This window comes from Telluria sp. ZB4P34, assembly GCF_059686055.1.
This window is the reverse complement of record NZ_JCASIF010000002.1, coordinates 1-112,057: the sequence shown is the minus strand read 5'-3', so window position 1 is coordinate 112,057 and position 112,057 is coordinate 1. Positions and strand designations below refer to the sequence as shown.

Sequence of the window (112,057 nt, the reverse complement as noted above, 5' to 3'; positions counted from 1 at the left end):
CCTTCGGCAAAATGGACGACCGGATGATAAAGTCCGACCTGAGCTGGGCCCGGACCCTGGAATCCGGCCTGAAGCTCGATGCCAAGTTCGGCGCCGAATGGTCGTCGCGCAAGATGTTCGTCCGGCGCAGCGGCCTGGACGCCCGCGGCCTGCCCGAAACGGAAGGCAGCACGCTGTCCGATACCCACGCCCGGGGGGTGAATTCCACCGGCAAGGCCACCCGACCGATGGAGGGCGGCCATCTGCTGGCGCTGGGCTGGGACTTGCGCTTCAATGAGAGCTCGGACATCCGCGCCGAGCGCGACACCGTCCGCGTCTTCGCCCCGGGTGAACTGCTGGACGAAGAGTTCCGCGCCGATGTCGGGCGCGCCGCCTTCTACGCCCAGGACGAATGGACCATCGACCCGAGATGGTCGGTCTACCTCGGCGCCCGCTGGGAAGGGGTGCGCACGCGGGTAGCGGGCAATGCCGTCGACACGACGCAGGTGCGCTCGCGCGTCCTGAGCCCGATCCTGCAGACCTTGTACAAGTTCCCGGAAAAGGAGGGCAAAGGGGCGGACCAGCTGCGCTTCGCCATCAGCCGCACCTACAAGGCGCCCGAGTTGTACAACATCGTGCCGCGCCGTTCGGCATGGGAGAACAACAGCGCCACCGAAGCCGACTTCCTCGGCAATCCCGACCTCAGGCCCGAACTGGCCTGGGGTCTCGACGCGGCCTGGGAACACTACTGGGCCGAAGGCGCGATGCTGTCGGTAAGCGGCGCGCTGCGCCGTATCGAGGACTACACCAGCAACCGCATCTATTTCGATGGCCTGCGCTGGATCTTCACGCCGGTGAACGACGACCGCGCCGTGCTGCGCAGCCTCGAGGTCGAGACCAGGTTCCCGCTCAAGGCCCTGTTCGCCGGCGCGCCGGAAATCGACCTGCGCGCCGGCGTCAGCCGCTTCTGGTCGCAGGTCGAATCGGTGCCGGGTCCGTACAACCGGATGGAGCAGCAGACGCCGCTCACGGCCAACCTCGGCGCCGACTACAAATCGGGCAGGCTGGCGGCGGGCGCCAGCGCGGCCTACCGGCGCGGCGGCTACGTGCAGGTGGCGGCGAACCGCGGCTTCTACAGTGTCGGGCGCACCGACCTGGACGCCTACGCGGCCTGGACCTTCAGCCCGAAGACCGTGCTGCGCATCGCGCTGTCGAACCTGCTGGCGGAAACCAACTCCTTCGAGCCGAGTTACGACGACCCGGTGCGCGGCCTCGAGAAGCGCCGCTGGAACTACCCGGACAGCGTCAAGCTGCGCGCCACGCTGGAAATGAAGTTCTGATCGACCGTCCCGAGCGCCGGGCCAGCCGCCGCTCCACCACGCCGCCCGCGATCAGGCGCGCACTTCCTCCTTGTCCTGCCTGTCGCCGTGGCTGTCGTGCACGCGATGGCTGCGGAAGTAGCGCCAGGCCACCAGGATCGCGGCCGCCTGCATGCCCGCGCACAGCAGGAAGTGGCTGCCGATGCGCCAGTCGCCCGGCGGCAGGTGGCTGACGCTGGCGAGGATGGCGGTGCCGACCAGCGGCGTGATGATCACGCCGAGGCTGCTGATCGACTGCAGCGAACCCATGAGTTCACCCTGCTGGTCGGGCGGCGTGGCTTTCGACACGATCGCCTGCAGCGCCGGCGTGGCGGCAAAGGCCAGCAGGTTGCACAGGATGAGCGCGTACATCATCCAGCCCTGGGTGGCCAGGCCGTAGCCGACGAAGGTGAGGGCGCCCGACGTGATGCCGAGCAGCGACAGGCGCACTTCCCCGAAGCGCCGGATCAGCACCGCCAGCAGCCCGGCCTGCACCACGGCCGAGACCAGCCCCACGCAGAACATGGCGATGCCGTTGTCGCGCGGGGTCCAGTCGAAGCGGAAGGTGGTGTACAGCACCCAGGTGGATTGCAGCATCATCTGGCCGAAGGTCACCAGGGTGATGACGACCACCAGGCCGCGGATGTCCTGGCGCCGCACCAGGCGCAGCAGGGCGCCGAGTGGGTTCAGGCGCGACCACGCGAAAGGCGCGCGCTTGCCGGGTGCAAGCGACTCCGGCACCATGAAGTAACCGTAGACGAGGTTGGCGGCGCCGAGCAGGGCGGCGACGTAGAAGGGCAGGCGCAGGTCGTTGTTGCCGAGCAGGCCGCCAAGCACGGGACCGCAAATGAAACCGAGGCCAAAGGCGGCCCCGATCTTGCCGAAGCTTTTCGCGCGATTGTCCTTGGTCGAGATGTCGGAGGCATAGGCCGAGGCGACCGACATGCTGGCCGACGACATGCCTCCGATGATGCGGCCGACGAACAACCAGAACAGGCTGGGCGCCCAGGCGGTGACCAGGAAGTTCAGGCACATGCCACCCATCGAGTACAGCAGCACGGGACGGCGCCCGATGCGGTCGCTGAGCGCGCCGAGGGCCGGCATGAACAGGAACTGCAGCACGCCGAAGGTGGCGGCCAGTACCCCGAACCACAAGGCCTGGTCGTCGCGCGCCGGGACGTATTGTCCCACCAGCAGCGGCATCACCGGGACAATCAGCCCGATGCCGAGCATGTCGATGAAGATGCACACCAGGACGAAGTTCAGTTTGCCGGTGCTGGATGCCGGTAAGGCTGTGGGGCTGGCCATGGATGCCTCGTTGAGGTGAATGCAACTATCTTAACACTGGGAAAACTTCATCCGAACGGCAGGGCCGGCCTTTTTTGCCTGCCTGCCGGGCGCTCAGCCCGGCTGGATGCCGCTCTCGGCGGCGAATTCTTCGCGGAAGGCGAGCAGCCGCGCCAGCCTTTCCTCGGCCAGCGCGCGGCCGGCATCGGTCTGCATCATGCCGGGCAGCTTTGCCAGCTTCACCATGATGTGGTCGAGCGCATAGCTGCGGTCGTCGAATTCGCGCGCCGTTCCGAGCGGGTCGTCGGGGTGTGCCAGGCTGCTGCCCATCAGGCCCGCGATGTAGAACATGCGAGCGAGTCCCACCGCGCCCAGCCCATCCAGGCGGTCGGCATCCTGCACGATCTTCGCTTCCAGCGTCTCGGCAGGAATGTTGGCAGAGAAGCTGTGGGCCGCGATCGCGTGCGCCACCGCATCCAGGCGCCCGGGCGGGAAATTCATCCACGCCAGCTGGTGGCGCGCCAACTGCGCCGAGCGGGTCGAGGCCTGGGCGCGCGCGGGATCGTTCTTCGGCAGGTTGACCAGGTCGTGCAGGTAGCAGGCCGCCATCACGACCAGCGCATCGGCCCCGGGATGCTTCTGCATCAGGAGCCGGGCGGTGCGCCACACCCGTTCCAGGTGGGCGAGGTCGTGGGCGCCGTCGTGGGCGCTGTCAACCCGGCCGCTGCCGGCGGCCAGCGCGGCCAGGCGTGGACGCCAGCTCGCGAGGTCGGTCTTCGGTTCGTCCTTTGGGTCGATCATGCGTGCTGCTCGTTCTCTACGGTTGGCGGAAGCGCCACGGCGCGCTGGGACAGCGCGTCGGCCTGGGCATTCCTGTGGCGGGGGATCCAGCGCAGCGTGGCGCCGGGGAGTTGGACGAGCAGGGCGCGCGCCCGCTCGCGGTAGGGGCGCAGCGCCGGGGCGCAGGCGCAGTCGGGCGCATTGGCGTCGTCGATCACCACCTGGCTGTCGCCGTAGACGGCGAGCGCGCCGGCGCCATGCGCGACGGCCACTTCGAGCACGGCGATCAGCGCGCAATACTCGGCTTCGCTGCTGTTGCCGTAGCCGGCGGAGCGCCACAGCTCGACGCGCAGCTGGCCCGGACCTTCGAGCACGGCCCCGATGCCGCAGCGGCCCGGATTGGGCCGCGCCGAACCGTCGAACCAGGCGCGCCACGCCGGGGCGGCAGCGGGAACCGTCTGGCGCCGCGACAGGGCCGCCGCGGCGTGCGCCCGGCGCGCCACGGCGCCTTGCTCACTACGCAGCCGCTCGGCGCTGCGCGCCGCCAACAGCTGGCCGAGGCCCGCGGCGCCCGCACGCAGCGTCAGCGTGGCGCGCAAGGCCTCGGCTTGCGCCATGCCGGTGCGGGCGGCGAGCGCGCGGCTGGCGGCGAGCTCTCCCTTGAAGGCGGCGGCAAGCAGGGCGGCGTGGTCGGCGGGGTCGTCGGGAATGCTGTCGGTCATGATGCAAGGATAACAAAAAGGCACCCGAAGGTGCCTTGTTCCGTTCCTGGACCGCTTGATCAGCGGCGATACGGATTGTCGGGACGCCCGTCGCGGCGGTTCGGGACGCCGTCGCCGTCGATATCGCGGTCGCGGCGGTTGCGGACGCCGTCGTTGTCGAGGTCGCGGTCGCGGTAGTTCGGCACGCCGTCGCGGTCGAAGTCTGCACCTGCCCGCCGGCCGCCACGCTCGTAGCGGTCGGGAATGCCGTCGCGGTCGCGGTCGCGGTGGTAGCCGTTGCCGCGGCCATCGCGGTAGCCGTCGCGATAATAGTAGTCGCGGCCGTCGCGGTAGCCGCCGGCATACACCGGCGCATAGCCGCGGCGCTCATAGCGGTCGGGGATGCCGTCGCGGTCGCGGTCGTGGCGGTTCCAGCGCGCCGGTTCCATGTACCAGCGGCCCTGGCGCTGGTGCCAGCGCGGCGCGGCATATACATAGCCGGCCCGGGCGGCGACCCAGTGGCCCGGCACCCAGGCATGGCGATGGCCGCGCCATTCCCAAAAACCGGGAGCCCAGACATAGCCGTGGCGCGGGCCGGGCACGTGTTCGTAGATGGGCGCGGGCGGAGCCGAGCCGATGTAGAGTTGGAAATCGGTCTGCGCCATCGCTGTCGCCGGCGCGAGGGCGGCGCCAATTGCGATCAGGGCAGCAAGGGAAAGGGTGCGCTTCATGTCAGGTCTCCAGATCCAAGAACGGATGACCCACTATATCGCCGGACGTCGCCGACAGGGCGGTTTGAAGCAGATGCTTACATCTGAAACAGATGCGGACGCGAATTGCGCAGCAGCGTGATACAAGTGAGGGTGTGACGAGGCGGCCGCTGTCGCGTCCAGGCGACAGCGGGCCGGCCCCAGCTCATCATCCGCGCACTCCCGCGGCCTGCTTTTCTTCGCCCGACAGGCGCTTGGCGGTCACCGTCACGACGGCGGCCTTGTCGCCGCTGGCGACCATGGCGGCGTCGGCGCTGTAGCTACGGGCGTGGGCGTCGGGAATCGCGTCCGCCAGGTAACTGGCCGGAACCGCGAGGCTCATCGCGACGACGAAGACGGCTTCCATATGCTTCATGATGTTCATGGTGTTTCTCCTTGCAGGTGGGTTGTCGATGTGTGCACTGTAGGACAAGGCAATCCATGTCGCGAGCGGCTTGCGACGAGACGCGTAAAACGCGGAATGACCTGTCGAAAAGCCCGTGCGAACGTGCGCGCCTGTCGCCGTACAGCTGTGTTTCACCCTCCCTCCGCTAGCGTCCTGCGAAGCGGCCGCCCGGAAGCCGCGCCTGTGGACACCCCGATGACTGCCGCACTCTCATCATTCATGGCTTACTTCGCCGCCGGACGCACGGCGCGCCGGCGCGCACGCAACCTGCGCATCGCCGCGCGGCCGGCGGCCGGGCGCCCCCGTTCAGTGAACCCGTGGGTGCTGCTGGGTTGCGCCGTAGCGGCGCTCGGCGCCGTGGTGCTGGCCCTGTCGGCCCGCTCGCTGCCGGCCACCGGCGCCGACACGCCGGCGGGCAGCGCGGCGCTGGCCGCATTCCAGCCGCTGCTGGGCGGAGTGACCGTGCGCGTGCCGCGCGAGCCCGGCGTCGGGATCGTCCAGCACGGCGCGGCCGCGCTGGTGGTGGCGTCCGGCATGCGCCTGGAAGCGCCGGTGCGGATCGACCTGTGCACCCAGCTGCCCGACCCGCAGCGCCCCCACTTGCCGCCATTGCGCATCGGCTATCCGTTCGGCGAAGCGGCCGCACTGGCCGGAACGCCGGGCCGCAGCCTGCTGCTGGCGGCGCCGGGTTCAAGCATGCCGCGCGTCGACCTGCGCGGCGATGCCAGGGGAGCCCTGCGCCTGGCCTGGCGCGCGGGCGGCGCCCGGGCGGCATGGATCGGCGATGCCGGGAATGGCCTGGCGCTGCGCGGCGCGCGTGGCGACGGCCTGCTGGGCAAGACGGGCTGGCTGGTGTGGCAGGGCGGCGCATTGCGCTTCACCCGCCGCGCCAGCCATGCGTGTCCGCAAGCCGGCGAACTGCTGGTGCAGCGGGCGGTCGCGGGCGCGGCCGGCGCCGGGCTGGTGCAGGCCTTCGGACCCGGCATGGCCTTGCCGGCGCTGGCGCTGGCTCCGGGCGAGCACACCGTGCCGGCCGCGCGGCCGCGCGCGCTGGAAGACGCGCAGCTGTTCGACCGCCTGCACCAGCGCGGACTGGTCCGGCTGGGACGCAACGGCCTGGCCGAGATGGCGCCGCGCGACCTCGCGGCCTGGCGTGCCGCCCGCCCGGACGAGCGCGCGCCGCTGCCGGGCTGGGAACACCTGCGCCTCGACGCGGCCGGCCGCAAGCTGCTCGAGCGCCTCTACTACCGCGCCGACGGCGCCTTCGTGCGCGAGCAGCTGCGGGTCTTCAACAGCGAGCGCCGGCTGCTGGCCTGGCGCGTGCGGCCGGGCAGCGATGCCGCCTGGCGCGCCAGCGTGGGCGGTGCGCCGGTGGCCCAGGACGAGGGCCTGCCGGTGGCCGCGATGCGCCTGTTCGCGCGACTTCCGGAAGGCTGGACGCCATGGCGCCGCGTCGCCGCCTGGGACGGCGGCGGTGCGGCCGCCAGCGCGATGCTGACGCTCGACGGCGCGCAGGCGGCCGAGCTGCTGGTGGCCGGGCGCCTGCGCCGGGTCGAGGGTGCGACGGCCAGGGTGGCCGGGGCCTGCGACGGGCGGGCCTGCCGCGACCCCGGCGCCGTCCAGCACCTGGTGCTGGCGCCGCTGCCGGGCGCGTCGCGCATCGTGCTCGAGCTGGAACCGCTCGACCTGGCGCAGCTCGCCGGCAGCGCCGACGCCGGCTACCGCCATGTGCGCGCCGAGGATGGCCGCCTGGCCTGGCAGGCGCTGCCGGCGGCACACGCTGCGGCGCGTCCCGCCGGCGCGGAAGTCGCGCTGCGCGGCCGCAACGGTGAAACCCTCTGGGTGGATGGCAGGGCCAGCGCGGCGGCGCAGGCGGCCGGGCTGGGCCCGCTGCTGGGCGTGCACCGGGATCACGCATCCAGCGTGGCCGGCATGCTGGCGCGCCTGCCTGGCGCCGTGCATGCGGCGCGCCTGAGCCTGGACCTGGGCTTGCAGCGGGCCGCACAGGCGGCGCTGGAATGCATCGGCCTGCGCCAGGGACAGTGGGACGGCAGCACCTGCAGCGGCGCCCAGGCGGCGCCCGTGGGACGGCAAGCCGGGCTGGTCCTGCTCGATGCCGGCAACGGCGACGTGCTGGCCGCGGCCGGCGCCGGCCTGGGTCGGGCCGACCCGGCGCGCTGGGCGGAACTGCGCGATTTCGACCGCGCCGACCCGGCCCGCAGCCCCCTGCGCCTGCCGGCCTTCCAGCACGACGGTGGAGCCGGGCGCGCTCCCGGCTCCACGTTCAAGGTGGTGACCGCCCTCGGCCTGGAAGCGGCGGCGCGCACCGACGGCCGGCTCGATGCACTGCTGGGCGGCATGCCGCTGGCCGCGATCGATGCCGCCGCACGCGATGCCGGCTACGGATTTCGCACCGCCGCGCCGAGCTATCCGGTTGGCGGCGGAGCGCGCATCACCAACTTCCGCGAACAGCCGGCCGCCGGCAGGGCGGTGGAAGGGCGCCTGGGCCTGGCACAGGCGATGACGCATAGCGTCAACACCTGGTTCGCCTGGACGGCCGAGCTGGGCGACCGCAGCCTGGGCGGCCGGCCGCAGGGTGGCATGCCCGGCATGGGCGAGATCGAACCTGGCGCGCTCGACCCGGTGCGTCCGGTCGCGGGGATGGCAAGGCGGCTGGGCTTCGGCGTCCCGCTGCGCCTGGACGGCGGCCTGCTGCCGCCCGATTATCGCTGGACCGCCTGGGACGCGCTGCAGGGCAGCGGCGCCATGCTCGACCCGATCCAGACCCGGCACGAGGTGCGCCAGATGGCGATCGGCCTGCGCATGCAGGCGACGCCCTTGCAGATGGCGCTGGTCGCGGCCGCCGTCGGCGAGGGCAGGATCGTCACGCCGCGCCTGCTCCTGGCGCTGGACGGGCGCGAGGCAGGGCAGCAGGCGGGCCCGCCGGTCGGCGTGCGCCTCGACCGCATCCGCGCCGGCATGAAGGGCGTGGTGGAGGGCGGCACGGCGGCCGGCGCCTTCCGCGCCACGGAATTCGCAGGCCTGCGTGCCGGGCTGTTCGGCAAGACCGGCACCGCTCCCACCGGCGCCGACGGCCGGGCGACAGTCTGGTTCATGGGCTGGCTGGAGCCCGGCGCCGTGCCGGGCCAGACGCGCCGGCTCGCCTTTGCCGCCTTCGTGAGCGAGTCGGACCTGACGGGCGGCGCCCACGCCGCGCCGATCGTCGCGGCCTTGCTGCGCGCCATGCGCCCGCAGTCCCCTGAACAGAAGGGAGATTGACCCTCATCTGCGCGCCTTGATGTTGTGTTTGTATGGCATCATCTGTTGACAATCCGCTCTTGCGGAAGGCCATCGAGGATGAGGAAGGTATGCGTTTGCCGGGAACCCGGTACCAGGAGCACGGTTGGGAGCAGGTCCGCAAGTTGCTGGGGCAATGCTCGCTGGCGGCGCTCGCCCGCGTCATGCCCGCCCGGCTGATCGAGTCCGAACCTGCAGACACGCTGGCGCAGTACGTCGATGCGCTCGCGCGGGCGCTGCATGCCGGCGCGCGCGGCGCGCGCGGCGCGCGCGGCGCGCGCGGCGCGGCGGCCGGCAACAGCTATGGCGACACGGTCTCCGAGCTGGCCCTGAGCCTGGTCTACGAACTGCAGGCCCGGCCAGGCGACTGGGCCGCGCTGTGCACGGCGGTGGCAGCCGAACATGCGCGCATGGGCCCGTTCTGGGATGCTCCCGGGGGCGAAGCGCTGCTGCGCAAGAAATTCAACGACATGTACGCCGTCCTGCGCGACAAGGTCGACAGCGACAACTACCAGGCCGCCTGCGGCCGCCCCTGCAGCCCGAACCGCATGTATGCCTACCGGATGCTCGACACCGCCTACGGCGAAGTGGCGCGCCTGCTGGCCGGCTGGCGCGAGCACCGCGAGCAGGCCGGCGCCATCCTCGGCCGCGCGGTCGAGGCCGAGCCGATCGAGGCGCGCCTGGTGCGCGGCGTGGGCGACTGCCGTCCCGAGTGGATCCTGCGCTGGAGCGAGACCCTGGAGCGCTTCACCGGCGCGGCCGGGCCGCTGCATACCCGTTCCAAGCGCTTCGCCAGCCTGAAGGACAGTCCGGACAAGATCGGCGCCATGCTGCGCGAGATCGGCGAGTACGAGGCCCTGTCCTCGAACGGCGAGCGCGACTGGCTGCAGGACGCGGGCGACGCCGGGGCCTGGCTGGACGACTACTGGCGCGTGCTGGGCGAATCCGAGGCGGCCAGCACGCCGGGCCCGGACCGGATCCTCGAGGCCGGCCAGGATGAACTTGCATTAGCCGACGGCGCGCCGCAAGAGGAAGCGGGAGCCGACCCCGCGCCGGCGCTCCTGCTGGACCGGCAGCTGGCGCAGCGTGTTTCACTGCCCCCCGGCTATCTCCAGGTGGCGGCGGCGTCGCAGCAGCGCAACAGTTGGGCTTTGCGGGTGATGGAGCGCGATTCCCTGCCGGTACGGCTGGCGGTCTACCTGAAGCTGCTCGGACCGTTCGACGACAGCTATCCGGCCGAGTGGCTCGATCCGGCTAGCGGCGAGCTGCCGACGATGCAACAGCTTGCGCTGCTGGACGCGGTGTCGCTGCCGACCCTGCGCAAGCGGCGCGACGCCGCCATTCAACGATTGCAAGCGTTAGCGGGCACGAAGGAGGAATCTCGATGGGCATGACGGAACTCGATCGCAAGCTGCAGGCGCGCCTGCTGGCCGTACGCCGGGTCGACGGCGACCGCCTGGTGCTGGCGGACGCGGTGCTCTTGCAGGCGCTCGACGGCAGCCGGCCGTTGACGGCCGGCGAACGCGCCGCGCTGCAGGCCTCGCCGCTGACGGCGCGGCGCCTGCGCACGCTCGCCGGCCAGCGCCGGGCACAGGCGGGGCGACGCGCTAACCGGGGCTGGCAGGGGAGCAGCGGCATGCTGCGCGCCGCCGACGGCGGGGCAGCGCTCGACAGCCTGGTCACGGACGACGGCGCCTGGCGCCTGCATTTCGTGGGCGACCGGGTGATCCTGCAGCTGGATCCGCAATCGCCGCTGGCGCCCACGCTGCTGGAGGGCGCGGGGGCGCTGCGGGTGCTGGACGGCGCCGGCGCCACCGTGCTGGAGGGCGTGCTCGACAGCGACGGCGAATGCGAGGGGCCCTGGCCCTTTGCCGCGCCGCCGGCGGCGCACTTCCAGCAGCAGGGCGGCCGCTTCGCCGTGGAGCCGGCCGGGGACTGACATGCTGAACCTGTTCACCCGGCCGTTTCGCCAGCCGCCGGCCGACCTTGCCGGCCTGGGCGCTGCCGTCATCGCGCTGCCGCTCGCGCGCGGCTGCACGGTGCCGGCCGGGTGCTTCGCCGTGCTGGCCAACCGCGATGGCCACACCCGGCGCCTGAGCGAAGGTGCGCGCGCCGCCATCCTCGACGGCGAAACGGCCTGGTGCGTCCATCCCGGGCCCTATGCGTGCGAGCTGGTCCCGTTTGCCGCCGCGCCCGAGATCGGCCTGCGTGTCAGCGTCGCCCTCGACACCCCGGACCCGCGCGAGGCGCAGCAGCGCTTCGACCTGTTCCTGGCCAGCGAAGCGGGCGAGCGGGTGGCGCTGGACGGCTTCGTGGCGGCGCTGCAGGCGGCGCTGCAGCGCGAGCTGGCCCAGGGCAATCTCGCGCTGCCGCCCTGCACCAGCTTCGAGGAGTGGAATGCCTTCCGCACCGGTTTCAACCAGCTGCTGTACACGCGCTTCGGCGTGATGGTGGACGATTGCGTGCCAGTCGACCTGGGCGCGTCGCGCGACCTCGCGGCGCTGTTGTCGGCGCGCCTGGCGGCGCAGCCGCTCCCCGCGCTCCCAACGCCCGCGGCGCCGAAGCAGGAAGCCTTCGACGCCGCGCGCGAAGACGAGAAAGCCTTGCGGCGCCTGTTCCTGGAACTGCCGGGCCTGATGTGTGGCCTGCGCCTTGCGGTGCTGCCGGGCGACTGCGCGGGTTTTCGCCGCCACCAGGACCTGCTGCGCCGCCTCGACCTGGTCAGCCTGTCCGTGGGCACCATGCCGGCGCTCGAATTGGCCGCGCCCGGCCAGGCGCTGGCGCCGAACGTGCAGTTGCGCCGGGCGCGCCACAGCCGGCGCGCGGCCGCCGCGCTGGACGAGGGATGGGCGCTGCTGGCGCGCATGAAGCTGGCCGACGCCGCCATGGTGCCGGCCCTGCTGGAGGAAGCCGACCGCATCGTCGCCAACCTCGAATGCGACTGCGCGGCGCGCCGGGAAACGGGCGAGGTGGCGCCATGAGCGCCGCCATCACCTGCCGCAGCATCGCGCCGGACGGTTCCCTGCTGACCGTGACGGCCACCGTGCGTCCGCGCGGCGGCCGCGCCGAGATCAAGTGCAGCGTGCCGGATGCCCCGGCGCTGGCCGAACGGATGCAGGAAGTCGTGCGCCTGGCGCGCCACACCGAGCCGCGTTTCGACAGCCGCGAGCAGGTGGTGCTGAGCCTCGACCGGGCGCCCGCGCCGGACAGCCGCGACTGGGAACTGGCCTGCGTACTGGCCGACCGCATGGTACGCAGCGTCTGGCGGCCGGACCCGTCGCAGCCGCCGCTGGTGGCGAACGGATGGTCCGACGCCTGGCATTTGGGACGCATCGACGGCCACGGCCTGCGCCAGGCGCCCCTCGGGGTGCTGGTCGGCGGCGAGGGCGGCTTGCCGCACCTGGGCGCCCTGAGCGGGCATCCCGATCCTGCGGCCGCCGTCTCGGCGGCGCGCGCCTGGTTCCCCCTGGTCAGCGGCGGAGAAGCAGATTGCCTGTGCTGGGTGGAAGTGAGCGTGCGGCCGGCGCCGCACGATGGCCAGGATGGCGAAGAAGAGGCGAGCATCGCGGCGCCCGGGCTGGACGCCGCGCTGCAGGCCCGGGTCCGCGCGGTGCTGGTGGGCGCGCGTCATTTCGACGGCCGCGGCGCCGGGCAGTGGCGCACCACGGTGCGTTTTGGCGAGACCCGCTTCCAGGGCGGCTCCTTCGAACTGGCGCTGGTGATGGCCGACCGCATGGCGCGCGGGCGCGAATTCCTGGCGCGCGGCCGGGTGCTGGCTACCGGCCAGTCATCAAGCTGGCATGCCGGCCGGGTCGACACGGTGGAGGGCGGCGCCCCGAAATGCGCATTGCTGGCGCGCGAAGCTGCGCCTGGCGACCGGATCCTGGTGCCGCGCGCCTGGGAGCCGCAGCTGCCGCCGGGCTGGCGCGACCAGATCAAGGCGCGCGGGGCCAGCCTGGCCTGCGTGGACCGGATCGGGATCATTTGAATTGCCCATGGCTTTGCTAGAATCGGCGGGTGCCGTGCAGTGTTGGGTGTTTTAGGAAACGGAGTCGGATATGTTCCAGATGTTCGGATTGGGCGGCGCCAGTTGCCCGCGCTGCGAGCGCAAGCATGGCGGGGACGCGCACTATTGCAACGGATGCGGCCTGATCCTCGGCGCGCCGCAGGGTGCCAGTGCGCTGCCGGTGCTGCGCGAGAACCGCTGGGTCGCCGGGCCGGACGAACTGGCCGTGTTCTTCGGCGTGCGCGCGCTGTCCGGCGTGTTCGTCAAGACCCTGCGCGTGCCGGCGACCGCCCGCGCCTACATCTTGCAGGGCAGCAAGGCCACCGAAGTGCCGCAGGGCGAATACGAGATCGAAGGCTTCTTCACCCGCCTGAACCACCTGCTGCGCGACCAGCACGCCGAAATCCTGGTCACCCGCACCGGTGCGCTGCCGGTGGAATTCTGCTTCGACGAGGTGCTCACCGCCGAACAGCTGGCGGTGAGCGCGCGCCTGACGGTCAGCCTGCGCATCGAGAACGTGCCGGCCTTTGCCCGCCACTTCATGACCATGCCCGGCACCATCAAGAGCGAGCAGCTGCGCGAGCTGCTGGCGGCGCCCGTGCGCCAGCTGGCCGAGGAATTCGTCGGCGCGCGCTCGATGCGCGAGATGGCCGGCAACCGGGACCTGCGTGCGCAGCTGGACGAACGCCTGCAGGGCGGGCTGAAGATCCTGCTGGCCGAATACGGGCTGGCGGCAGTGAAGGTCGATACCGTCGAACTGCGCCACGACAAGTACGACGCCCACCGCGCCCGGGTCGGCAGCCTGTGGCTGGCCGCCGACGAGCGCCACGTGCAGATCGAGCATGCGAAGCATCTCGATGAGCTGTACGACGCCGAGGAATGGCAGCGCCTGCGCCGCGCCGAGCAAGGCGCGCGCGTGCGCCAGCGCGAACGCGAACTGCGCCAGGACGACGCCATCGCGCGTGCCGAGCTCTCCCTGCAAGGCGCCGACCGCGCCCATGCGGTGCGGGCGCGCCAGATCGAGCTGTATGCGCGCATCCTCGACGCCGGCTCGCGCAAGCAGGCGCTCGAGCGTGGCGCCGGCGATGTGCTGGCTGAACTCGAACACGAGCTGGCCAAGAAGGGCGCACGGCGCGCGGACGAGGCGCTGGAATGGAAACACCTGCGCGCCCTGGCCCAGGTGCGCATGCGCAGCGAGCTCGAAGTGGCGCAGCACGATGCGCGCCAGGCCCAGGCCATTGCGCGCCAGCGCTTTTCGCAGGCGCTGCTGCAACAGCAGATCCGGAACAAGATCGAGCAGGCCGGGCTGATCGAAGACGCCGCCCGCCGCCAGGCGGAACTCGTGCGCCTGCGCGCCGGCGAGGCGGATGCGGCGCGGCGCACCCGCGAGATCGACGAGGAGGAGCACCGTGCGCGGCACCAGAGCCTGCTGCTCGCCAATGCGGCGCGCGGGCGCGAGGCCGAACGCCTGCAGGAGTGGGAAGACGAGCAGGCGCGCCAGCGCATCGAAACCACCCGCACGGCGGCCCAGCACGACAAGCTGGCCCGCACCATCGAACTCGATGCGCGCCAGTCGCGCGCCCAGCAGGACGTGCAGCTCGACGCCGAAGAACGCCGCCATGCGCTCGAACTGCGCCGCCTGGACGCGTTCGCGGACATGGACGACACCGCCAAGCTGGCCCTGGCCGCGGCGCCGAACGCGGCGCTGCTGACCGATTTCATGAAGACCCGCGTGCACGCCACGATGGATGCCGGCCAGCTGGCGGCCCTCGCAGGCGTCGCAGGCGAGGGCAGGCTGGCCCCTGGCGAGGCGCTGGACCTGGTGCGCGACGAACAGGCGCGGCGCGCGGAGGAAGTCGAGCGCGACCGCCGCCACCAGGTGGAGCTGCTCGCCACCCAGGCCCGCTTCGGGGTCGGCATTGCCGGCGCCGTCCGGCTGTGCGCGCAGGGGCACCCGGCGCGCGAGGGCGAGCGCTTCTGCGCCTCCTGCGGCGCGCCATTGCCGCAGTGATGCGGGCTTGAGGCGAACGTGACGGCAGCGATGCAGACCGCCATCGACAAGATCCGCGAACTGCGTGCCCTCCACGAGGACGGCCTGCTGAGCCGTCTCGAGTTCGACCTGCGCAAGAACGCGATCCTCGATGCGGCCTACCTGCCGGATCAGGCGGGCGTGGAAACAGGGATTGAGGACGCACTCCCGCAGCGCGTACGCCCGGGCACCGAGATTGGCCTGATGGCGGGCCAGGAAGTCGGGCCGCAGAACCGGCGCTACCGCCTGGAGCGCCTGATCGCGCACGGCGGCATGGGCCAGGTATGGCAGGCAACCGACCTCGCCACCCATGCGGAACTGGGCCATAGCGCCCAGGTGGCCCTGAAGATCCTGCCGCCGCAGCTGACCCAATCGGCCCTGCAGTCCAAGCTGCTGATCCAGGAAGCGACGCGCGCGCGCCGCCTGGCGCACGAGAACATCGTGCGCGTCTACGAGTGGGCGCAGGACCCGGCCACCTCGAGCTATTTCATCATCATGGAATGCCTGGAAGGAGAGGACCTCGACAGCCTGCTGGCGCGCGAGGGACGGCTGCCGTTCGAGCGCGTGCTGGCCTTGCTGGAGCCGGTCGCCGCCGCGCTCGACTACGCCTGGGACAGGCATGGCCTGGTGCACCGCGACATCAAGCCGGGCAACGTGTTCCTGACCCGGCGCGGCGAGGTGAAGCTGCTCGACTTCGGCATCGCGGCGCGCGCCCGCGGCAGTGCCGGAAAGGGCGGCGGCGCGGCCCTGGACGCCCCCGGCAGCTCGGGCACCGCCGGTTACCGCGCTCCCGAAGCCGGCAGCGCGCAGGGCCAGCCGGCCCCCGCGCTGGATGTGTACGCGGTGTCGATGATGATCTACCAGATGCTGGACGGCGCCTTGCCCGCGGACCCGGGCGTATCTCCCGCCGCCCTGCAGCCGCACCAGTGGCAAGCCCTGCGCGCCGGCTTCGCCGCCGACCCGTCTGCCCGTCCCGCGACCGTGCGCGCGCTGCTGGAGGGCTTGCGCCAAGCGGTGGGGCCCTCGCCCGAGGAGATCGCGCAGCAGGAAGCGGCCGCGCGCGCCGGGCAGGAACGCCGCGAGCGCGAACTGGCGGTCCGGCGCCAGGCCGAGGAGCAGGCGCGGGATGCGGCCCGGGCCCTGGTGGAGCGCCAGCGCCGCGAGCAGCAGCGCCAGGAGCGCGCCGCCCAGGAAGAGGCCAGGGCGGCGCGCAAGGAAGCGCTGCGGCGGCAGCTGCTGGCCCGGCGCGAGGAAGAAGTGGCCAAGTCCCGGCTGGCGCAGGAAGAAGCCCAGCGCAAGGCGGCGCAGGCCAGGGCCGCTGCCGCCTACCTCGCCGAGCAGAAGCGCGCGCGCGAACTGCAGGCCGCGCGCACCGCGTCCGAGCTGGCGCAGCTGATGCCGACGCCGGACAGTCCGGTGGCCGACGGCGACGGCGTGCTGTGCGACCCCTTCCTGGAGGGCGAAGGCAGCGGGCCCAGCCTGGTGCTGATCCCGACCGGGCGCTTCCAGATGGGCTCGCACGAACACGAGCGCAAGCTGGCGATGGCCGCCGGCGCGCAGAAGCGCTGGCTCGAGCGCGAGACGCCGCAGCGCTGGGTCGGCATCGAGCGGCCGTTCGCGATGGGCCGCTATCCGGTGACGGTGGGCGAATGGCGCGTGTTCGTGCAGGCAACCGGCTGGGAGCCGCAGGGCGAAGTCATCTGGCTCGAACCGGGCTTTGCGCAGACCGACGCCCACCCGGTGGTGGGCGTGACCTGGCATGACGCCCAGCAGTACCTGGCGTGGCTGTCCGGCGCCACCGGCAAGCGCTACCGCCTGCCGAGCGAGGCGGAATGGGAGTACGCCTGCCGGGCCGGCACCAGGACCGCCTTCAGCTTCGGCGACACGATCACCCCCGACCAGGCCAACTTCGACGGCAGCTTCAGCTACAACGGCAGCCCGCGCGGCGCCTCCCGGTGCGGCACCACCCCGGCAGGGATGTTCCCGGCCAATCCCTGGGGCCTGTACGACATGCACGGCAACGTGTGGGAGTGGGTGCAGGACGTGGTGCACGAAAACTACGAAGGCGCGCCGCTGGACGGCAGCGCCTGGGAAACGGGCGGCGACGCGGCCCGGCGCATCCTGCGCGGCGGATCGTGGCTGTACAACCCGCGCTACCTGCGTTCGGCGCTGCGCAACGGTTTTTCCAGCGTGCTGTCCAACGATATCGTGGGTTTCCGCGTGGTGCGCGAGCTGATGTGATCGCCGGGCGGCGCCCGGCGGCCGGCGCCGCCGATGGTGTACAGTAAGCGCATCACGCAAGCACGGAGAATCCTCATGAGCATCGCGCACCTGTTCAAATCGCACGACAAGGACCTCGGCGGCGGCTTCACGGTCCGGCGCATCCTGCCGGCGGCCGCGCGCCAGTCGGTCGGGCCCTTCCTGTTCTTCGACCACATGGGTCCGGTGGAAGCCCAGCCGGGCGCGCGCCACGACGTGCGCCCGCATCCGCACATCGGGCTGGCGACCGTGACTTACCTGTTCGAGGGCGCCATCATGCACCGCGACAGCCTGGGCACCGAGCAGCGCATCGAGCCGGGCGCGATCAACTGGATGACGGCCGGCAGCGGCATCGTCCATTCCGAGCGCACGCCCGACGACCTGCTGGACCGGGTGCGCCGCACCCATGGCCTGCAGCTATGGGCCGCGCTGCCGCGCGAGCTCGAGGAAGCGCCGGCGGCGTTCTCGCACACGCCAAGCGAGGACATTCCGGAAGTGGCCTTCGAGGGCGCCACCGTGCGGGTGCTGGTGGGGACGGCGTTCGGCCGCAGCTCCCCGGTGCCGCGCTTCGGCGACACGCTCTACCTGGACGTGCAACTGGCGCCCGGCGGGTCGATCCTGCTGGACGGCCTGCCTGAGGAAAGCGCGGTGTATGCGCCGATCGGCGCCATCGAGGTGGACGGCGAGGCGATTCCCGCCAATACGATGGCAATGCTCGCGCCGGGCGCCCAGCTGCGCGTGTCGTCAGGCGCCGGCGCGCGTTTCGTCCTCATCGGCGGCGCGCCGCTGGACGGGCGCCGCTACATCTTCTGGAACTTCGTGTCCTCGCGCCGCGAGCGCATCGAACAGGCCGCGCGCGACTGGGAGGCGAATGCCTTCGTGCCGGTGCCGGGCGACGACGAGCGGATACCGCTGCCGGCCTGGCCGGCGGCCTGGCGCCATGAGGGCCTGCGCGACTGACGCCGTGCACCGCAAGATGCAGCCGGCTCATTCGTCGCCGAGCAACTGCTCCAGCCGGCGCGGGTAGTGGTTGAGGAAATCCCGCGTGGTCGCGTAATGCTCGGTATCCTCGTAGGCGATCGGCGAGATGCCGCTGCTGTCGAAGCACAGGATGCGGGCGCGCGGATAGGCCAGCAGGATGGGTGAGTGGGTGGCGATGATGAACTGCGCGTCTTCCTTGACCAGCTCGTCGATGATGCGCAGGGCCGCCAGCTGGCGGTTCGGCGACAAGGCCGCCTCCGGCTCGTCGAGCAGATAGAGGCCGCCTTTCCTGAAATTCAGCAACAGCTCGGCGAAGGCTTCCCCGTGGGAACGCAAGTGCAGGCCGGCGCCGTTGCGGCTGCTGCCGCCCACCTCGTCCATGTAGCTGAACACGTCGAACATGCTTTCGGCGCGCAGGAAATAGGCGTGTAGCGGCTGCCGGAATCCCTTGCTCAGCTTCAGGTGCCGGTGCAGGGCGGAAACCTCTTGCTGGGGGCGGTGCACGCTGCGCGGTCCGCCCTCGGCCGGCATGCCGAGCGCGACCGCGATCGCTTCCAGCACCGTCGATTTTCCAGCGCCGTTCTCGCCCACGAAGAACGTGACGTCGGGGTGCATGTCCAGCACGCCCATCTCGCGCACCGCCGGAATCGTGAACGGATAGGCGTCGAGATCCAGGTCCGCGCGCGGGTCGATCGACACCGAGCGCACAAACGGTTTCATCTGCAGCATCGTGCACCTTTCATGGCGTGGCGCAGCGGCTCGGTCATCGGCAGCTTCGTCGTCCGGATGTCATTTGCGCTCGGCCACTGCGGCGCCGACAGTGAGGACGAGGCCGGTCAGCAGGATGGCGCGCGTGGCGCCGGCGTCGTCGAACACCGTCATCGCCAGGATCGCCCCGGCAGCCGAGACGGCCAGCGGCCGGGGCCAGCGCCGCTCCGGAAAGCGGAACACGAGCACGAGGGCGGCGCAGGCGAGCAGCGCCAGTGGGAACAACCAGGAAAACATCACGTCTGTCATGACAAAATGCGCGAGACCGAAAGTGTGCAGCATACCTGCGCATTGGCGCAACAAGCTCACGCAATTTCACATGCATCGGGGCAGATCGGGACATTGCGGGCCGGGTTCAGGCAGGCGGCTGCGCCGGAACCGCTTCGATGCGGTAGGCGCAGCGCCGCGCGCCGGCCAGCTGGTGCTCGACGCGCTCCACCTGCACGCCTGGGCCCAGCACGCGCCTGAACACGTCCAGTTCGGAGCGGCAGAAGTTCTGGCAGGCACGCGCGGCGGCGCAGATCGGGCAGTGGTTCTCCACCAGCAGCACGCTGCCATCCGGCGCCGCGTGCGCCTCGGCCATGTAGCCTTCCGCCTCGCGCAGCACGGCCAGGCCGGCGGCCCGCTGGACCAGCGGCGCCGCCGGATCGATCGCGGCCCGGTAGGCCGCTTCGCTGGCCGCCTCGCGGGCGTCGATCAGGCGGTCGATGGCCGCCTCGCCGAACAGCGCGCGTACCTGGCCGATCAAGTCGACCGTGAGCGCCGCATGGCGGTCGGGATAGCGGGCGTGTCCCGGCTCGGTCAGCTGCCACAGGCGTACCGGACGCCCCACCTTGCCGGGGGTGTCGACGTGGCTGACCAGTCCCTTTTCTTCGGCCGCCTCGAGCTGGCGCCGCACCGCCATCGAGCTCAGGTGCAAGACCTCGGCGAGGGCCTGGGCGGTTTGGGCGCCGCGCGTCTTCAGCAGCAATAAGGTCTGTTCAGCCGTGTTCATGCGAATTCCTCGTAGGTGGGCGCGGCCTGGCGGCTCCAGCGCCGCATGTTGAAGGCCGCCGACGCCGCCAGCAGGCCGCCCGTCACCAGCACCAGCCGGGTGTCGACCAGCGCCAGCAGCCCACCGCCCAGCGCCATGACAATATGGGCGAGGCAGAAGGTGGTGGACAGCAGACCCATCACGGCCCCCTGTCCATGACCGGCAAAACGGTCGGCCGCCCAGGCCTGCAGGGTTGCATTATAGAAGGCATGCGGCACGCCGAACACGACGATGGCCGCCATGCCTATCCAGAGATTGCCCAGGCCGACGCACAGGATCGCCAGCGCAACGGCGGCCGCCTGGTTGCTCACGCGCAGTCGCGCGTCGCGCGCATGGGCGCGGCCGGCGAACAGGGCGACCAGGGTCATGGTGCCGCACATCGCCATGTTGACGAAGGCGATCCCGGCCGCGTCGTAGCCGCCCGTTTCCACCAGCCACAGCGGAAAGAATTCGTAGAAGCCGGCCACGCCGCAGGAATAGGCGAGGTGGATCAGGAACAGGGTCTGCAGTGGGCCGTGGCGCAGCAAGCTGAAGGCGTGGCGCTCGCGCACCTGGAACCACCAGCCGCGGCTGGCGCCGGGAGGCGGCTCGTGGCGCAGCACCAGCATCGCCAGCATGGCGCCGAGCAGCAGTCCGCCTGCGGCGACGTAGAAGGGAAGTGTGATGCTGCGGCTCGCCGTGAGCCCGGACAGCAGGGGGCCGGCCAGCCAGCCCAGGTTCGAGGAACCGTTCAGCCAGGACAGGGCATGGTTGCGCAGTGGCCCCGCGAGACGCTCGGCCAGCAGCGCGCGCAGGATGGCGCCGTTCCCCTCGAGCACGCCGGTGAAGAAGCGGGCGGCGACCAGCAGCGGGTAGGACTGGTTCAAGAGCGCGTAGGCCGTCAGCAGGTGGCCAGCGGCGGCGCCGACCGTGGTGAGGAGCAGGATGCGGCGGCGTCCGAGCGCGTCCGACATCGATCCCAGCAGCGCACTGCCGAGCAGCATCCCGACCGGATTGACCATCAGCGCAATGCTGAACAGCAGCTTGGGCGGCAGGCCGAGGTAGGTGTTCAGTTCGCTGCCAGCGGCGCCCGCGCCGGAGAACAGGGGCGGCAACAGTGGATAGGCGAGCGAGGCGCCGATGGTCGACAGCAGGGCAAGCAGGCAGGCGCTGGCGATGAGCACGCCGTTCTTCATACACATCCGTGGCAAAGGGGTTTGCCGGAAGTGTAAGCAAGCTCATCTAATAAGTAAACAAAAAGGTTTATTTATCCGATGGATTCCCGGCGCGACCTCGTTCAGGAGCGGGTTGTCGGCAGCTTACCGGCGCGATCCCGCTCATCGAACGAAACGCTTCCCTGAGAGCGTTTCCCGGGTCCCGGAGCCGGGCGGGCTCGGCTACCGGACCGGCGTCCTGGATACGAAGGCGGCAAACCTCGCCGAGGTCCTCATGGGCTGTAACGAAGAAAACCAGATTGCGCTCACCGGTGTCATGACGAAGGGCTTCGCTTACACCCCGTTTCCCTGAAACGCACCGATGCCCGCGGGCGCGCGGCAGGCTCCCGGGCCTCAGGCGTCCAGGCGGGCGGCGGGCAGGGGCGGCAAGGCGCGCCGAAGGTCGCCGCCGCGGGCCGCGTGGGTACGTGCGTCCGCGTCCGCGCCGGTTTCCAGTTCAGGATAGGGCCGCGCGGCAAAGCGCAATTGCGCACCCATGCCGCGCAGGCGCTCCAGGCTCGCGCCCGGCGCCAGCGGCGTTTCGGCCCCGGACACCGGGTCCAGGTGCCAGAAGCCACCGTCCCGGTGGAACAGCAGCGGCAGGCCGGCCGCGCGCGGCTGGGTGCTGCCGCCCTGGGCAGGGCCGGCGCCCGGATGGATGTCCGGCGCCAGGATGCAGAAGGCCTCCGCCCGGGCGCCCGCATCGACGCGGTGCAGGACCAGCGCGTGCGCGAGCAGGGAGGTGACTTCGAGCTCCACCACCCCGCGGATGCTGGCCGTCAGTGCGATGCGCATGCCGAGGCGCAGCGGCACAGGGGCGTGCTTGCCCGGCCATGCGCCGTCGAGCAGCAGGCCGTAGCGCGACACGTCTTCGATCTCGAAACCATGGCGGCCCAGGCGGATAAGGGCGTGGCGGCCGGACAGGCGGCGCGTGAGGCCGCCGCGTTCCTCGCCATGTTCGCCATGGTGGCACAGCAGCAGGTCGGCTTCCGGCGCGAAGCTCTCGAATCGTCCCAGCACGCACTCGTCGAGCGCAAACAGGCGCAGGTGGCGCTGCGCGGCCGAATCGGGTTCCGCGTGGACCAGGCAGGCGCTGCCGGCCGGGCAGGGATGGGGCGCCTGCTGCGCCGGCACGTCGATTTCGATCAGGTCTTCGTCCCAGGCAATGGTGGAAAAGCCCAGGTCGACCTTGCCGCCTGCGTTACCGTCGCCGTCGCGCAGGTCGATCTGCGCGATCGAGGCATTGCGCGCGGTGACGTCGATGTCGAGGCGCCCGCCGCCCGGCGCGTGCACGCGCGCGATGCCGGCGTCGTCGGCCATCACGCGCACGTTCTTGTGGGTGGCGAGGAAGGTCTGGTGGATCTCGCCCAGGCCGGCGTCGGGGCGCGGGACCAGGATCACCGGCGAGCAGGTCCAGGTGCGGGCCGCGTCCGGGCGCTGCGGATGGCGGCTGTGCAGTTCGATGTCGATGCGGTACTGGCCGTGTTCCAGGCCGCGCGAGGAGAATTCGAGGAACACCGGACGCCAGTCGCCGCGCGAGGTGCGCTGGAACAGGCAGCTTCCGCCGTCGCGCAGGCGCAGGCCGGAACGCACCAGCATGCGCAGCTCGGCCGCGCAATCCATCGGCATGCCGCGCAACTCGAGCTTGATGGCCTGGCGTCCGCCCGCCGCACGCGGATCGAAGCCGCTGATGTGCAGCTGCGGGCGTTGCAAGGGCTGGCTGATCGAGGCCGGCTGTGGCGGGAACGGTATGGCGGCGGCCGGGGTGCGGCCGGCGCGCAGGGCGCTGATCATGTCGAAGCTGGACGGCAGCGCGGGGGCGGCAGGGACGGCAGTCGGGGCCGCCGTCCCTGCCGCATTCGCCGTCGCATCCGCCGCCGCAGGCAGCGGCCGGCCGGGCTCGTGCTGGGCATGCCCGTGCGCGCACACGCCGTCGCCGGGCATGACCCAGACGGTGCAGTGCGGATGCTCGGGATTGCGGCAGCGATTCATGGCGCGGTGACGGACTCGGTCAGGTTCGACAACATTGCAAGCTTACGCTTTTTTGACGCCCAGCGGCGCGCCCCATTCATTGATTAGCAACATTATTTTCTGTTGGCAATATTTCAACCCTTGGCGCCGTCCGGCAGGGCGGTTTCGTCGGCCTGTGCTTCCGGCTGCCGGGAGAGCGGCCGCAGCACCAGCGCCGTGAGGTTGTCGGCATGGAGTCCCTCGGGCGGGGTATCCTCGAGGACGCCGAACAGGCGCTCCACCATCGCCGCCGCGCTGGGGGCGTCGGCAAGCAGTTCCGGCCAGCCGGCGACGAAGCGCGCCGGGGCGGCGCAGGACCAGAAACCGTCGGTCGCCAGCAGGTAGGCGGCATCCGTGCGCAGCGGCAGCACGCGGCGGTCCGGCAGCCGGCGCAGCCAGGACGGCAGGTTCAGCGCATCGAGTTCGAACAGCGGGTCGGACAGCCGGGCCGGGTCGCTGAAGGCGTTGCCGAGGATGAAGGCCTGGGCGATCTGGGGCGTGTGCTCGCCGTGCACCCGGCGCCACCAGGCGGCTTCGTCGATGCGCCCCGCCAGGGCGGCGGCCGTGGCCGGCACATGGTCGACCGTGAGCGGCTGCGCCAGGGCCGGGCCGATCTCGTACAGGCGCGAATCGCCTACGTGGTAGAGCAGGGGCGGACTACCTGCCGGCAGCTCCAGCATGGTGAGCGTGGTGCCGGGACGGCCGCCGGGCCCGACGGCGAACTGGCGCTGCAGATCGGCATGCAGGGCGTCCAGGCGCCAGCCCAGCTCGGCCGCCGTGCGGCACGGCGGCAGCTGCAGGAGGCCGGCCGCCACCGCTTCGGCCGCCTCGCGTCCGTGGCCGTGCCCGCCCATGCCGTCCAGCACCGCCACCCGGCCGTGCCCGGCCGGCCAGTCCGGCAGCTGGCGCTGCTGCGGCGCCTGAGCGAGCAGGTGGCAGGCATGTCCGGCGAAGTCGATGACGACGAAGTTGTCCTGGTTCTCGGAACGCTGCACGGGGCCGCTGCCCCGGCGGCTGGCGACGGCGACCTCGTAGTGCGGCGCGAACTGGAATGCGGACAGGGGAGCGGACGGGGCTGGGAGCATGGGGCGGGATGGGATGTCGATCCCGCTACTTTACACCTGAACAAGCCCGGTCCAGGCCCCGATTAGAGCGGGTTTTTCCGGCTTCCACCGAGCAGGACGAGCGCGTTGACCAGTACGCAGGCCCCGGCGGCCCCGAATGCGGCGCGCACGCCCCACCGGTCCGCCACCTGGCCCCAGAACAGGCTGCCCCCCGCATAGCCCCCGGACATCACGAACAGGTAGATCGACAGGGTGCGCGCCCGGACCTCGGCCGGGAAGGACAGCTGGGCGGCCGCGTTCAGGGTCGATACCGTGGCCGACCAGGCCATGCCGCCGCACAGGATCAGCGGCGCCAGCAGCAGCAGCGAGGTGCTGAGCGCCATCGCCACCAGCATCAGCCCGTAGGCCGCCAGCGCGCCGGCCAGCAGGCCGTGCTTGTCCACGCGCGAGCGCACTTGCGGCAGGAAGAAGGCCGCGATGACGGCCCCGCCGCCCAGGCAGCCCATCAGGGTGCCATAGGTACTCGACTGCATGCGTAACACGTCGCGCACGAACACCGGCAGCAGGCTGGCAAAGGCGATGGTCGAGAAGAACACCGAGCAGACGTTGCGCAGGATGCGGCGGTAGCGCGGGCAGCCGAAAGCGGTTCTCACGCCGAGCAGGAAGCGCTCGCGAAAGCCCTCGTGCACCACGGGCTGCGGCGCGCGTTCCCGCCACCAGGCCCAGTACACGCCGAGCAGGCCGGCGAAGGACAAGGCATTGGCCAGGAACAGCGCGCTCGGCCCGATCCAGTCGAACAGCAGGCCGCCCAGCGCCGGCCCGAGGATGGCCGACAGGTTGTACGACAGGTTGTTGAGGGTGGCGGCCGCTTCCACTTCGTCGGGCTCCACCAGGCGCGACATGGCGGCCTGCCAGGCAGGCCAGATGAAGGCCGTGCCAATCGCGATGCAAAAGGTGAGGACCAGCACCGGGGTCGCGGCCACCAGGCCGGCGCCGACCAGCAGCGCCATGGTGGCGGCGCACAGCGCAATGTACAGGTTGCAGAAGAACAGGAACTTGGGCGGGTGCACGGCGTCCGCCACCACACCCGCCAGCAGCGCGAACAGGAAGATCGGCACGTAGGTGGCGGTCTGCACCAGCGAGGTGATCGAGGCCGAGCCGGACAGCGAGGCCACCAGCCAGGCCGAGGCGAAGGTCTGGGTCCAGGTGCCGAGATTCGACACCATGTTGGCCAGCCAGATGTTGCGGTAGCGCGCATGGCGTAACGGCCTGGTCAGCGGCACCTTGCGGCGGGGTGAAGCAGGGGAAAGCGGAATGCTGGCGCCGGCGCGCGTGCTCGAGTCTGGCATGGTCCGGACAGTGTAGGCGGCGCGGCCGGTTTGGCCAACACCAACGGTCAATAAAATTGCCGTACGGAAAGTGTTTTCTATGATATTGTGGCGTTCCCAAAACACCCTTGCCATAAGAGACATGCTGATCCGACCGCTGGTGGCCACGGATATTCCCGCCGTCGCAGCCTTGCTGCGCGAGCTGGCGCGCGAGTACATCGTGCACGAGTCGCCGCCCGAAGGCGCATCGACCTTCCTCGCCGAAAACGACGAGATGGGCGTGCGCGGCTTCCTGGCGCGCGGGCATGTCTACCACGTCGCCCTCATCGACGGCCAGGTGGCCGGCTTCGTCGCCGTGCGCGACCGCAGCCACCTGTTCCACCTGTTCGTCGGCAAGCACTGGCACCGGCGCGGCATCGCGCGCGCCCTGTGGGAAGCGGCGCGCGACGCGGCCGTCGCGGCCGGCGGCGACGGCGCCTTCACGGTCAATTCGTCGAACTTCGCGGTGCCGGTGTACGAGGCCTTCGGCTTCGTGCGGGTCGGCCCGACCCAGTGCGCCAAGGGCTTGTACTTCAACCCGATGCGCCTGGCCGCCCTCGACGACGCCTGACCCCGGCCGTCAAGGCTCGTCGGCCCGGCGCAGCCACAGGCTGCTGGTCCAGCCGTCCAGGCGGCGGCCGTCCACCACGGCGCTGACCTGCCACCAGTCTCCCCGCCGCAGGCCGCTGGCCCTCACCCGGCTCCCGGCCGGCACCACCGCCAGGCGGCGCGCGCCGGTGCCGGTGCCGTCGCGCAGGTTCAGGTGGTCGCGCACCCGGTAGGTCGCGCCCGCCTCCGGCAGCTCGGCGAGCGCATGGCTTGCCGCTGGCGGCACGGCCGCGTGGAGTCCGGCCCGGGGTGCGAACAGGGCATGCAGCGCGCCTCCCAGCAGCGCCGTCCCGCCCACCAGCACCGCGAGCGCGCATGCGTTCGGCCGGCGCCACCAGGCGCGCGGGGTCAGCCGCGCCGCCAGGCACAGGGTCAGCAGCAGGCCGACGGCGCCGGCGGCAAGGATGGCGATCGTGCTCGCGGACGGCATGCGGACCTCAGGCGTCGAAACGCAGCACGTAGTGGCCGGCGACCAGGTGGTGTCCGGGCGGGATCAGGTAGGGCTGCTCTTCCGTCGCTGCATCCAGCGGCGCCACCAGCCGCAGTTCCGGGTCGAGGTGGAACAGCGCCTGGCTCTCCGCCAGGCGCACCACGCGCAGGCCGTCGGACGTGGCCTCCCAGCTGAAGGCAGTGCGCGACAGGCCGAGGCGGTCGGCGCTGCCAGCCGCGCTGCCGTCGAGCTGGCGCAGGAAAGCCGGGCCGTCCAGCACGCGCAGCGCGGCCAGTCCCGGTACGCCGCGGCCGAACAGGTGGCTGCTCCCGGCGAGCGCCGCTTCGGACGGTCCTTGCGGCAGCGCCAGCAGGGCCGCATAGCGCTCGGCCAGCGGCCCGGGCGCCGCATGCAGCTGGATGCTGGCCCCGTCGAGCGGCGCGAAGCGCGAGGGCACGTTCACGCGCTGGCGGCCGGCGGCGGTGATGGCATGGACCTCATCGGCGTCGTCGACGGCGAAGCGGATCAGCTTGTCCTCCCCGGGAGCGCCGGGCGCGAGGCTGGCGCCGAGGCCGACCTCGAGCGAAGCGGCGCCGGTGTCGCGGTAGCGGCTCAGGCGCGGCAGCGCCAGCGCGGCCAGGGTGATGCGGTGGCGCGCGACCGGCGCGTAGGTGGCTTCGTTGGCGTCGACGGCGGCTTCCAGGGACGGCAGCGGGCTGGCCGCGCCCAGCGGCATGGCGGTCATCTCGCCCTCCGCCACCGGGGCGCGCGGCTTCCAGACCGAGGGTGTGCGGGCCGGCGCGGCGCCCGGCATCGTGGCCGCATGTGCATGCGCCGGCGCAGGTCCGGCCGTACCCGTCCGGCTGATCTTCAGGAGCAGGCGCTGGCCGTCGCCCATGCCGGCGCCGTCCTTGCCGCGCACCACGTAGTAGCCATTGACGGCGTCGAAGCGGCAGTCGAAGGCATCCTTGGGCCGCACCTGTACTTCGAGCTCGGCCTCGGGGCCGTCGTTGATCAGGAGGATCCCGCCATCCGGGCCGAATGGCCAGCCGGGCGCCGCGAAGGTGGCGTTGGCCTCGTCCTGGCCGACCAGGGTCAGGCGCTGGTTCGGATAGACCGCGCATACCGGCTGCCAGACGGCGCTGTCGCGCGAGGCAGTCACGGTATACAGCACCTGTTCGCCCGGCGCCGGCAGGTAGACGGCATGCCCGAACTTCACCTTGACCTCGCCGGGCGCGATGGCGTCAAGGCCGACCACCTGATAGCGCACCTCGTCGCCGCCGAGCAGGTCGCCGAAATCCTTCTGGTGCAGGGCCGCCAGCGACTGGGCCAGGTCGCGCACGCGCGCGCCGCGCGTCAGGTGGCGGTCGTCGTCGACCTCGTCCTGGGGCAGCATCAGGGTGACGTGCGAAAAGCAGCGGGTGGCGGCGCGTCCGCGCTGCTCGCGCGGCGAGCGCTCCAGCAGGTCGCGCAGCAGCGGGCGGCGGGAAAACAGCGCCAGGCCGGGCGCCTGCCATAGTGCCTCGGCATTGAATACATCGCCTACCTTGGCCAGGACTTCGTGTTGGACGTAAACCGGCATGATGGAATCTCCTCGAAAGATTGAACGCTCGCCATGCCGAACGCTAGCAGGGGGCAGATGAAAAACAGCAGGTGCGAGCCGCCGCTCGACAGGAAGCTCATCGGCTGGCCCATGATCGGAAACAGCGCCAGGTTGGTGCCCCAGGACAGCAGGAAGTGCCCGCCCAGGAAGGCGGCGCCGCCCGCCAGCAGGAAGCACTGGAAGCGCCCCAGCCAGGCGCGCCGGAAGTCGTTGGCAGAGGCGCCGGCGCGCCAGGCCGCCGCGGCCGCATGCAGCAGGGCCGCCAGCAGGGCCGCCTGCAGCGTCCACAGGAGCAGGGCGCCGGCCAGGCCGTGCCGGTTGATCAGGAAGGATGGGGCGAAGTCGTCCTGCACGGCCGGAATGCGCAGCGCCTCGCCGGCCGGGCCGCCGAGCGAAGCGACGCCCAGCAGGCTGTCGCTGCCCCACCAGCCGCCCTCGGCCACGGCGCGCGCGCCGAGCAGCATCTGCTGGCCGGTGTGCGGGTGGGCCGTGGGGTCGGCCCAGACCTGGAAGCGTTCCGCATAGAAGCCGGCGGCGCCCAGGCCGGGGCCGGCCGACTGCAGGGCCGCGGCCCCAAACAGCAATGCGCCGCACAAGGCGCCCCCAAGGGCCGCCTGGCGCCGTCGTCCGGTGGCGAGGCACCAGGCCAGCAGGGTGACGGCAGCCCACACCAGCAGCAGGATGAGCGGAGAATAGTCGTCCACCTGCACCAGCGCCACCGCCAGCAGCAGCACGAACAGGAGCGCCGGCGCCAGCATGCGCAGCCAGTCGCGCCAGGCCTTGCGGCCGCTGGCGCCGCCGGTCGCCAGCGCCAGGCAATGCGCGCTCAGGGCGGCCAGGGCCAGCTTGGCGAATTCCACCGGCTGGACCTCGAACACGCCGGTCTCGTCGCCAAAGGTCACCTGCAGCAGCAGGCCGGCCAGTGCGGCCAGCGCCAGCGCGACCAGCAGCCATTCGGTGGCGGAACGCGACAGCGCGCCGCGGGCCAGGCCGCCGCACAGCAGCAGGCCGGCCGGCAGCCCGAACGCCAGCAGGGCGCAGCTGGTCTCGACGTGGCGCAGCCAGGCCGTGTCGCGCGCGCCCAGGCCCAGTTCCAGCTGCACCAGCAGGCCGGTGCCGAGCAGCAGCACGGCCGATACGCCGAGCAGCGGCAGGCGCCGCGGCCACAGCAAGGCCTGCCAGAGCGCGGCCCAGGCCAGCAGCAGGAACCAGCCGGCGCCGGGAGCGCTGCCGCTACGCTGCATCACCAGCAGCAGCAAGGCGGCCGCGGGCAGGGCCGCGGAGGCGAGCGTCGCCCCAAGGGCGCCGGCCCCGCGCACGAAGCCGGACAGGCGCAGTCCCGCGGCCGCGGCCAGCAGGAAGGCGGCCAGGGCGGCGACCCACGCTGCGGTCGATGGCCGCGGCAGGCGCCACAGCGAGCGCCCGGTCCAGGTCCAGTCCAGCGAGGGCGGCAAATCGGCCCTGGCCTGCGCGAACAGGGCAACCTGGCCGGAGGGCCGCAGGCGCAGGGTGGCGCCGTCGAAGGACAGGTCGAGGCGGGTGCGCCCGACGGCGATCGCATCGACGCCGGCGAGCGCGTGTTCGCGCCGGGCGGCGTCGAACCAGCGGCCGGCCTCCTGCACCAGGACCGGCTGCGATCCCTGCACGGACAAGGCGATCGCGCCGCCAGGCCCGCGCCCCAGGGAGACCTTGCCGGTGTCGACGCCGGGCGCGGCGATGCGGTTCCCGCAAACCAGGTGCCCGCCGAAGGACAAGGGACGACGGAAGGCGAGGGCGCGCGGCGCGATCCGGTTCCACAGCCCGGCCAGGCGCGCCCCCAGTCCGGCATCGGGGCAGGCCTGCTGCACCTCGCCGTCGCGCCGCAGCAGCGCGCCGTCGTATCCCCACGCATGGGCGCCGTCGCGCAGCAGCACGCGCCCGTCGCCCGCCGCCTCTACCTCGAACATGGCGGCGCCGACCTGCAGGCGCTGCCCGGTGGCGAGTGCGAGCTTCCCGGTGTGCTGGCGCGCGTCCCCGCGCAGCAGCACGGCGGATTGCGCGGGGCTGGCGTTGCGCAGCCACCAGTGTCCTGCCGCGTCGCGCCGCAGCGCGAATTGCCGGGCCGCGGCGCGCGGCGCCGCCAGCTCGGCGCCTCCGAGCACGGCCGAGCCGCCCGGCTGCAGGCGCAGGCTGAGCGCCGCCGGCAGGTAGCGCGGCGGCGCCAGCAGCAGGGCGAGCAGGTGCAGGGTGCAGACGACGCCCAGGGCCAGCGCGGCCCAGGCCAGGCGCGCCGTGACGAAAGGCTTGATCGGCGGCGTCACGCGGCCCTCCGGAATGCCGGGGTCACCGGACGCAGCATGGCGGCGCGCACGGCGCACAGGGGGCGGCTGATCTCCAGCGCATGCCCGGGGCGCCCTGCCGGATCAGGGGCCAGCAGGCTGCGCAGCAGGACAGCGGCCTGCGTCCCGGCGGCGCCGAAGGCCTGCGCGAAGGCGGCTTCTTCATCCGGATGCAGGGTTGGGGGCAAGCGGCCATGCTCGCGGCGCAAGACCAGGGCGCCGTCGCGGCCATGGGCGGCGAACGCCTGGCCGCAAGCCAGGCCATGGCGCAGCATGCGCCCGCACACCAGCCAGTAGAACAGGGCGCCGAGCGCAAAATAGTCGCTGCGCGGATCGGTCAGGTACAGGCCGCGATCTTGTGGGAAGAATTGTTCCGGCGCCTGCCAACTGGCGGTGCCGGCATAGGGATGGGCGGTGTCGGCGATGGCCCGGCTGGTGCCGAAGTCGGCCAGCTTCAGGCCGCCGCTGCGGCGGTCGACGAGCAGGTTGCCCGGCTTCAGGTCGAGGTAGCGCAGGCCCGCCGCATGCAGCTTGGCGAGGGCCTGGTTGACCTGGGCAACCCAGTCGAGCGCCTGCAGCGGACCGGGCTGGCGGCCGGCCGCGCGTTCGGCGGCCAGGTGGCTGGCCAGGTCGCCATCGAGAAGTTCCAGCGCCATCGCCGGCAGGCCTTCGTGGCTACCGCTGTCCAGCAGGCGCACGATGTGGCGCGCATCCCACGGGGCCAGTTGCGCCAGGAAGCCTTGCTCGGCGCGGGCGCTGTCGATCCAGTAGTGGCGCAGCCCGGCCGGCGCGCGCGCCATCTGAACGGTGTTGACCAGTTTGAGGGCCACACTGCCCCCGGGTGCGTCGGCGCGCCACACCACGCCGTAGGCCGAGCCGCCGAGCAGCGCGCGCAGCCGGTACTGGCCGCGCGCCAGGGAAACGATTGTGCCTTGCTGGACCATGCCTGCCTCCACGATGGGCGCGGTGCGCCTTCGGGAAAGCCAAGCGGAGGGGCGCGGAAAGTGGAGCATCAGCCTGCGCGAGAGTTGTATTCAAGACCGTCACGCAGGGAATCCAGGACCAGGCCAGCAAGCCGGGCCGGCCAACCGCCGCACCATGACGCCGGCTCTGTGCGCCGCGCGTCCGCAGGGTGCGTCGATCCTGTTTTTCTACCTGAACGATTTCAAGGAGATCAACGACCGTTTCGGACACCAGATGGGAGACGATTGCGTGAAACGCTTCGCCGGGATCCTGCGCGCCAGTATCCGGCCGGACGACACCCTGATTCGTTACGCGGGCGACGAGTTCATCGTCATCGCTCCGGGCATGCGCCCCGACAGCATGGAGCCGCGCATCGCGGCGGCGCGGGCAGAACTGGGCCAGTTAGATGCGCGCCAGCAATCAAGTTTGCGGTGGGCCTTCCTTCCTCGAGATCGACGGCGACGTGGACGCCGCCATAGCCGCTGCCGACTCGGCGATGTGCGGGCAGAAGAAAGAGAAATAGCTGAAATCCGCGTGAGCGGCGTGGACCCGCCGCCTGCGGCCTCCAGGTCAGGCCCCATGGCTGACCGGCGCCCACGATGAAGAAAGCCGCGCAGTGCGCGGCTTCTTCTCGAGTGACGGGCGATCAGCGGCCGTGGCGATCCCAGCGGTCACCGCGGTCCCAGTCGCGGCGGTCATGACGGTCGTGACGGTCCCAGTCGCGGCGGTCGTGGCGGTCATAGTCGCGGCGTTCGACATAGACCGGGCGCGGCTGGACATACACCGGGCGCGGCTGCACGTAAACCGGACGCGGCTGTACGTACACCGGACGGGGCTGGGCATAGGCGTACCCGTACCCGCGGTTGTCGTAGCGGCGGTTATCGTAGTAGCGACGGTCGTCGTGGCGCGAGATCGAATTGCCCACTGCCGCGCCCAGCACGCCGCCCACCAGGGCGCCGCTCGAGCCGCCGGCGCTGTGGCCGATCGCCGCGCCGACCACGGCGCCGATCGCAGTATTCACACCACGGTCGTCTGCCATTGCCGCTGGGGAGACGGCAACCGCGGCCAGGACCACCGCACCAACAATTGTAGATTTCAACATGGCTTTTCCTTTTGGCCTCTGCGGAGATCAGGATGATCGAACGTCGCCAGGCATGGAAGCACTATAGACCTGCGCGCCAATGCTGCCATTCGTTAATACAGATTCTTACAAACGGACATGCAGGGACACATCGGGCGCAGCACTTGCAGAGGGGGCAGCCTGCCCCATCTAACAATTGTTACTGTTTTCCGCCCCAAGGCCCCCGTGAACCGATCTTTCGCCACCATTCTTTCGCTGCTGGTCCTGCTGCAGGTGTATATCGGCCTGCGCCTGTTGCCGGGCATGGCGCTAGGGACGCTGTTCAACGTAGCCGGGGTGCTGGTGCTGGTCCTCTTGAGCGTGCTGGTGCCGGTCGGCCTGATGTCGGCCTCGCTGCGCCGGCGCCGCTGGCCGGAGAGCGTTGCCTGGCTGGGGCTGCTGTCGATGGGCTTCTTTTCCTCGCTGCTGGTGACGACGCTGGCGCGCGACCTGGTGCTGCTGGCGCTGCGCCTGGCCGGCATGCTGAGTGCGAATCTTATTCATGACAGCGCCGTCGTCGTGCCGTTGCTGGCACTGGCGGTGACGGCGCTCGGCTTCGTCAATGCGCGCCGGCTGGCCCGGGTGGTGCGGATCGAAGTGCCGATCGCGAACCTGCCGCCGGGATTGCACGGCTATGCGATCGCCCAGGTGTCGGACATCCATGTGGGCCCGACCATCAAGCGCGCTTACCTGAACGCCATTGTCAACCGGGTCAACAAGCTGGGCGCGGATGCGATCGCCATCACGGGCGACCTGGTGGACGGCAGCGTGCACCGGCTGAGCCCGCATACCCAGCCGCTGGCGCGCCTGAAGGCGCCGGACGGGGTGTTCTTCGTAACCGGCAACCATGAATATTATTCGGGTGCGGAAGAGTGGATTGCCGAGGTGCGCCGCCTCGGCGTGACGGTGCTGCTCAACCAGCACGTGCTGCGGCGCCGCGACGGGGCCACCGTCATGATTGCCGGCGTGGCCGACTACACGGCCCACCATTTCCACCCGGCGCACAGGAGCGACCCGCGCGCGGCCGCCGGCGCGGCCAGGGACGCGGCCGACGTGCGCATCCTGCTGGCGCACCAGCCGCGCAGCGCGCCCGCGGCGGCGGAGGCGGGCTTCCACCTGCAGCTGTCGGGACACACGCACGGTGGCCAGTTCTTCCCCTGGAACCTGTTCGTGCCCTTGCAGCAGCCCTTCGTGGCCGGCCTGCACCGGGTGCGCGACATGTGGGTGTACATCAGCCGCGGCACCGGCTACTGGGGGCCGCCCAAGCGCTTCGGGGCGCCGTCGGAAATCACGCTGGTGCGCCTGGTGCCGGGGTGAGAGGCGGCGTCAAACCGCCGATATTTCACAGCAAAAAGCTTGCGAATGCGCTATCGTTGACATTCCGTGAACTGAACAAGGATTCGACGCATGAACCGCAGCATGGCCCGCAATCGCCGCAGTCTCCCCATCCTTTCCGTGCTCGCCGGCGTGCTGCTGGCCGGCCCCGTGCTGGCGGCCAGTCCCGGCAACGACCCGGCCGCGCTCGCGAAGATCCGCGACACGGCCATGCAGAGCGATTACGCCTGGGAGCGCCTGGCCGACATGACCGACCTGGTCGGCCCGCGCCTGTCGGGCTCGCCGGGTGCGGCTGCGGCCGTGACCCAGGTGGCGGAAGCCATGCGCAAGCTCGGCGCCAGGGTGACCCTGCAGCCGGTGAAGGTGCCGCACTGGGTCCGTGGGGTGGAAACCGGCGAACTGGTCGAGTACACCGGCCGTCCGCAGGGCATCACCCAGCGCGTCGTGCTGACGGCGCTCGGCGGTTCCGGCGCGACACCGGCGGGCGGCCTCACCGCCCCCGTGATGGTGGTCAGGAGCTTCGACGAACTCAAGGCCCGCAGCGCCGAAGCGAAGGGCAAGATCGTCCTGTTCGATGCGGTCTTCGACCAGCACCAGGCCGACCGCGGCCTGGCCGGCCAGGCCTATGGCCAGGCGTCGGCCTTCCGCCGCAGCGGTCCGCCGATGGCCGCCGAACTGGGCGCCGTGGCGGCGCTGGTGCGCTCGGTGGGCGGCGCCAATTACCGCCTGCCGCATACCGGCTCGACCGCCCTGCAGGACAAGGCGCGCATCCCGGCCGCGGCCGTGACGGCCGAAGACGCCATGCTGATGGGCCGCCTGGCCAAGCGCGGCCCGCTCAGCATGAAGCTGGTGCTCACGCCGAAGACCCTGCCGGACGCCGACAGCTACAACGTGATTGCCGACCTGCCGGGCACGGACAAGCCCGACGAGATCGTGATCGTGTCGGGGCACCTGGATTCCTGGGACTTGTCGCCCGGCGCGCATGACGATGCCGCCGGCGTCGCCAGTGCGATGGCCGTGCTCGACACGCTGAAGAAGCTCGACTACCGCCCGCGGCGCACCATCCGCATGATCGCCTGGATGAACGAAGAGAACGGGATGCGCGGTGCGCGCGGCTACGCGGCCGCCGAGCAGGCCAATACCGAAAAGCACATTGGCGCCATCGAGAGCGACAACGGCGCCGGCCGTCCGTTCGGCCTGCGCGCCAGCGTGCCGGCGACCTCGAGCAAGCTGTTCGCGCCGCTGCAGGCGGCGCTGCAACCCATCGGCGCCGGCATCTTCCGGCGCGAAGACGCGCTGCTGACCGGCGACCTGTCGTTCCTGGAACGCACGGGCGTGCCAAGCTTCGCGCCGCTGATCGACACGTCCAGCTATTTCGACTATCACCATACCCCGGCCGATACGCTCGACAAGGTCGACCCCGACCACCTGCGCCGCCACGTGGCGGTGATGGCGGCCACCAGCTGGTTCCTGGCGAACATCGAGCAGCCGATCGGCCGCGCGAACGTTCCCCAGCCTTGATCGACGCGGCCGCCCCGCTCCGCACGGGGCGGCCGCCGGCCCTTCCTCCGCAAGTGCGGCAGCCGCAGGCTGGCGGCCGCAGGTTGCCGGCCGCAGGTTGCCGGCAGCAAGCTGACGGCCGCAAGCCGACGGCCGCAGGATAGGGGCTACCTGCCACAGCCTGGCGGCGCCAGCCTTCAGGGCACGGCAATGCGCCGGACCGCCCGCGCATGCCCGCGGTAGGGGCGCCCGTAGATGGTCTGGATGCCGCTCGCAAAATTCTGCCCCCATACAAGCTGGGTGCGCGTTTCGTGCGGCTCGCTCGACCAGTACCAGTTGCGTTCGAAGCCTTCGCGCTGGTTCGCAAACAACAGCGCCAGTTCGCGCCGCGTCGGCAACTCGCCGCCGCGCGCGCGCGCCCAGTCGGCGGCCGTAGGCCAGCTGACGTCGACGGCTTCGTCAGGCAGCAAGACCAGGTGGTAATCGGATTCGTCATCCTTGCCCAGGATTAGTCCGGCATAGGCCTCGCCTTCTTGCAGCATGGCCCGCACTTGCATGTACTCGCCCATTTAACACCGCCTTTAAGTTGATATCCATTCTTTAAGACCCTTCAGGCGAAGCTTTGGTTGCGTCCTGCTTTTCGATCTAGCTCATGCAAGTGTTTGATTTCCGAAAAGAAACTCAGCTTGAATTATTAATACTCCCAGAAAATCTTTTTCGAAATAAGTTGAACTTAGGAAGTTTCCACAGCTCAAAGGGTTACATTCACTTGATGAGGCATGGAAATTTCATGACACAATTCAACGCTTTTGCAGCCGGTCTCCGCACTAAAGTTCTCCTGTGCTGTAGCCTCGCCGTCCTCCTGGGCGCCTGCGGCGGCGACGTCGACGGGGGTGGCGGGCAGCCGGCAGCGACCGCCGCCACTGTGAGCACGGACGCCGGCGCCGCGGTCGCCGCACCTGTCGATACCCCTGCCGGCACCCCGGCTCCGGCAGGTGCGGCGACCGCGGATGCGGCGCCGGCGCCAGCCCATGAAGCGGCGCCGGCGGCGGCCAGCGAGGCGACCCCGGCCGCCAGCGCCAGCGGCGCCAGCGGTCCGGCGGCAGACGCGACGGCACAGCCATTCGAACTCAGCGGCTACGACAGCAACCCGCTGCAAGCGCAGGCCAGGGAGCAGGACGCCGCCGTGAACGCTCCCGTCCCCATCAAGCGGTAAGGAGCAGTTCCATCCCGTACGGGCGGTGAAGGCCGCTCGTGCATCCAGAGGCGCACAGATGTGTGTGCCTGATTAAGCAACCAGGACGACGCCACCGCTCTTTCATAGGTGGCCGGCTGTACCGGATTCCCCGGTGCACCGGGGCTCCTTTTGCCCGCTGTTCCGAGCCCGCCCAGTCGGGCGCCCAGGAAAACACAAAATGACCAAGACTTTCGCTTTCGCTTCGAACCTCCGCCACACCCTTGCCCTCTGCGCGGGCGCCGCAGCCCTGATGGGCGCCGCCGGCAGCGCTGCCGCCGCGACCCCGGCCACGCCGTATAACTATTATGTGTCGCCGACAGGCTCGGACACCGCCGCCGGTACCGAGGCCGCGCCGTTCAAGACCCTGGCGCGCGCCGCCAAGGCCGTGACCAAGGCGGGCACCACGGTGTGGGTGGCCCCGGGCACCTACGCCGGCGGCATCAAGACCACCGCCAACGGCACGGCAGCGAGCCGCATCTACTGGGTCTCGACCACCAAGTGGGGCGCCAGGATCGTTCCCCCTAGCAGCTCGACCAACAAGACCGCCTGGGACAACCGCGGCCACTATGTGAGCATCATCGGCTTCGACGTGGACGGCAGCAAGATCGGCTCGGGCACCAAGTGGACCCTCGGCATCTACACCGGGGGCTCGTACAACGTGATCCAGGCCAACCGCGTGCACCACATGGCGACCACCATTCCGTGCAACAGCGCCGGCGGCTCGGCGATCGGCGTGGACAGCTATTTCAAGGGCGTCAAGGGCGACGTGATCGGCAACGTCGTGCACGACATCGGCCCGGCCGGCTGCACCTACGTGCAGGGCATCTACCACTCGACCTCGGGCACCATCATGAACAACGTGGTGTACCGCGTGGGCTCGGCGGCGATCCACCTGTGGCACGACGCGACCGACCTCAAGATCGTCAACAACACGGTGTCTTCGTCCGTGTTCGGCATCATCGTCGGCGGCGGCGACTACTACTTCACCAGCGCGGGCGCGAACAACGTCCACGTGCACAACAACATCGTGTTCGACAACCAGTACGGCATTTCGGAGCAGGGCAAGACCGGTACCGGCAACACCTACAAGAACAACCTGGTGTTCCAGAACCCGAAGTACAACTTCCAGCTGCGCAATGGTCTGACCCATACCAACACGATCAGCTCGAACCCGCTGTTCACGTCGTACTCGCGTACCGCCGCGACCCCGGACTTCAAGCCGAGCGCCAGCTCACCGGTCATCGGCCGCGGCATCGCGACCCATGCGCCCTCGACCGACATCGACGGCCGCGCGCGTAACGCGAGCACCGGTTTCGACCTGGGCGCCTACCAGCACTGACCTGCCGACCGGCTTGCATCCGGCGAAACCCGACCGCCCAGGCGTGCGGGGTTTTTTACGTTTGGTAAAAAATCACTCGGCGAGAGGAAGCGCCATGTGCGGATCCTGGGCGCCGGCGCGGTTTACGGCCGTGCTCACCTTGTACCATTCGAAGGCGTCGGAGGGCAGGGCGGCGCGGCGCGCAATGTCGAGCGCCTCCTCGGGCGACAGTGCCGGATTCAGCCAGAGTTCGGCATCGGCGGCTTCCAGCACCACCGGGCGGCGGTCGTGGATGTCGAGCATGCCCTCGTCGGCCGCATCGGTGACCAGTACGAAACCGGCCTCGGCCCGGTTCTCCGTGAAGTTGCCGAAATTCGCCAGCGCCAGCAGGAACAGGGGCGCGCGGTCCTTGCGATGGATGTGCCAGGGCTGCTTCTTGCCTTTTTCGCCGGTCCATTCGTACCAGCCTTCGGCCGGGACGATGGCGCGGCCGTTCTTGAGCAAGGGCTTCCAGTAGCGGTTGGTGAGCTTGTCCATGCGCGCGTTGACCATGATCGGCACCTTGCCTTCGGCCCAGCGCGCGCGATAGCTCCAGAACACGTCGTCGATGCGGCGCTCGCCGTCCTGCAGGTGCATCACGGGGCGGTAGCTGCCGGGCGACACGTTCCAGGCAGGCGTCGACTCGCTGTCGTACACCGCGTCCGTCCAGCCGAATACGCTGGCGTAGTAGCGAGCCGTCTGGCTCTGGTCAAATCGTCCACACATGCTTCCATGGTAGCGCAGCGGCAGGGAGGGTGCGGCACGCTAGGAGCAGATGAGTTCGTGCCCGGCGCGCCCACGGTGGTATGCTCGCGGCTGAATCGACCGATAGGAGAACGAGGTTATGGCAACTGGCTGGTGGAGTGTCCTCAAGACCGTCCCGTGGAGCGAAGTGATCAATGCTGCGCCACAGGTGGCAACCGGTGCGCGCAGGCTATGGGACACGGTGGCGCGCAAGTCCGGCGGCGGCGCCGGCATGGCTCCGGAGCCGATGATGCACGATGAGCCGCAGGAAGATTATTTCGGCACGCTCGTGATGCGCGTGGAAAGAAACGAGATGACGCTGGCGGAGCTGCGCACCCAGATGCTGCAGGCTTCCGAGATCATCGCCAATATGGCCGACCAGAATGCCCAGCTGATCGCCAAGATGGACGCGGCGCGCGACCGCATGCTGTGGCTGAGCGTGGCAACCGGCGTGTCGTCGATCCTGGCGCTGGTGGCGCTGGCGCTTGTCCTCGCACGGACCTGACGCAGGGCAGGCCGTTCCAATGAAAATCGTCCTGATCCTGGCGTCGCTGTTCGTCTTTGTTTCCTTGCTGCTCAATTCGGCACGCCGCAAAGGCAAGCTCGATGGCAAGGCCAACCGCGCCGTCGCCGAGCTGGCGAGCTCGATGCGCATCTTTGTGTGGGGCCTGCTGTTTTTCGTGGGACTGGTCTGCCTTGCGGTGGCCTACGAATCATTGTACTGAGCAGCTTTCAACATTGCTGCATGCTTGTCCGATCACGCTGACAAACCCGCGGGAAAATCCGGCGCTTGCAGACCCGCAGTGCGGACCTATCTGGGTTACGTTCTCTGGTGGATAGTTCCACCACTCTCCGAGTGTCTCCAGCTCAGTGTTGACTGAGTATTTGGCCGCTGTCTTTGAAGGGACAGCGGCGTTTTTTTGCTCCCGGCTGCCCCCGCAGCCTAACAGGCGTCCACCCATGGGCCGCAAGGCCGAGTCGCCTACAAGTAGCTCAACCACTAACACTGTGGCTGCTGCACGTAGTACAATCCCGCCGGCGCGGGCATGGCGAAATTGGTAGACGCATCAGACTTAAAATCTGCCGCCGTAAGGCGTGCCGGTTCGATTCCGGCTGCCCGCACCACACTCTCTTCTTTCAAGCCGCTACGCGCGCTTTCCCTGGCTTCAGCCTTGCCTTGCCTTGCCTTGTCGGCAACATCTTTGCGAGGTCTTGTGACCGGTTTTTGTCTCATCCATTGGCCCTCACGTCCGTATGGTGTAGCATGCCGGACGGCGGTTTACTGGTTGCCGCCGCAGCAAGAGGACAAGAATTGAACATCACTATCAATGACGAACTGCGTGCCTTCGTCGACCCGCTGACCGACATCGAATACGCCGCGCTGGAGCGCAGCCTGCTGGCCGAGGGCTGCCGCGACGCGCTGGTCTTGTGGCGCGACACCCTGATCGACGGGCACAACCGTTACGAGATCTGCCAGAAGCACGGCATCCCGTTCCGCACGGTACACAACAATAACTTCGCGTCGATCGACGACGTGATGCTCTGGATGATCGACAACCACCTGGCGCGCCGCAGCGTGTCGGACTTCCAGCGCGGCGTGCTGGCGCTCAAGAAGAAGGAAATCGTCACGGCCCGCATGGCCGAGAAGCTGGCCGAGGAGCCGCCCAGGCCGGAAGCGGACGACATGGACTCGCGCCCGCCGCCCCCGTGGAATACGCGGGAAGAGGTGGCCAAGGCTGCGCGCGTGTCGGCCAATACCATCAGCCAGATCGAACGCATCCAGAAGGCGGCGACGCCTGAACTGCGCGAGGCCGTGCGCACCGGCGCCATCTCGATCAACGCGGCCGCCAACGTGGCCCAGCTGCCGGAAGAACAGCAGAAAGCCGCCGTGGCCGGCGGGCGCAAGGAGTTGCAGCAAGCCGCGCGCCAGGTGCGCGAGCAGAAGATGGCGACCCGGCCGAAGAAGGAAACGGCCCCAGGCGATCCGGCCGACGAGCTGGCCGCCGCGCGCGCCGAGATCGCCTCGCTGAAGGACCGCGTCGCGACCCTGCTCACCGAAAACGAAGTGCTCAAGCAACGCCTGGTGCACGCCGGCGCTGCACAATAGAACGATAAAAGGAGACACGCATGACCACCCGCATCCTGTTGCCGGCCGTCCTGGCCGGCGCCCTGGGCGCCGCCCTCCCAGCCACGGCCGCGCCGGCCGCGGCATCGCTTGCAACAGCGGCCGCCAGCCAGGCGCCGAGTGCGGGCGAGCTGGCGCGCTGGAAGAAGACGGCGGCGCGGGTGACCATCATGCGCGACAAGTGGGGCATCCCGCACGTGTTCGGCAAGACCGATGCCGATGCCGTATTCGGCCTGCTGTACGCCCAGGCCGAGGACGACTTCAACCGCGTCGAGCTCAACTACATCAATGCCATGGGCCGCCTGGCCGAGGTCGAGGGCGAGAAGGAAATCTGGCGCGACCTGCGCATGAAGATGTACATCACGCCCGCCGACATGCAGGCCAAGTATGCGGCCAGCCCGGCCTGGCTGAAGAGCCTGATGAACGCCTTTGCCGATGGCCTGAACTACTACCTGCATACGCACCCGGAAGTCAAGCCGAAGCTGATCACCCGTTTCGAGCCCTGGATGGCGCTGAGCTTCAGCGAGGGCAGCATCGGCGGCGACATCGAATCGATCGACCTGAAGGAGCTGGAGCGCTTCTACAGCACGCCTCCACAGGCGACCGCGGTCAATGCGGGAACCAAGGTGGCGGCGCTGGACAAGCGTCTGGACAGCGAACCGCGCGGCTCGAACGGCTTCGCCATCGCCCCCAAGCTGTCCAGCACCGGCAATGCACTGCTCTTGATTAACCCGCATACCTCGTTCTACTTCCGTCCGGAAGTGCACATGGTCAGCGAAGAGGGCCTGAACGCCTACGGCGCCGTGACATGGGGCCAGTTCTTCATCTACCAGGGCTTCAACGACAAGACCGGCTGGATGCACACCTCGGGCGGCGGCGACGTCATCGACGAGTACCTCGAGACCGTGGTCGAAAGGAACGGCAAGTTCTTCTACAAATACGGCAAGGAAGAGCGTGCGCTGCGCGCGGCGCCGGTCACGCTGCCGTACAGGACGCCGTCGGGCGCGATGGCCAGCCGCACGGTCACAGCCTGGTTTACCCATCACGGCCCGGTGGTGCGCGAGGCGAACGGCAAATGGGTATCGGTCAGGATGATGGACGAGCCGCTCAAGGCCCTGACCCAGTCCTATACCCGCACCAAGGCGCGCGACTACGCCTCCTTCTACAAGGCAATGGAACTGCGCACCAATTCCTCGAATAACACGGTGTACGCTGATGCGAAGGGGAACATCGCCTACTTCCACGGCAACTTCATCCCGAAACGCGACCGGCGCTTCGACTGGAGCAAGCCGGTGGACGGCAGCGACCCCGCCACCGAATGGCAGGGCCTGCATGCGATCAAGGAAACGATCACGCTGTTCAACCCGGCCAGCGGCTATATCTCGAACACCAACAACTGGCCCTTCAGCGCCTCGGGCGCAAGCAGCCCGAAGCGCCAGGACTACCCTGACTACATGTGGTCGCTGCCGGAAAACGCGCGCGGGCGCCACGCCGAGCGCGTGCTGAAGGATGCCAAGGGCTTCACCCTCGACAGCCTGATCGCGGCCGCCTACGACAGCCACCTGACCGCCTTCGAGCCGCTGGTGCCGCAATTGTTGAAGGATTACGATGCGCTCCCGGCGGGGGATCCACGCAAGGCGGCCCTGGCGGCGCAGGTGGCGAGCCTGCGCGGCTGGGACCTGCGCTACGGCGTGGATTCGAAGCCGACCTCGCTGGCGATCTACTGGGGGCAGGACATGGTGGCCCAACACGCGCCGCGCGCCCGCGCCCAGGGCACGCCGACCGTCGATTTCATCACCGCCAGCCTGAGCCCGGACGAACGCCTGGCCTCGCTGCAGCGCGCGTCCGACAAGCTCACCGCGGACTTCGGCAGCTGGCAGACGCCGTGGGGCGAGATCAACCGCTTCCAGCGCATCAGCGGCGACATCGACCAGCAATACGACGACAGCAAGCCCAGCTGGCCGGTGGGCTTCGCCTCGGCCAACTGGGGTTCGCTGGCCTCGTTCGGCATGGTGGCCAGGCAGAAAACCAAGCGCATCTACGGCGACCGCGGCAACAGCTTCGTCGCCGTGGTGGAGTTCGGCCCACGCGTGCGGGCCAAGAGTATCCTTGCAGGGGGCAACAGCAATAATCCGGCCTCGAAACATTTCGCGGACCAGGCCGGGATGTACAGCCGCGGCGAATTCAAGGACGTGCTGTTCTACAAGGAAGACATCGAGAAGCACCTGGAGCGCAAGTACCACCCGGGTTTGTAGGAGTAGTCCAGTCCGGTGGACTGGACTACGCTTCGCCGACCGCGCGTCCAGCCAACGCAAGAATTGCCGGTCAGGTAGCATGACCATGATGTGAACGCGCGGTCGGCAGCGCCGACCACCCTCCGGAGAACCCGATATGCGCATGAGCGAACGGCACAAGATGCTCGCAGGCGAGCCCTACCACGCGGGCGATCCCGAGCTGGTGGCCGAGCAGGCCGCCACTTGCGCCTGGCTCGCGCGCTACAACGCCGCGCTCGGGCAGCCGGTGGCGGTATGGCGCACCCTGCTGGCCGAGCGCCTGGCGGCGCTGGGCGAGGGCAGCATCGTGCGTCCTCCCTTCCACTGCGACTACGGCTGGAATATCCGGCTCGGCAGCCGCGTGTTCATCAACTTCAACTGCACCATCCTCGATGTTGCAGGGGTCTCGATCGGCGACGACACCCGCATCGGCCCCGCGGTGCAGATCTATACCGCCGAGCATCCGCTCGACCCGGCCGAGCGCCGCAGCGGACTGGAATCCGGTCGGCCGGTCGCAATTGGCAGCAATGTCTGGATCGGCGGGGGCGCCATCATCCTGCCGGGAATACGCATCGGCGACGATGCCGTGGTCGGCGCCGGCAGCGTGGTCACGCACGACGTGCCGCCCGGGGCCCGCGTAGCCGGCAATCCGGCCCATCCGCACGGCGCCTGAGGCCTCCGGACACTGGTGTTGTCCCGGGAGCACTTGTTATAATCCTGCAATTCACCATATCGACATCCGCACGTTCGCACATTCGTATATTCGCAGTTCGGGACAGGCCGTGGCAAAACTCTATTTCAGGTATTCGGCGATGAACGCCGGCAAATCGACCTCCCTGTTGCAGGTGGCGCACAACTATGAGGAGCAGGGCCAGCGGGTACAGCTGTATACGGCGGCGATCGACAATCGCTATGGCATCGGCGTGATCACTTCGCGCCTGGGGCCGCAGCGCCAGGTCGACCTGTTCGACAGCAAGACCGATTTCCTGGCCAACGCCCCCCCGGTGGCGTGCATCCTGGTGGATGAAGCCCAGTTCCTCACGACCTTGCAGGTGCAGCAGCTGCACCAGGTGGCCCAGGTGCGCGGGGTTCCCGTCATCTGCTACGGGCTGCGCAGCGATTTCAGGGGCGAACCCTTCCCCGGATCGGCCTACCTGCTGGCGCTGGCCGACGACATCGAGGAAATCAAGAACATCTGCACCTGCGGCAAGAAGGCGACCATGAACATCCGGGTCGACGCCGAAGGGCGCCGCATCCGCAAGGGCGAGCAGGTGAGCATCGGCGGCAACGAGAGCTACCGCCAGGCCTGCGGCCGCTGTTTCTACTCCCACTGAGCGGCAACCGGGATGCCGGGCATGGATGCCGGTCCGGCCGTTAAGCGCACATGAGCGAGATCCTCCTGTACCTGCTGCCGTCGGGCGCGCTGGCGCTGCTGCTGTGGATCGGCTCGGGCGCGCATCCCTTCTTCTTCCTGTTCACCGCAGCCGGCACCCTGTGCCACGAGCTGGCCCACTTCTCGGTGGGGCTGCTCACCAATGCCGAGCCCATCGGCCTGAGCGTGATTCCAAAGCGCATCAAGAAGGCAGGGAAGGGCCACAACTGGGAGCTCGGTTCCGTTACCTTTGCTAACCTGCGCTGGTATAACGCGGCCCCGGCGGCGCTGGCCCCGCTCCTGATCCTGGTGCTGCCCTTCGCCGTGGCCTGGTGGCGAACGCGGCACGGCCTGGTGTTCGAAGCGGTCGACCTGGCGCTGACCCTGTTGCTGGCGCCGCAATTCCTGTCGTTCTGGCCGTCGCCGGTCGACTGGCGCCTGGCCGCGCGTTCCTGGCCCTGGATTCCCTTGCTGTCCCTTGCCGGTTTGGTAACGATATACCGCGCCGAATTACTCCAGCTTGTCAAATGGTGAACGGATGGCTTACGGGAGCCTTAATTGTCGGGCGCAAATGAGGTGATGCCGGCTCTTTCCCGGTTCCGCTTCCTGTAGAATGGCCCACAAAGGGAGTATTGACCGGCTTGCTTGTTTCCAGGCATTCCCGGTTGGGCCCAGGCACCAGTTTTTTTCCGATTCGGAGAGACGACGAATGAAGAAGCACCACCTGTTCATGGCCGCAATGGCCTTTGCGATGTCCGCCCACGTGGTGACTGCGCAGCCGGAAAAGGTCGCTGCCGTCGCGCCCGCCAAGACGGGCGCCATGGCCGCCGGTCATTCGGCGGCCGCCAACCTGCAGCTCAAGCCGCTTGCCGAGCAGACCCAGGCGGCGCTGTGGGCCTCGCGCGTGCTCGGCCGCTATCACTACAAGGCGGTGCCGCTCGACGACGCGATGTCGCAGAAGATCTTCGACAACTACTTCGATACGCTGGACAGCGAAAAGCTGTATTTCGTCCAGGCCGATGTCGACGGCTTCGCCTCGATGCGCACGAAAATGGACGATGCGATCAACAACGAGAACCTGACGGTTCCTTTCGCCATCTACAACCTGTACCAGCAGCGCTTCACCGAGCGCATGAACTACGCGCGCCAGCTGCTCAAGACCCGCCCCGACTTCGCGCTCGACGAATCGCTCGAGCTCGACCGCGAGAAGTCGCCCTGGGCCAGGAACGACGACGAGATCCGCGAGCTGTGGCGCAAGCGCGTCAAGAACGACTGGCTGCGCCTGAAGCTGGCCGGCAAGGAAGAAAAGGCCATTCGCGACACGCTCGACAAGCGCTACGAGAACTACATCGCGCGCATCCGCAAGCTGAACAATGAAGACGTGTTCCAGATGTTCATGAACGCGTACGCCACCTCGATCGAGCCGCACACCAACTACCTGGGCCCGCGCTCGGCCGACAACTTCGACATTGCCATGCGCCTGTCGCTGGAAGGCATCGGCGCCGTGCTGCAGTCGCGCGAAGACTACACGGTGATCCGCGAGATCGTGCCGGGCGGCCCGGCGGCGCTGTCCGGCAAGCTGAAGGTGGGCGACCGGATCGTCGGCGTGGCGCAGGGTGACAAGCCGTTCACGGACGTGCTGGGCTGGCGCATCGACGACGTCGTGCAGCTGGTGCGCGGCGAGAAGGGCACCACCGTGCGCCTCGACGTGCTGCCGGGCGACGCCGGTCTGGACGGCAAGCACGTCACCGTGACCATCGTGCGCAAGAAGATCAGCATGGAAGAGCAGGCCGCCAAGAAATCGATCATCGAAGTCAAGGATGGTGCCGTCAAGCGCCGTGTGGGCGTGATCTCGCTGCCGACCTTCTACCTCGACTTCGAGGCGCGCCGCCGCGGCGACAAGGAGTACCGCAGCGCCACCCGCGACGTGGCCCGCATCCTGGGCGAGCTCAAGAAAGAGAAGGTGGACAACGTCCTGATCGACCTGCGCAACAACGGCGGCGGCTCGCTGACCGAAGCGATCGAGCTCACCGGCCTGTTCATCGACAAGGGGCCGGTGGTGCAGCAGCGCGACGCGCAAGGCCGCATCGAGGTCGAGTCCGACCTGCAGCCGGGCCTCGCCTGGGACGGCCCGATGGGCGTCCTGATCAACCGCGGTTCCGCTTCGGCCTCCGAGATCTTCGCCGCGGCCGTCCAGGATTACGGCCGCGGGCTCGTGATCGGCGAACCGAGCTTCGGCAAGGGCACCGTCCAGACCTTGATCGACCTGGACCGCTTCTCGCCGGCCGAGAAGGTGCGCTACGGCGAGCTGAAGATGACCATCGCCCAGTTCTTCCGCATCAACGGCGGCACCACCCAGCTGCGCGGCGTGACCCCGGATATCAAGCTGCCGGTGCTGTCGGACCTCGAGAATTTCGGCGAGGCATCCTACGACAATGCGCTGCCCTGGGTGGCCATCAAGCCGGCCAGCTACGCCGCCGCGGGCGACCTCAAGGAGCTGATCGGTCCGCTGCAAAAGCGCCACGAGGCCCGCATCGCCAAGGACAAGGAATTCCAGTTCCTGCAGGAAGACATCGCCGAGGTCTTCAAGCTGCGCAAGGAAAATGCGATCTCGCTGAACGAAGCGGTGCGTCGCAAGGAACGCGACGCCCAGGATGCCCGCGCCAAGCTGCGCGAAGCCCGCCTGGCCGGCGCCGGCGGCACCAGCAGCGACGAGCCGGCCGCGAGCCCGGCAGGCAAGGAAGCGCGCGGCAAGGTGCCGGAGCCGACCAAGCCGGCCAAGGCTGTGACGGCAGTGCGCGGTTCGCCGCGCCAGGATGACGGCCTGCAGTTCGACGAACGCGACCTGCAGGCGGAACTGGCGGCCGAGAAGGCGGCCAAGGACGCCAAGGACATCCTGCTGCAGGAAGCCGCCAATATCCTGGCCGACGAAGTGGGCATGCTGCGTACCGACACGCGCATGGCGTCACGCGCCATGCCTTACATGGCGACGCCACGCACCAACGGCAACTGACCGTCCAGCGCCGGCAACGGCGCGCCGACCGGCAACATGGCCGGATCTTGCGAAAGCAGGATCCGGCCATTTTCTTTGGCGCTGTCAACTTTATGTATGGATGAGAGAGGAACTGCTGAGCTAAATCGCTGTCGAACACCGGTCACGACAGACTGGAAACGAACATGCGATCGCCTCAGTTCACGAAGTGGTTTGCCAAACTCCCTGCGCTGAATGTCACCCAGCGCCTCAAGACGCTCGCGGCCCTGCAGGGTGCGCCGGGGCGCTGTCGGCGCCATCCACGTGCAGAACGTGAACAGCTACCACCAGCGTTTCCGGCAATGGCTGAGCCGGTTTCACGGCGTCGCGTCGTGCTACCTGCCCAACTACCTGGGCTGGCGCCGCGCGCTAGACGGCAACCGGGTGAGTACCGTGGAGCAATTGCTGCGCGTAGCGATGCGGGTCATCAATAGATAACGCTGACAGCGCCATGAAAATTATCATAATTGCCATTCCATGGCTAATATTTATTTTCTTTTGTTCAATTCAATTTTCCATGCAGTCATATGCCCTGCCGACGGATTGCGTTCACAACGCCACGCACACTGTTGAGTTCGGCTGAAAAATTGTCTTTTTTCTACTTGTGATAGGATAACTCACGGTTGTAAGAACAACAATTTAATATCACCTAAGGAGTTATCATCATGGCAATTCGCCGCCTCGTTATCGCTGCGCTGCTCGCCAGCGCAGGTGCTGCACAAGCCGACACGATCCCTGCCCAAGGCGCTCCGTCGTCGAGCATCGTGTCCGGCTGGACTACCGGCAATGGAACCGACGTGCTCGGTTCTGGCGTCCTGCAGGGCAACCTGAACCTGATCGGTGGCGTGGCATATACCACCGGCACTGGCTCCGACGCGAAACTGGCCGATGTGTTGTACGGCAAAGTTGCGGGGACGGTGGGGCAGGTCGATGGCCAGACCAAATTGTTCTTCCAGCGCGGAATCGAAGCGAGCTACCTGCTGGCGTCGGGCCACGGCATCCTGGCGGCAACCCTGGGGCCGGGCAAGTCGGTGGTCGGTTCCGCTGACGGCGCCATCATCTCCGACGGCGTGAGCAAGGCGCCTGGCCTGTCCGGTGGCGGCAACGCGTCGAATGTTGCCATCGGCGGCGGCTTCCTCGGTTCGGGCGGCGGCAAGGGCGGCAGCGGCGCGATCGGCGGCAGCGGCTCGGCTGGCGGCACGGTCGGTGGCGGCAAGGTCGGTGGCGGATCGTCCGGGGGCGGCTCGTCGGGCGGCTCGGGTGGCTCGGGTGGCGGTTCGTTCGGCGGCGGCTCGTCGGGCGGCTCGGGTGGCGGCTCGTACGGCGGCGGTTCGTCGGGCGGCGGCTCGACCGGTGGCGGCAGCGGCGGCGGCTCGAGCGGCGGCAGCAGCGGCGGCTCGGTCGGCGGCGGCATCGGTGGTTCGGTCGGCGGCAGCGTCGGCGGCGGCATCGGTGGCGGCGCGGGCGGCGCGATTGGCGGTGGCGTCGGCGCCGGCGGCAGCCTGGTGATCGACACCCCGGTAGGCGTGGTCCTGCCTCCGGTACAGGGCGACATCCGCCTGGACCTGGACCTGAACCAGGAAGCGGAAGCCGGTGACGTTCCGGAACCGTCGAGCATCGCACTGATGCTGCTCGGCCTGGCAGGCGCCGGCGCCCTGCGTCGCCGCACCCGCTGATTCCTCCTGCGGAGGGTGGGCAGCCACCCTGCGTCGACGCAAATTATTAACGCGTCGCCAACCCTGTCGGGTACAATCCTTGTGAACGACCGTGCTTTTTAAGGCGGCGCCAACAAGGAGACGACATGGACCTGCACTACTCGGACGAGGACCTGGCCTTTCGCGACCAGGTCCGCGCCTTCCTCGATTCCCATCTGCCGAAAGACATCCAGGCCAAAGTGCTCAAGCACCTGCGCTTGAGCAAGGACGACTACGTCCGCTGGCACAAGATTCTGGCCCGGCAGGGATGGGTGGCGCCTGGCTGGCCGTTGGAATTCGGCGGCCCCGGCTGGACACCGGTGCAGCGCCACATCTTCGAAGATGAGTGCGCGCGAGCGGGCACCCCGCGCGTCATGCCCTTCGGTATCGACATGGTCGCTCCCGTCATCATGGCCTTCGGCAGCCAGCAGCAGAAGGACTATTTCCTGCCGCGCATCCTGTCCTGCGAAGACTGGTGGTGCCAGGGCTATTCCGAGCCTGGCGCCGGCTCCGACCTCGCCTCGCTCAAGACCACGGCCGTGCGCGGCGTGGATGCGCAGGGCGAGCACTACATCGTCAACGGCCAGAAGACCTGGACCACGCTGGCCCAGCACGCCGACATGATCTTCTGCCTGGTGCGCACCGACCCGTTCGTGCGCAAGCAGGAGGGCATTTCCTTCCTGCTGATCGACATGCACGCGCCGGGCGTCACGGTGCGTCCGATCATCATGCTCGATGAAGACCATGAAGTGAACGAAGTCTTCTTCGACAATGTCCGCGTCCCGGCCGCCAACCTGGTGGGCGAGGAGAACCGCGGCTGGACCTACGCCAAGTACCTGCTGGGCCACGAACGCACCGGCATCGCGGCGGTCGGGCGCAGCAAGCGCGAGCTGGCATTCCTGAAGCGGCTGGCGCGCCGCGAGCAGAAGAACGGCCGCCCGCTGCTGGAAGACCCGCTGTTCGCCGCCAAGGTGGCCGACCTGGAGATCGAGCTGATGGCGCTCGAGATGACCGTGCTGCGCGTGCTGGCCAAGGCCAGCAAGGCGCCTGGCCCCGAGGCCTCGGTGCTGAAGGTGCGCGGCACCGACATCCAGCAGGCGCTGACGGAGCTGATGCTGGAAGCGGCCGGCCCGCTGGCGCTGCCCTTCGATCCGGCCTACCTGGATGGCGAGAACGAGCACAGCATCGCCGGCGACGACGATGCCGCGCCGCTCGCGTCCTATTACTTCAACTACCGCAAGACCTCGATCTACGGCGGTTCGAACGAAATCCAGCGCAACATCATCTCCCAGATGATCCTGGGCCTGTAAGGAGAAACCCGATGAATTTCGATCTGAAGGAAGAGCAGCGCCAGTTCGCCGACGCGCTCAAGCGCTGGATCGCACGCGACTATAGCTTCGAGCAGCGCGGCGCCATCATCCGCTCCGGGCAAGGCACGCTTGATGCGGCGTGGGCGACGCTGGCCGAGCTGGGCATGACCGCGCTGCCGGTGCCGGAGGAGCAGGGCGGCTTCGACGGCGGCGCGGTCGACCTGTTCGTGGTGATGCGCGAACTGGGCCGAGGCCTGGTGGTGGAGCCGTACTTCGCCACCGTCCTCGGTACGCAGTTCCTCAAGCTCGGCGGCGCGCACGGCGCGCTGCTGGAGCGGGTGGCGGCCGGCGAGCTGAAGCTGGCCTGCGCACTGGGCGAACGCCAGTCGCGCCATGAACTGGCTGACATCGCCACCCGTGCGCAGCAGGTTGGCGGGGGCTGGCGCCTGACGGGCGAGAAGACGGCCGTGGTGCACGGCCAGCACGCAGGCGTGCTGGTGGTGTCGGCGCGCAGCGGCGGCGGCCAGCGCGACCAGGCGGGCATCTGCCTGTTCGCGGTGCCGCTCGATGCGCCCGGCGTGCAGTTGACGGGATACCGGACCCTGGACGGCCTGCGCGCGGCCGACCTGCGCCTGGACGGTGTCCTGTTGCCGGCCGATGCGGTGATCGGGCAGCCCGGCGACGCCTGGGAGATCCTCGAGTCAGCGGGCGACTATGGCGCCGGCCTGTTGTGCGCGGAAGCGCTCGGTGCGATGGAAGCCCTGTTCGATACCACCCTCGACTACCTGAAGACGCGCCAGCAGTTCGGCGTCCCGATCGGCAAGTTCCAGGCGCTGCAGCACCGCATGGCGGACGTGGTTATCCACCTGGAGCAGGCGCGCTCGATGGCGCTGCTGGCCGCGGTGACCCTGGACGGCGCGGATGCTGCGCAGCGCCGCCGCGTGGTATCGGCCGCCAAGTACCGGGTCGGCCAGGCGGCGCGCTTCATCGGGCAACAGGCGGTGCAGCTGCACGGGGGCATGGGCGTCACCGACGAACTGGCGGCCGCGCACTACTTCAAGCGCCTGTCGACGATCGAGCTGACCCTGGGCGACCGCGACCACCACCTGACGCGCTTCATCGCGCAGCCGGGCTTCCAGCAGGCTGCCTGACGGCGCGCGCACGGGAGGGAAGATGAAACCGCAATGGTATTTCGAAGATTTCCATCCGGGCCAGGAGATCGACCTGGGCGAGCGTCGCGTGAGCGAGGAAGAGATCATCGCCTTCGCCCGCCAGTACGACCCCCAGCCCTTCCACGTCGACCGCGATGCGGCGGCCGGGTCGATCTATGGCGGCGTGATCGCCAGCGGCTGGCACACCTGCAGCATGATGATGCGGATGGTGGTGGACGGCATGATGGGTTCGGCCGCGAGCATGGGTTCACCCGGCCTGGAGGGCGTGCGCTGGCTGCGCCCCGTGCGCGCCGGCGACACCCTGCGGGTGCGCTACCTCACCACCGCGGTCAAGGCCTCCGCTTCGAAGCCGGACCGCGGCGTGGTCTGGTCGAAGTGGACCGCGAGCAACCAGCACGGCGAGGAAGTCTGCACCATCGAGGGCATGGGCATGTTCGGACGCCGGCCCGCGGGAGCGCCGGATGCCTAGGTCGATCGCGTTTGCCGGCCTGGCCGAGCTGGTCGGGAGTGAAGTCGCCGTGTCGGACTGGTTCGCCGTCGGCCAGGGGCGCATCGACGCCTTCGCCGAGGCCACCGAGGACCGCCAGTGGATCCACGTCGACCCGGTCCGCTGCGCACGCGAGTCGCCTTTTGGTGCGCCGGTGGCGCATGGCTTCCTGACCCTGTCGCTGCTGCCGGCCATGCTGGAAAGTGCGCTCGTCATCGACGGCATGCGCATGGGGCTGAACTATGGCCTGAACCGGGTGCGCTTCCCGGCGCCGCTCCGCGCCGGGAGCCGGGTGCGCGGGCGCTGGAAGCTGGCGGCGCTCGAGGCGATCGAGGGTGGGATGCAATTGACCTGGGGGGTGACGATCGAGCCGCAGGGGGAGGGCGCCAAGCCGGTGTGCGTGGCAGAGTTCCTGGTGCGGGCGTACGCTTGAACGTAGGGTGGCCGGCGCTGCCGACCGCGCGTTCAAGGGCAATTTGAATAGCCTTTCCGCCTGCTCGAAGGGGAGTTGAACGCGCGGGCGGCACACAAGCCGCGTGTCAAGCAGCGCCCCGGGTGGAGCCGGCTACGCGCCCCGGCCCCCCCTACGAAGCGTACTTCCCGAGTTCCAGCTTGGCAATCGCGTTCCGGTGCACCTCGTCCGGCCCGTCGGCCAGCCGCAAGCTCCGGTTCGCCGCCCACTGGTAAGCCAGCGGGAACTCCTCCGACACCCCGGCCGCGCCGTGCGCCTGGATCGCCCAGTCCAGCACGTCCTGGGCCACGTTCGGCGCCAGCACCTTGATCATCGCGATCTCGGCCTGGGCCCCCTTGTTGCCCACCGTGTCCATCATGTAGGCGGTCTTGAGGGTCAGGAGGCGCGCGGTGTCGATGCGGATGCGGCTTTCCGCGATGCGTTCGCGCCACACGCCCTGTTCCGAAATCCTGCGCCCGAATGCCACGCGGCTGTCGAGGCGCCGGCACATCAGCTCGAGCGCGCGCTCCGCCACGCCGATGGCGCGCATGCAGTGGTGGATCCGGCCCGGGCCAAGGCGGCCCTGGGCGATCTCGAAGCCGCGCCCCTCGCCCAGCAGCATGTTCGCAAGCGGCACCCGCACGTTCTCGAACAGGATCTCGCAGTGACCATGCGGCGCATCGTCGTAGCCGAACACCGGCAGCGGACGCACGATCGTGATGCCCGGCGTATCGGCGGGAACCACGATCATCGACTGCTGCTGGTGGCGCGCCGCGCTTGGATCGGTCTTGCCCATCACGATGAACAGCTTGCAGCGCGGGTCGCCCGCGCCGGAAATCCACCACTTGTGGCCGTTGATCAGGTAGTCGTCCCCAATTCGCTCGATGCGGGTGGCAATGTTGGTGGCGTCCGACGAAGCGACATCGGGTTCGGTCATGGCGAACGCCGACCGGATCTCGCCGCGCAGCAGTGGTTCCAGCCACTGGCGCTTGATGTCCTCCGACGCATAGCGCTCGAGGGTTTCCATGTTGCCGGTGTCCGGCGCCGAACAGTTGAACACCTCCGGCGCCCAGGGGACGCGGCCCATGATCTCGCACAGGGGGGCATAGTCGAGGTTGGACAGGCCCTCGGGCGCCCGGCTTGATTTGGGCAGGAACAGGTTCCACAGGCCGGCGTCGCGCGCCAGCGGCTTGAGCGCTTCGATCAGTGCGAGCGGCAGCCAGCGGGTGCCCTTGTCGCGCGCGTTGGCGGCGATCTCCTCGCCAAAAGCGCGTTCGTTGGGATAGATGTGCTGGTCCATGAAGGCGAGCAGGCGCGCCTGCAGGTCCTTGCAGCGCTCCGAGTAGGCGAAATCCATTGCGTGTCCTTGTAATATGGTCGATCGGCGTTCAGCGCGTGCGCGAAGCGAATTGCCAGGCCATCTCGGCCATCGGCCGCGCCGCCTTGCCGTTTTCCAGGGCCTGGGCGCTGGAAGCGGTACCGTCCACGTAGCGCTTCATGATCCCCTGCATGATCCCGGCCAGCCGGAACATGTTGTAGGCGAGATAAAAGTCGAAGTCTTCCGGGCGCAGCGTCTTGCCGGTGCGCTCGCAGTAGCGCGCCACGTAGTCGTCCAGCGAGGGGATGCCGAGCGCCGGCAGGTCGAGGCCGGCGATGCCGCGGAAGCGCCCGGGTGGGATGTGCCAGCTCATGCAGTGGTAGGAGAAGTCCGCGAGCGGGTGGCCGAGCGTGGACAGTTCCCAGTCGAGTACCGCGAGGATGCGTGGTTCCGTCGGATGAAAGATCATGTTGTCCAGGCGGTAGTCGCCATGCACGATGCCGGTGTCGTCACCCGGCGGGATATGCTGCGGCAGCCACTCGATCAGGCGGTCCATGGCCTCGATCGGGGAGGTAGCGGAGGCCTGGTACTGCCTGGTCCAGCGCTCGATCTGGCGCGCGAAGTAATTGCCAGGCTTGCCGTAGTCGCCCAGTCCGAGGGCCGTGTAGTCGATCGTATGCAGCAGCGCGATCACGCGGTTCTGCTCGTCGTAGATGGCGTCGCGTTCGGAGGGCGTCATGCCGGGCAGCGACTGGTCCCACAACACGCGGCCCTCGACGCACTCCATTACGTAGAAGGCGCGCCCGATGATCGACTCGTCCAGGCACAACGCGTACTGGCGCGGCGCCGGGAAGCCGGCGCCGTGCAGCGCCCCCATGACGCGGAACTCGCGGTCGATCGCATGGGCTGAAGGCAGCAGCTTGGCCGCCGGCCCGGGCTTGGTGCGCAGCACGTAGCGCTGGCCGCCAGCGGCCGTGATGCGGAAAGTAGGGTTGGACTGGCCGCCCTTGAACTGCTCCACCTGCAGCGGCCCGCCCGGGTAGCCGTCGACATGGGCGGCGAGCCAGGCGCCAAGGGCGTCGACGTCGAACCGCTGGCGTTCGGACACCTCCCGGGTGCCCATCATCTCTTCGTACATCGCGTCTCCGTTGTTGTGCCTTGTCCTTCATTCTAGCCCGATCCCGGCCAAAATTGCACGTCCGTGCTATTTTCGTGCCGGCGAAACCGGCTAGCGTCCTTTGCGGTACTGCTCGAACAGCTGTTCCATCGTGGTGCTGCGGGCATCCGGCTGCAGCGGGCCGGACGGGACATGGTTGACGAAGCGGACCACCCAGTCGGCCGGATCGTCGCCCACGTCGAGGGCGTTGATGCAGCCCGCCGCCTGTGCCAGTCCGCCCAGGAACAGGCGCTGTCCGGTAAGGGCAAGCGACAGGATCGCGCAATTCACGCCGCCGTGCAGCACCAGCAGCACGGTGTCCCAGTCGCGCATGGCGCGCAGGCGTTCAATGGCCGGGTGGACCCGGTCCATCATCTCGCCCACCGATTCGCCACCCAGGAAGCGCTGCTCTTCGTCCACCAGGCCTTGGAAGGCTCCGGTGAAGGCGCGCCGCAGTTCGGCAGTCGGGATGGCGGACAGGCGGCCGCCGCGGATCTCGTGCAGTTCGGGCCATATCTCGGGCGCAGGCGTGACTGCGCCATCCGAGCCGCATGCCGCCAGCACCCGGCGCGCCGTCTCCACGGTGCGCGGCAGGCCCGAGGTGATGACCCGGTCGAAGCGTACGCCGGCCACGCGAAACGCGCGGCCGGCGGCGTCGGCCTGCGCCTGGCCGTCCGGATTCAGGGCCACGCTTTCGGGGAGGAAGGGACGTCCGGCCTTGTCGAAGTAGGTGACGCTGCCGTGGCGCATCAGGTAGACGCGGCGGCGCCGGGCGCTGGTGTCGTTCATGGAGCTCCTTGTCAAAACCGGCAATTGCTTGTCCATCTTACACCGTGACGCCGGCCTCGCGAGGCCGAATGGCCACACATGAGGTCACTTTGCCTACCGGCATTTAATTCCAATCGTCAATTCCCGGTGGTTCTGGCATAAAATATTCGTTGCAACATATAACCACAAGGGAAGTCATGGCAAGGCCGGAAAAAATTCGTCTTGGCGAGGTGCTGATCCAGCAGAAGCTGCTGTCGGAAGACCAGCTCAACCAGGCGCTGGCCGACCAGAAGCGCACCGGGCGCAAGCTGGGTCGGGTCTTCGTCGAAAGCGGCTTTGTTACCGAAGAGCAGATCTCGGGCGCACTCGCGCGCCAGCTGAACATCCCCTACATCAACCTCAAGTTCTACAACATCAACGCCGAGCTGGTGCGCCTGCTGCCGGAGACGGCGGCGCGGCGCTTCCGTGCGCTGGTGCTGGAAGACCGCCGCGAGACCCTGCTGGTGGGCGTGTCCGACCCCACCGACCTGTTCGCCTACGACGAGATCGCGCGCCTGCTCAAGAAGACGGTCGAACTTGCTGTCGTCAACGAGACCGAGGTGCTGGGCGCGATCGACCGCATCTACCGCCGTACCGACCAGATCACCGACTTCGCGCGCGAGGTCGAGCAGGACCTGGGCGACACCTCGATCGACTTCGGCGCGCTGGCCGCCAATCCCGGCCTGGAAGAAGCGCCGATCGTCAAGCTGCTGCAGTCGGTGTTCGACGACGCGGCCCAGGTGCGCGCCTCGGACATCCACATCGAGCCGCAGGAAGGCCGCCTGCAGATCCGCTTCCGCATCGATGGCGTGCTGCACCTGCAGACCGAGGCCGACCTGAAGGTGGCCACGCCGCTGGCCCTGCGCCTCAAGCTCATGGCCGACCTCGACATCTCGGAAAAGCGCCTGCCGCAGGACGGCCGCTTCGCGGTCAAGGTGCGCAACCAGCGCATCGACGTGCGTATCTCGACCATGCCGACCCAGTACGGCGAGTCGGTGGTCATGCGTCTGCTGAACCAGGGCGGCACCACGCTGCGCCTGGACGCGATCGGCATGCCGTCCCACATCGTGGAGCGCTTCCGCGCGCTGGTGCAGCGCCCGAACGGCCTGGTGCTGGTGACAGGCCCCACCGGCAGCGGCAAGACCACGACACTGTACAGCGCGCTATCCGAGCTGAACTCGGTGGAGAAGAAGCTGATCACGGTCGAAGACCCGGTCGAATACCGCCTCAAGGGCGTTAACCAGGTGCAGGTGAACGACAAGATCGACCTGTCCTTCGCGCGCGTGCTGCGCTCCGCCCTGCGCCAGGACCCGGACATCGTGCTGGTCGGCGAGATGCGCGACCAGGAAACCGCCCAGATCGGCCTGCGCGCCGCCATGACCGGCCACCTGGTGCTGTCCACGCTGCACACCAACGACGCCGCCTCGACCCCACTGCGCCTGATGGACATGGGCGTGCCGCGCTACATGGTGGGCGGCTCGCTGCAGGCCGTACTGGCCCAGCGCCTGGTGCGCGTGATCTGCGAAAGCTGCACCACGCCCTACCAGCCGGTGCCGGCCGAGATCAACTGGCTGCGCGCGGAACTCGGTGAGCGCGCCGCGACGACCCCGTTCTTCCACGGGAAGGGTTGTTCGCACTGCAATGGCACCGGTTACCGCGGCCGCACCGGGGTGTACGAGCTGCTGGAAATGACGCGCGCCGTGATCGACGCCGCCAACCACCCGGACCCGGCCCACTTCCTGAAAGTGGCGCACGCCGAGATGGGCGGCCACACGCTGCGCCGCCATGGCGTGAGCCTGGCCGTGCAGGGGCGCACGACCATCGTCGAAGCCATGCGCATCAGTAACCAGGTCGACGACTGATGCCGTATTTCGCGTACAAGGCGCGCAACGCCACCGGGGAACTGCTGCAGGGCATCCTGGAAGGAACCGACAGCGGGGCGATTGCCGACCAGCTGTTCGGCAGCGGCGCCACCCCCATCGAGATCCAGCCCAGCCGCAAGGGCCCGGATGCGAAGGCCGGGGGCGGAAGCAGCCTGCTGGCGCGCCTGACCGAGCAGAAGGTCACGTCGATGGACGTGCAGCTGTTCAGCCGCCAGATCTACACGCTGCTCAAGTCGGGCGTGCCGATCATGCGCGGGCTGGCCGGACTGCAGGAATCGGCCATCAACAAGTCCTTCGCCAAGGTGATCAAGGAACTGCGCGAGGCGCTCGACTCGGGGCGCGAGCTGTCGAATGCGATGGCGCGCCATCCGAAGGTGTTCGACAACTTCTACCTGTCGATGGTGCGGGTCGGGGAGATGACCGGCCGGCTGGAAGAGGTGTTCCTGCGCCTGTTCGACCACCTCGAATTCGACCGCGACATGCGCGGGCGGGTCAAGACTGCGATGCGCTACCCGACCTTCGTGGTGGCCGCGATGGCGATCGCCATGGTGATCGTGAACGTGTTCGTGATTCCGCAGTTCGCCTCGGTCTTCAAGTCCTTTGGCGCCGAACTGCCCCTGATGACGCGCATCCTGCTGGCCAGCTCGAACTTCACGGTGGCCTACTGGCCTGCGATGCTGGCCATGGTCGCGGGCGGCGTGTTCGCCTTTCGCACCTGGGTCGCCACGACCAAGGGGCGCCTCGCCTGGGACCAGCACAAGCTGCGCATCCCGATTGCGGGCAAGATCATCCACAAGGCGACCATGGCGCGTTTCGCGCGCAGCTTCTCGCTGTCGACCCGCAGCGGGGTGCCGATCGTGCAGGCCCTGACGGTGGTGTCGCAAACCGCCGACAACGCCTACCTCAGTTCGCGCATCGAGGGCATGCGCGACGGCGTCGAGCGGGGCGAGAGCATCCTGCGCACCTCGGTCGCGGCCAATGTGTTTACCCCGATCGTGCTGCAGATGATCGCCGTCGGCGAGGAATCCGGCTCGCTCGACGACCTGATGGACGAGATCGCACAGATGTACGAGCGCGAGGTCGACTATGAACTCAAGACCTTGTCGGCCCAGATCGAACCGATCCTGATCACTTTCCTCGGTGTGATGGTGCTGGTGCTGGCGCTCGGCATCTTCATGCCGATCTGGGATCTGGGCAAGGCTGCCCTGCATGGGGGGAAATAGCGGAGGCGGCGCTTTGGTGAAGGAGGAAGTCAGCCGGGCGGTGCGCCGGGCTCACTTAGGCTTGGGGAGAAGCGAGCTTGGGCGTGCTGACGGTCGGGCGGCGACACGCCGCGGGCGTCGACGTGTCTAGTCAAATTGTCAACTATGTGCTAAGTAGAGACACTTTTTCCTTCGGGACATCTATATTGCTTAAGTTCAAGGTAGAATTGTCTCGTTCGCACCGGCCGGCAACGGTAAACGGAACGGGAACCGTGATGCATCAGTGATCGATGAAACGATCCGAGGCTCAGTACATTCAGACCGCGGATCAGTTCCGCAACATTTTACGGAGAAACAACATGAACAAGTATTCGAACAAGAGCGCCCAGGGTGGTTTTACCCTGATTGAGCTCATTGTCGTGATCGTGATCCTGGGCATCCTGGCAGCTACCGCCCTCCCGAAGTTCGCGAGCTTAAGCGGCGACGCGCGTATCTCCAGCATGAAAGGCGCAAAAGGCGCGCTGGGCGCAGCTTCGTCAATGGTTCATGCCAAGTACCTGCTCAAACCCAGCACGACCGCGATCGATATCGAGGGTACCGCTGTCCCTCACGTCAACGGCTATCCTACCGGCAGCCTGTTGTTGGCTGAAGCCGCGGGATTGAGCGACAAGGATTACAAGCTGGAAGTGACCGGTACTAACCCGTCTGTCCTGAAGGTTTATCCGCTGGGCATTGCAGGCGATACTACCCTCGTGAGCACCTGTCACATCACCTTCACCAGCGCGACGGCTGCTGGCAGGGCTCCGGCGATCGCCGAATTCCTCAGCAAGTGCGAATAAGCTAGGCGTCAGCGCTGCCGGCCCGCCGCAACCGTGGCGGGCCTGTTCATTTCCGAAGTCGACATGACCACTCTTTGTCGCTACGTTCTCACCCGGCCGGGACGCATGCAGGCCGCGCCTGGCGCCGGGAACGTGAACCGATCCCGCGTCCGAAATCAAGCTCCCCCGCGCGGCTTTACGATGGTCGAGCTGATCATCGTGATGGTCCTTGTCGGTATCCTGGCCACCGTCGCGGCAAGCCGCTTCTTCGATCGTGGCGGCTTCGACGCCGCCAGCTTTGCCGACCAGACCCGGGCGCTGTTGCGCTACGCCCAGAAAGCGGCCATCGCGCGCAATACACCCGTCTTCGTCCAGCTCGACGACAACCGCATTGCCTTGTGCTACGACGCGCCGAAGGGCAACTGCGCTCCTGACAACCGTGTCGCCGTACCCGGCGGAGTGGGTGTCGGCGGCGATGCGTCCGAAACCCACTGCCAGGACGAGCACTGGTTCTGCCTCGGCGTCCCCGAAGGCATACAGGTCTCGCAATCGGCGGCCCTGACCGAATTCAGCTTTGACGCCCTGGGCCGGCCGGAGGTCTCGAACGGCAAGTTCGAAGGACTCACCCTGAGCATCGCGAGCGGGGGCGACACCCAGACGGTGTCCGTGAACCAGGAAACCGGCTATGTTCAGTAAGACGCCAGGCAAGGGGCAAGGCGGGCGCCAGGCCGGTGTCACCCTGATCGAGCTGATCATGTTCATCATGATCGTCGGCGTGGCGCTGGCCGGCATCATCGGGGTGCTCAACCTCACCACCAAGGGCAGTGCCGAGCCGCTGCGCCGCAAGCAGGCCTTGATGATCGCGGAAGGCCTGCTGGAGGAAGTCCAGCTGGCGCGTTTCACCTGGTGCGACCCCACCGCCGAGAAGGCGGGCGACGACGATGTGACGGGCAGCGGAGACTGCGACATCCCCGAGAACTGGGGACCCGAGCCGGGCGGCACGCGTCCCTTCGACAACATCAACGACTACGCGGCCGCGGCCGACACTGCCGTCGCCACGTTCAATAACGCAGGCGGCACGCTGCTGGACGCCAACGGCGAACCCATGAACGTCGACGGCTACACGGCCACCGTGAGCATCACCCCCGAATCGATCGGCGGCATCGCCGTCGCCGATCCGGCTTCGGCCGACGTCGATGTGCTGCGGATCCGCGTCCAGGTGCGCTATGACGGTGAATCCGTGACCCTCGACGGCTACCGCACGCGCTACGCGCCGAATTTCCTATGACGTCCCCGCACGCGACGACCGCGCGGCGCGCACGCGGCTTCACGCTGATCGAGACGGTCCTGGTGATCGTCATCATCGGCATCATCGGAGCCATCGTCGCCGTCTTCATCCGCGCCCCCGTGCAGGGCTATGTCGATACCGCCGCGCGCGCCGCCGCGACCGACGAGGCCGACCTGGCGATGCGCCGCATGGCGCGCGACCTGCGCCTGTCGCTGCCCAACAGCGTGCGCGTCAGCGACGACGGCAGCACCGTCGAGTTCCTGCTCACCAAGACCGGTGGGCGCTATCTCACCCTCGACGACGATGTGGACAATTTTCCGATCCTCGATTTCGACGATCCGACCAAGCTCAGTTTCACTGCGGTGGGCGGCACCATGCGGCGCATCGAACCCGGCGACTTCATCGTCATCTACAACGTCTGCGGCAAGGACTGTCCGGCGGAGGATACCGAGTCCAATGCCTACCAGTTTTCCGGAGGCGCGGCGGGAACCAATATCGCGCTGGTCGATTCGGTGGACTACACCTCGCCCAACAACCCGATCATCACGATGGCAACCAATCCCTTCGCCGGCCAGGTCACGCCGATGCGCTCGCCGAGCGACCGCTTCCAGGTCGTGACAGGCCCCGTGTCCTATGCCTGCGAGCCGCTCAAGAACGGCAGCAACGAGCTGGTGCGCTACTGGGACTACAAGATCGACGCCACCCACAGCGTGCCGCCGCAGGGTACGCCGCGGCGCGCCGTCATCGCCTCCAACCTGGACGACTGCGCCCAGATCTTCCGCCACGGCAGCGACGCCACCCGGCGCAGCGGCCTGGTGATCCTGAATCTCGCACTGCGGCTGGCGAATGACCCCGGCACGCTGATTCGCCTGGTGAGCCAGGTCCACGTGGACAACACGCCATGAAGCCCGTCCATCGTCAAGCGCGCCGCGGCCGCCAGGCCGGGGTCGGCCTGGTCACCGCGATCTTCCTGCTGGTGGTGCTGGCCGGCCTCGGCGCCGCCTCGGTCACCCTGTTCACCGCGCAGCAGGAAAGCAGCAACCTCGATCTCGACGGCGCCAAGGCCTACCAGGCGGCGCGCGCCGGCATCGAGTGGGGGCTGTACGAACAGCTGCGCCAGGGGCGCTGTGTGGAGGACGGCAGCTCATTCGGCTTTCCCGCCACCAGCGTGCTGGGAAGCTTCCGCGTCACCGTGGAGTGCCTGGCCATCGACGACCTGAAGACAGTCGACGGCGATCCGGTCATGCGCTGGCGCATCAGCGCGATTGCCTGCAACCAGCCGGTCGACGGCGCCTGCGGCCGGCAGGCGATCAATCATCCAGAATATGTTCAACGCAGGCTCGAGGTAGAGATATGAGAACGCTGCCAGACTTCATCCGCACCTTCAAGCGCAAGACCGGAAGCATCGCCCTGTGCGCCATGGTCGGCGTTGCATCGAGCGCTCCGTCGGCGGCGGCGTCGCTCGCCCTGTCCAAGTCTTTCGAAGGCAACATCAACTTCACGGGCACCCAGGCCAGCCTGCAGAGCAAGGCGGGCGGCGCCAAGGTGTGCGACCTGCTCGGCAGTGCGCAGGGCAGCATTGCGCTGCCGGCCAATGCCAGCGTGGTCTCGGCCATCCTGTACTGGGCCGGCACCGGCGCGGTCGATGGCGAGGTGCTGCTCAACGGCGCCGCGGTCAGCGCGCCGGGCGAGCGCCGCTACAGTTCGACGATCGACGGCTTCACCTACTTCGCTGCCGCCGCCGACGTCACCGCACAGGTGCAGGGCAAGACCAGCTTCACCTTCGGCGGACTGACGGTAGACACCTCGGATACCTACTGTTCGAAAAAGCAGAAGGAGAACAGCATGGTGGCCGGCTTCGCGCTGGCCGTGGTCTATGCCCACGGGGGCGAGCGCTACCGCACTGTGAACGTCTACGAAGGCCTGCAGGCCATCAAGAACAGCAGCGTGACGGTGCCGATGCCGGATTACATCCCGTCTGCCGAAAACACCGGCGCCGGCCGCTTTGGCTACATCGTCTGGGAAGGCGACAAGACTGGCCAGCAGAAGGGCGACCATGTCAGCTTCGCTGGCGAGCTGCTGCGCAGTGAAACCTATGTCCTGAAGGACAATGCCTTCAACTCGAAGAGCAGCGCCGGGGCCGACGACGCCTCGGGTAGCCTCGACTTCGACATCGTCGACCTCGCCGCTCCACCCACGACGCCCGCCGAGGCCAGGGCGGTGTTCACCACCGCGTCCGACCGGGTGCTGCTCGGCGCCGCCATCGTCGCCATCCCCTCGAAGGCGGCGGACCTGGCCATTACGAAAACCCAGTCCGGCCAGTTCGTGCTCGGCAACGAGATCACCTACATGCTGGCCGTCACCAACCAGGGCGCGCGTGCCGACTCCAAGGTGGAAGTCAGGGATACGCTCTCTGGCCTGTTGACCTATGTATCGGCCGTTGGCGCCGACTGGACCTGCACCTATGCCGAGCAGACGGTCGTCTGCAAGTACGGCAAGCCGCTGCTGCCCGGCGCCAGCGCCAGCGTCGTCATCAAGACCAGGATCACCACCGACGGCAAGGTCACCAACACCGGTGAAGTGCTTGGTACGGCCGACAGCGTGCCGGGCAACGACCGTTCGACGGTCGAGGGCGACACCGGCAAGCTGCCGTCCAACCGCGATCCGTTCATGTTCACGACTGGACCCTGCACTGCAGGTGAAACGGTCAAATCCTCGGGCACGGGCTGCGCCCTGTTCACGGGGCCGGTGATGGCCGGCAGCAAGCCGACGATCTACATCACCCGAACGGCAAGTGGTGCGGCCAAGCCGTTCAGCACAACCGTCAAGACGAGCGTGGACCTGCGATTCAGCCTGGAATGCATCAACCCGACGGACACGGCAAACACCGAGGCCCGCTATGCCGGCCTGAATCTCCAGGCCTGCGTCGCGAACGAGACGGCAGCAAGCCCGGCGAACGGCCAGGGGATCAAGCTGGAATTCGCGGCGAACGAGGTGTCGAAGCCGTTCGAGTTTCACTACCCGGACGTGGGCAGGGTCGCGCTGCGGCTGCGCGACAGCGTCGGGAACGTCGTCAAGGCCACCTTCAACTCGCTGCCGACCAGCCTGGAGGCGACGTACAAGCGGGGCGATGGTGTCGCCAACCCGGGCACGACGACCCTTGCGCAGGGGGCATTCGCCGAGGCGGGCGAGCCCTTCCTGGTCACGGTGACGGCCTACGGGGTCGACAAGATAACGCTGCCGAATTTCGGCCGTGAAAGCGGCAAATTCGCGCCGGCCGACAGGCTGGCAGTCCTGGCCCATGGGGGCGAACTCGAGCAGACGCTGCTGCAGGCCCAAACCGACTGGGGATCGGACAAGGCGGCGGTGCGGACCTTTGCCTGGAACGAGGTCGGCACGGCAACACTTTCGACCAGGCTGACCGGCTACCTGGGCAGCACCGACCCCTTGGGCAGGCCCATCATCCTGACCACGCCGCAAGTAACCGTCGGCCGCTTCTATCCGGCCTATTTCAAGACCGATACGGATGGCGGCTTCGGCTGCCTCCGCCGCATGGGCTGCCCGACCCTGGCCGCGCAGGTGATTTCCCGCGCCATCTATTCGAAACAGGAATTCGGCGGGATTGTCAGCGCCCGGGGACGCAATGGGCCCGTGCAGCGCTTTGTCAACCCGCCGGTGCCGTCCACCAGCCCGCTACTGGTGCCGCCCATCACCCTGGTCGCCGTCAGCGCCGCCGGCGAGACAGGCAAGCCGCTCGACATTCCCTTGGCCGTCGGTGGCGCCGCTTCCACCGCCACCGAGCGCCAGCTTCGCTACCAGCTTCCCAATGCCTATGACGCCAAGGGCAAGGCCGACCAGAAATGGACGGCGCCCACTGCCGTCTACCTGCGCGCGACGGCGCCCGAGTTGCGGATGGGTTCGTCGGGCGCCGCCGCGGTTACCATCAGTTCGCTGCGCCCTGAAGGCATCCCGTCCGCCGAGGGCGGCATCATGGTGGTCAACGGCCGCCTGATGGTCGCCAACACGATCGGCACGCCGCTGGCCAAGACGCCGGTGCCCCTGATCGCGCAATACTGGACGGGCAGCGCATGGGACGCGAACAGCCTCGCCGAACAGACCGAGCCGGTGACGGGAACGATCGAGTTCACCGACTGCCGCCGCAGCCTGCGCGACAAGCTGGGCACGAACGGGGCGTGCGACATGAGCATCGTCAAGGTGGCTGGCGCCAATACCGGCACCGACGAGGTGGTGCTGCCCATGCTGAAAGGGGGCAGGGCCAACCTGATCCTGGCGCCCGTGGGCGACCGCACCGGGAATGTCGACCTGTTCGTCAACGGCGAAGAATACCTGCCGAGCACGAAGGGTCGGGTCACTTTCGGGCAGTTCAAGAGCCCGGTCATCTACCTGCGCGAGACGTATTGATAAGAAAACGTGGCATCGCAGCCCAAAAAACGTAACGATTTCGGGGCAAGCCGCGTTTTTGTGATCCCTTCCGGCAAAGCTTGAATATAATCAAGTCTTTGCCGCACCGAAACCATTTCGGGATCACCTTCCGCCTGCATGCGTTTTTATAAAAGAAACAAGAAGAAAGATGGCTGGTTGACCATTTCCGTGCTTGAAGACGGGGTGATCGTTACCAGCATCAAGCCGGTCACGGAGGGCATGCCCTTCGTGCGCTTCGCGCATTTCTTGCCGGGCCGCCCGGATGCCGCCGCATTGGAAAAGGCCGCGCGCGAAGGGCAAGCCGCTGCCTACCGCTGCGTAACCCTGCTCGCGCCCGGGGAATACCAGCTGATCAACCTCGAGGCGCCGAACGTGCCGCGCGAGGAAATGAAGACCGCCGTGCGCTGGCGCCTGAAGGACATCCTCGATTTTCCCGTGGACCAGGCCACCATCGACGTGCTCGAAATCCCGGTCGACGCCAGCCAGGCGCGCGCCCAGCAGTCGGTGTTCGTGGTGGCGGCGCGCAACAGCGCCGTCCAGCCGCGCCAGCAGCTGTTCCGCGATGCGAAGGTCGGGCTCAGCGTGATCGATATTCCGGAAATGGCCCAGCGTAATCTGTCGGCCTTGATCGCGCCCGAAAGCCGCGGCGTGTCCATGCTTTCGTTCAGCCACGAAGGCGGACTGCTGACCGTGACCTATCGTGGCGAGCTTTACTTGTCGCGCCGGATCGACGTCACGCTCGACCAGCTGCTGGAACCGGACCATGAACGCAAGCATGCGAGCTTCGACCGCATTACGCTGGAACTGCAGCGTTCGCTGGACAACTTCGAGCGCCAGTATTCCTTCATCAGCATCGCCAAGCTCGTGCTCGGTCCCTCGGCCGTGAGCGGCCTGGACGATTACCTGTCGAGCAACCTGTACACGCCGGTGGAGACGCTCGACCTGGCCAAGGTGCTCGACCTCGGGCGCACGCCCGAACTGCTCGACGCCGCCGTGCAGCAGCGCTTCTTCATTGCGCTCGGCGCCGCACTGCGCACGGAGGCGGCGGCATGAGCCAGCAGATCAACCTGTTCAACCCGCAGTTCGAGCCGCAGAAGAAGATTCTGTCCGCGGCCACGATCGCCATCTCCCTGCTGGTGATGGTGGCCGGGCTGGCAGCGCTGGCCGGCTACGGCGGGGCGCAGACGGGGGGCCTGCAGGCGCAGGCCGACGCTGGCGCGGCCCGCCTCAAGGAAAAGCAGGCGCGCCTGGCGAGCGTCGGCATCGAATTCGCGCCGCGCCAGAAGAACAAGGACATCGACGCCCAGATCGCCGAGGCCCAGGCCCAGTTGGCGGCGCTGCGCAACATCTCGCGCGTGATCGAGCGCGGCGAACTGGGCGACACGGCCGGCTATGCCGGCTACTTCAAGGCCCTGGCGCGCCAGAGCGCCCCGGGACTGTGGCTGACCGGCGTATCCGTGTCCGGGGGCGGCAGGGACATCGGCATCCGCGGGCGCACGCTCGACCCTGCCACGGTGCCAGGCTACCTGACGCGCCTCACGCACGAGCCGCTCATGCAGGGCAAGTCCTTCGCCAGCCTGTCGATCAGCCAGCCGCCTGCAGTGAACGGCGCCGACGGCAAGGCCGAGCAGGCGCCCTGGGTCGAGTTCAGCCTGCAATCGGTCCCCGAGGAGCCGCGCAAATGAAGGCGAATGTTCAGCCCTTGCTGGCCCTGCTGGCGCGCGTCGACGCGCTCACCCTGCGCGAGCGCGCCATGCTGTTCGCGGCCAGCGCCACGGTGATCGTCTTCGCCGGGCAAAACCTGGTGCTGGACCCGATCCACCGCGAGCATGCGGCCCTGCGCGCGCAGATCGCCCAGCAGCAGGCCAACCTGGTCGGCATGGATGGCGAGATCGCCGCGACGGTAACGGCCTACCAGGTCGACCCGGATGCGCCGGCGCGCCAGAAGCTGGAAGCCATCCTTCAGGAGACCGCCGCGCTGGGCGATTCCTTGCTGGCGATGGAACACGGCCTGGTGCCGCCCGAACGCATGGCGCCGCTGGTCGACACGCTCCTGCGTGCGAATGCGCGCCTGAAGCTGGTGTCGATGCGCACGCTGCCGGTCGAGTCGATGACGGCGCTGGGCGCAGGCTCCGCGCCCGCCGCTGCGCCGGCGCCGGCGCTTGCCGCCGCGGCGGACCAGTCTGCGCGACCGCTCGCACCGGGCGCCGCGATCGCCTCGTTTGCCGCGCAAGCCGTCGCGCCGGCCGCGGCCGGCGCCACCGAGGCAGCGGCAGCCGGCCCGTCCAGGGCCCCCGACATGCTATACCGCCACGGCGTCGAAGTTACCGTGCGCGGCAATTATCTCGACATGGTCGATTACATGAGCGCGCTCGAAGCGATGCCGACCCGGCTATTCTGGGGCAGGGCGCAGCTCGACGTGGAAGCCTACCCGGCGTCGCGCCTGACGCTCACCCTCTATACCTTGAGTCTGGACCGCAAATGGATGAAGCTGTGAAGACCCCGACCCCGACCCCGGCCCTGACCGTGAGCCCGACGATGCTTGCGGTGCTGCTGGCATCCGCCCTGGCGGGCGCCCCGGCCGCCGCGCAGAGCCTCGCCGACCCGACCCGCCCGCCGGCTGCCTTCGACGCCAGCCGACCCGAGGGCGCTGCCGCAGCCGACGGCGCGCCGCGCCTGCAGTCGGTACTGATCTCGCCGCGCGCGGGCGGGCGCCACGTGGCCGTGATCGATGGCGAGACTGTGCGCCTGGGCGACAGCTTCCGCGGCGCGCGCGTGGCGCGCATGACCGAGACACAGGTCGAACTGGTGCGCGGCCGCGAGCGCCAGGTGCTGCGGCTTGAGAACCCGCTCGCGCCGCTCGCCGGCATGACCCCGGCGGTCCAATGACCAACACGACCCGGAGCACGATGAAACCACGCTTTTCGACGGCGCGCGCTGCACTGCTGGTCCTGCCGGTGTTCCTGGCCGGCTGCCAGAGCGCGCCCCAGCACGAGACCTACGATGCGATCGGCAAGGAGATGGCCAAGGCCCAGGCCCGGCCCGCGCAGGCGCCGGCAGTGGACGACGCCGTCGCCGAGGCGCTGCTGCCGCCGGCAAGCACGCTCGCCAATCAACTGCCCAAGGCCAGGCCGGCTCTCGAAGAGCGCTTCAATGTCGCGTTCAGCAACGTGCCGGCACAGCAATTCTTCCGCTCGATCGTGGCCGGGACGCGCTACAACATGCTGGTCCATCCGGACGTCAGCGGCAGCATCAGCGCCAACCTGAAGGACGTGACCATCGCGGAAACGCTCGAGGCGATCCGCGAGATGTACGGCTACGACTACAAGATCGAGGGCACCCGCATCACGATCCGGCCGCTCACCATGCAGACCCGGATGTTCCAGGTGAACTACCTGACCGCCAGGCGGCAGGGCAGCTCGAACCTGCGCGTGACCTCGACCTCGGTGTCGGATGCCGGCCGGGACGCCAACGGTGGCGGCAACCGCAACACCCCGGGCACGGGCAACCGCCAGAACACCGGGAACGACGGATCGACCTCGGGTGCGAACGGCAACGGCCAGCTCGACAGCACCGACATCCGGACCACTTCGGACAACGACTTCTGGGGCGAACTGAAGGCCGCGCTGGAAGCGATCGTCGGCTCGAAGGAGGGCGGGCGCAGCGTGGTGATCAGCCCGCAGTCGGGCGTGCTGGTGGTGCGCGCGATGCCGGAAGAACTGCGCAGCGTGGACGCCTACCTGAAGGCGACCCAGCTCGCGGTCGACCGCCAGGTGATCCTGGAAGCCAAGATCCTCGAAGTGGAACTGAACGACAGCTTCCAGAGCGGCATCAACTGGGCCTCGTTCGCATCGGTCAAGAGCTCGCATCCGAACCGCGTGTCCGGCGGGATGATCGCGCCGGGCGCCAACCTGGCGCCGCTGCCCTACACCGGTGGCCAGCCGGCCGTCATCAACAACGGCAAGGGCCTGGCGGCCAGCACCGGCTTCTCGCTGTCGAACGCCGCCACCGCGGCCGGTTCGCTGTTCGGCTTCGCCTTCCAGACGAATAATTTCGCGGCCCTGATTTCCTTCCTGGAGTCGCAGGGCCAGGTCCACGTGCTGTCCAGCCCGCGCGTGGCGGCCATGAACAACCAGAAGGCCGTGCTCAAGATCGGCACCGACGAGTTCTTCGTCACCGGCGTCACCAATACCATCAACAGCAACGACAGCGGCGTCACGAATACGCCGAGCGTGACGCTGCAGCCCTTCTTCTCGGGCGTGGTGCTGGACGTGACCCCGCAGATCGACGACAAGGGCAACATCCTGCTGCACGTACACCCCTCGGTGAGCCAGGTGACCACTGTCACCAAGAACGTCGACCTGGGCGCGGCCGGCTCCCTGACCCTGCCGCTGGCGGCGTCCTCGACCTCTGAGCTGGACAGTTTTGTGCGTGGCCAGAGCGGCCAGGTGGTCGCCATCGGCGGCCTGATGCGCCAGGTGTCGAGCGGCGACGTCGACCAGCTGCCGGGCGCGGACAAGGTGCCAGTGCTGGGTGCGCTGTTCCGCAACAAGAACCGCGTCAACCAGAAGCGCGAACTGGTGGTGCTGATCAAGCCGACCATCGTCGACGGCGCCAACGACTGGAGCCAGGATTTGCTCGACGCGACCCGCCGCATCGAAGCCCTCGACCCGCGCACCCGGGAGCGCGAGTAATGTACGCGGCCCACTTCGGCCTGCGCGAGCTGCCGTTCGGGATCACCCCGGACACCAGCTTCTATTTCGGCAGCGCGGGTTCGCAGGAAGCGCTCAATACCCTGCTGGTGGCGGCGCGCGGCGGCGAAGGCTTCATCAAGATCACGGGGGAAGTCGGCACCGGCAAGACCCTCCTGTGCCGCAAGTTCATGGCCACCCTGGGCGAGGGCTTCGTAACCGCCTACATCCCGAACCCCTACCTGGAGCCGCGCACCCTGATGCTGGCGCTGGCCGACGAGCTGGAAATCGCGCTCGACCGGGATGTCGACGAGCACCGCCTGCTCAAGGCGATCAACCAGCGGCTGCTCGAGCTGGCAGCCCAGGACCTGCGCGTCGTGCTGTGCCTGGACGAAGCGCAGGCGATTCCCGTGGAGAGCCTGGAAGCGCTGCGCCTGTTGACCAACCTCGAGACGGAAAAGCGCAAGCTGCTGCAGATCGTCCTGTTCGGCCAGCCCGAACTGAACCGCAAGCTGGAACTGGAATCGATCCGCCAGCTGGCCCAGCGCATCACCTTCCATTACCACCTGGGGGGGCTCAGCCGCGACGATCTCGAGTACTACGTCGCGCATCGGCTGCGGGTGGCGGGCTTCGGCGGCGCGCGCCTGTTCACACGCGCCGCGATCCGCGCGCTGTACCGCGCCAGCGGCGGGGTGCCGCGCCTGGTCAACATCATGGCGCACAAGGCGATGATGCTCAGCTACGGGCAGGGCAAGCAGCAGGTCGCCGGCAGCCATGTAGCGACCGCGGCGCGTGACACGATTGGCGTGCAGCGCACTATCCGGGCCTGGCTGGCGGGCGGCGCCGCGGTGTTCGCGGCCGGCGCCGGCCTGGCATGGGCCTTGTTACCTTGAGCGCGACCCAATGAGCCTGATCAACCGGATGCTGCAGGACCTTGACGCGCGCGCCGGCAAGCCCGGCGCGGCGCCGCTGCCCTCCGACATCCGGCCGGTGCCGCCGCCGCAACCGGGCTTGCCATGGAAGCGCGTGGCGATCGCGGCCGGCGCCGTGCTGGTGCTGACGGCGGCCGGCTTCGCCGGCTGGCGCCTGCTCGGCCAGGCGCCGGCCCCGGTCCAGGTGGCGCAAGAGACCCCGGCGCCGGCGCCGGCAAGTGCACCGGCGCCGGCTGCGGCTGCCAAGCCGCCGCCGGTCGTCGCGATCGAGATTCCGGTGCCGCCGCGCCAGGAAGAGGCCCCCCTTCCTGCACCGGCGCAGGCAGCTGCCGCAGCGGTTTCCGTGCCGGTCATGCAGCCCGACAACCCTACAGCGCCCCTAGCCGACGAACAGGCCGGGCGCGCCGCGGCCCGGCCCGCCCGGGAAGCCGTCAAGCCCGGCGCCGCGCCGAAGGCAAAGGTGAGCAAGCCGTCCGGCTCGACTGCCGGCGCCGCGGCGGCGCCGTCCGCGACCAAGGGATCCGCGCCGAAGGGCGGCCGGGTGGAGACGCCCGCCCAGCGCGCCGAGAACACCTATCGCCGCGCACTCGCCAGCCTGGAAGACGGACGGGTCCTTGAAGCCATCGCCGGCTTGCAGGCGGCACTGAAGGCCGATCCGCGCCATGAGGCGGCGCGCCAGACCCTGGTGTCGCTGCTGATCGAAGCCAGGCGTCCGGACGAAGCCTTGCGCCAGCTGGGGGCCGCACTGGCGCTCGATCCGAAGCAGCCGGCCATGGCCATGCTGATGGCGCGCCTGCAGATCGAACGCGGCAGCCCGGGCATCGACACGCTGCTGCGCACACTGCCCTATGCGGCCGGCGACGGCGAATACCACGCCTTCCTGGCCGGCGCGCTGGCGCGCGAAGAGCGCCATCGCGAGGCGGTCGAGCACTTCCAGGCGGCCTTGCGCACGGCGCCGCAGAACGGGGTGTGGTGGATGGGGCTGGGCATCTCGCTGCAGGCCGAGAAGCGCAATCCGGAAGCGGCGAGCGCCTTCCGCAAGGCGCGCGACAGCGGGGTCCTGTCGGCACCGCTGCAAGCTTTCGTGGAGCGCAAGCTGAAAGGGCTCGCACCCTGAGGTGCGGGGCGGCTTGGCCGCCTGCCTCGATTACAGGCGGCGCAGGCTCTCGAGCGCCTTTGCCAGCGTCTCGTCCTTCTTGGCGAAACAGAAGCGCACGATGCCCGATTCCGTCGGCCGGCTGTAGAAGGCGGACACGGGAATCGCCGCCACCCTGGCTTCCACCGTCAGCCAGGCCGCGAACTCGGCTTCCGGCAGCTTCGATATCGCCCCATAGCGCACGCACTGGAAATAGGTGCCGTCGGCCGGGAGCAGCTCGAAGCGCGAGCCGGCCAGGCCCGCGCGGAACAGGTCGCGCTTCTTCTGGTAGAAGGCGGGCAGTTCCAGGTAGGGCCGCGCATCCTGCATGTAGCCGGCGATCCCGTGCTGCATCGGGGTGTTCACCGTGAACACGTTGTACTGGTGGACCTTGCGGAATTCCACCATGAGCGGGGCCGGAGCGGCCACGTAGCCCACCTTCCAGCCGGTGACGTGGTAGGTCTTGCCGAAGCTCGACACCACGAAGGCGCGATCGGCCAGCACCGGGTGGCGCGCCACCGAAGCGTGCTGCTCGCCGTCGAACACCATGTGCTCGTAGACTTCGTCGGACAGGATCAGCACCTCGGTGCCGTCCACGATCGCCGCCAGCGCTTCCAGGTCGGCAGCGCGCAGGATCGAGCCGGTCGGGTTGTGCGGCGAATTCACGATGATCATGCGGGTCCGCGCCGTCACGGCGGAGGCCACGTCGTCCCATGGCACGCGGTATCCCGTTTCGTCCACCCGCATCGCCACCGGCCTGGGTACGCCGCCCGCCAGCGCGATGGCGGGCAGGTAGCAGTCGTAGGCCGGCTCGATGACGATCACCTCGTCGCCCGGATGCACGCTGCACAGGATGGCGGACTGGATCGCCTGCGAGGCGCCGGCGGTCACCGTGATCTCGGCGGCGGCGTCGTAGCCGCGGCCGTACAGCGCGGCGATCTTGGCGGCGATGGCGCTGCGCAGGGCCGGCACGCCGCTCATCATGGGGTACTGGTTGTGGCCGGCGCGCATGGCCTCATCCACGAGATCGACCAGCCTGGGGTCGCAGCCGAAATCGGGGAAGCCCTGGCCCAGGTTGACGGCGCCGTGTTCGGCGGCGAGTTGCGACATCCGGGTGAAGACGGTGGTGCCGACGGCGGGCAGGCGGGTGCGCAGTGCGGGAATGCTCATGGTCGTGGTGGAAAAGGCAATGGTCCTGTCATTCTAGCGCGTTCGCGGCCCAGGCCTTGAGCCATGCTTCAGGCACCATGATTTTGAACAGGCCTTCGCGGGCGGTGCGCCGGCCCAGCTTGAGCAGGGCCTTGTCCTTGGTGACCAGCACTTGCGCCTCGGCGTCGCGTGCGATTTCCAGGAATTTCTGGTCGTCGCGGTCGGTGCAGACGGGCAGGCGCACATGCTTCGCATCCGGGGCGACTACCCGCAGCAGGGCGTCGAAGCGGGCAAGGGCCTCGAGACGCGTGTCCTGGTCGAGCGGCAGGTGCGGGTAGTTCAGCACGGCCAGGTATTCGTCGCGGCAGTCGGCGCGCGTCACCGCCTGCACCTCGCCCGATTCCAGCGCCGCCAGCAGGGGCGCCCAGCGCGGGTCGCGGAACACGAACAGGTCGAGACAGACATTGGTGTCGATGACGATGGGTTTCGCCGGCGTGTCGGCAGAAGCGGCTATCATGTGAAACTATTTCCTGTTGTTTAATCGCAAAAGCTGTTTGAACCGATGCTGATTGTCCTGTCGCCCGCCAAATCCCTCGATCTCGATTCCCCCAGCACCACCAACGCACATAGCACCCCGGATTTCATCCCGCACGCGGCCGAGCTGATCAAGGTGCTGCGCGCCTATTCACCTGGCCAGATCGCCGAGCTGATGGACCTGTCCGATCCGCTCGCCATGCTCAATGTATCGCGCTATGCGCACTGGAGCGCGGACCACGGCGAGGCGCGCCAGGCGATCATGTCCTTCAATGGCGACGTGTATGCCGGCCTCGACGCCTGCACGCTCGGCCCGGACGCCATCGCCTATGCGCAGCGCCACCTGCGCATCCTGTCGGGCCTGTACGGCCTGCTGCGTCCGCTGGACCGCATGCATCCCTACCGCCTGGAAATGGGTACGCGCCTGAAGAACCCGCGCGGCAGCAACCTGTATGCGTTCTGGGGCGAGTCGGTGACGCGGGCGCTGGAAGCGCAGCTGCATGCCACCGGGGCCACGGCCCTGGTCAACCTGGCGTCGGAAGAGTATTTCAAGGCGGTCAAGCCGAAGCTGCTGGACGTGCCGGTCATCACGCCGGTGTTCGAAGACTGGAAGAACGGCAAGTACAAGATCATTTCGTTCTTCGCCAAGCGCGCCCGCGGCATGATGGCGCGCCACGCGGCGCAGCAGGGCATCACGGAACCCGAGCGGCTCAGGGATTTCGACGCCGACGGCTATGCCTTCGATGCGGCGGCCTCCAGCGAGCACACCTGGGTGTTCCGCCGCCGGCTGGAAGGGTAAGGGCAGGGGGCGCAGCGCCCCCTGCACATCGCTTACCGGGTCGCGTCCTTCGGCGCCGGCTTGGGGCCGGCCTTCGACCAGAACTGCCACCACGGCGCTTCGCCGCGGGCGTTCGGGTCGAGGAAGCGGCTGTTCGGGTAGTTCATCACCAGCACGCGCTGGGCGTCGTCGCGCAGCACCGGCATGCCGAGCTTGTCGTAGGCGCGCGTCATGATGAACAGCGCTTCCTCGCGGGCCGGGGCGTCGGTGTATTCCTGCACGGCGCGCTGGGCGCGGTTCAGGGCGGCCAGGAAGGCGCCGCGGCGGTAGTAGTAGTTCGCCACGTGCACTTCATACTGCGCCATCGCGTTGACCAGGTAGTTCATGCGCGCGATCGAATCCGGCGCATATTTACTGTTCGGGAACTTGTCGACCAGGGCCTTGAAGGCCGCGAAAGCTTCGCGCGTCGCTTTCGGGTCGCGTTCGGTCGGGTCCTGCGAATAGATGAAGCTCAAGAAGCCGAGCTGGTCGTTGAAGTTGATCAGGCCGCGCAGGTAGTACATATAGTCCACCTGCGCATGGTTCGGGTGCAGCTTGATGAAGCGCTCGACCGCGGCCAGTGCTTCGGCCTGGTCGCCGGCCTTGTAATGCGCGTACGCGATTTCCATCTGCGCCTGTGCGGCGTAGGTGCCGAACGGGTAATTCGATTCGAGCTGCTGGAACAGCTTGATTGCCGCTTCATAGGACCCGCCGTTCATCTCATCGCGTGCCTCAGCGTATAATTTCTCCGCCGTCCAGTTTTTGGACTCGTCACCTGACTTCGGCAGGATGCTGCAGGCGGACAGACTGAGGACGCCAGCGGCGACCAACACAGACAATTTTTTTTGCATAGCTCTTTGCAAGAAAGTTTTACCTAGATTCAACGAACGGCTGATTATAGCCGATGGGACTCACGTGATATTAACTCCTGCGCCGAATTCGGCGGAAATGCCGGCCGAAATGCCTCTCGACTCCGACCTGGACGATGATCTGGAGGGCGGGTTCGACCTGTCTTCCGGTCCCGACCTGTCGCCGATCACCCTGCAGCTGACGCCGGAGGTCTGCGGCCAGCGCCTCGACAAGGTGATCGCCGGCCTGGTGCCGCAGTTCTCGCGCAGCCGGCTGCAGCTGTGGTTCGAAGGCGGCTTCGTCAAGGTCGACGGCAAGCCGGCGCGCGGCAAGGACACCGCCTACGGCGACGAGACCGTGCTGATCGAACCACAGGCGGCGCCGGAAGACACCGCCTTCGCGCCGGAAGCCATTGCCCTGAATATCGTGTTCGAGGACGAGGACATCCTCGTCATCAACAAGCCGGCCGGGCTGGTCGTGCATCCGGGCGCCGGTAACTGGTCCGGCACCCTGCTCAACGGCCTCCTGCACCATTGCCCGCAACTGGTGGGCGTGCCGCGCGCCGGCATCGTGCACCGCCTCGACAAGGACACCAGCGGCCTGATGGTGGTCGGCAAGACCCTGGCGGCCCAGACCGACCTGGTGCGCCAGCTGCAGGCGCGCACCGTCAAGCGCGAATACTTCGCCCTGGTCTGGGGCACGCCGCAGCTGTCCGGCACCATCAATGCCTCGATGGGCCGCCACCCGCGCGACCGCGTCAAGATGGCCGTCTCGACCGGCATGTTCGGCAAGCCGGCCATCACCCACTACAAGCGCGTGGCGGTCGGCGACCTCGACCGCCGCCCGGTGTCGCTGGTGCGCTGCAGCCTGGAAACCGGCCGCACCCACCAGATCCGCGTGCACATGCAGCACCTCGGCTTCGCGCTGGTGGGCGATTCGGTGTACGGCAAGCAGCACCTGACGCCGGTGTTCCACCGCCAGGCCCTGCAGGCGCGCCGCCTCGGCCTGGTGCATCCGGGCACGGGCGCGGCCTGCGAATGGACGGTGCCGCTGGCGGCCGACTTCGCCGAGCTGATCGCGCGCGCCGGCATCGAGGAGCCGGGCGTGGACAGCAACTTCGACGACACCGGCGCATGATGGACCGCGCGGCACTGGTGTGGCCGGCGTGGCCGGACCTGCCGGAAAACGTCGGCGCCCTGGCCACCAGCCGCGATGGCGGGGTGAGCCGCGGCGCCTATGACGACGGCAAGGGCGGGGGCGGGCTCAACCTCGGCCTGCACTGCGGCGACGATCAGGACGCCGTGCGCAGCAACCGTGAGCGCCTGCAGGCCTTCCTGCCGGGCCGCCCCGCCTGGATCGCCCAGGTCCACGGCGCCGACGTGGTCGACGCCTGCACGATGGGCCCGGACCAGCCGGTGCGGACGGGCGACGCCAGCATCGCGACGGTGCCCGGCGCCGTGTGCGCGATCCTGACGGCCGACTGCCTGCCGGTGCTGTTCGCCAGCCTGGACGGCAAGGTGGTGGGCGCGGCCCATGCCGGCTGGCGCGGGCTGGCCGGCGGCGTGCTGGGCGCGACCGTGCGCGCGATGCGGGAGGCAGGCGCAGGCGAGATCACGGCATGGATGGGACCGGCGATCGGTCCGGACGCCTTCGAGGTGGGCGGCGAGGTGCGCGAGGCCTTCCTGGCCACCATGCCGGGCGTGGCGACGCTGGCGGCCTTCAGGCCGAAATCTGACCAACCGGTAAAATTTTTGGCTGATATGTTCACCCTGGCCCGCCTGATGCTCGCGCGCGAGGGCGTCAGCCGCGTGCATGGCGGCGGCCTGTGCACGTTCACGGCGGCGCAGCGCTTTTATTCCTATCGGCGCGACCACGTCACCGGCCGTCAGGCCAGCCTGATCTGGATCAAATGACCGCGGCCTGGCTGGACAAGAATGTTCAGTCGCCGCCACCCCCATCGCCGCCGTCGGCGCCGTTGCAGCCGGAAGCGTCCGCCGCACAATGTTTCGAGCCGGCTATTGCCGGAACTGCGCCACCGTCGGTTCCGCTTGCTGCCGCGTTGCTGCGCGCCTGCGCTTCACGGCGCGCGCGACGGCGTTTCGACCCAGTCAAATAGAAAAGGATGGATAATGGCAGGGCGCAATAGAACAGGAACGTCATCAGGCCGTGCACGATGGTCGGTTCGGTCGCTGCCATCAGGGCGACCACGTAAATCCAGGCAACGGCAACGATCCACATGCGCTTCTCCCAAGCTTTGCTAGATTGCAGATTTCAGATAAACGGATGCTGACATGAACATGCCCGACCCACAAGCCCTCGCCGCTTCCTGGATGAACCAGTTCACCGACCCGAGTCTCTGGCAGGGCTGGATGACGATGCCTGCCGCGGGGCCTGCGGCGAATGGCGCCAACCTGATGGGCGCCAATCCTCTAGCCGGCCTGCTGAAGGACGTCGGCGCCGGCATCGCGCCCGCCAAGCTGGAAAGCATCCGTGACGACTACCTGAAAAAGGCCAGCCAGTTGTGGACGGACTTCATGAGCGGCAAGACGCCGGAATTCCATGACAAGCGCTTTTCCAGCTCCGAATGGCGCGAGCACCCGATTTCCGCCTTCTCGGCCGCATCCTACCTGCTGAACTCGGAATTCATGCTGGCCCTGGCCGACGCCGTCGAAGCCCGCCCGCGCGAGCGCCAGAAGATCCGATTCACGGTCCAGCAGATGGTTGACGCCATGTCGCCCGCCAATTTCTTCGCCACTAATCCGGAAGCGCAGAAAAAGCTGATCGAGACCAAGGGCGAGAGCCTGACGAAGGGCCTGGCCAACCTGCTGGCCGACATGCAGAAGGGCCGCATCTCGCAGACCGACGAGTCGGCCTTCGAGGTGGGCCGCAACGTCGGCACCACGCCTGGCCAGGTGGTGTTCGAGAACGAGCTGTTCCAGCTGATCCAGTACACCCCAAGCACGCCCACCGTGAAGGCGGTGCCGCTCCTGATGATCCCGCCGTGCATCAACAAGTTCTACATCCTCGACTTGCAGCCCGAGAATTCGCTGGTGCGCTACGTGGTGGAGCAGGGCAACACGGTGTTCATGGTCTCGTGGCGCAACCCGGATCGCACGCTGGACGCCACCACCTGGGACGACTACGTCGAGACCGGCGCGATCCGGGCGATCGAGGCGGTGCGCGAGATCACCGGCCAGGACAAGACCCACGTGTTCGGCTTCTGCGTCGGCGGCACCATCGCCGCCACCGCCCTGTCGGTACTGGCGGCGCGCGGCCAGCAGCCGGCCGCCAGCCTGTCCCTGCTCACCACGCTGCTCGACTTCCAGGATACCGGCGTGCTCGAAGTGTTCGTGGACGAAGCCCAGGTGGCGCTGCGCGAGCAGAACCTGGGCAAGGGCGGCCTGATGCCGGGCCGCGACCTGGCCACCACCTTCTCGGCACTGCGCCCGAACGACCTGGTGTGGAACTACGTACAGCAGAACTACCTGAAAGGCAAGGAGCCGCCGGCCTTCGACCTGCTGTACTGGAACGCCGACAGCACCAACCTGCCGGGACCGATGTTCTGCTGGTACCTGCGCAACACCTACCTCGAGAACAAGCTCAAGGCGCCGGGCGCGCTCACCGTCTGCGGCGTGCCGGTCGACCTGGGCCGCATCGACTGCCCGGTCTTCCTGTACGGCTCCAAGGAAGACCACATCGTCCCATGGCAAGCGGCATTCGCCTCGATGAACCTGCTCAATCCCAGGAATCCGAAGGCCAACCGCTACGTGCTGGGCGCATCGGGCCACATCGCGGGCGTGATCAACCCGGCCTCGAAGAACAAGCGCAGCTACTGGGTCAATGACAAGAGCGGGAAGGCGCGCCCGAAGACGGCCGAGGCCTGGTTCGCCGGGGCGACCGAGCAGAAGGGCAGCTGGTGGCCGGAGTGGGCCGGGTTCCTGGCCCAGAACGGCGGCGCCGACGTACCCGCGCCTGGCTCCTTCGGCAACGAGCGCTACCAGCCGCTCGAACCGGCGCCGGGGCGCTATGTCAAGGCCAGGGCCGACTGATTCCCGGTAGGGTGCACGGCTCTGCCGTGCGCGCGTTCAGCTCCGATATGCGCAGTAGCTCAATTTCCGGAAGTTGAACGCGCGTTCGGCAAAGCCGACCACCCTACACCAGGCGCCCGGCCACCATATCAAAATCACCACGGAAGTTTGTAGTCTAATAATTGCTGCACCTGCGCGCGGGTCGTGGTATGGTGTCGGCTTGTCCGTCCCGCCATGCCGTACCCTGCATGGTGGAGCGGCCCACGGGGCCGGGCTTTTCTGGTAACCAATCAAGAAAAACAGCGTGCAGTCGGCCTGCCCATACTGCAACGCACAACGATGAGACATGAGATGAGCAGTGTGAAAAAGAGTGCCGAACGCCTGATCAAGAAGTATCCGAACCGCCGTCTGTACGACACCCAGACCAGTTCCTACATTACCTTGACCGACGTGAAGCAGCTGGTGCTCGACGCCGACGAATTCACTGTCGTCGACGCCAAGAGCAACGAAGACCTGACCCGCAGCATCCTGCTCCAGATCATCCTGGAAGAGGAGGCCAACGGCGCGCCGATGTTCTCCAGTTCGGTGCTGTCACAGATCATCCGTTACTACGGCCACGCCATGCAGGGCATGATGGGCTCGTACCTGGAAAAGAACGTGCAGGCCTTCACCGACATCCAGAACAAGTTCACCAGCAACGCCGCCGGCGCCCTGGAGGGCAAGCCCTTCAGCCCGGAAATGTGGACCCAGTTCATGAATGTCCAGGGTCCGATGATGCAAGGCATGATGAACAACTACATCGACCAGTCCAAGAACCTGTTCCTGCAGATGCAGGAGCAGATGCAAAGCCAGAGCAAGGCGATGTTCGGCGCCTTTCCCTTCCCGGGCATGACGCCGCCGACCGACAAGAAGTAATCACCTGGCAAGATATCGTCGTTTTGCGACACTTGCCGGCTCAGCCTTGGGTCGGCAATCCATCCTCCTGGTTCCACCGGCCCACCCGGTTCAGGTACAATCGCGGATTGCCCAGATTCTTTGTCGTCCGCCCATGACCGAACTTCGCCGTATTCCCGCAGCTTCCGCCGACACCTCAGCCGCAACAGCCGCAGCAGCCGCAGCTGCGCCCGCGCTCGTCATCCCGAGCCCGGCAGCGGGCGTGGCCGCGCCGAAGGTCGGCTTCGTGTCGCTCGGCTGCCCGAAGGCGCTGGTCGATTCCGAACAGATCCTGACCCAATTGCGCGCGGAGGGCTACCAAACCGCCAACTCGTACACCGGCGCCGACCTCGTGATCGTCAACACCTGCGGCTTCATCGACGCCGCGGTGCAGGAATCGCTGGATGCGATCGGCGAGGCGCTGGCCGAGAACGGCAAGGTGATCGTCACCGGCTGCCTCGGCGCCAAGAAAGATGCGGCAGGCGACGACATCATCACCAAGGTGCACCCGAAGGTGCTGGCCGTGACCGGCCCGCACGCGGTGACCGAAGTGATGCAATCGGTCCACCTGCACCTGCCGAAACCGCATGATCCTTTCGTCGACCTGATGCCGGACCACGGCGTCAAGCTGACCCCGAAGCACTACGCCTACCTGAAGATCTCAGAGGGCTGCAACCACCGCTGCAGCTTCTGCATCATCCCGTCGATGCGCGGCGACCTGGTGTCGCGCCCGATCCACGAGGTGCTGCAGGAAGCGGAGAACCTGTTCAAGGCGGGCGTGAAGGAACTGTTGATCATCTCGCAGGACACCAGCGCCTATGGCGTGGACGTCAAGTTCCGTACCGGCTTCTGGAACGGCCGTCCGGTCAAGACCCACATGACCCAGCTCACCGAAGAACTGGGCAAGATGGCGCGCCAGTACGACGCCTGGGTGCGCATGCACTACGTCTACCCGTACCCGCACGTCGACCAGGTGATTCCGCTGATGGGCGACGGCCACGTGCTGCCTTACCTCGACATCCCGATGCAGCATGCGCACCCGGATGTGCTCAAGCGCATGAAGCGCCCGGCCAGTGGCGAGAAGAACCTGGACCGCATCCTGGCGTGGCGCCGGATGAACCCGGACCTGACCATCCGCTCCACCTTCATCGCCGGCTTCCCGGGCGAGACGGAAGAAGAATTCGACTACCTGCTGGACTTCCTGCGCGAGGCGCAGATCGACCGCCTGGGCTGCTTCGCCTACTCGCCGGTGGAAGGCGCCACCGCCAACCTGCTGGACAATCCGGTGCCGGAAGCGGTGCGCGAAGAGCGCCGCGCCCGCGTCATGCTGCTGCAGGAAGAGATCTCCCTCAAGCGGATGCAGGCCAAGGTCGGCAAGACCATGCGCGTGCTGGTCGACGAAGTCGGCGCCCGCGAAGCGATCGGACGTAGCGCCGCCGACGCGCCGGAAATCGACGGCGTGGTCCACATCAAGCGCGCGCTCCAGCCGGGCAAGGCCAAGCCCCAAGTGGGCCAGTTCATCGACGTGGTCATCACCAAGGCCGACGCCCACGACCTGTGGGCCACGGTGGCCTGAGTTCTTGCAGGAGGCGCGCGCAGATGAGTGACAAGAAGACCGTCCAGACCTCCCTGATCCACAGCGACTACCAGGCGCCCGGCGGCTTCGACGCCTTCCCGCCGGGGATCCACCGCGCCTCGACGGTGCTGTTCGAAAACGTCGCCGCGATGCGGTCGAGCCAGTGGAAGGACAAGACCGCCTACACCTACGGCTTGCACGGCACCCCGACCACGTTCACGCTGGAAGCGCGCCTGGCCGCGATCGAAGGCGGCAGCCACTGCCTGCTGGCGCCCTCGGGACTGGCGGCGATCGCAATGATCAACTTCGCCCTGCTCAAGAGCGGCGACGACGTGCTGCTGCCGGAAAACGTCTACAACCCGAACCGCGAACTGGGCCGCTGGCTGTCGCAGGACTTCGGCGTCAGCGCACGCTTTTACGACCCGATGATCGGCGCCGGCATCGCGGGCCTGATCCAGCCGAACACGCAGCTGGTCTGGACCGAGGCGCCGGGTTCGGTGTCGATGGAAGTGCCGGACCTCCCAGGCATCTGCGCGGCGGCGAAGGCGAAGGGCGTGCCCGTCGCGCTCGATAATACCTGGTCGGCCGGCCTGGCGCTGCGTGGCTTCGACGTCGGCGCCGACATCGTCATGCATGCGCTGACCAAGTACCAGTCGGGCGGCGCCGACCTCCTGATGGGCGCCGTGATCACCCGGGAGCGGGCCCTGAACGACCGGCTGGCGCAGGCCCATATGCGCCTCGGCCTGGGCGTCGGCGCCGACGATGCCTACCTGGTGATGCGCGGCCTGCCGAGCATGAAGCTGCGCTTCGAGGCCCATGACGCGGGCGCGCGCAAGGTGGCGGCGTGGCTGAAGGCGCGCCCTGAAATCGGCAAGGTGCTGCACCCGGCCTTCGAGGATTGCCCGGGCCATGCGCACTGGCGCCGCGACTTCAAGGGCGCCGGCGGACTGTTCTCGGTGCTGTTCGCCCCGCGCTATACGGAAGAGCAGACCGACCGCTTCGTCGACGCCCTGCGCCTGTTCGGCCTCGGCTACAGCTGGGGCGGACCGAACAGCCTGGTGATGCCGTACCGGATCCGCGCGATCCGCAGCCAGTGGGACGAGGCCGGCACACTGGTGCGCTTCAATATCGGGCTTGAAGAGACGGATGACCTGATCGCCGACCTCGAGCAGGCATTGGGGCGGCTCTGAAGCCTTGCACGTTTCGCTGCAGGGCAGGCGTCGGCTGAACGCGCGGCCGGCAGAGCCGGCTGCGTGTCGCGGACCACCCTGCGTAGAGCAGGATGGTCGGCGTTTGCTGGGGCTCGACGTCGGGCTGGCCGTCAGACCGGCATCGCCCGGTTGCTGTTCAGGTCCAGGAAACCGCGGATGATGCGGTAGGCGGCCCACAGCCAGGCGGCGCCCCAGACGACCAGGGCGATCGGGATGCCGATGATGGTGGCGGCCAGCACCCAGGCCAAGACCGACCACGCCAGGTACCACCAGAACGCACGGATCATCCAGGTGTGGTGCGAATAGACGATGCTGCCCTGGGTCTCCGGGCGCTTGACGTAGTTGACGATCAGCACCAGGATCGACAACAGGCCTGCCGAGAACAGGAAGGTCAGGGCGTGTGCGATGTACAGGATACGCGCGAACTGCTTGGCGTCTTCGGTTCCGCGATCCATCACCAGGTCTTGCGACATCAGCATTCTCCTCAAGGGGACACCGGAAACGCCCGGTAAGCGATGCATTGTAGCAGCCAATGCTGCCGTTTTACCAACATGAGGTCCGTGGACCGATTCTTCAAGACCGGCACGTCAACCCCGGCCCACGTGCGACTCGACCCAGGCGACCAGCCGGTTGGCATCCATGGCCCCGGCCTGGCGCGCGACTTCGCGTCCGCCCCGGAACAGGGCCAGCGTGGGGATGCTGCGGATGGCGAGCCGGGCGGCCAGGTCCTGGCTGCGTTCGGTATCCACCTTCAGCAGGCGCAGCGAAGGCTCGAGGCGCTGCGCCGCCTGCGCGAAGTGGGGCGCCATCATCTTGCAGGGGCCGCACCAGTCGGCCCAGAAGTCGACCAGCACCGGGATGTCGTTGCGCGCGACGTGCTTCGTGAAGCGGGCGTCGTCGACGTCGAGCGGGCGGCCGGCGAACAGGGCGCCAGCGCATTTGCCGCACACGGGGGCGTCACGCAGGCGCGCCAGGCCCAGCCGGTTCACGGCATCGCATTCCGGACAGACGACATGGATCGCTTCGCTCATTTCGGGTCTCCCCTACGGTTCAAGAATGGTCGCGCCTATTGTATGACGATGGCCCCAGGGCCGCGCACCGCTGCCGCCAGCCATGCGCCGCCACAGCCGGCCAGTCCGTAGAATCGGGGCATTGCCATTCTTGCCAGACCAATGACAGCATCCCCACCATCGCCAGGCCGCCTGCTGGTCGGCACCGCGGGCTGGAGCCTGCCGAAGGCCGACGCCACCTCCTTTCCCGTCGAGGGCAGCCACCTCGAGCGCTACGCCGCCGTGTTCCCGGCGGTGGAGATCAACTCGTCGTTCTACCGCCCGCACCGTCCGGCCACCTATGCGAAGTGGGCGGCCTGCGTGCCCGACGACTTCCGCTTCGCCGTCAAGGTGCCGCGCGCCATCACGCACGACGCACGCCTGGAGAACGTCGAGCAGCAGCTGGTGCAGTTCGCCCTGGAGGCCGGGGAACTGGGCGAGAAGCTGGGCTGCCTGCTGGTGCAGTTGCCGCCGAAGTTCGGTTTCGTGGACGAGGCGGCGCGCCTGTTCTTTCGCCAGCTGCACGGCATCTTCGGCTGTGCAATCGCCTTCGAGGCGCGCCACCCGGGCTGGTTCTCGGAAGCGGCAACCGAGTTGCTGCAGGAGAGCCGGGTCGCGCGCGTGATCGCCGACCCGGCCGCGGGCCAGCCGGGACCGCACGTTCCCACCAGCACCGGCACGGTCTATGTGCGGCTGCACGGTAGGCCGCGCATCTATTATTCGCGCTACACGCCGGAGTACGTCGAATCGGTGCGCCGCGAGCTGGCGCGCCAGCTCGCCGCTGGACGCGACTGCTGGTGCATCTTCGACAATACGGCGGCCTTCGAGGCGGTGCCGAATGCCCTGCAGCTGCTGCATGGGCTGGACGGGCAGGCGCTCGAGGAATCCGCGATTCCGGCGCAGCCATGGTGAGCGCCGGCTTTCGTTGCCACGCGTGCTCGGCAACTTCCTGCCGCGCGCGCCGCGCGGGTGCAAATTCAGGGCGCCCTGCGCGCGTGACGCGACCGTCATGCACATGGTGGAGGCGCTCGGGGGATGTAGAATTGCAGCCGACCCCACGACTCCTTTCCATGCCAGCGTGACCGATCCTGTTTCGCCGTTTCCTTTTCCCGTTCGCACGGAGTGCCCGCCGGGCGCCTGCGTGTGCGATCGCGCGCATGTCATGGCCGATCCCCATGCCGACCACCGTCCGCTCGCGCTGACCCGCCAGCAGGAGCAGAAGCTGGTCGAGCGCATCGAACGCATCGTGAGCTTTGAGGACCTGAAGCACGTCCAGGCCCTGGTGCGGAACAACCTGGGCGCCGAACTGCGCATCGAACCGGGGCCGAACGAGGTGCGCACGGTGCGCGGCATCATCGTGGTGCTGGAAGAAAAGCCCGGCCTGTGCAAGAAGGCGCGCCAGTCGGTGCCGGCGGCGGTGCGGCGCCGCCTGAGCGAGCGGCCCGAGATCGCCTATGCGCTGCTCGACGCCCACGACCTGTTCGGCTTGCGCTAGGCGCGGCGGCGCCAGACGCGTTTCGCTTGGCTCTTATACAATGTAGACGACGCGGCAACAGCCGCATGTGTCGTTTTCAGGAGAAGAGCAATGGCGGGCTATAGCATCAATATTGAAGGAAAAACCCTTGCAGGAAACAACTTCCGCGAAGTGCTGTACACCACCGAGCGCAGCCAGCTCGTCATCATGACCCTGCAGCCGGGCGAGGAGATCGGCCAGGAGCGCCATGAGGGGCACGACCAGTTCATCCGCGTCGAGGCGGGCGAGGGCATGGCCATCCTGGATGCCGAGCAGCACCGGCTGGAAGACGGCGTGGCCGTCGTCATCCCGGCGGGCACCTTGCACAACGTGATCAACACCTCGCAGTCCGAGCCGATGCGCCTGTACACCCTGTACACGCCGCCGGAGCATCCGGACGGCATCGTGCACGCCACCAAGGCGGAGGCGGACGAGTACGAGCGCCTGCACCACGGCCATTGACCGGGCCACCGGCCGGAGTGGTCGTAAAAAAGCCGGCATCGCTGCCGGCTTCGTCGTTCGCACCTGCCGCGTTCAGCGGCGGTAGCGGTGCGGGAAACGCGTCCCGATATGCCCACCCCAGCCGCGATGGTGACCCCAGCCGCGGCCGAAATTGAAGCCGAGCCCGATCGAGACCGGCGGGTAGTAGTAACGCGGCGTGTACACGGGCTGCGGGACGTATACCGGTTGCGGTCCGTAGACCGGATAGCCGCCGTACACCGGTTGTGCGCCGTACACCGGTTGTGCGCCGGGGTGTGCGCCGTACAGCGGTTGCTGCTGCACCACCACCGGCGCGCTGCGGTAGGTGGTGACACCGGTCTCGCCGTTGGCGGCCGCGCGGGCGCCCGTGCCCAGCGGCACCGGCGTGACCGAGACGACTTGCCATTGGCTCGGATCGCCCGAGCGCGGATAAGCCTGGCTGCCGTAGTAGTTCGGCCCAGGCGAAGCGCAGCCGGCCAGCACGGCCAAGGATGCGGTAACAAAGATAAATTTCTTCATGGCGGTCTCCTGATACGACCATGATAGAAAAAGCCGCGCGTCACGACGCACAGAATTACATCTTGTTACGCGTCCCCGTTTCCACATAATTCCGCACCTGATGGCTCACACCATCAGCGCGCTCAGCTCTCCCAGCGGCACGGCAGCGGCCAGCGCCTGGTAGCCGGCATCGTTCGGGTGCAGCCAGTCACGGCTGTTGTACGCGCTGCTCAGCCGCGTCGGCGCCGCCGGGTCGCGCAGCACCAGGTCCCAGTCGACCAGGGTGTCGAATGCGTTCGACGCGCGCAGCCAGCTGTTGACCTGCTGGCGTACCGCCTCGCGCGCCGCCGTGTAGTAGACGAAGCCGTTCATCGGCGGCAGCGTTGCGCCCATGATCCCCAGGCCCCGCGCGTGCGCCCGGTAGATGAGCTGGCGGTAGCCGGCAATCAGGTCGTCGCGCATCTCGCCCAGGGCCGTACCCGAGGCGTAGACGATGTCGTTGATCCCGATGGCGACGATCACCGCGCGCACACCCGGGGTGGCCAGGACATCCCGGTCGAAGCGTTCCAGCACGTCGCGGCCGGCCAGCAGGGCGTTCGGATCGTCCAGCAACAGCCGGTTGCCGGCAATGCCGCGGTTGACCACGCCGATCCGGCCGGCCGCGCCGAGTTCCGCCTGCAGCCGGCGCGCCAGGTAGTCGGGCCAGCGGCGCTGCAGGTTGGCGCTGCTGCCCTGGCCGTCCGTGAGCGAATCGCCGATGGCCACCACGCAGGGCGCGCCGCCGTCGACGTCCACTTCGGTGAGAAAGGGCCAGGAGGCGATCGAGCGCGACACAGGGAAACTGGTGTTGGCCGTGAAGTTGCCGGCCGTGGAGAGGTAGTTCGCCTGCCAGGCATCGCGGTGGATCGTATTGGCGACCACGGCGCCGGGAAAGAACAGGCTGATGGCCAGGTCGGCAAAGGCCGGCACCCCCATGAAGACCGGATCCGACACCATGGGCGAGCCTGGCTGGATGGTGACCGCGCTGCGCCCGCCGAACGTGAGGGGATGGTTCGATCCGGCGATCACGGCCTGGCCGGCGTTGCGCAGGCCGATCTGCGCCGCACCCACGGTCAGCGGGGTGCTGCCCATTTCATTCGACAGACGTACCCGCACGCGGTTGCCGCCGATGCTGGCGCGCACGATGAGGCGCAGTGTTTGCCCGCTGAAACTGTACCGGTAGGGGCTGATGGAAGGGGGCGGCCCGGCCGGCGCACAGCCCCAGGTCGCGCACCAGCCGGCGCTGCGCTGCGCCTGCACGGCTTGCGGCGCGAGCGCCAGCGTGCCGGCCAGCGCCGGGAGTCCACGCAGGAATTGCCGGCGCCCGGGTCGCGGCCGGTCGCAGCTGCGCGTTGAATCGTGAGGACTGGAAAGGATGGGATACGACGTGCGAACGGCCGGAATGGACATGGCATGCTCCTGTCGAATGAGGTGCAGCCGCGGCGCGGCCGCATCCCAAGATTAGACCAGCATCGCAGCGCAACCAAACGTGCACCCCGCACTCTTTGCGCTGCGTCGATGAGCTACGTGGAACCAGGAATTCATGCGAAACTTGTGCAACAACGGGAGTTCGGCTGACGATGAAAAATACTTTTCTGCACATGAGGCTCGGCAGTTTTTCTTGCTTGCCCGCTTGTTTGCTTGCCTGCCTGGCGCCGCCTGTGGCTGCACGGGATACGGCGGCCCCGCAAGAATTGATGCGGCAAATGGCAGGCGTGTACAAGCACCGCTTCACCAACGGCATCGTGGTGCCGGGCAAGGAGGACGACAGCTACCAGGCCGAGGACGTGGTCGAGATCGTACCCTTCGACAAGGAGCACATCTATGTCCGCGCACGCCTCAACTTCTACAATGGCCACACCTGCACCATCGCCGCGATGGCGCGCCACGAGGATGGCGCCTTCGTCTACCGCGAAGGCGAGGCCCCGGCGCCGGGCTTGCCGGTGTGCGTGATGAGGGTCGGCGTGGTCCAGGGCCAGTTGACGATCAGCGACCGCGTGCCCGGCGCCGGCCGCAGCTGCGAGCAACACTGCGGCGCCCGCGGCACCCTGAATTACACGATCGGCATGGACAAGCGCCGCCCGATCCGCTACCTGGAGCGGCTCAAGGCTTCCGGCCACTACAAGGCGGCGATCGCCGAGATGCAGGGCGCAGGGCGCCAGGCAGGAAGCTAGAGACTTACTGGAGGATCGTCAGCAGGCCATCGAGGCCGGAGAAATTGAGCGCCACCGAGGCCTGGGCGCGCACCACCGGCTTCGCGCGGAAGGCGACCGACAGGCCGGCAATGCCCATCATCCTGAGGTCGTTGGCGCCGTCGCCCATCACGATCGCGCGCGACGGATCGATGCCCAGTTGCGCGCACGCGCGCGCGACGGTGCGCATCTTTTCTTCCGCGTCGACGATGCCGCCGAGCACGCGGCCGGTCAGCCTGCCGTTCGCTACCTCCAGTACGTTGGCGTGCGTGAAGTCGAGCGACAGGCGCTCCTTGAGGCGGTCCGTGAAGAAGGTAAATCCGCCGGACACGAGCAGGGTCTTCAGGCCGGCCGCCTGCACCGCCTGCAGCATCGCTTCGCCGCCCATCGAGATGCGCAGGCGCTCGTCGTAGACACGCTGCAGGGCGCCGGCGTCGAGGCCTTCGAGCAGCGCCACCCGGCGCGTCAGGCTGGCGGCGAAATCGAGCTCGCCACGCATGGCCGCCTCGGTGATCTCGGCGACCTGGGGCTTCAGGCCCTGCATGTCGGCGATCTCGTCGATGCATTCGATGGTGATCAGGGTCGAGTCCATGTCCATCGCCACCAGGCCGAAGTCGCCCAGCGTGCGGCCGGCCTCGATGAAGCTGGCATCCACCCCGGCGTCGAAGGCGGCCGCATCGATGCGCTCCTTCAGCTCCTTCGAGAACGCCAGGTCTTCGCAGCGCAGGGCGTGTCCGCCCAGGCGCGTCACACGGCGCGGCATGGCCAGCGCGGCGAGTCGTTCGAGCGTTTCTGGCGAGGCTTGCGGCCCCTGGAGCACCAGGTTCATGGTCATGGCTAAGGCTTCGGTAAGGGCTCAGGCGAGCAGTTGTTTGATGGTCTGTTTTACCTGCGTCACGCGTGCGGCCAGGTCGGGCATGCTGGCGGTGATGCGCAGCCTGTCCTGGCCGGCCAGCTTGATGTGGCGGTTCGTCTGGATCAGGGTGATGATCCTGACCGGATCGATCGGCGGCTTCTCCATGAACTGCAGGTTGGCCGCTTCGCCGTGCGCGTCGATCTTGACGATGCCCACCGATTTCGCGGCGATGCGCAGGCGGTGCGTCTCGATCAGCGCCTTGACCTGGTCCGGCATCTTGCCGAAGCGGTCGATCAGTTCTTCCTGCATGGCGTCGATCTTGTCCTGGCTCTCGCAGTTGGCCAGGCGCTTGTAGATCGACAGGCGCTCGTGCACGTCGCCGCAGTAGTCCGAAGGCAGCAGGGCCGGCACGTGCAGGTTGATCTCCGTGGTGGAGGACAGCGGCGCGGCCAGGTCCGGCTCCTTGCCCGCCTTGAGGGACCTGACGGCTTCGTTCAGCATGTCGGAATACAGCTGGAACCCGACCTCCAGCATCTCGCCGGACTGGTTCTCGCCGAGCACCTCGCCGGCGCCGCGGATTTCCAGGTCGTGCATGGCCAGGTAGAAGCCGCTGCCCAGTTCTTCCATCGCCTGGATCGCGTCCAGCCGGCGCTGCGCCTGCTTGGTGAGGCCCGTCACGTCGTTCACCAGCAGGTAGGCATAGGCCTGGTGGTGCGAGCGGCCCACGCGTCCGCGCAGCTGGTGCAGCTGGGCCAGCCCGAAGCGGTCGGCGCGGTGCATGAGGATGGTGTTCGCGGTCGGCACGTCGATGCCGGTCTCGATGATGGTGGTGCACAGCAGGATGTTGTAGCGCTGCGCCACGAAGTCGCGCATCACCTTTTCCAGGTCGCGCTCGTGCATCTGGCCGTGGGCCAGGCCGATGCGCGCTTCCGGCAGGAGCTCCTGCAACATGGCGCGGCGGTTCTCGATGGTCTCGACCTCATTGTGCAGGAAGTAGATCTGGCCGCCGCGCTTCAGTTCGCGCAGGCAGGCTTCGCGGATGACGGAACCGTCTTCGCTGCGAACGAAGGTCTTGATCGCCAGGCGCTTCTGCGGCGCGGTAGCGATGATCGAGAAGTCGCGCAGTCCCTCGAGCGCCATGCCGAGGGTGCGCGGGATCGGGGTCGCGGTCAGCGTCAGCACGTCGACCTCGGCGCGCAGCGCCTTGAGCGCCTCCTTCTGGCGCACGCCGAAGCGGTGTTCCTCGTCGATGATGACCAGCCCCAGGCGCGTGAACTTCACGTCCGGCGACAGCAGTTTATGGGTGCCGATCACGATGTCGAGCGTGCCGTCGGCCATGCCCTTGATCGCATTGTTGATTTCCTTGCCGGTGCGGAAGCGCGACAGCTCGGCGATCTTCACCGGCCAGTCGGCGAAGCGGTCGGCGAAGGTCTGGGCATGCTGCTCGGCCAGCAGCGTGGTCGGCGCGAGGATCGCCACCTGCTTGCCGCCCATGACGGCAATGAAGGCGGCGCGCAGCGCCACCTCGGTCTTGCCGAAGCCGACGTCGCCGCACACCAGGCGGTCCATCGGGCGGCCCGAAGCCATGTCCTTGATGACGTTGTGGATCGCCTCGGCCTGGTCCGGGGTTTCGTCGAAGCCGAAGCTGGCGGCGAAGTTCTCGTAGTCGATGCTCGAGTATTCGAAGGCATGACCCTGGCGCGCGGCGCGCCGCGCATACAGGTTGAGCAGCTCGGCGGCGGTGTCGCGCACCTGCTCGGCGGCCTTTCTCTTGGCCTTGTCCCACTGGCCGGAGCCGAGCGCGTGCAGTGGTGCGTCCTCGGGCGACGCGCCCGAATAGCGCGAGATCACGTGCAGCTGCGAGACCGGCACATACAGCTTGGTCTCCTTGGCGTATTCCAGGTGCAGGAACTCGGTCTCGCCTTCGCCCAGATCGAGGCTTTCCAGGCCCATGTAGCGGCCGATGCCGTGGTTGATGTGCACCACCGGGTCGCCAATCTTCAGCTCCGACAGGTCGCGCACCATCGATTCGACCTGGCTCGTCGCTTCCTGCTTTTTCTTGCCGGCGCGCCGGCCGGAGCCCGCATACAGCTCGGTCTCGGTGATGAAGACCAGGCGGCCGGCCTGCTCCTCGCCCAGCTCGAATCCGGCCTGCAGCGGGGCCACGCCGAGCGCCAGTTTCGCGTCGCTCGACCGGAAGCCTTCGAAGCCCTCGACCGCGGCCAGCTCCAGCCCGTATTCGTGGAAGTACTGCTGCAGGGTCTCGCGGCGGCCGGCCGAATCGGCAACCACCATCACGCGCGCGTCCTGTCGATCAATGTACTCGCGCAGCTTGGCCAGCGGGTCGTCCAGGCGGCGGTTGACCGCGATGTCCGGGATTGGCGCCGACAGCTCGGACGCGGGCGCGCCGGCGTCCCTGGCGATGCTCCAGCGCCCATGCGGCTTGGCGCAGGTGAAGAAAGCCTCGGCGCCCAAAAACAGCTCGCGCGGCTCGAGGATCGGCCGTTCGCGGTCGCTTTTCAGGAACTTGTAGCGCGATTCGGTATCGAGCCAGAAGCGCCCGATCGCGGCGTCGATGTCGCCCACCAGGGCCAGTGTCCCGTCCGGGGGCAGGTAATCGAACAGGCTTGCGGTCTCTTCGAAAAACAGCGGAAGGTAGTATTCGATGCCGGCCGAGGCGATGCCGCTGCCGATGTCGCGGTAGATCGGCGAGCGCGAAGGATCGCCCTCGAAGCGTTCGCGCCAGCGGCCCCGGAAGGCGCTGCGCGCCGCCTCGTCCATCGGGAATTCGCGCCCGGGCAGCAGGCGCACTTCCTTCACCGGATACAGCGAGCGCTGGGTGTCGGCATCGAAGGTCCGGATCGACTCGATCTCGTCGCCGAACAGGTCGAGGCGGTAGGGCAGGGCGGAGCCCATCGGGAACAGGTCGATCAGGCCGCCGCGCACCGAGTATTCGCCCGGCGACATCACCTGCGAAACATGGGAGTAGCCAGCAAGTGTCAGCTGCGCCTTCAACCTGGTTTCGTCCAGTCGTTCGCCCTGGCGGAAGAAGAAGGTGTAGGCCGCCAGGAAGGACGGCGGCGCCAGCCGCACCAGCGCGGTGGTGGCAGGCACCAGCAGCACGTCGCACTGGCCGTTGCGGATCTCGTGCAGCGTCGCGAGGCGCTCGGACACCAGGTCCTGGTGCGGCGAGAAAGCGTCGTAGGGCAGGGTTTCCCAGTCCGGCAGCAGGTGGCAGGACAACTTGCCGTCCGCGAACCAGGGAATCTCGTCGAGCAGGCGCTGGCCGTCGCTGGCATTGGCCACGATAACGGTGAGCACTTGCTGCTTGCCCTTGAGCGCCAGGGCGGCGGTGGCGAGTGCATAGGCGTCGCCCGAGCCGTGCAGCGCCGGCAGGGCAAAACGGGTTCCTGGTTTCGGGAGATGTTTCTTCAGATCGAAAGGCATTGAGCGCGCAGTGACGTTCGCAACAGTGAATGGCGATTATAGACGAATGGCCAAGCGGACGCCGGGCAGGATGCCTGGCGCAGGACACGATCGGCGAACAAGCGAGCCGCATCCGGCTGCACGAGGGCCGGAACCGAACGCGCGGTCGGCCGAGCGTAATCCGGTCCCCTGGACCAGATCACCCCGACGGAAGTTCGCGGTCGCGTGCCCGGCATCAGTCAGACAGACCATGGTGTGCGCGAATTTACTCCTGGATCGAGCGCAGGCGTTCGAGGATGCGCTGCTGCGCGTCGGGCAGGCCTGCCACCTCCTCCTCGATGCCCTCGGCGCCGGCATCGCGCAATAGCCGCAGCCTGGCAAGCCGGTCGCCCTCGTGCAGGGCCCGCGCAAGGGGCGGGCTCCCCGGCTGCCCGGCGTGCAGGACCGCCTGCCCGACCGCGGGCGGAAACGCCCACAGCGCTGCGATCCGCGCCGACAGCAGGCGTGCGCTGTCCTGCAGCGCGCGGGCGAAGGCCGCGGATTGCGGAAATGCCGCGCCCGCGTCGATCTGGTCGGCCAGGCGGAACGCAACGATCAGTCCGACGTTCTGCACCAGCCCCGCAAGATAGGCCTCGAACGGGTCGGCGCCAAGGGCCGGCGCAGCCATGGCGGACGCATCCGCGCATTGCTCGGCATGGCGCCAGACCTGGGGCGCGGCCTGGCGCGCCAGGCGGCCGGTCTGGGCGCTGATCACGGGGCGGAAGGCCACGCGCGCCAGCAGCATGCGCAGGCCATTGTGGCCGAGCAGCATGAGGGCCCCTTCGATATTGCGCACCGGCGCGGTCGGGCGGTACCAGGGGCTGTTGACTTCCCGGATGAGCTCGGCAACCAGGGTCACGTCCTGGGCAAGCTGGCGCGCCAGATCCGTTGCCGACATGTCCTCGTCGCGCAGGCTGCGCAGCAGTTGCGGGACCACGGCGGGCACGCGCGGAACCAGGTCGGCGGCAAGCTCGGGCTGGCGCGCCAGCCGCGTCAGCGCGTCCAGGATCAATTGCTCGTGCGTCTCTCCGACATGCACGGTGGGGCCAAGGAGCCAGCGAAAAAAAACCAGGTCAATGTCGAGCAATGGTGGCGGATTTGCCACAGTTTGCGCGGCGATCCCGTTAGTGCGCTGCGCGCTGGACGCGCTCTGCGCGTCATCGGGAGTGCGGCCGAGCAGGCGCGCGAGCCAGTGTTTCATGGTGGGGAGGGAAGGACCGGGATGCGTCCATTCTAAGCGACCGGGCGACAGGCCTGGTTGGACATGGACGAGAAAAAGCCTGGTTGCGAGCAACCAGGCCATGGGCCGGCGGGCCGGCCCCCTTTCGGTGCCTGCCGCTTAGCGGCCGGTGCCGGTGGTCGACGAATTCGTCGGGGTGGCCGAGGTGCCGGTGGTGCTGGAAGTGCCCGTGGTGCCGGTCGTGCCCGTGGTGCCGGTCGTGCCCGTGGTGCCGGTAGTGCCCGTGGTGCCGGTCGTGCCCGACTCGGAGGTGCCGGTGCCCATCGAGCCTGAACCCGAGGTGCCCGTGCCCATGGAGCCGGAGCTGCTGGTCCCCGTCGCGCCCGAGGCGCCGCTGCTGCCGCTGTCGCTCGAACCGGAGCCGGTGCCGGTACCGCTGCACGCCGCCAGTGCCAGGGCCATGACGCCGCCCAGCAGGACAGTCTGTAATTTCTTGTTCATTCGTTTCTCCTCATGTGGATGGGTGTAAGCATCATGGGATGAGGCTCGTGCAGACCATATAGGAAGCGCACTTCTATCCATGTAGGAAGAAGCGTACGTACTATTTAGTCGAACAGGAAAGAGCCTGGTTACGGGTCGGCCCGGACTGCCGCGCTGGCGCTGCCGGCCTTCGGTGCTCGCCCTGTTCAGCGGCCGCTGCCCGAGGTGGTCGATGCACCCGTGTTGCCGGTCGCGGCCGGCGTGACCAGGTCGTTGGTGGTGCCGGTGTTGGTGCCGCTGACACCGCTGCCGGACCCGGTGCTGGTGCCGGTGCCGGACCCGCCCGAGGTCGAACCGGCGTCGGTGCCGGCTGTGGTGCAGGCGGCCAGCGCCACCGCCATGATGCCGCCCATCAGGGCGTTCTGGAAGGCCTTCTTCATCGCTTTCTCCTTGTGGTGGAAGATAGCTGCATGATGCGAAGACCGCCGCTGCTCCGAAATAGGCGTACGGCTCCAGCCCACGTAGGAAGCGACGTACGAACTATCAGGCGGGCACGGTTTCGTGGCTGGCGAGCCACTCGAGCAGGGCCTCGGACGGCAGCGGCCGGCTGTAGAAATAGCCCTGGCCCTTGGCGCAGCACTGGCTGCGCACCACGTCGGCCTGGGAGCGGGTTTCGATGCCTTCCGCTACCGTCTTCATGCCCAGGCTTTGCGCCACCTTCACCGTCGCCTCGATCAGCACGCGGTGATGGTGGCTGGTGTCGGCCTGGCTGACGAAGGAGCGGTCGATCTTGACCGTGTCCACCGGCAGCAGGTGCAGGCTCGAGAGCGAGGAGTAGCCGGTGCCGAAATCGTCGAGGGCCAGCTGGATGCCGAGCGCCTTGAGTTCGTGCAGGCGCTGCTGGATGCCCTGGTCCTGCGCAGCCAGGCTCTCGGTGACTTCGAGCTGCAGCTGGTCGGGCGGCATGCCGGTCACGCGCAGCACCCGGCGCACGCTGTCGATCCAGCCCGGTTGGCCGAGCTGGGCGCGCGACAGGTTCACCGCGATCAGGCGCGGCGCCGCCTCGCCCAGCCGGGCGCGCCAGTCCATGAAGTCGCGGCACGAGCGCTCGAGCACGAAGTCGCCTACCGCGCCGATCAGGCCGCATTCCTCGGCGACGGTTATGAAGTCGCCTGGGGGCACGATGCCGCGCACCGGATGGCGCCAGCGCACCAGGGCCTCGACGCCGGCCGAATGATCGGTGCCGCCGTCGGGCAGCAGGCCGACCACGGGCTGGTAGACCACGAACAGCTGTTCCTCGACCAGCGCCTGGCGCAGCTCGGCCTCGATGTCGGCGCGGTGCGCCGCGCGTTCGCGCATGCGGGTCTCGAACACCAGGTGGCGCGCCCCCCCGGCGCGCTTGGCCTCGACCATCGCGATGCCGGCGTCGCGCAGGATCTCGTCAGCGTCGCAGGCGCCGCCGTGGACGGTTTCGGCGCCCCAGGCCAGGCCCAGGCTGGTGCCGCAGACGACGTCGTGGCCCTGCACCCGGTAGGGCCGCGCCAGCGCGTCGACGATGCGGCCGGCGACGCGCTCGGCGTCCTCGCGCGAGCGCATTCCGTCGAGCAGCACGACGAATTCGTCGCCGCCGACGCGCGCCGCCAGCTGGCCGTTGCCGTTGCTGCCGTCGATGTGGTCGCTCGGCGGGCGCAGCGCGCCGCGGATGCGGTCGGCGATCTGCACCAGCAGTTCGTCGCCGGCGGCCTGGCCGAGCGCGTCGTTGATCTGGCGGAAGCGGTCGCAGTTCATGAACAGCACGGCAAAATCCAGCCGCGCATGCGCGCCGTTCGCCTGCGCGCGCGCCACCATATGCTGGAGCTGCTCGCGCACTGCTTCGCGGTTGGGCATGCGGGTGAGCGCGTCGGTGCGGGCGGCGTTGCGGAGGCGGCGCAGCAGGGTTTCCTGTTCGCGCTGCACTTCCAGGGTGGCGTCGGTGATCACCGCCATCAGGCGTTCGGCGTCGAGTTTCATCAGGCTGATGGCGAGCACCTGCGGACTGCCCGGCGCGCTCAATTCGGGCGGCAGGGGCGCGCGCAGGCCTTCGCAGACCACGCCCGAGGCATCGCCGAATTCGAGGGCCAGTTGGGGCAGCTGGGGCGCGAGCGGCGCCAGCACGGCATACAGGTTCTCCAGGCCGGTGTCGCGGGCGATCGGCATCAGGAGGTTCGAGGCCATCGGGTTGAGCATTTCCACCGACCCGTCGGGTGTGATCTGGGCCAGCCCGATCGGGGCGCGGTACAGGAACTGCACCAGGGCTTCGTAGGCGTCGCTCGGGTCAGGCAGCATTGCGGGCTCCTTCGTCTTCTGCGGGTTGGTGAACCGGGCTCGACGCCATCTCGGGACGCCAGCGTTCGACGCGGTTGCGGCCGGCGCGCTTGGCGGCGTACAGGGCCTGGTCGGCGCGCTTGAGCAGCAAGTCGACGCCGCCATCACCGTCGTCGAGGCTGGCGACGCCGGCGCTGACGGTGTAGGAGATGCGCGCGCCGTCGAAATTCACGATCTCCGACGCCACCCGCGAACGCAGGCGCTCGGCCACCACCGCGGCGCGCGCCAGGTCGGTCGACGGCAGCAGGACCGCGAATTCCTCGCCGCCGATGCGGGCCACTACGTCGACCTCGCGGAAGGTCTCGCCCAGGATCGCGGCCAGGTGCTGCAGGACCGCGTCGCCGCCCGGGTGGCCGTGACGGTCGTTGATCGCCTTGAAGTGGTCGGCATCGAATGCGATCACTGCGGTCGGACGGGGCAGGGCCATGCTGCGCGTCAGTTCCTGCTCGGCTGCCTCGAAAAAGGCGCGCCGGTTGGCCAGGCCGGTCAGGTAGTCGCCGAAGGCTTCGCGGCGGCGCCGTTCGCTGGCTTCGCGTTTGTCGGAGATGTCGCGCAGGATCAGGCAGTAGGCCGGCCCATCGGCGTCGAGGCCGCCCGGTGGCTCGCGCTCGGGCAGCGGGGCGATCAGCGCGCTGCCCCAGAAGCTGCTGCCGTCGGCGCGCATGCGCCGTCCTTCGTCCAGGCTCCAGCCGTCGCGCTCGGCATCGCGCAGGCGGTCGAGCAGGCGCTCGGGCGTCATCGCGTCTTGCGGGTAGAAGACGGAATAGGGCTGGCCCACCGACTCCGCGCCGAAGCCGGTGACGCGGGCGATGCTATTGTTCCATTCGGTGATGGCGCCGTGCTGGTCCAGCCCGACGAGTGCATAGTCGGTGATGCCCGTCAGGATGGCGTTGAACCAGGCGTCGTTCTGGCGCAACTGGCGCTCGCGCCGCACCTGCAGGGTCACGTCGTCGATCACCGCCATCAGGCGCCGCGCGTCGAGCTTGAGCAGGGTGACCGCCAGGATCTGCGGCGCCTTCTTGCCGGCGCCGCCAGCGTTCAGGTGAACATGCAGGCCGTCACAAATCTTGCCCGAGGCCCCGTCGTAGCTGGCGCACAGGTGGCGCAGTTCGGGCGCCACGCCTTCCAGCGCTGTGAACAGATTATCCAGGCCCCCGTCGCGGGACAGCGGCATCAGGAGCTGGGCCGAGATCGGGTTCATCATGGCGATGGCGCCGTCGATGTCGGCCTGCACCAGGCCGACCGGGGCCAGGTACAGGAACTGGAGCAGAGCCTCGTGCTCGGCCCTGAGTTCCTGCAGTTGCTCGGTGTCGCTCGCCATGGGGCTCATTTGCTTGCTCGGGGTATCGCTGGAATGCCTGGCCGCTCAGCGCGGCTGGCGCTGGACCAGCACGTAGCGGTTGGCGCCGGCTGGATCGGCAAGCAGGCGCAGGGCCACCCTCACCGGGCGCATGCGCAGGGTCAATACGTAATCGATGGTGGCGTCGAGGGCGCCGCCTTCTTCCATCGCATCCTCAAAGCGCTGGGCAACCATGAAGTTGTTCAGGCAAGGCGCCACGGTCGTGAACAGCGGCTGGCCGATCACGCGCTGCGGCGACAGGCCGGCCGCCTGCGATTCGAAGGCGTTGTAGCGCTGCACCTTGTTGTCTGCATCGAAGGCGATCACGCCGAAGTCGAGCGCATCGAGCTGTTCGGACGAACAGCGGTCGAGCTGCGAGACCAGGTCGGCGGTCGAAAACGACAGGGTAGGTGCATTCATGGCGTGCGTGTCCGCGTCCGGCGCGTTAGTTGATTTGAGGAAATTGATGTTGACATGCCGTCAGTGCGCTTGTCAATTGTGCGCAGCACCTTTTTGACAGTTTGCGTTGTCAAATCTCACAATGGTGGAGACCCGTGCACGCTTGACATGGTACGACGCCCTCGGCACCATCGGCGGCTCTCCTCGCGCCATTGCCATGACTGTAACAACATCTTCCGACGCCACCTGCGCCGTCCGCTGGTGGTCGCACCGCCCGACATTGCAGCGCGTGCTGTCCGACCTGCTCGCCGGCGAGCTGGCCCTGATGCGCCCGGGTATCGCGCGCCGGCCCTTGCCGTGGCCGCCCGAACTGGACCTGATGGCCGACCTCGGCGCCGATTCGCTGGAACTGCTTGGGCTGGCGTCGGCGATGGAGCAGGTGCTCGGGATCGGCTGCATCGGTGAAGAGCGGGTGCTGTCCCAGCCTCGGCTCGACGCCTGGCTCGACGCGGCCACGGCCGGGCTCGCGCAGGGAAGCGGTGTCCTCAGCTTCCGCACCTCCGGCAGTTCCGGCGCCCCCAAGAGCTGTCCCCACCCGATGGCGGGCTTGTGGCAGGAGGCGGATGCCCTGGCCGGCCTGTTTCCGGCGACGCGGCGGATTGTCAGCCTGGTGCCGTCCCACCATATCTATGGCTTCCTGTTCACGGTATTGCTGCCGCGGGCATTGGGCCTGGACCCGGACGCGGTCCGCGACCTGCGCGGCATGTCGCCGGGGACGGTGGCGCGCGGCCTGCTTCCGGGCGACCTGCTGGTCGGCTTTCCCGATTTCTGGCGCGCTTTCGCACCCGTGGCCGGGACGCTGCCGGTCGAGGTGGCGGGCGTCACATCGACCGCGCCATGCCCGGACGAGGTAGCGCGCGCCGTCACCGCCTGTGGCGTGGCGCGGCTGGTGCAGGTCTACGGCAGTTCCGAGACGGCCGGCGTCGGCTGGCGCGACAGCCCGGACGAGGACTACCGCCTGTTCTCCCATTGGGAGGCGGGCGACCAGGCCGGAACGCTGGTGCGCCATGGGCCGGACGGCAGCCGCAGCGCGGTCCCGCTGCAGGACAGACTGGATTGGCGCGCACCGGGCCGCTTCCGCCCGGCCGGCCGCATCGACCATGCCGTCCAGGTCGGCGGCGTCAACGTCTTCCCGGGCTACGTGGCCGACGTGCTGCGCATGCACCCGGAGGTGGCGGATGCGATGGTGCGCCTGATGCGCCCCGACGAAGGCAAGCGCCTGAAGGCCTTCGTGGTGCCGCGCACCGCAGTGCCGGCCGAGGGCAGCGCCGCCGCCTCACGCCTGCGCGCAGGGCTGGACGCATGGATCTCGATGCGCCTGACGACGCCCGAGCGGCCGGCCGCATGGACCTTCGGCGCCGCGCTGCCGCGCCAGGCCAGCGGCAAGCTGTCGGACTGGATCATCGACGACGCAGACTGAGCGGGCGGGCCGCGCCAGCCGCAGCTAGAGGTCGACCAGTACCTCGAAGCCACCGAAGACCATGCGCTTGCCGTCGAAAGGCATGGCGCCGGGCTGCATCATCTCGGCCATGCGCGGGTCTTTCATGACCTTGTCGTTGACCTCGTCGCGTTTTTCGCGGGACTCGTAAACGATCCAGGAAAGATCACCGTCTCGCCTTCCTCCAGGTTGACCGCCTGCGGGAAGGAGGTGAACTTGCCCGGCTTGACGTCATCGGCGATGCATTCGCGGAACTGCAGGGCGCCGTGCTCGCGCCAGATCGCGCCGGCCTGCGCGGCAATGCTGCGGTAGGTCTCGATGTTGGAAGTCGGAAGCGGGAGGATGAAACCGTCGACATAGGCCATGCTGATCTCCTTGGGGTGGGAAGGAAGGGGAACCGTCCAGCTACTGACCCCGGAAACGGTCCGCTGGTTCGCGCACGCGGCGCGAACCAGCGCAGCATAGCATCAGAAAATTGGGTTAGGGGGCGGCGCCGGGGTGGGAGCAGGCGCGGCCGGGGCGGCCGGGGCGGCCGGCAAGACGGGCGCCGGCGGCGCCGTCTCGCCGGTCACGGGTTCGACCTGGACCGGCGGGTCGTCGAGCGCCGGATCGATATCGATCGCGCGCAGGTCCGGACGCTCCACGAATTCCTCGAGCACCCAGTCGTCGTTCTCGCGCACCAGGCCTTCCGGTTCAATCCCTTCCGCTTGGGGCGGCGTCCCGGCGAGGGCCACGCGCATGTAGTCGATCCAGATCGGCAGGGCCAGGGTGGCGCCGAATTCGCGCCCGCCGAGCGAACGCGGTTCGTCGTAGCCCATCCAGGCCACCGCCACCACCTTGCCGCCGTAGCCGGCGAACCAGCCGTCGATGGCGTCGCTGGTGGTGCCGGTCTTGCCGGCGATGTCGACGCGCCCCAGCTTCTGCACCGCCGCAGCGCCGGTACCGTAGCGGGTGACGTCGCGCAGCATGGAATGGAGCACGAAGGCGCTGCGCGCATCCAGCACGCGGTCGCTGTCCTGGCGCGCGGGCGGGCGGTTGTCCTGGAGAATCGCGCCGTTGCCGTCGCGTACCTGGGCGATCAGGTAGGGCCGGACGCGGTAGCCCCCGTTGGCGAACACCGCGTAGGCGCCGGCCATCTGCAGCGGCGTGACCGCGCCGGTGCCCAGGGCCAGGGTCAGGTTCTTCGGGTGGCGCGCCAGGTCGAAGCCGAAGCGCCCCAGGTAGTCGTGGGTGTAGTCGGTGCCGAGCGCGCGCTGCAGGCGCACGGTGGTGACGTTCTTCGAATGCGCCAGCGAGTAGCGCATCGTGATCGGGCCGTCGAATACGCCGTCGTCGTTCTGCGGCGACCAGGTCTCGCCAGCGTCCTCGCCCGGCATCTCGAGCGGCTCGTCGAGGATGCGGGTGGCCGGCGAATAACCCTTGTCCAAGGCCGCCGCATACACGAAAGGCTTGATCGCCGAACCGGGCTGGCGCCAGGCCTGGGTGACATGGTTGAATTTCTGCAGGTTGAAGTCGAAGCCGCCCACCAGCGCATGGTAGGCGCCGGTGTCGGCGTCGAGGGCGACGAAGGCGGCCGCCACCTGCGGCACCTGGACGATCGCCCAGCCGTCCTTGCGCTGCTGGACCCGCACCACCGCGCCCGGCGCGATGCGCAGCGCCTCCCTGGCGTTCGCGGCCAGGCCACGGGCGGCGAACTTCAGGCCGGCCGCATCGATCGTCAGCGCGTCGCCGGACAGCAGTTCGACCCGCACCTGCGAGGTAGATGCTTCCAGCACCACCGCCGGCAGCAGGCCGTCGCTCTGCGGGCGCTTCTGCAGCGCCTCGATGATCGCCTCTTCGCGCTCGACGGGATCCGCGGGCAGCGCGATGCGCGCTTCCGGGCCGCGGTAGCCGTGGCGCTGGTCGTAGTCGAGCACGTTGCGGCGCACCGATTCATAGGCCGCATCCTGTTCGGCCTTGAGGATGGTGGTGGTGACCACGATGCCGCGCTCGTAGGCTTGCTCGCCGAACTGGGCGTAGACGGTCTGGCGCGCCAGTTCGGCCACGTAGTCGGCCTTGGTATCGAAAGTCTGGCCGCCGCGCCGGATGCGCAGCGGTTCGGCCAGGGCCTGGCGGTATTCGGCTTCGCCGATCTGCCCCAGTTCATGCAGGCGCGCCAGCACCGCGTGCTGGCGCTGCTGCGCGCGCTTGGGATTGGAGATCGGATTATGGCGCGACGGGTTCTGCGGCAGGCCGGCCAGCATTGCCGTCTCGGCGAGGCTCAGTTCGTCCAGCGACTTGCCGAAGTAGCTGCGCGCGGCGCTGGAAAAACCGTAGGAGCGGTTCCCGAGGAACATCTGGTTCATGTACAGCTCGAGGATCTGGTCCTTGCTCAGGGCGTCCTCGATGCGGTAGGCGAGGGCCACCTCGATGATCTTGCGCGACAGGACCTTCTCCTTGGTGAGGAAGAAGTTGCGCGCCACCTGCATCGTGATGGTCGAGGCGCCGCCGGAGCCGAAGCCGCCGCGCAGGTTGGTATAGACCGCGCGCAGCGCGCCGCGCCAGTCGATGCCCTTGTGCTGGTAGAACTGCGCGTCCTCGATGGCGAGCAGGGCCTGCTTCATCCGCTTCGGGATCTTGTCGATGGTGACGAAGTCGCGCCGCTCGACGCCGAATTCGCCGATCAGGTGCCTGTCGGCGGTGTAGACGCGCAGCGGGATCTTGGGCTGGTAATCGAGCACCGCGTCGATCTTCGGCACGTTCGGCAGGATCACCGTCATGACGTAGATGGCCGCAGCGGCCACGGTGCCGACCAGCGCGGCGAGCGCGAAGAACACGAACATGCGCAGGGGGCGGGCGCGCCGCACGGGCTGCTGGGAAGGCTTGGTCACTGCATTACTCTCGCTATGGGGCCGTAAGTACGAGGCCGTCAGCGGGAGATTGTACCTGCGCGCAGCGGGAACCGGCGCAAGTTTTTGATCTCGTATTTATCCGGTACTCATGGCAATTTCATTCCGCTTTCATTCGCCGGCGGCATATGCGATAGTCACGCCTTCCGCTCAGCTTCACGATGCATCCAGGGACCTCTTCATGCCTTACGATCCGAATCCAGCGGGCTTCAAGCCCTATATTCCGGCCAGCGCGCAACTGCCCGAATTCACACTGCGCGCCCTCATCATGGGCACCGTGCTCGGGATGGTGTTCGGCGCCTCGTCGCTCTACCTGGTGCTGAAGGTCGGCCTGACCGTCAGCGCCTCGATTCCCGTGGCGGTCATCGCCATCACGCTGTTCCACACCGCGAAGAAGTTCGGCGCGCGCGAATCCACCATCCTGGAAAACAGCATCACGCAAACTGCCGGTTCGGCCGGCGAGTCGATCGCCTTCGGCCTCGGCGTCACCATGCCCGCCATCATGATCCTCGGCTTCGACCTGGAGATCGCGCGCGTGATGCTGGTGGGCGTGCTGGGAGCGCTGCTGGGCATCCTGATGATGATCCCGATGCGCCGAACCATGATCGTCGATGCGCACCGCGAACTGAAGTACCCGGAAGGCACGGCCTGCGCCGAAGTGCTCAAGGCGGCCGCCACCGAAACCTCGCGCGCGGCCGCGGGCGAGGTGCGCGAAGAAGGATCGGACGCCGCGCGCGACGCCCGGCGCCGCGCCATGCTGATCTTCGGCGGCTTCGGAATCGGCCTGCTGTACAAGACCCTGAGCGTGTCCTTCAAGGGCTGGCGCGACTACGTGAATTTCGAATTCGGCAACCCGCTCCGGGGCGGCTCCGCCGGCGCGGAAGTCTCGCCCGAGCTGCTCGGCGTGGGCTACATCATCGGGCCGCGCATCGCCTTCACGATGGCGGCCGGCGGCGTGCTCTCTTATCTGCTCTTGATCCCGATGATCAAGTTCTTCGGCGAGCTGCTCACGGTGCCGCTGGCGCCGGCCACCACGCTCATCCGCGACATGTCGCCGGACGACGTGCGCAACGCCTACGTGCTGTACATCGGCGCGGGCGCCGTGGCCGCCGGCGGCCTGATCGCGCTGGCGCGCTCGATGCCGACCATCTGGAAGGGTTTGACGGGCGGCCTGTCCGGCATGGGCAGGGGCAGGACGGCAGCTGCGCCCAGGTCCGACCGCGACACCCCGCGTACCGACCGCGATATTCCGCTCAAGTGGGTGCTGGTCGGCTGCCTGGCCATCATCGCCATCATCACCGTGGCCACACCGCTGCACATGAACCTGCTGGGCGCGCTCCTGATCCTGGTGTTCGGCTTCCTGTTCGCCACCGTGTCCTCGCGCCTGACCGGCGAAGTCGGCTCTTCGTCGAACCCGATTTCCGGCATGGCCGTGGCCACCCTGCTGTTCACCTGCCTGATCTTCCTCGTGATGGGCTGGACCGGCGGCCAGTACTACGTCACCGCGCTGTCGGTCGGCGCCATCGTCTGCATCGCCGCCAGCAACGCCGGCACCACCTCGCAGGACCTCAAGACCGGCTTCCTGGTCGGCTCGACCCCGCGCCTGCAGCAGTATGCGATCCTGTGCGGCGCCTTTGCATCGGCCCTGATCCTCGGCCCGATCCTGCTCAAGCTGAACGAGGCCGGCACGGTCTACGTGCCGGCCGCCCAGGTGGCCCCGGGCGTGACGGTGGATGCGCGCCAGCTCGCCACGCTGACGGAAACCGCGCGGCTCGAGGGCCCGCAGGCGGAAAGCGACGCGAACACCTACAAGGTCTGGCAAAAGCCTGACACCAACGGCGGCCCGGCAGGCAAGTACCTGGTCGCCAGCGACGGCCGCCTGGCCTACCTGGTCGACCCGGGCATCAACGGCACCCACAAGACGCGTCCGGACGGCACCGAAGTGAAGAAGTACGACGCGCCCAAGGCGGTCCTGATGTCCTACATCATCAAGGGCATCCTCGACCAGGAACTGCCCTGGACCCTGGTGCTGTTCGGCGTGATGATCTCGGTGGTGCTCGAGATGGCGGGCGTGCACGCGCTGGCCTTCTCGGTTGGCGTCTACCTGCCGCTGATCTCGACGCTGCCGATCGCGGTCGGCGGCCTGGTGCGCTACCTGGCGGACCGCCGCAACAACCGGCTGCCGCAGTACGCGGAGATGAACGCGGAAGAGCGCCAGGCCGCGGGCGACCGCAGCTCGGGGACGCTGCTGGCCTCGGGCTATATCGCGGGCGGCGCGCTGGCCGGCATCGTCATCGCCATCACGGCCGGTGTGCTGACCGATTTCGACAGCACCATGGCCGCGTGGGCCGAGGCCTCGAACCCCTTCTTCGCGGGGCCGAACGCCAACCTGCTGACCCTGATCCCGTACGGCATCATCATTGCGCTGCTGTACTGGGTGGCGCGCGAGAAGGCAAAGCGCTAACAGGAAGGGCCCGGAAAATCCCGGGCCCTTGTTCTTTGTAGGCGGTCGGCTGTGCCGACCGCGCGTTCAGCCGGTGCGCGATCAGACGAAGGCCAGGTCGTGGTGGCGGATGGCGTCGTCCAGCCAGTCGCCGGTGTGGCCGAAACGGTAGCCAAGGGCCTTGGCGCGCGAGGTGTCGAGTGCCAGCGGCGTGGCGAAATCGAAGGGCGACAGCATGCCGGGCTCCTGCCGGGGCGCGCGCAGGCTGCGCGGCGTCTCGTCCAGTACCTCGGCCACGCGCGCATGCAGCTCGCAGGCCGACAGCGGGCCGTCGTCGGCGGCGTTGACCGCCCCGCGGAAGTCCTGCATCCCGGCCCAGAGCAGGAAATCGGCGGCGCCCGGTGCTTCCATGAACGAGACCTTTGCCGCCGCGTCGGTGTAGCGCAGGGTCCCGCGCAGGCGCACCAGGTCGACGTAGTGGGCGAGCCTCCCGGTGAAGTCCTCTGGGCCGCCCAGTACGTGGGCCAAGCGCACAGTGGCGAGCGGCAGGCTGCCGTCGCGCTCCAGGTAGGCTTCGGCCTGTACCTTGCCAGAGACGTAGCTCTCGACGGCGCGGGCCGGGTCGTGCCACGGGTAGGCGGTGTCGATGCGCTGCGCCAGCACGGGCAGCTCGCTTTCGCGCAGGGGCGTCCCGCGCGGCGCGGCGCGCAGTGCGACCGTGCGATAGGCGTCGATCGTCGAGGTCATCACGTAGCGGCCCACCTTGCCGGCGAAGACGCGGGTCGAGATGGCGGCGTCCAGCGGCGAATAGCACATCTGGTCGAACACGATGTCATAGCTGCGCTCGCGGAAGGCATTGCGCATCGCGTGCTCGTTGCGTCGGTCGACCCGGATGCGGGAGATCCGTTCGCCGAAGGGGTCCGGTGCGTAGCCCCGGGTGGCGATGGTCACGCGATGGCCCCCACGCAGCAGGCGCTGCACCAGGAGTTTGCCGAAATAACGGGTCCCGCCGATTACCAGTACATTCTTTGGCATGACTTTTCCTTGTAGGATCGCGTATATTTTCTGCAAAGCAGCAAAAACCATCAACCGAGAAAAAGTACCGACATTGAATAAGAAAAACTTATGCATGGAGGCGGCATGAGGCCCTTGCGCAGCCTGTCCGGGCTGATCGACTTCGACTGCGCCGCGCGCTGGGGCAGCTTCAAGCTGGCCGCGCGCGAGCTGCACAAGACGCCGGCGGCGGTCAGCCTGCAGGTGAAGCAGCTCGAGGAAAACGTCGGCTTTCCCCTGTTCGTGCGCCATCCGCGCCACATCTCGCTCACCGAAAAAGGGCAGGAACTGGCGATCGCGACCGCCCGCATGCTGGCCGACCTGCGCGCCAAGGTCGCTGCGCTGCAGCGCGGTGATGAGGAAGCGGTGCTGCGCATCTCCACCACGCACTCGTTCGCCATCAAGTGGCTGGTGCCGCGCATGCACCGCTTCACCAAGCAGTATCCGGAACTCGACATCCGGATCGACTCCAACGACGCGCCGGTCGACCTGCAGGCCGACAGCACCGACGTGGCGATCCGCTACGGCCCGGTCGCCGAGGGCGACCGGGCGACCCTGTTTCGCGAGCGCCTGGTGCCGGTCTACAGTCCCGAGTTGCTGGCCCCGGGCCAGGAGGGACTGGGCCTGTCCGACCTGCCGCAGCACCATTTGCTGGTAACGCAGTCGCCCGAAGCCTGGCTGCAGCTGCTCAACGAAAACCGTGCGCTGAAGGGCAAGTACGATTTCTCGCGCATGTACACGCACTGGGGCGTGCTGGTGCAGGCCGCCGTGGCCGGGCAGGGCGTGGCCCTGGTGCCTTACGGGATCGCCTACGAGGACATCCGCTCCGGCGCGCTGCGCCAGATTCCCTGCCGTAGCGCGCGTTTCGAGAGCGGCTACCGCTTCCTGGTGAATCCGCACAAGGAGCACATGCTGAAGGTGCAGCGCTTCCGGGAATGGATCGTGGCCGAGATGCGCGAGATGGAGGCGACGCTGGACCGCCGCTGACACCGGCGCGCCCAATTGAAAACGGCGGCCCGCGGGCCGCCGTTCGTACGTGGAGCGCTGGTACGCTTACTTCACGCCGTGCATCAGTTTCTGGATGAGCGGGGCCAGCAGGAACAGCAGCACGCCGCCGACCAGCAGGATCCAGAAGCCCGAGGTGTAGCCGCTCAGGGCCGACGTTACCGACATGCCGGTCTCGCCCGAGACGTGCGAGGCGAAGATGCCCGACAGGTTGTTGCCGATGCCGGTCGACAGGAACCAGCCGCCCATGCCCAGGCCGACGAGGCGCGTCGGGGCCAGCTTGGTGACCATTGACAGGCCGATCGGCGACAGGCACAACTCACCGATCGACTGGATCGTGTATACGGCGAGCAGGGTCCAGGCGGGGATCTGGCCGATCGGGTCCAGCAGGTTCGACAGCGCGTACATCAGCAGGCCGAAGGCCAGGCCGTTGATGATGATGCCCAGGCCGAATTTACGCGGGATCGACGGGTTCGCATTGCGCTTGCCCAGCCACACCCAGATCGCGGCGATGATCGGTGCGAACAGGATGATCGCCACCGAATTCACGGACTGGAAGTAGGCCACAGGCATGTCCCAGCCCAGCAGGTCGCGGTTGACGATCTGGTCGGCCAGGAAGGTGAAGGAGCTGCCGGCCTGCTCGAAGAAGCACCAGAACAGCACGTTGAAGAAGAAGATGATCATCATCGCGATGGTCTTGTCGCGCGCCACCTTGCCTTCGCGGACACCCTCGACGATCAGCATCAGGGCCAGGATCACGAACATGACCGACAGGACGATCTGCAGGTTGGCGGCGCCGGCGCGCAGCAGCAGGTAGACGACCGGGATCACCAGCAGCGAGCCGATGACCACGCCGATCAGGCGCTTCGGGCTGGCCAGTTCGCCGACCGGTGCGCCGATGCCCTTGAGCTGCTTGCGGCCGATGTAGAACCACACCAGCGCCAGCAGCATGCCGACGCCGGCAGCGAAGAACACCGCCTTGTAGGCAGGGATCGCGCCGTCGCTCAGGCGCTCGGCCAGTTCGCCGGTCACGATCGGCGCGAAGAAGGCGCCTGCGTTGATGCCCATGTAGAAGATCGTGAAGCCCGAATCGCGGCGGGTGTCCTCGATCGAGTACAGCTGGCCGACCATGGCCGAGATGTTCGGCTTGAACATGCCGTTGCCGACGATGATGGTGGCCAGGCCGAACTTGAAGATGTCCTGGTCGGGAATGGTGATCATGAACAGGCCGGCCGCCATGAAGACGGCGCCGACCAGGATCGAGCGCTGGTAGCCGATCACGCGGTCGGCCACGTAGCCGCCGAGGACCGCGCCGGCATACACGAGGGCGAGGTAGGAACCGTAGGTCAGGTTGGCGTCGGCCTGGCCGACGGCATCGCCGCCGTAGAACTGGGCGACGATGTAGAGCACCAGGGCCCAACGAATGCCGTAGAAAGCGAAGCGTTCCCAGAATTCGGTCATGAAGAGCATCCACAGCGGAGCCGGATGGCCCATGATCTGCTTGAACTCTGGGATAGGTCCCTTGGCTGAAGTAGCTGCACCGCTCATGCGGTTCCTCCCGAAATAGATTTTTTGAATCGATGGTTTTTATGATGGAATCCCCGGGTCTCGGGAAATTCCAGTTGGCACGCATTTTAGTGTAAATCGCTCATGCCAAGCGAACTTTTTCCGGTTGTGGTAATGACGTTCTTCCGTGGTGCGCCGCCGCATGGCGCCCCCGATGACGGGGTCCAATCGGGGCGCAAAATGTTGCACTTTGGCGTATATTGGCAAACAGGCCAATCCGTATTACCGATTGAAAGGGAAAACAAAACCATGACCCATGATGTTGTCGATGTCCTCATCTCTCCGGAAGGCCGCCTCGAAGTCCTGTCGAAAGCCGAAGTCGCCAAGCTGCTCGACACCAGCAAGAGCGGCTTGTACGATATCTTCCGCAAGTGCGCGCTGGCCGTGATCAACACCGGCAGCTCGATCGACGACGGCAAGGAGCTGCTCGAACGCTACCGCGATTTCGAGATCAGCATTCTCCAGCGCGAGCGCGGCATCAAGCTCGACATCCGCAGCGCGCCTGCCCACGCTTTCGTCGACGGCAAGATGATTCGCGGTATCCACGAGCACCTGTTCTCCGTGCTGCGCGATATCGTCTATGTCCATTTCGAAGTCACCGACAATCCCAGATTCGATTTGAACAGTCCCGAAGGCATTACCGACGCGGTATTCCATATCCTGCGCAATGCCAATGTGTTTCAACCCCAGCGCAGTCCGAACATGGTGGTGTGCTGGGGCGGCCACTCGATCAACCGCGTCGAGTACAACTACACCAAGGAAGTCGGCCACGCGCTCGGCCTGCGCGAACTCGACATCTGCACCGGCTGCGGCCCCGGGGCCATGAAGGGCCCGATGAAGGGCGCGGCCATCGGCCATTCGAAGCAGCGCATCGTGGGCGGGCGCTATCTCGGCATTTCCGAGCCGGGCATCATCGCGGCCGAGTCGCCGAATCCGATCGTGAGCGACCTGGTGATCATGCCGGACATCGAAAAGCGACTCGAAGCCTTCGTGCGCACCGGCCACGGCATCATCGTGTTCCCGGGCGGCGCCGGCACGGCCGAGGAAATCCTGTATATCCTCGGCATCCTGCTGCATCCGGAAAACGCGGAAATGCCCTTCCCGCTGATCTTTACCGGCCCGGCCACGGCGCGCGCCTATTTCGACCAGATCGACCAGTTCATCGGTCTCACGCTGGGCGAAGGTGCGCAGAAACGCTACAAGATCATCATCGACGATCCGGAGGCCGTGGCCAAGGAAATGTACGCCGGCATCAAGACGGTCCGCGAGTTCCGCAAGACCCACAGCGACGCGTATTACTTCAACTGGCTTCTGAAGATCGATCCGGAATTCCAGAAGCCGTTCAGGCCGACGCACGAGAACATGCGCAACCTGAAGCTGCACCGCAACCAGGAGTCGCACCTGCTCGCGGCCAACCTGCGCCGCGCGTTCTCGGGCATCGTGGCCGGCAACGTGAAGGAAGAGGGGATCCGCGCGATCGAGCAGTACGGCAAATACGAGATCCAGGGCGAGAGCGCGATCATGGAGCCGATGGATGCGCTGCTGGCCTCGTTCGTGGAGCAGAGCCGGATGAAATTGCCGGGCAAGGCGTATACGCCTTGCTATACCATTGTCCAATAATCGTCGGGTTTTCCGTAGGGTGTGTAAAGGCAAAGTTGAAATGTCCGCTTCTGGCAAAGTTGAAATGTCCGCTTGGTTGCCCAGGTTAGCGCGAGCTAACGCGCTTTTGAGCGGACATTTTCTTTGCTGCGACGACGCCTGTTGACACCATCGCCTGAGTCTGGTTTTCGCGATACGGACGTACGCGCCGGGGCGCCGCTGCCGTTAGTTCGTCGACACAGTGATGCAGGGATTTGTCATCCACGAGAGTGCGCTTGGATCGCTTGAGAAGCTGCAGCGTGGAATACTGCACGGTCACGCCATTGGCGCGTAATTCGACCTGGCCATCGCGGTAGCTGTGGATGGCAATCGGTTGGCCGATCATGGCACGCAGCCATGGCTCATCCTGGAGGATGTACTGCTGCTGGTTATGCTGTAGCGTTAGCTTGTTGCTAAGCTTACGGGTATCCCGGATCGACAGGATGCGCTTTAGGTCTTCGACAGGACGCAGCGGAGTGTGCATGTCGAGCTGGCTGCGCGCCACGCAGGAAAACTGCTCGTTATACCGCTTGATGAACTGCCAGACCCACTTGTTGGCGGTGTCGATATCCTTGATGTCATCCAGGCGCATCTGCTTGACAAGGCGGTCTTGCAACGTGCGGTTGACGCGTTCGACGCGGCCTTTTGCCTGCGGTGAATTGGCACAGATGAGTTCAATGCCAAGCTCATCGGCAGCGCGCTGGAATTGCGTTGGGATGTGTTTGTTTGCAGACGGGGAGCGGAACACGGCCGCCCTGTCGGCATAGAACGCCTGCGGCTTGCCGTGCTGCGGCAAATACGCCTGTAGCGCCTCAAAATAGCCGTCGGTGCACTCCGTTTCGGAAAAGTGCAAATGGAGAATGCGCCCGGTGGCATCGTCGATGAAAACCAGAACCGAACATGGTGCGCGGCGCTTCTCAAACCACGCATGGCGGCTACCGTCG

101 protein-coding genes, 1 tRNA gene and 2 pseudogenes (1 of these 104 cut by a window edge) are annotated in these 112,057 nt (G+C 68.0%); 61 read left to right on the top strand and 43 right to left on the bottom strand.

Annotated elements, in window-relative coordinates; genetic code table 11:
- Window positions 1-1,319, top strand: partial view of a TonB-dependent receptor plug domain-containing protein gene (locus AC56KL_RS04985; RefSeq protein WP_497179057.1) — the 3' portion only. The gene continues 856 nt to the left of window position 1, outside the view; 1,319 of the gene's 2,175 nt are visible here — the last part of the coding sequence; the start codon falls outside the window, past its left edge; its stop codon occupies window positions 1,317-1,319.
- A gap of 51 nt (window positions 1,320-1,370) precedes the next feature.
- Here the strand turns inward: AC56KL_RS04985 and AC56KL_RS04980 are convergent, their stop codons facing one another.
- From AC56KL_RS04980 to AC56KL_RS04960, 5 genes are all read right to left on the bottom strand, one after another.
- Window positions 1,371-2,645 (bottom strand): TCR/Tet family MFS transporter, encoded by a 1,275-nt coding sequence (locus tag AC56KL_RS04980; RefSeq protein WP_497179056.1) that lies wholly within the window; start codon window positions 2,643-2,645, stop codon window positions 1,371-1,373.
- 93 nt (window positions 2,646-2,738) lie between these two features.
- Complete coding sequence (locus tag AC56KL_RS04975; RefSeq protein ID WP_497179055.1) at window positions 2,739-3,425, bottom strand: HD domain-containing protein; 687 nt, start codon at window positions 3,423-3,425, stop codon at window positions 2,739-2,741.
- Entirely contained in the window at window positions 3,422-4,126 is a 705-nt protein-coding gene (locus tag AC56KL_RS04970; protein WP_497179054.1) for a ribonuclease HI family protein, read from the bottom strand. The genes AC56KL_RS04975 and AC56KL_RS04970 overlap by 4 nt, the downstream gene beginning before the upstream one ends.
- Window positions 4,127-4,185: 59 nt before the next feature.
- Window positions 4,186-4,836, bottom strand: a complete 651-nt coding sequence (locus AC56KL_RS04965; RefSeq protein WP_497179053.1) for a YXWGXW repeat-containing protein — start codon at window positions 4,834-4,836, stop codon at window positions 4,186-4,188.
- 187 nt (window positions 4,837-5,023) lie between these two features.
- Window positions 5,024-5,239, bottom strand: coding sequence for a hypothetical protein (locus tag AC56KL_RS04960; RefSeq protein ID WP_497179052.1), 216 nt, complete (start codon window positions 5,237-5,239; stop codon window positions 5,024-5,026).
- A gap of 240 nt (window positions 5,240-5,479) precedes the next feature.
- On the opposite strand from AC56KL_RS04960, the gene AC56KL_RS04955 reads away from it, so the two are divergent.
- The 8 genes from AC56KL_RS04955 to AC56KL_RS04920 all read left to right on the top strand — a co-directional run bounded on the left by AC56KL_RS04955 (window position 5,480) and on the right by AC56KL_RS04920 (window position 17,811).
- Window positions 5,480-8,539, top strand: a complete 3,060-nt coding sequence (locus tag AC56KL_RS04955; RefSeq protein ID WP_497179051.1) for a penicillin-binding transpeptidase domain-containing protein — start codon at window positions 5,480-5,482, stop codon at window positions 8,537-8,539.
- Between the two features lie 89 nt (window positions 8,540-8,628).
- Window positions 8,629-9,951, top strand: coding sequence for a hypothetical protein (locus tag AC56KL_RS04950; protein ID WP_497179050.1), 1,323 nt, complete (start codon window positions 8,629-8,631; stop codon window positions 9,949-9,951).
- Entirely contained in the window at window positions 9,948-10,496 is a 549-nt protein-coding gene (locus AC56KL_RS04945; RefSeq protein WP_497179049.1) for a hypothetical protein, read from the top strand. The genes AC56KL_RS04950 and AC56KL_RS04945 overlap by 4 nt, the downstream gene beginning before the upstream one ends.
- 1 nt (window position 10,497) lies before the next feature.
- The gene (locus AC56KL_RS04940) at window positions 10,498-11,538 is read left to right on the top strand and encodes a hypothetical protein (protein WP_497179048.1); all 1,041 of its coding nucleotides are present in this window, start codon (window positions 10,498-10,500) and stop codon (window positions 11,536-11,538) included.
- Window positions 11,535-12,545 (top strand): hypothetical protein, encoded by a 1,011-nt coding sequence (locus AC56KL_RS04935; RefSeq protein ID WP_497179047.1) that lies wholly within the window; start codon window positions 11,535-11,537, stop codon window positions 12,543-12,545. Before AC56KL_RS04940 ends, AC56KL_RS04935 begins: the two co-directional genes overlap by 4 nt.
- A 70-nt stretch (window positions 12,546-12,615) precedes the next feature.
- Window positions 12,616-14,574, top strand: a complete 1,959-nt coding sequence (locus AC56KL_RS04930; RefSeq protein ID WP_497179046.1) for a hypothetical protein — start codon at window positions 12,616-12,618, stop codon at window positions 14,572-14,574.
- A 30-nt stretch (window positions 14,575-14,604) separates the two neighbouring features.
- The gene (locus AC56KL_RS04925; RefSeq protein ID WP_497179417.1) at window positions 14,605-16,833 is read left to right on the top strand and encodes a bifunctional serine/threonine-protein kinase/formylglycine-generating enzyme family protein; all 2,229 of its coding nucleotides are present in this window, start codon (window positions 14,605-14,607) and stop codon (window positions 16,831-16,833) included.
- A 75-nt stretch (window positions 16,834-16,908) separates the two neighbouring features.
- Window positions 16,909-17,811, top strand: a complete 903-nt coding sequence (locus AC56KL_RS04920) for a pirin family protein (protein ID WP_497179045.1) — start codon at window positions 16,909-16,911, stop codon at window positions 17,809-17,811.
- 27 nt (window positions 17,812-17,838) lie between these two features.
- Here AC56KL_RS04920 and AC56KL_RS04915 read toward each other — a convergent pair whose 3' ends face one another.
- From AC56KL_RS04915 to AC56KL_RS04900, 4 genes are all read right to left on the bottom strand, one after another.
- Window positions 17,839-18,561, bottom strand: coding sequence for an AAA family ATPase (locus AC56KL_RS04915; RefSeq protein WP_497179044.1), 723 nt, complete (start codon window positions 18,559-18,561; stop codon window positions 17,839-17,841).
- Window positions 18,562-18,621: 60 nt separating this feature from the next.
- The gene (locus AC56KL_RS04910) at window positions 18,622-18,849 is read right to left on the bottom strand and encodes a hypothetical protein (RefSeq protein ID WP_497179043.1); all 228 of its coding nucleotides are present in this window, start codon (window positions 18,847-18,849) and stop codon (window positions 18,622-18,624) included.
- A 106-nt stretch (window positions 18,850-18,955) separates the two neighbouring features.
- On the bottom strand, window positions 18,956-19,594 hold the full coding sequence (locus tag AC56KL_RS04905; protein ID WP_497179042.1) for a helix-turn-helix transcriptional regulator: 639 nt from the start codon (window positions 19,592-19,594) through the stop codon (window positions 18,956-18,958).
- Window positions 19,591-20,808 carry an MFS transporter gene (locus tag AC56KL_RS04900; RefSeq protein ID WP_497179041.1) on the bottom strand — a complete coding sequence of 406 codons (1,218 nt, stop codon included), beginning with the start codon at window positions 20,806-20,808 and terminating at the stop codon, window positions 19,591-19,593. Before AC56KL_RS04900 ends, AC56KL_RS04905 begins: the two co-directional genes overlap by 4 nt.
- A gap of 112 nt (window positions 20,809-20,920) precedes the next feature.
- Here AC56KL_RS04900 and AC56KL_RS04895 point away from each other — a divergent pair, with 112 nt between their 5' ends.
- The gene (locus AC56KL_RS04895; protein ID WP_497179040.1) at window positions 20,921-21,139 is read left to right on the top strand and encodes a hypothetical protein; all 219 of its coding nucleotides are present in this window, start codon (window positions 20,921-20,923) and stop codon (window positions 21,137-21,139) included.
- Between the two features lie 41 nt (window positions 21,140-21,180).
- Here the strand turns inward: AC56KL_RS04895 and AC56KL_RS04890 are convergent, their stop codons facing one another.
- From AC56KL_RS04890 to AC56KL_RS04880, 3 genes are all read right to left on the bottom strand, one after another.
- Window positions 21,181-22,818, bottom strand: coding sequence for an FHA domain-containing protein (locus tag AC56KL_RS04890; RefSeq protein WP_497179039.1), 1,638 nt, complete (start codon window positions 22,816-22,818; stop codon window positions 21,181-21,183).
- 113 nt (window positions 22,819-22,931) lie between these two features.
- Window positions 22,932-23,921, bottom strand: coding sequence for a PP2C family protein-serine/threonine phosphatase (locus tag AC56KL_RS04885; protein ID WP_497179038.1), 990 nt, complete (start codon window positions 23,919-23,921; stop codon window positions 22,932-22,934).
- Between the two features lie 62 nt (window positions 23,922-23,983).
- Window positions 23,984-25,249, bottom strand: a complete 1,266-nt coding sequence (locus AC56KL_RS04880; RefSeq protein WP_497179037.1) for an MFS transporter — start codon at window positions 25,247-25,249, stop codon at window positions 23,984-23,986.
- 121 nt (window positions 25,250-25,370) lie between these two features.
- On the opposite strand from AC56KL_RS04880, the gene AC56KL_RS04875 reads away from it, so the two are divergent.
- On the top strand, window positions 25,371-25,838 hold the full coding sequence (locus AC56KL_RS04875; protein WP_497179036.1) for a GNAT family N-acetyltransferase: 468 nt from the start codon (window positions 25,371-25,373) through the stop codon (window positions 25,836-25,838).
- A gap of 9 nt (window positions 25,839-25,847) precedes the next feature.
- Here AC56KL_RS04875 and AC56KL_RS04870 read toward each other — a convergent pair whose 3' ends face one another.
- From AC56KL_RS04870 to AC56KL_RS04855, 4 genes are read right to left on the bottom strand one after another with little or no spacing between them, the layout of a single operon-like run.
- Window positions 25,848-26,306 (bottom strand): SH3 domain-containing protein, encoded by a 459-nt coding sequence (locus AC56KL_RS04870; RefSeq protein ID WP_497179035.1) that lies wholly within the window; start codon window positions 26,304-26,306, stop codon window positions 25,848-25,850.
- Between the two features lie 7 nt (window positions 26,307-26,313).
- A complete protein-coding gene (locus AC56KL_RS04865; protein ID WP_497179034.1) occupies window positions 26,314-27,888 on the bottom strand; it encodes a hypothetical protein in 1,575 nt (524 codons plus the stop codon).
- Window positions 27,849-30,209, bottom strand: a complete 2,361-nt coding sequence (locus AC56KL_RS04860) for an FtsW/RodA/SpoVE family cell cycle protein (protein ID WP_497179033.1) — start codon at window positions 30,207-30,209, stop codon at window positions 27,849-27,851. Before AC56KL_RS04860 ends, AC56KL_RS04865 begins: the two co-directional genes overlap by 40 nt.
- Window positions 30,206-31,171: a protein kinase domain-containing protein gene (locus AC56KL_RS04855; RefSeq protein ID WP_497179032.1), complete on the bottom strand. Its 966-nt coding sequence runs from the start codon at window positions 31,169-31,171 to the stop codon at window positions 30,206-30,208. The genes AC56KL_RS04860 and AC56KL_RS04855 overlap by 4 nt, the downstream gene beginning before the upstream one ends.
- A gap of 154 nt (window positions 31,172-31,325) precedes the next feature.
- On the opposite strand from AC56KL_RS04855, the gene AC56KL_RS04850 reads away from it, so the two are divergent.
- Entirely contained in the window at window positions 31,326-31,793 is a 468-nt protein-coding gene (locus AC56KL_RS04850) for a diguanylate cyclase domain-containing protein (RefSeq protein WP_497179031.1), read from the top strand.
- 43 nt (window positions 31,794-31,836) lie between these two features.
- On the opposite strand, the gene AC56KL_RS04845 is transcribed toward AC56KL_RS04850, so the two are convergent.
- Complete coding sequence (locus AC56KL_RS04845) at window positions 31,837-32,292, bottom strand: glycine zipper domain-containing protein (protein WP_497179030.1); 456 nt, start codon at window positions 32,290-32,292, stop codon at window positions 31,837-31,839.
- A 204-nt stretch (window positions 32,293-32,496) separates the two neighbouring features.
- Between AC56KL_RS04845 and AC56KL_RS04840 the strand changes: the two genes are divergently transcribed.
- The gene (locus tag AC56KL_RS04840) at window positions 32,497-33,627 is read left to right on the top strand and encodes a metallophosphoesterase (RefSeq protein WP_497179029.1); all 1,131 of its coding nucleotides are present in this window, start codon (window positions 32,497-32,499) and stop codon (window positions 33,625-33,627) included.
- Between the two features lie 90 nt (window positions 33,628-33,717).
- The gene (locus AC56KL_RS04835) at window positions 33,718-35,166 is read left to right on the top strand and encodes a M20/M25/M40 family metallo-hydrolase (RefSeq protein WP_497179028.1); all 1,449 of its coding nucleotides are present in this window, start codon (window positions 33,718-33,720) and stop codon (window positions 35,164-35,166) included.
- A gap of 176 nt (window positions 35,167-35,342) precedes the next feature.
- On the opposite strand, the gene AC56KL_RS04830 is transcribed toward AC56KL_RS04835, so the two are convergent.
- On the bottom strand, window positions 35,343-35,714 hold the full coding sequence (locus AC56KL_RS04830) for an Lcl C-terminal domain-containing protein (RefSeq protein ID WP_497179027.1): 372 nt from the start codon (window positions 35,712-35,714) through the stop codon (window positions 35,343-35,345).
- A 221-nt stretch (window positions 35,715-35,935) separates the two neighbouring features.
- Here AC56KL_RS04830 and AC56KL_RS04825 point away from each other — a divergent pair, with 221 nt between their 5' ends.
- On the top strand, window positions 35,936-36,361 hold the full coding sequence (locus AC56KL_RS04825) for a hypothetical protein (protein WP_497179026.1): 426 nt from the start codon (window positions 35,936-35,938) through the stop codon (window positions 36,359-36,361).
- Window positions 36,362-36,560: 199 nt separating this feature from the next.
- Window positions 36,561-37,721: a right-handed parallel beta-helix repeat-containing protein gene (locus AC56KL_RS04820; protein ID WP_497179025.1), complete on the top strand. Its 1,161-nt coding sequence runs from the start codon at window positions 36,561-36,563 to the stop codon at window positions 37,719-37,721.
- A 72-nt stretch (window positions 37,722-37,793) separates the two neighbouring features.
- Here the strand turns inward: AC56KL_RS04820 and AC56KL_RS04815 are convergent, their stop codons facing one another.
- The gene (locus AC56KL_RS04815; protein WP_497179024.1) at window positions 37,794-38,465 is read right to left on the bottom strand and encodes an SOS response-associated peptidase; all 672 of its coding nucleotides are present in this window, start codon (window positions 38,463-38,465) and stop codon (window positions 37,794-37,796) included.
- Window positions 38,466-38,583: 118 nt separating this feature from the next.
- Between AC56KL_RS04815 and AC56KL_RS04810 the strand changes: the two genes are divergently transcribed.
- The 15 genes and pseudogenes from AC56KL_RS04810 to AC56KL_RS04740 all read left to right on the top strand — a co-directional run bounded on the left by AC56KL_RS04810 (window position 38,584) and on the right by AC56KL_RS04740 (window position 52,380).
- The gene (locus AC56KL_RS04810) at window positions 38,584-38,988 is read left to right on the top strand and encodes a hypothetical protein (protein ID WP_497179023.1); all 405 of its coding nucleotides are present in this window, start codon (window positions 38,584-38,586) and stop codon (window positions 38,986-38,988) included.
- 19 nt (window positions 38,989-39,007) lie between these two features.
- Window positions 39,008-39,208 carry a hypothetical protein gene (locus AC56KL_RS04805; RefSeq protein WP_497179022.1) on the top strand — a complete coding sequence of 67 codons (201 nt, stop codon included), beginning with the start codon at window positions 39,008-39,010 and terminating at the stop codon, window positions 39,206-39,208.
- A gap of 315 nt (window positions 39,209-39,523) precedes the next feature.
- Window positions 39,524-39,608 (top strand) — tRNA-Leu (locus AC56KL_RS04800).
- 187 nt (window positions 39,609-39,795) lie between these two features.
- Window positions 39,796-40,590: a hypothetical protein gene (locus AC56KL_RS04795; protein WP_497179021.1), complete on the top strand. Its 795-nt coding sequence runs from the start codon at window positions 39,796-39,798 to the stop codon at window positions 40,588-40,590.
- Window positions 40,591-40,610: 20 nt separating this feature from the next.
- Complete coding sequence (locus AC56KL_RS04790; protein WP_497179020.1) at window positions 40,611-42,863, top strand: penicillin acylase family protein; 2,253 nt, start codon at window positions 40,611-40,613, stop codon at window positions 42,861-42,863.
- 142 nt (window positions 42,864-43,005) lie between these two features.
- On the top strand, window positions 43,006-43,554 hold the full coding sequence (locus AC56KL_RS04785) for a sugar O-acetyltransferase (RefSeq protein WP_497179019.1): 549 nt from the start codon (window positions 43,006-43,008) through the stop codon (window positions 43,552-43,554).
- Window positions 43,555-43,663: 109 nt separating this feature from the next.
- Window positions 43,664-44,215 (top strand): thymidine kinase, encoded by a 552-nt coding sequence (locus tag AC56KL_RS04780; protein ID WP_497179018.1) that lies wholly within the window; start codon window positions 43,664-43,666, stop codon window positions 44,213-44,215.
- Window positions 44,216-44,265: 50 nt separating this feature from the next.
- Entirely contained in the window at window positions 44,266-44,787 is a 522-nt protein-coding gene (locus AC56KL_RS04775) for a hypothetical protein (protein ID WP_497179017.1), read from the top strand.
- A 175-nt stretch (window positions 44,788-44,962) separates the two neighbouring features.
- A complete protein-coding gene (locus AC56KL_RS04770) occupies window positions 44,963-47,266 on the top strand; it encodes a carboxy terminal-processing peptidase (RefSeq protein ID WP_497179016.1) in 2,304 nt (767 codons plus the stop codon).
- A gap of 270 nt (window positions 47,267-47,536) precedes the next feature.
- Window positions 47,537-47,722 (top strand): annotated as a pseudogene (locus AC56KL_RS04765) (IS1595 family transposase); the annotation flags it as partial.
- Window positions 47,723-47,949: 227 nt separating this feature from the next.
- A complete protein-coding gene (locus AC56KL_RS04760; RefSeq protein WP_497179015.1) occupies window positions 47,950-48,960 on the top strand; it encodes a PEP-CTERM sorting domain-containing protein in 1,011 nt (336 codons plus the stop codon).
- 125 nt (window positions 48,961-49,085) lie between these two features.
- Window positions 49,086-50,288 carry an acyl-CoA dehydrogenase family protein gene (locus AC56KL_RS04755; protein WP_497179014.1) on the top strand — a complete coding sequence of 401 codons (1,203 nt, stop codon included), beginning with the start codon at window positions 49,086-49,088 and terminating at the stop codon, window positions 50,286-50,288.
- Between the two features lie 11 nt (window positions 50,289-50,299).
- Window positions 50,300-51,439, top strand: coding sequence for an acyl-CoA dehydrogenase family protein (locus AC56KL_RS04750; RefSeq protein WP_497179013.1), 1,140 nt, complete (start codon window positions 50,300-50,302; stop codon window positions 51,437-51,439).
- A gap of 22 nt (window positions 51,440-51,461) precedes the next feature.
- The gene (locus tag AC56KL_RS04745; RefSeq protein WP_497179012.1) at window positions 51,462-51,929 is read left to right on the top strand and encodes a MaoC family dehydratase; all 468 of its coding nucleotides are present in this window, start codon (window positions 51,462-51,464) and stop codon (window positions 51,927-51,929) included.
- The gene (locus AC56KL_RS04740; protein ID WP_497179011.1) at window positions 51,922-52,380 is read left to right on the top strand and encodes a MaoC family dehydratase; all 459 of its coding nucleotides are present in this window, start codon (window positions 51,922-51,924) and stop codon (window positions 52,378-52,380) included. Before AC56KL_RS04745 ends, AC56KL_RS04740 begins: the two co-directional genes overlap by 8 nt.
- Window positions 52,381-52,531: 151 nt before the next feature.
- Here AC56KL_RS04740 and AC56KL_RS04735 read toward each other — a convergent pair whose 3' ends face one another.
- The 3 genes from AC56KL_RS04735 to AC56KL_RS04725 all read right to left on the bottom strand — a co-directional run bounded on the left by AC56KL_RS04735 (window position 52,532) and on the right by AC56KL_RS04725 (window position 55,661).
- Complete coding sequence (locus AC56KL_RS04735) at window positions 52,532-53,755, bottom strand: acyl-CoA dehydrogenase family protein (protein WP_497179010.1); 1,224 nt, start codon at window positions 53,753-53,755, stop codon at window positions 52,532-52,534.
- 31 nt (window positions 53,756-53,786) lie between these two features.
- Window positions 53,787-54,854 (bottom strand): phosphotransferase, encoded by a 1,068-nt coding sequence (locus tag AC56KL_RS04730; protein WP_497179009.1) that lies wholly within the window; start codon window positions 54,852-54,854, stop codon window positions 53,787-53,789.
- A gap of 90 nt (window positions 54,855-54,944) precedes the next feature.
- Window positions 54,945-55,661 (bottom strand): histidine phosphatase family protein, encoded by a 717-nt coding sequence (locus AC56KL_RS04725; RefSeq protein ID WP_497179008.1) that lies wholly within the window; start codon window positions 55,659-55,661, stop codon window positions 54,945-54,947.
- 176 nt (window positions 55,662-55,837) lie between these two features.
- Between AC56KL_RS04725 and AC56KL_RS04720 the strand changes: the two genes are divergently transcribed.
- The 15 genes from AC56KL_RS04720 to AC56KL_RS04650 all read left to right on the top strand — a co-directional run bounded on the left by AC56KL_RS04720 (window position 55,838) and on the right by AC56KL_RS04650 (window position 72,053).
- Window positions 55,838-57,541 (top strand): GspE/PulE family protein, encoded by a 1,704-nt coding sequence (locus AC56KL_RS04720; protein WP_497179007.1) that lies wholly within the window; start codon window positions 55,838-55,840, stop codon window positions 57,539-57,541.
- A complete protein-coding gene (locus AC56KL_RS04715; protein ID WP_497179006.1) occupies window positions 57,541-58,785 on the top strand; it encodes a type II secretion system F family protein in 1,245 nt (414 codons plus the stop codon). The genes AC56KL_RS04720 and AC56KL_RS04715 overlap by 1 nt, the downstream gene beginning before the upstream one ends.
- Before the next feature lie 338 nt (window positions 58,786-59,123).
- Window positions 59,124-59,603: a type II secretion system protein gene (locus AC56KL_RS04710; RefSeq protein WP_497179005.1), complete on the top strand. Its 480-nt coding sequence runs from the start codon at window positions 59,124-59,126 to the stop codon at window positions 59,601-59,603.
- A 63-nt stretch (window positions 59,604-59,666) separates the two neighbouring features.
- Window positions 59,667-60,278 (top strand): GspH/FimT family pseudopilin, encoded by a 612-nt coding sequence (locus AC56KL_RS04705; protein WP_497179004.1) that lies wholly within the window; start codon window positions 59,667-59,669, stop codon window positions 60,276-60,278.
- Window positions 60,268-60,870 (top strand): type IV pilus modification PilV family protein, encoded by a 603-nt coding sequence (locus AC56KL_RS04700; protein ID WP_497179003.1) that lies wholly within the window; start codon window positions 60,268-60,270, stop codon window positions 60,868-60,870. Before AC56KL_RS04705 ends, AC56KL_RS04700 begins: the two co-directional genes overlap by 11 nt.
- On the top strand, window positions 60,867-61,775 hold the full coding sequence (locus AC56KL_RS04695; protein ID WP_497179002.1) for a prepilin-type N-terminal cleavage/methylation domain-containing protein: 909 nt from the start codon (window positions 60,867-60,869) through the stop codon (window positions 61,773-61,775). Before AC56KL_RS04700 ends, AC56KL_RS04695 begins: the two co-directional genes overlap by 4 nt.
- Complete coding sequence (locus tag AC56KL_RS04690; RefSeq protein WP_497179001.1) at window positions 61,772-62,227, top strand: pilus assembly PilX family protein; 456 nt, start codon at window positions 61,772-61,774, stop codon at window positions 62,225-62,227. Before AC56KL_RS04695 ends, AC56KL_RS04690 begins: the two co-directional genes overlap by 4 nt.
- Window positions 62,224-65,292, top strand: coding sequence for a DUF6701 domain-containing protein (locus AC56KL_RS04685; protein ID WP_497179000.1), 3,069 nt, complete (start codon window positions 62,224-62,226; stop codon window positions 65,290-65,292). Before AC56KL_RS04690 ends, AC56KL_RS04685 begins: the two co-directional genes overlap by 4 nt.
- A 177-nt stretch (window positions 65,293-65,469) precedes the next feature.
- Complete coding sequence (pilM, locus tag AC56KL_RS04680; RefSeq protein WP_497178999.1) at window positions 65,470-66,366, top strand: type IV pilus biogenesis protein PilM; 897 nt, start codon at window positions 65,470-65,472, stop codon at window positions 66,364-66,366.
- A complete protein-coding gene (locus AC56KL_RS04675) occupies window positions 66,363-66,998 on the top strand; it encodes a PilN domain-containing protein (protein ID WP_497178998.1) in 636 nt (211 codons plus the stop codon). The genes pilM and AC56KL_RS04675 overlap by 4 nt, the downstream gene beginning before the upstream one ends.
- A complete protein-coding gene (locus AC56KL_RS04670) occupies window positions 66,995-67,810 on the top strand; it encodes a type II secretion system protein M (RefSeq protein WP_497178997.1) in 816 nt (271 codons plus the stop codon). Before AC56KL_RS04675 ends, AC56KL_RS04670 begins: the two co-directional genes overlap by 4 nt.
- On the top strand, window positions 67,795-68,202 hold the full coding sequence (locus AC56KL_RS04665) for a hypothetical protein (protein ID WP_497178996.1): 408 nt from the start codon (window positions 67,795-67,797) through the stop codon (window positions 68,200-68,202). Before AC56KL_RS04670 ends, AC56KL_RS04665 begins: the two co-directional genes overlap by 16 nt.
- A 20-nt stretch (window positions 68,203-68,222) precedes the next feature.
- Complete coding sequence (gene mshL, locus AC56KL_RS04660; RefSeq protein ID WP_497178995.1) at window positions 68,223-70,007, top strand: pilus (MSHA type) biogenesis protein MshL; 1,785 nt, start codon at window positions 68,223-68,225, stop codon at window positions 70,005-70,007.
- The gene (locus AC56KL_RS04655) at window positions 70,007-70,897 is read left to right on the top strand and encodes an ExeA family protein (protein WP_497178994.1); all 891 of its coding nucleotides are present in this window, start codon (window positions 70,007-70,009) and stop codon (window positions 70,895-70,897) included. The genes mshL and AC56KL_RS04655 overlap by 1 nt, the downstream gene beginning before the upstream one ends.
- A 10-nt stretch (window positions 70,898-70,907) precedes the next feature.
- On the top strand, window positions 70,908-72,053 hold the full coding sequence (locus tag AC56KL_RS04650; RefSeq protein ID WP_497178993.1) for a tetratricopeptide repeat protein: 1,146 nt from the start codon (window positions 70,908-70,910) through the stop codon (window positions 72,051-72,053).
- Window positions 72,054-72,083: 30 nt separating this feature from the next.
- Here AC56KL_RS04650 and AC56KL_RS04645 read toward each other — a convergent pair whose 3' ends face one another.
- On the bottom strand, window positions 72,084-73,241 hold the full coding sequence (locus tag AC56KL_RS04645; RefSeq protein ID WP_497178992.1) for a pyridoxal phosphate-dependent aminotransferase: 1,158 nt from the start codon (window positions 73,239-73,241) through the stop codon (window positions 72,084-72,086).
- Window positions 73,242-73,269: 28 nt separating this feature from the next.
- Entirely contained in the window at window positions 73,270-73,737 is a 468-nt protein-coding gene (locus AC56KL_RS04640; RefSeq protein WP_497178991.1) for a putative toxin-antitoxin system toxin component, PIN family, read from the bottom strand.
- A gap of 45 nt (window positions 73,738-73,782) precedes the next feature.
- Between AC56KL_RS04640 and yaaA the strand changes: the two genes are divergently transcribed.
- Window positions 73,783-74,553: a peroxide stress protein YaaA gene (gene yaaA, locus AC56KL_RS04635; protein WP_497178990.1), complete on the top strand. Its 771-nt coding sequence runs from the start codon at window positions 73,783-73,785 to the stop codon at window positions 74,551-74,553.
- A gap of 32 nt (window positions 74,554-74,585) precedes the next feature.
- On the opposite strand, the gene AC56KL_RS04630 is transcribed toward yaaA, so the two are convergent.
- Window positions 74,586-75,422, bottom strand: a complete 837-nt coding sequence (locus tag AC56KL_RS04630; protein ID WP_497178989.1) for an outer membrane protein assembly factor BamD — start codon at window positions 75,420-75,422, stop codon at window positions 74,586-74,588.
- A gap of 109 nt (window positions 75,423-75,531) precedes the next feature.
- On the opposite strand from AC56KL_RS04630, the gene AC56KL_RS04625 reads away from it, so the two are divergent.
- Both AC56KL_RS04625 and pgeF read left to right on the top strand, forming a co-directional pair.
- Window positions 75,532-76,557: an RluA family pseudouridine synthase gene (locus AC56KL_RS04625; protein ID WP_497178988.1), complete on the top strand. Its 1,026-nt coding sequence runs from the start codon at window positions 75,532-75,534 to the stop codon at window positions 76,555-76,557.
- A complete protein-coding gene (pgeF, locus tag AC56KL_RS04620; RefSeq protein ID WP_497179416.1) occupies window positions 76,557-77,333 on the top strand; it encodes a peptidoglycan editing factor PgeF in 777 nt (258 codons plus the stop codon). Before AC56KL_RS04625 ends, pgeF begins: the two co-directional genes overlap by 1 nt.
- Before the next feature lie 25 nt (window positions 77,334-77,358).
- Here pgeF and AC56KL_RS04615 read toward each other — a convergent pair whose 3' ends face one another.
- Complete coding sequence (locus AC56KL_RS04615; protein WP_497178987.1) at window positions 77,359-77,658, bottom strand: hypothetical protein; 300 nt, start codon at window positions 77,656-77,658, stop codon at window positions 77,359-77,361.
- 53 nt (window positions 77,659-77,711) lie between these two features.
- On the opposite strand from AC56KL_RS04615, the gene phaC reads away from it, so the two are divergent.
- From phaC to AC56KL_RS04595, 4 genes are all read left to right on the top strand, one after another.
- Entirely contained in the window at window positions 77,712-79,469 is a 1,758-nt protein-coding gene (gene phaC, locus AC56KL_RS04610) for a class I poly(R)-hydroxyalkanoic acid synthase (RefSeq protein WP_497178986.1), read from the top strand.
- Window positions 79,470-79,799: 330 nt separating this feature from the next.
- The gene (phaR, locus tag AC56KL_RS04605) at window positions 79,800-80,363 is read left to right on the top strand and encodes a polyhydroxyalkanoate synthesis repressor PhaR (RefSeq protein WP_497178985.1); all 564 of its coding nucleotides are present in this window, start codon (window positions 79,800-79,802) and stop codon (window positions 80,361-80,363) included.
- A 133-nt stretch (window positions 80,364-80,496) separates the two neighbouring features.
- Window positions 80,497-81,957 carry a 30S ribosomal protein S12 methylthiotransferase RimO gene (gene rimO / locus AC56KL_RS04600; RefSeq protein WP_497178984.1) on the top strand — a complete coding sequence of 487 codons (1,461 nt, stop codon included), beginning with the start codon at window positions 80,497-80,499 and terminating at the stop codon, window positions 81,955-81,957.
- 23 nt (window positions 81,958-81,980) lie between these two features.
- The gene (locus AC56KL_RS04595; protein ID WP_497178983.1) at window positions 81,981-83,147 is read left to right on the top strand and encodes a cystathionine beta-lyase; all 1,167 of its coding nucleotides are present in this window, start codon (window positions 81,981-81,983) and stop codon (window positions 83,145-83,147) included.
- A gap of 131 nt (window positions 83,148-83,278) precedes the next feature.
- On the opposite strand, the gene AC56KL_RS04590 is transcribed toward AC56KL_RS04595, so the two are convergent.
- Together AC56KL_RS04590 and trxC are read right to left on the bottom strand one after the other, a co-directional pair.
- Complete coding sequence (locus AC56KL_RS04590) at window positions 83,279-83,641, bottom strand: DUF4870 family protein (protein WP_497178982.1); 363 nt, start codon at window positions 83,639-83,641, stop codon at window positions 83,279-83,281.
- Between the two features lie 114 nt (window positions 83,642-83,755).
- Window positions 83,756-84,199: a thioredoxin TrxC gene (trxC, locus tag AC56KL_RS04585; RefSeq protein ID WP_497178981.1), complete on the bottom strand. Its 444-nt coding sequence runs from the start codon at window positions 84,197-84,199 to the stop codon at window positions 83,756-83,758.
- 141 nt (window positions 84,200-84,340) lie between these two features.
- Here trxC and AC56KL_RS04580 point away from each other — a divergent pair, with 141 nt between their 5' ends.
- The 3 genes from AC56KL_RS04580 (at window position 84,341) to AC56KL_RS04570 (ending at window position 86,192) form a co-directional block, all read left to right on the top strand.
- Window positions 84,341-85,129 carry a DUF72 domain-containing protein gene (locus AC56KL_RS04580; RefSeq protein WP_497178980.1) on the top strand — a complete coding sequence of 263 codons (789 nt, stop codon included), beginning with the start codon at window positions 84,341-84,343 and terminating at the stop codon, window positions 85,127-85,129.
- A 250-nt stretch (window positions 85,130-85,379) separates the two neighbouring features.
- Entirely contained in the window at window positions 85,380-85,712 is a 333-nt protein-coding gene (locus AC56KL_RS04575; protein ID WP_497178979.1) for a hypothetical protein, read from the top strand.
- Between the two features lie 90 nt (window positions 85,713-85,802).
- Window positions 85,803-86,192, top strand: coding sequence for a cupin domain-containing protein (locus AC56KL_RS04570; protein WP_497178978.1), 390 nt, complete (start codon window positions 85,803-85,805; stop codon window positions 86,190-86,192).
- 72 nt (window positions 86,193-86,264) lie between these two features.
- Here the strand turns inward: AC56KL_RS04570 and AC56KL_RS04565 are convergent, their stop codons facing one another.
- Together AC56KL_RS04565 and AC56KL_RS04560 are read right to left on the bottom strand one after the other, a co-directional pair.
- Complete coding sequence (locus AC56KL_RS04565) at window positions 86,265-86,729, bottom strand: hypothetical protein (RefSeq protein WP_497178977.1); 465 nt, start codon at window positions 86,727-86,729, stop codon at window positions 86,265-86,267.
- 105 nt (window positions 86,730-86,834) lie between these two features.
- On the bottom strand, window positions 86,835-88,157 hold the full coding sequence (locus AC56KL_RS04560; protein WP_497178976.1) for an SGNH/GDSL hydrolase family protein: 1,323 nt from the start codon (window positions 88,155-88,157) through the stop codon (window positions 86,835-86,837).
- Between the two features lie 296 nt (window positions 88,158-88,453).
- Between AC56KL_RS04560 and AC56KL_RS04555 the strand changes: the two genes are divergently transcribed.
- On the top strand, window positions 88,454-88,921 hold the full coding sequence (locus AC56KL_RS04555) for a hypothetical protein (RefSeq protein WP_497178975.1): 468 nt from the start codon (window positions 88,454-88,456) through the stop codon (window positions 88,919-88,921).
- A 4-nt stretch (window positions 88,922-88,925) separates the two neighbouring features.
- On the opposite strand, the gene serB is transcribed toward AC56KL_RS04555, so the two are convergent.
- The 8 genes from serB to AC56KL_RS04515 form a co-directional block, all read right to left on the bottom strand.
- Complete coding sequence (gene serB / locus AC56KL_RS04550) at window positions 88,926-89,768, bottom strand: phosphoserine phosphatase SerB (protein WP_497179415.1); 843 nt, start codon at window positions 89,766-89,768, stop codon at window positions 88,926-88,928.
- Window positions 89,769-89,795: 27 nt separating this feature from the next.
- A complete protein-coding gene (gene mfd / locus AC56KL_RS04545; RefSeq protein ID WP_497178974.1) occupies window positions 89,796-93,242 on the bottom strand; it encodes a transcription-repair coupling factor in 3,447 nt (1,148 codons plus the stop codon).
- A 244-nt stretch (window positions 93,243-93,486) separates the two neighbouring features.
- On the bottom strand, window positions 93,487-94,299 hold the full coding sequence (locus AC56KL_RS04540) for an HDOD domain-containing protein (protein ID WP_497178973.1): 813 nt from the start codon (window positions 94,297-94,299) through the stop codon (window positions 93,487-93,489).
- A 300-nt stretch (window positions 94,300-94,599) separates the two neighbouring features.
- Window positions 94,600-94,941, bottom strand: a complete 342-nt coding sequence (locus AC56KL_RS04535; protein WP_497178972.1) for a hypothetical protein — start codon at window positions 94,939-94,941, stop codon at window positions 94,600-94,602.
- A 185-nt stretch (window positions 94,942-95,126) separates the two neighbouring features.
- Window positions 95,127-95,360, bottom strand: coding sequence for a hypothetical protein (locus AC56KL_RS04530; RefSeq protein WP_497178971.1), 234 nt, complete (start codon window positions 95,358-95,360; stop codon window positions 95,127-95,129).
- A gap of 103 nt (window positions 95,361-95,463) precedes the next feature.
- Window positions 95,464-97,245 carry a putative bifunctional diguanylate cyclase/phosphodiesterase gene (locus tag AC56KL_RS04525; RefSeq protein WP_497178970.1) on the bottom strand — a complete coding sequence of 594 codons (1,782 nt, stop codon included), beginning with the start codon at window positions 97,243-97,245 and terminating at the stop codon, window positions 95,464-95,466.
- The gene (locus AC56KL_RS04520) at window positions 97,235-98,605 is read right to left on the bottom strand and encodes a GGDEF domain-containing protein (protein ID WP_497178969.1); all 1,371 of its coding nucleotides are present in this window, start codon (window positions 98,603-98,605) and stop codon (window positions 97,235-97,237) included. Before AC56KL_RS04520 ends, AC56KL_RS04525 begins: the two co-directional genes overlap by 11 nt.
- A 45-nt stretch (window positions 98,606-98,650) precedes the next feature.
- On the bottom strand, window positions 98,651-99,043 hold the full coding sequence (locus tag AC56KL_RS04515) for a PAS domain-containing protein (RefSeq protein WP_497178968.1): 393 nt from the start codon (window positions 99,041-99,043) through the stop codon (window positions 98,651-98,653).
- Window positions 99,044-99,239: 196 nt separating this feature from the next.
- Here AC56KL_RS04515 and AC56KL_RS04510 point away from each other — a divergent pair, with 196 nt between their 5' ends.
- The gene (locus tag AC56KL_RS04510; protein WP_497178967.1) at window positions 99,240-100,502 is read left to right on the top strand and encodes an AMP-binding protein; all 1,263 of its coding nucleotides are present in this window, start codon (window positions 99,240-99,242) and stop codon (window positions 100,500-100,502) included.
- A gap of 24 nt (window positions 100,503-100,526) precedes the next feature.
- Here AC56KL_RS04510 and AC56KL_RS04505 read toward each other — a convergent pair.
- Window positions 100,527-100,885: pseudogene (locus AC56KL_RS04505) on the bottom strand (DUF1428 domain-containing protein).
- Window positions 100,886-100,987: 102 nt separating this feature from the next.
- Entirely contained in the window at window positions 100,988-103,342 is a 2,355-nt protein-coding gene (locus tag AC56KL_RS04500; protein ID WP_497179414.1) for a penicillin-binding protein 1A, read from the bottom strand.
- A 247-nt stretch (window positions 103,343-103,589) separates the two neighbouring features.
- Here AC56KL_RS04500 and AC56KL_RS04495 point away from each other — a divergent pair, with 247 nt between their 5' ends.
- Window positions 103,590-105,872: an OPT family oligopeptide transporter gene (locus AC56KL_RS04495; protein ID WP_497178966.1), complete on the top strand. Its 2,283-nt coding sequence runs from the start codon at window positions 103,590-103,592 to the stop codon at window positions 105,870-105,872.
- Between the two features lie 81 nt (window positions 105,873-105,953).
- Here AC56KL_RS04495 and AC56KL_RS04490 read toward each other — a convergent pair whose 3' ends face one another.
- Window positions 105,954-106,886: an NAD-dependent epimerase/dehydratase family protein gene (locus AC56KL_RS04490; RefSeq protein ID WP_497178965.1), complete on the bottom strand. Its 933-nt coding sequence runs from the start codon at window positions 106,884-106,886 to the stop codon at window positions 105,954-105,956.
- Between the two features lie 105 nt (window positions 106,887-106,991).
- On the opposite strand from AC56KL_RS04490, the gene AC56KL_RS04485 reads away from it, so the two are divergent.
- On the top strand, window positions 106,992-107,891 hold the full coding sequence (locus AC56KL_RS04485; protein ID WP_497178964.1) for a LysR substrate-binding domain-containing protein: 900 nt from the start codon (window positions 106,992-106,994) through the stop codon (window positions 107,889-107,891).
- A gap of 66 nt (window positions 107,892-107,957) precedes the next feature.
- On the opposite strand, the gene AC56KL_RS04480 is transcribed toward AC56KL_RS04485, so the two are convergent.
- A complete protein-coding gene (locus tag AC56KL_RS04480) occupies window positions 107,958-109,403 on the bottom strand; it encodes a peptide MFS transporter (RefSeq protein ID WP_497178963.1) in 1,446 nt (481 codons plus the stop codon).
- A gap of 321 nt (window positions 109,404-109,724) precedes the next feature.
- Between AC56KL_RS04480 and ppnN the strand changes: the two genes are divergently transcribed.
- Window positions 109,725-111,095 (top strand): nucleotide 5'-monophosphate nucleosidase PpnN, encoded by a 1,371-nt coding sequence (ppnN, locus tag AC56KL_RS04475; protein ID WP_497178962.1) that lies wholly within the window; start codon window positions 109,725-109,727, stop codon window positions 111,093-111,095.
- Between the two features lie 85 nt (window positions 111,096-111,180).
- Here ppnN and AC56KL_RS04470 read toward each other — a convergent pair.
- On the bottom strand, window positions 111,181-112,057 hold an 877-nt coding region (locus AC56KL_RS04470; protein ID WP_497178961.1), incomplete at its 5' end, for an ISNCY family transposase.

Excerpts from the sequence above, each read along its gene's own strand:
- AC56KL_RS04980 (WP_497179056.1), bottom strand. The coding sequence starts at position 2,645 with ATGGCCAGCCCCACAGCCTTACCGGCATCCAGCACCGGCAAACTGAAC.
- AC56KL_RS04975 (WP_497179055.1), bottom strand. The coding sequence starts at position 3,425 with ATGATCGACCCAAAGGACGAACCGAAGACCGACCTCGCGAGCTGGCGT.
- AC56KL_RS04970 (WP_497179054.1), bottom strand. The coding sequence starts at position 4,126 with ATGACCGACAGCATTCCCGACGACCCCGCCGACCACGCCGCCCTGCTT.
- AC56KL_RS04965 (WP_497179053.1), bottom strand. The coding sequence starts at position 4,836 with ATGAAGCGCACCCTTTCCCTTGCTGCCCTGATCGCAATTGGCGCCGCC.
- AC56KL_RS04960 (WP_497179052.1), bottom strand. The coding sequence starts at position 5,239 with ATGAACATCATGAAGCATATGGAAGCCGTCTTCGTCGTCGCGATGAGC.
- AC56KL_RS04955 (WP_497179051.1), top strand. The coding sequence starts at position 5,480 with ATGGCTTACTTCGCCGCCGGACGCACGGCGCGCCGGCGCGCACGCAAC.
- AC56KL_RS04950 (WP_497179050.1), top strand. The coding sequence starts at position 8,629 with ATGCGTTTGCCGGGAACCCGGTACCAGGAGCACGGTTGGGAGCAGGTC.
- AC56KL_RS04945 (WP_497179049.1), top strand. The coding sequence starts at position 9,948 with ATGACGGAACTCGATCGCAAGCTGCAGGCGCGCCTGCTGGCCGTACGC.
- AC56KL_RS04940 (WP_497179048.1), top strand. The coding sequence starts at position 10,498 with ATGCTGAACCTGTTCACCCGGCCGTTTCGCCAGCCGCCGGCCGACCTT.
- AC56KL_RS04935 (WP_497179047.1), top strand. The coding sequence starts at position 11,535 with ATGAGCGCCGCCATCACCTGCCGCAGCATCGCGCCGGACGGTTCCCTG.
- AC56KL_RS04930 (WP_497179046.1), top strand. The coding sequence starts at position 12,616 with ATGTTCCAGATGTTCGGATTGGGCGGCGCCAGTTGCCCGCGCTGCGAG.
- AC56KL_RS04925 (WP_497179417.1), top strand. The coding sequence starts at position 14,605 with ATGCAGACCGCCATCGACAAGATCCGCGAACTGCGTGCCCTCCACGAG.
- AC56KL_RS04920 (WP_497179045.1), top strand. The coding sequence starts at position 16,909 with ATGAGCATCGCGCACCTGTTCAAATCGCACGACAAGGACCTCGGCGGC.
- AC56KL_RS04915 (WP_497179044.1), bottom strand. The coding sequence starts at position 18,561 with ATGCTGCAGATGAAACCGTTTGTGCGCTCGGTGTCGATCGACCCGCGC.
- AC56KL_RS04910 (WP_497179043.1), bottom strand. The coding sequence starts at position 18,849 with ATGACAGACGTGATGTTTTCCTGGTTGTTCCCACTGGCGCTGCTCGCC.
- AC56KL_RS04905 (WP_497179042.1), bottom strand. The coding sequence starts at position 19,594 with ATGAACACGGCTGAACAGACCTTATTGCTGCTGAAGACGCGCGGCGCC.
- AC56KL_RS04900 (WP_497179041.1), bottom strand. The coding sequence starts at position 20,808 with ATGAAGAACGGCGTGCTCATCGCCAGCGCCTGCCTGCTTGCCCTGCTG.
- AC56KL_RS04890 (WP_497179039.1), bottom strand. The coding sequence starts at position 22,818 with ATGAATCGCTGCCGCAATCCCGAGCATCCGCACTGCACCGTCTGGGTC.
- AC56KL_RS04885 (WP_497179038.1), bottom strand. The coding sequence starts at position 23,921 with ATGCTCCCAGCCCCGTCCGCTCCCCTGTCCGCATTCCAGTTCGCGCCG.
- AC56KL_RS04880 (WP_497179037.1), bottom strand. The coding sequence starts at position 25,249 with ATGCCAGACTCGAGCACGCGCGCCGGCGCCAGCATTCCGCTTTCCCCT.
- AC56KL_RS04875 (WP_497179036.1), top strand. The coding sequence starts at position 25,371 with ATGCTGATCCGACCGCTGGTGGCCACGGATATTCCCGCCGTCGCAGCC.
- AC56KL_RS04870 (WP_497179035.1), bottom strand. The coding sequence starts at position 26,306 with ATGCCGTCCGCGAGCACGATCGCCATCCTTGCCGCCGGCGCCGTCGGC.
- AC56KL_RS04865 (WP_497179034.1), bottom strand. The coding sequence starts at position 27,888 with ATGCCGGTTTACGTCCAACACGAAGTCCTGGCCAAGGTAGGCGATGTA.
- AC56KL_RS04855 (WP_497179032.1), bottom strand. The coding sequence starts at position 31,171 with ATGGTCCAGCAAGGCACAATCGTTTCCCTGGCGCGCGGCCAGTACCGG.
- AC56KL_RS04850 (WP_497179031.1), top strand. The coding sequence starts at position 31,326 with ATGACGCCGGCTCTGTGCGCCGCGCGTCCGCAGGGTGCGTCGATCCTG.
- AC56KL_RS04845 (WP_497179030.1), bottom strand. The coding sequence starts at position 32,292 with ATGTTGAAATCTACAATTGTTGGTGCGGTGGTCCTGGCCGCGGTTGCC.
- AC56KL_RS04835 (WP_497179028.1), top strand. The coding sequence starts at position 33,718 with ATGAACCGCAGCATGGCCCGCAATCGCCGCAGTCTCCCCATCCTTTCC.
- AC56KL_RS04830 (WP_497179027.1), bottom strand. The coding sequence starts at position 35,714 with ATGGGCGAGTACATGCAAGTGCGGGCCATGCTGCAAGAAGGCGAGGCC.
- AC56KL_RS04825 (WP_497179026.1), top strand. The coding sequence starts at position 35,936 with ATGACACAATTCAACGCTTTTGCAGCCGGTCTCCGCACTAAAGTTCTC.
- AC56KL_RS04820 (WP_497179025.1), top strand. The coding sequence starts at position 36,561 with ATGACCAAGACTTTCGCTTTCGCTTCGAACCTCCGCCACACCCTTGCC.
- AC56KL_RS04815 (WP_497179024.1), bottom strand. The coding sequence starts at position 38,465 with ATGTGTGGACGATTTGACCAGAGCCAGACGGCTCGCTACTACGCCAGC.
- AC56KL_RS04810 (WP_497179023.1), top strand. The coding sequence starts at position 38,584 with ATGGCAACTGGCTGGTGGAGTGTCCTCAAGACCGTCCCGTGGAGCGAA.
- AC56KL_RS04805 (WP_497179022.1), top strand. The coding sequence starts at position 39,008 with ATGAAAATCGTCCTGATCCTGGCGTCGCTGTTCGTCTTTGTTTCCTTG.
- AC56KL_RS04790 (WP_497179020.1), top strand. The coding sequence starts at position 40,611 with ATGACCACCCGCATCCTGTTGCCGGCCGTCCTGGCCGGCGCCCTGGGC.
- AC56KL_RS04785 (WP_497179019.1), top strand. The coding sequence starts at position 43,006 with ATGAGCGAACGGCACAAGATGCTCGCAGGCGAGCCCTACCACGCGGGC.
- AC56KL_RS04775 (WP_497179017.1), top strand. The coding sequence starts at position 44,266 with ATGAGCGAGATCCTCCTGTACCTGCTGCCGTCGGGCGCGCTGGCGCTG.
- AC56KL_RS04770 (WP_497179016.1), top strand. The coding sequence starts at position 44,963 with ATGAAGAAGCACCACCTGTTCATGGCCGCAATGGCCTTTGCGATGTCC.
- AC56KL_RS04760 (WP_497179015.1), top strand. The coding sequence starts at position 47,950 with ATGGCAATTCGCCGCCTCGTTATCGCTGCGCTGCTCGCCAGCGCAGGT.
- AC56KL_RS04755 (WP_497179014.1), top strand. The coding sequence starts at position 49,086 with ATGGACCTGCACTACTCGGACGAGGACCTGGCCTTTCGCGACCAGGTC.
- AC56KL_RS04750 (WP_497179013.1), top strand. The coding sequence starts at position 50,300 with ATGAATTTCGATCTGAAGGAAGAGCAGCGCCAGTTCGCCGACGCGCTC.
- AC56KL_RS04745 (WP_497179012.1), top strand. The coding sequence starts at position 51,462 with ATGAAACCGCAATGGTATTTCGAAGATTTCCATCCGGGCCAGGAGATC.
- AC56KL_RS04740 (WP_497179011.1), top strand. The coding sequence starts at position 51,922 with ATGCCTAGGTCGATCGCGTTTGCCGGCCTGGCCGAGCTGGTCGGGAGT.
- AC56KL_RS04735 (WP_497179010.1), bottom strand. The coding sequence starts at position 53,755 with ATGGATTTCGCCTACTCGGAGCGCTGCAAGGACCTGCAGGCGCGCCTG.
- AC56KL_RS04730 (WP_497179009.1), bottom strand. The coding sequence starts at position 54,854 with ATGTACGAAGAGATGATGGGCACCCGGGAGGTGTCCGAACGCCAGCGG.
- AC56KL_RS04725 (WP_497179008.1), bottom strand. The coding sequence starts at position 55,661 with ATGAACGACACCAGCGCCCGGCGCCGCCGCGTCTACCTGATGCGCCAC.
- AC56KL_RS04720 (WP_497179007.1), top strand. The coding sequence starts at position 55,838 with ATGGCAAGGCCGGAAAAAATTCGTCTTGGCGAGGTGCTGATCCAGCAG.
- AC56KL_RS04715 (WP_497179006.1), top strand. The coding sequence starts at position 57,541 with ATGCCGTATTTCGCGTACAAGGCGCGCAACGCCACCGGGGAACTGCTG.
- AC56KL_RS04710 (WP_497179005.1), top strand. The coding sequence starts at position 59,124 with ATGAACAAGTATTCGAACAAGAGCGCCCAGGGTGGTTTTACCCTGATT.
- AC56KL_RS04705 (WP_497179004.1), top strand. The coding sequence starts at position 59,667 with ATGACCACTCTTTGTCGCTACGTTCTCACCCGGCCGGGACGCATGCAG.
- AC56KL_RS04700 (WP_497179003.1), top strand. The coding sequence starts at position 60,268 with ATGTTCAGTAAGACGCCAGGCAAGGGGCAAGGCGGGCGCCAGGCCGGT.
- AC56KL_RS04695 (WP_497179002.1), top strand. The coding sequence starts at position 60,867 with ATGACGTCCCCGCACGCGACGACCGCGCGGCGCGCACGCGGCTTCACG.
- AC56KL_RS04690 (WP_497179001.1), top strand. The coding sequence starts at position 61,772 with ATGAAGCCCGTCCATCGTCAAGCGCGCCGCGGCCGCCAGGCCGGGGTC.
- AC56KL_RS04685 (WP_497179000.1), top strand. The coding sequence starts at position 62,224 with ATGAGAACGCTGCCAGACTTCATCCGCACCTTCAAGCGCAAGACCGGA.
- AC56KL_RS04675 (WP_497178998.1), top strand. The coding sequence starts at position 66,363 with ATGAGCCAGCAGATCAACCTGTTCAACCCGCAGTTCGAGCCGCAGAAG.
- AC56KL_RS04670 (WP_497178997.1), top strand. The coding sequence starts at position 66,995 with ATGAAGGCGAATGTTCAGCCCTTGCTGGCCCTGCTGGCGCGCGTCGAC.
- AC56KL_RS04665 (WP_497178996.1), top strand. The coding sequence starts at position 67,795 with ATGGATGAAGCTGTGAAGACCCCGACCCCGACCCCGGCCCTGACCGTG.
- mshL (WP_497178995.1), top strand. The coding sequence starts at position 68,223 with ATGAAACCACGCTTTTCGACGGCGCGCGCTGCACTGCTGGTCCTGCCG.
- AC56KL_RS04655 (WP_497178994.1), top strand. The coding sequence starts at position 70,007 with ATGTACGCGGCCCACTTCGGCCTGCGCGAGCTGCCGTTCGGGATCACC.
- AC56KL_RS04650 (WP_497178993.1), top strand. The coding sequence starts at position 70,908 with ATGAGCCTGATCAACCGGATGCTGCAGGACCTTGACGCGCGCGCCGGC.
- AC56KL_RS04645 (WP_497178992.1), bottom strand. The coding sequence starts at position 73,241 with ATGAGCATTCCCGCACTGCGCACCCGCCTGCCCGCCGTCGGCACCACC.
- AC56KL_RS04640 (WP_497178991.1), bottom strand. The coding sequence starts at position 73,737 with ATGATAGCCGCTTCTGCCGACACGCCGGCGAAACCCATCGTCATCGAC.
- yaaA (WP_497178990.1), top strand. The coding sequence starts at position 73,783 with ATGCTGATTGTCCTGTCGCCCGCCAAATCCCTCGATCTCGATTCCCCC.
- AC56KL_RS04630 (WP_497178989.1), bottom strand. The coding sequence starts at position 75,422 with ATGCAAAAAAAATTGTCTGTGTTGGTCGCCGCTGGCGTCCTCAGTCTG.
- AC56KL_RS04625 (WP_497178988.1), top strand. The coding sequence starts at position 75,532 with ATGCCTCTCGACTCCGACCTGGACGATGATCTGGAGGGCGGGTTCGAC.
- pgeF (WP_497179416.1), top strand. The coding sequence starts at position 76,557 with ATGGACCGCGCGGCACTGGTGTGGCCGGCGTGGCCGGACCTGCCGGAA.
- AC56KL_RS04615 (WP_497178987.1), bottom strand. The coding sequence starts at position 77,658 with ATGTGGATCGTTGCCGTTGCCTGGATTTACGTGGTCGCCCTGATGGCA.
- phaC (WP_497178986.1), top strand. The coding sequence starts at position 77,712 with ATGAACATGCCCGACCCACAAGCCCTCGCCGCTTCCTGGATGAACCAG.
- phaR (WP_497178985.1), top strand. The coding sequence starts at position 79,800 with ATGAGCAGTGTGAAAAAGAGTGCCGAACGCCTGATCAAGAAGTATCCG.
- rimO (WP_497178984.1), top strand. The coding sequence starts at position 80,497 with ATGACCGAACTTCGCCGTATTCCCGCAGCTTCCGCCGACACCTCAGCC.
- AC56KL_RS04595 (WP_497178983.1), top strand. The coding sequence starts at position 81,981 with ATGAGTGACAAGAAGACCGTCCAGACCTCCCTGATCCACAGCGACTAC.
- AC56KL_RS04590 (WP_497178982.1), bottom strand. The coding sequence starts at position 83,641 with ATGTCGCAAGACCTGGTGATGGATCGCGGAACCGAAGACGCCAAGCAG.
- trxC (WP_497178981.1), bottom strand. The coding sequence starts at position 84,199 with ATGAGCGAAGCGATCCATGTCGTCTGTCCGGAATGCGATGCCGTGAAC.
- AC56KL_RS04580 (WP_497178980.1), top strand. The coding sequence starts at position 84,341 with ATGACAGCATCCCCACCATCGCCAGGCCGCCTGCTGGTCGGCACCGCG.
- AC56KL_RS04575 (WP_497178979.1), top strand. The coding sequence starts at position 85,380 with ATGGCCGATCCCCATGCCGACCACCGTCCGCTCGCGCTGACCCGCCAG.
- AC56KL_RS04570 (WP_497178978.1), top strand. The coding sequence starts at position 85,803 with ATGGCGGGCTATAGCATCAATATTGAAGGAAAAACCCTTGCAGGAAAC.
- AC56KL_RS04565 (WP_497178977.1), bottom strand. The coding sequence starts at position 86,729 with ATGAAGAAATTTATCTTTGTTACCGCATCCTTGGCCGTGCTGGCCGGC.
- AC56KL_RS04560 (WP_497178976.1), bottom strand. The coding sequence starts at position 88,157 with ATGTCCATTCCGGCCGTTCGCACGTCGTATCCCATCCTTTCCAGTCCT.
- AC56KL_RS04555 (WP_497178975.1), top strand. The coding sequence starts at position 88,454 with ATGGCAGGCGTGTACAAGCACCGCTTCACCAACGGCATCGTGGTGCCG.
- serB (WP_497179415.1), bottom strand. The coding sequence starts at position 89,768 with ATGAACCTGGTGCTCCAGGGGCCGCAAGCCTCGCCAGAAACGCTCGAA.
- mfd (WP_497178974.1), bottom strand. The coding sequence starts at position 93,242 with ATGCCTTTCGATCTGAAGAAACATCTCCCGAAACCAGGAACCCGTTTT.
- AC56KL_RS04535 (WP_497178972.1), bottom strand. The coding sequence starts at position 94,941 with ATGAACAAGAAATTACAGACTGTCCTGCTGGGCGGCGTCATGGCCCTG.
- AC56KL_RS04530 (WP_497178971.1), bottom strand. The coding sequence starts at position 95,360 with ATGAAGAAGGCCTTCCAGAACGCCCTGATGGGCGGCATCATGGCGGTG.
- AC56KL_RS04525 (WP_497178970.1), bottom strand. The coding sequence starts at position 97,245 with ATGCTGCCTGACCCGAGCGACGCCTACGAAGCCCTGGTGCAGTTCCTG.
- AC56KL_RS04520 (WP_497178969.1), bottom strand. The coding sequence starts at position 98,605 with ATGGCGAGCGACACCGAGCAACTGCAGGAACTCAGGGCCGAGCACGAG.
- AC56KL_RS04515 (WP_497178968.1), bottom strand. The coding sequence starts at position 99,043 with ATGAATGCACCTACCCTGTCGTTTTCGACCGCCGACCTGGTCTCGCAG.
- AC56KL_RS04510 (WP_497178967.1), top strand. The coding sequence starts at position 99,240 with ATGACTGTAACAACATCTTCCGACGCCACCTGCGCCGTCCGCTGGTGG.
- AC56KL_RS04500 (WP_497179414.1), bottom strand. The coding sequence starts at position 103,342 with ATGTTCGTGTTCTTCGCGCTCGCCGCGCTGGTCGGCACCGTGGCCGCT.
- AC56KL_RS04495 (WP_497178966.1), top strand. The coding sequence starts at position 103,590 with ATGCCTTACGATCCGAATCCAGCGGGCTTCAAGCCCTATATTCCGGCC.
- AC56KL_RS04490 (WP_497178965.1), bottom strand. The coding sequence starts at position 106,886 with ATGCCAAAGAATGTACTGGTAATCGGCGGGACCCGTTATTTCGGCAAA.
- AC56KL_RS04485 (WP_497178964.1), top strand. The coding sequence starts at position 106,992 with ATGAGGCCCTTGCGCAGCCTGTCCGGGCTGATCGACTTCGACTGCGCC.
- AC56KL_RS04480 (WP_497178963.1), bottom strand. The coding sequence starts at position 109,403 with ATGGGCCATCCGGCTCCGCTGTGGATGCTCTTCATGACCGAATTCTGG.
- ppnN (WP_497178962.1), top strand. The coding sequence starts at position 109,725 with ATGACCCATGATGTTGTCGATGTCCTCATCTCTCCGGAAGGCCGCCTC.